The organism is Thermoactinomyces sp. CICC 10521 (genome assembly GCF_016055135.1).
GTDB classification, from domain to species: Bacteria; Bacillota; Bacilli; order Thermoactinomycetales; family Thermoactinomycetaceae; genus Thermoactinomyces_A; species Thermoactinomyces_A daqus.
This window is the reverse complement of sequence record NZ_JAECVZ010000001.1, coordinates 286,260-371,228: the sequence shown is the minus strand read 5'-3', so window position 1 is coordinate 371,228 and position 84,969 is coordinate 286,260. Positions and strand designations below refer to the sequence as shown.

The following is an 84,969-nucleotide window of genomic DNA, read 5'->3' as shown; positions in this document are numbered from 1 at the left end:
AAAGGCTTTGCGATTTGGTTAATAGGTCACATCAGGTTTACTTTATCTGTATATATCCTAGAAATATACAAAACCCCATTCCTTTTCCGAAGAAAAGGGTGGGGTTTGTCATCAATCTCCAAGACCCTTTGGGGTCTTTTTTCATTTATGGACGAGTCGCAGACCCGTGGTCGGTTGCAACGATTCCGGCTGCATGATTTGAACCGTGTGGACCATGCGCGTCAGTAAAATAATGGATTCGTATTGAACAAAAATTGAACAATCCCTTTTCCTGCAACCAACCGGAAAAGGGATTCGTCCCTTAGTATGAAAGCGATTTTGAGGTGTTTGAATATATTTTTAACATTGGCAATATTACCTTTTTATTTCTATCTTTTTCTTGTAAACTAGTGAATGTATTAACGCACTACATAAAGAAAGGAGCTGATCTGTTTGGAACCCAAAAGGGGAATGGCTTGCTCACTGGCTGCAACGGTGTTTATTGCTGGGGGAGCATTTTCCGGAACGGTTCATGCGCAAAGTTTGCATGCGAATCACATTCCGGCAAAACCTCCGGTAAATCAGGTCAAACCGGCAGCGATTGAAAAAGTGAACCGGATTGAAACAGCAAAGGAGCCGGTATCTCCCGAAGCTCCGGCATCCGTTTCAGGAAGCAATGAAGAAGTTGCCTCCGGGTTTGGTGTGATCAAGGATAAGCTGTTGTCTGACTTTACCGGTCAAACAGAACAAATGACTGCCAATGGACAAGCTGTTCCCTTCTTGGCCAAACAAAAAGTTTCCGCGAACAATGATCGGGCCGAAACGCTCGCAAATCAAGCAAAAGACAGCACAGGCAGCAAGACGAAGCTTGAAAAGCAAACAAAAAAAGCGCCAACGCCATCACAGCGCAAGCGCAAACGGTTGTGAAACAAGCGAATGATCGTGCCCTTAACGGGAAAACCAATGCACAGTCCCTCATTTCACAGACGTCACAGGATATAAATGATAAAGTTTCCTCGCAACCTTATGATAGCAAAGTGAAAACGTCTGTGCCAGTAAAAAAGGCACCGGGATCCCCGGTGGTTGACAAAGTGGCAGATCATGTTTTGCCGTATCATACGGAAGTTGAGTAAGACTTGGCTGAAACGACGTAACAAATTTAAACGATCTCTCTTTTGCCTTCTTTCCTCCCCGAACCATATTGGCTGGTGGGTAATCCCGCCGGCTTTTTTTGATCAAACCGTCAAACCCGGGAAACGATCAAGGTCAGTTTCCCGCTGATGTTAAAGGGACCGTATCCGGCCGGAAGGATGAAATGGTCTCCTTTGGTCAGCGGAACGATTTCATTTTCCCGGCTCAATTCCCCTGAACCGCTGATGACACTGGTCAAAAGAAAAGTTGAAGTGACAGGGTGGGGAAAGACCCCGTCCAACTCCCATTTTTGCACGGTGAAATACGGGGACTGAACCAGGGTGGTGATGGTTCCGCCTTTCTGTACGTTTACATGCGGTTCCACTTTCGCCTCTTCATGGGGGACATTGATCACCTCAATCGCCTGTTTGAGGTGCAATTCCCGTTTGTTTCCGTTTGCATCGGTCCGGTCATAGTCATAAAGGCGGTACGTGGTGTCCGAGTTTTGCTGCGTTTCCAGGATCAGGGTGCCGGCGCCCAGGGCATGCACGGTGCCGCTGGGAACATAGAAAAAATCCCCCGGTTTTACCTTGACCCGTTTCAGGAGTGTTTTCCAGTCGCCCTGTTTGATGCGGGAGATCAGTTCTTCTTTGCTATGAGCCGTATGTCCGTAGATAATTTCCGCTCCCTCGTCGCAATCGATCACATACCAGCATTCTGTTTTGCCCCGTTCGCCATTTTCATGGAGATTGGCATAGGCATCGTCCGGATGAACCTGAACGGACAGATCGCTGGAAGCGTGAAGGATTTTGGTCAGCAGCGGGAAGGTGTCCGCTTTGTCGCTGATGCCGAAAAATTCGGGTTTCTCTGACCAGAGCTCGCCGAGCGTCATTCCGGCATAAGGGCCGTTTTTCACGATGCTCTGGCCGTGGGGATGAGCGGAGATCGCCCAGCATTCGCCGGTTTGCCCGGAGGGAATATCATAGCCGAATTCCTCTTTCAGCCTTGTTCCTCCCCAGATCCGCTCTTTAAATACCGGCTTTAAAAAAATGGGATAGCGATGCAATGGACTCGCTCCTTTCGTTGGAAAATACCGAGGTCTTGGAGGATGAGAACGGGGATGACCGGGAGCGTTGGATCACGGGCTCCCGGTTTGGTCAGAACGATGTGTCACTATTCCTCAGTCAAGAGGGCATACACGCCTTCTTTGCTGGTTGCGGAGAGAAGTTTCGCCCGGAAGGAGTCATCGATCAATTTGACCGCAAGCATTTGCAGGATTTTCAGATGCTCATTTCCCGCCTGCGATTCCGGCACGGCGATCATGAAGATCAACTGTGCCCGTTCGCCGCTCTGTTCATCCCAGGTCACATCCGAAACCGTCCGGGCAAAGGCGACTCTGGGAGTGCTGACTGCGTCCGATTTTCCGTGCGGGATGGCGACACCGAAGCCAATGCCGGTATGTCCTTGATTTTCCCTGGCGAAGATCGCTTCTTTAAACGCCTCGATATCGTGCAAGGCGCCGGTTTGCTTCAATTGTGCCGCCAGCGTTTCGATCACACTGTCTTTCGTGTCCGCGGTTACGTCGAGCAAAATGAGATCATGGTTGATCAGTTGGGACAAGTTCACTGTAATTCACTCCTATTGTTGATCTGAGACTGGTTTTTTCAGGGCGTTTACCATAAAGGCGGTGACCAGAACGCCTGCGATAATGCCGATGATAAACATCGGGATGTTGTGAATGGCGCTGAACAGCATCACGATTGGCCCGCCGTGCGGAACACTGTCACCCACATGCCCGAGCATGGAGATGACGGAGCCGACCATTCCTCCTGCCATGATGCTCGGAATGACGCGCAGCGGGTCCCGTGAAGCGAACGGAATCGCCCCTTCGGTAATTCCGACCAGCCCCATGGCCAGGGCAGCCTTCCCCGCTTCCTGCTCTTCGGGGTAGTATTTTCGTTTATTCAGCAAGGTGGCCAGTCCCATTCCCAATGGGGGAATACAGATGGCGGTGGCAATCGGGCCCATGATGTAGGGGTTGCCCTGCCCGATCATCGCCGCCCCAAACAGGAAGGCCACTTTGTTGATCGGTCCGCCCATGTCAAAGGTGATCATCGCTCCCAGGATTAACGCCAACACGATTTTGGAAGCTCCCTGCATCGTGTTGAGGAAGTGTGTCAGTGCTTCCATCAGCGCAGAAATCGGGGCGCCGATAATATAAATGAAGATCAGCGAAACCGCTAAAGACGTGAGCAGGGGGATCACCAGGATGGGCATGATCGGCTGAATCATTTTTGGCACTTTCAGCGCTTTGAGCCCTTTGGCGATATAACCGGCGATAAATCCGGCCACAATCCCGCCGATAAACCCGGCTCCGGCCGCACTGCCGTAAAAACTGCCGTTTGCCGCGATGTAGCCGCCGATCATCCCCGGGGCCAGTCCGGGGCGGTCCGCGATGCTCATGGCGATAAATCCGGCCAGAATCGGCACCATGAACTGGAAGCCGACTGTGCCGATATCATTGATGGTTTTCCAGAGCGAGTGCTCCGGAATCACAAAGCCTTTGTCAGTCGGCACCCCGCCCAGCCCGATGGAAATGGCGATCAGCAGGCCGCCGATCACCACAAAGGGGATCATGAAGGAAACGCCGTTCATCAGGTCGCGGTAGAGATAGCGCTTTACTTTTGACTCCTGCTTCAGCTCTTTGCCTTCAGCCGGAATTGCCGCATCAGCTTTTTCCGTTTTGTCTTTATAAACGGGCACTTCTCCATCTTGAAAACGTTTGATCAGACTTTCCGTCTTGTGGATGGCATCGGCGACGGAACACTCCAGTACCCGCTTGCCACGGAAGCGCTCTTTTTCGACGTCTTTGTCTGCGGCGATGATGACCCCATCCGCTTCCATGATTTCTTCCGGGGTAATTTCGTTCTCCACTCCGATTGAACCCCTTGTCTCCACTTTGATCGTTATGCCCAGATCCGCAGCGGTTTTTTTCAGCTTCTCCGCAGCGATATAGGTATGGGCGATCCCTGTCGGACAAGCGGTGACAGCTAAAAGTTTCATCGTTCAACCTCCTGATGTTTACAGATGCTCTAAAAATTGCCCGACTGAATCTGCCTTGCGCAAACGGTTTAAAAGAGGCGGGTTTTCGACCAGCTCGGCCAGCTCGGCAAACATGCGCTCCGCCTTTTCTTTCTCCGCCCATTTCAATGCCGGCATAAAGATGAGAAAAACATGATTGCCATTCCAATCGATGGGCTCCTTTAACCGGGCGACGGCCACTGCCGGTTTTTGGATATAGTCGCACAAACCATGGGGGATCGACACACCCCCGCCGATACAGGTGCTGGAGAGTTGTTCCCGTGCCAGGGCGCTTTCTGCATAACCCTGATGCACATACCCTTGTTTTTGCAGTTCGTCGGCCAACAGTTCAATCACCTGATTTGGCGTGTTTGCTTCCAGATCGAGCCGGATCAGTTCAGGCTTGAGGAGCTTGCGCAAAACCGGATAGCGGCGCTGATCGTTTTCCTGATCGGACAGTTTTTTCAGCTCTGTTTCCAGGATTGCGCGGTCGTATTCGGTAAATAAGGGTGTCACGCAAACCGTCGGCAGGAGCGCATTTGTCAGCGGCACGGTGCTGATCAGCAGATCGGGGCCGTGTTCTGCGATCGCTTTTGGCAATCCCTTGATGGAAACGGTATCAAGAAGATGCAAATCCGGAAAGATGCGCCTGATTTTTGCCGCCAGAAGCTGAGAGGTGCCGATGCCGGTTGTGCAGATAAGAAGCGCTTTCATTATTTTCGTTCGCTTTTGTTTCCCTTTAAAGCGTTCGAGCGCTGCCTGAAAATGCAGAGTGAGATATCCGATTTCATCTTCGGGGATGGATTTCCCGAATTCAGCGGCCAGTGGGTTGGCGGCAAAGACAAGCGTTTCAAACATATAACGGTACGTGCGTTTGATTTCATCCAGAATCGGATTGGTCAGGCTCAGGCGATGCCGAATCCGGTGAAAGGCGGCATGCATATGGATGGCCAAACCAATCCACAGATCCTGATCGGCTGAGAGGGGCAGTTGGACGAGCTCCTCTACTTTGCGGATCAGTTTCCCGGCCATTTCCATCGTTTCCGGGCCCAGCTTGGCCAAGGTGTTTTCGAAAGAGTCGCCTTTTTCCAATGAAGTGTAGTGGAGTTTGGCTCCGAGCAGATGTAACGCCATGTAGCCGATCTCCGCTTCTGGGATGCGAACGGCCAACTTCTGTTCAATGGCCTTCGCCAGTCGGACCGCGAGCGGATATTCATTGCGCTGTTTCAAATCGGTCAATTCTTCCGCCGATAATTGGACGATTTTGCCGAGTTTGATCCGTTTGACGGCGATGGCCAGATGGGCGGCCAAACGGGCGACAGCTTCATCTGTAAAGGAGAAATCTGCGGAACGCTCCAGGGTGCGGATCATCTCTGTGATCAGGGCTTCATCGTAGCCCCTGCCCTGCCCGTGCGGAAGTCCCCGCAGTTCCTCCGCATCCAATTTGGCCATTGCTGTACGGCGACTCCGCTCATCCCCTTCCACTTTTAACCCGCAGTTGGGTTTGCGGATCAATTGCAGCCGGAAAGATGACAAGTATTTTTCCACCTCGGCAAGGTCATGGCTGATCGTCGCTTTGCTCACATAAAACAGGTCGGCCAGTTGTGCGGCGGTGACATAACCGTCACTCTCCAGCAACGTTTGAAGGATCAGGATTTTGCGATTTTGCGGGTTGAAAGAAGAGGATTGGAAAGATCCTTCCGCATTCTCGGATAGCGCTTTCAAAATTGCCTGCCGCTGGTGTGAAGGGGCTTCCAGCAAAATCCCCATTCCGGGCTGCCGGATGAGGCGGACATCTGAGAAGGATTGCAGCCATTCATCCAGCCATTTGAGATCAGTGCGAACTGTTTTTTCCGAGACGCCCAGTTCACCGGCAAATTGTTCGGTTGTAGCAAATGTTTCAGTTGCGAGCAAAGATAAGAGTAATCTTTTTTTTCGTTCTTCCATTCATTTCACCACCGGTAGGGAAGGACGGTCACGACGTTCTGTAATTCTGATTATAAATGGTTGTTTCTGTTTAAAGAGCAAATTTATTTCCGGAAGCTTGCGGAAACGTGTAAACAATGGCTGCACTGAAAGAATACGAAGAGACTGCCAAGTCCATGTTGAAGCAGAATTGAGTTTCCAAAAGAAGTGAAAAGCGGAACCGGGGGTCTTTTTCCTCTGCCGGGGCTGGGAGCGGGAATCGCGCATGGATTTGATGCCGGTTGTATGGGGCGTCAACGCAAGTGAGTGGGTCTGGCAAAGGAGTACGGAAACAATGGGACCTGATCTTGGGGTTTGCCGTGGATGGCATGTTGACCAGTTTGTTACAAAAGCCGGAACCTGCGCCATACCAGGGTGCAATCCGGTTGACGGAAGCAAACGACCTTTTGTATGATAGGTTAGAACATGACAAGCGGATAAATCGTACCCACTCAAGCTAAAGGGGAGTAGCTGTTACAGCAAAGTCGTCATTACGGGCGGAAGGCCCCGGCTTTGTTGGCAACGCGACGTTGTTGGCAAGACCTTTACTTTTTCAGTAAAAGTAAAGGTCTTTTCTATTTTTTGGGACTGAAAACGAAGGGGAGGATTCCGATGGAATGGTTATCAATGGAATTTTTGACTGCGTTGTTGTCGATTGTGGTGATTGACCTCGTTCTGGCGGGGGATAACGCGATTGTGATTGGCCTGGCGGCGCGCAATCTTCCGCGGGAACAGCAAAAGCGCGTGATTTTTCTCGGGACGGCCGGAGCTGTGGTCGTGCGCATTTTGTTCACATTGGCGGTTGTATGGTTGTTGAAGGTTCCCGGGCTGCTGCTCGCGTGCGGTTTGATCCTGTTGTGGATTTCCCTCAAACTGCTGTATGAGGAAAAAGATCATGGCGAAGTCAAAGCAGCCAAGAACATGTGGGCGGCCGTGGGGACGATTGTTGTCGCTGATACCGTGATGGGCTTGGATAATGTATTGGGCGTGGCCGGTGCGGCCCATGACAGTTTTCTGCTGGTCATTTTGGGATTACTGATCAGCGTGCCGATTGTTGTCTGGGGAAGCACTCTGTTTTTAAAAGTGATCGAGCGCTTCCCGTGGATCATTTATCTGGGGTCGGCCGTTCTCGCTTACACGGCTGCCCGCATGATTACTGATGAGAAGTTTATCGCTCCCCTGTTTGAAGACAATCCTCTTGTAAAAATTCTGCTGGAAGGGTTGATTGTCGTCGTGATCCTGATAGTCGGAAAAATACTGAAAGGGGAGCGCAAGAAGGCTGCTGGATGCATCATAGCCGATCATGCGGTTTCATCCAGCCCAAAGCAACGGCGGTAAATCCATTTGTATGCATCCAAATCCAAGTCGCGCGGATTGCCGAAGGTTTGTGGATCTTCAAATGCAGCTTTTGCGTAGCGATCGATTTGTTCCGGATCTGCCCCTTGTTGGCGAAGGGTGGGGATATTCAGGTCTCTTACCAGTTTTTCCACTTCGATCACGGCCGCTTTAGCTGCGTCTTCCGTACTCATTCCTTCAACAGGAACGCCGAGTGCCCGGGCGATTCGGGCGTATTTTTCCGGTGCTCCCATCCAGTTGTACTCCATCACGGCGGGCAAGATCGCCGAAACGCATTCTCCGTGCATGACCGGGATGATCCCGCCCAGCGTTTGCGCCATCGCATGGGCAGCACCGGCTGAATCGCTTCCATAGGAAAGACCGGCCAGCATTGCTGCCTGAGCCATGTGATAGCGCGCTTCAAGATCCTGTCCGTTTGCATAAGCGCGGCGAATGTATTTGCCGACATATTCGATCGCCAGCAAGGCGACTGCATCCGTCAATGGTTGGGACTGATTCATCGTATAACATTCAATGGCATGAGATAACGCATCAATCCCGGTGGCTGCGGTAATTCGTTTGGGCATGGACAGATGAAGTTCGGGATCGATCACAGCGAGATGGGCAGGGAGCAAAGGTCCGCCAACATTGAATTTAATCTCACGAACGGGATCTTTGATTACCGCCCATTGGGTCACTTCGCTGCCGGTTCCCGCAGTTGTCGGGATTGTTACCAATGGAGGGATTCGCTTTGTCAGCGATTTTCCTTTTTCCGATGCCTCAAAGTGGATGACCGGTTCACCGTGAACCGCTTCAACTCCGATCGCTTTGGCGGTATCCATCGAACTCCCGCCGCCGACGGCAATCAATCCGTCACATTTTTGCTCAGCAAATGTTTTCGACCCCATGGCGACCAACTCGGTATCCGGTTCCCCGGCGATTTCGTGGAAGACATAAACATCGATTCCGTTCTGTTTTAAATGGGTCTCAATCGGCTTGATGATCCCGGATTGATAGAGGGCGCGATCGGTGACAATCATGGCCTTTTTAATGTTCAGCTGTTTAACTTCTTCCCCGATGTTTTTTGACACACCGATGCCAGAAATCACTTTTGTCGGCATCACAAACGCTTTTTGTTCGAGCATTTGTTCAATTCTCATCATAAAGATCCCCTCCTGAAGAATGTTTGATTAACCAAACCAACGCAGCGGTTGAGGTTGCAAGTTCTTATAGACGTGTTTTTGCTCTGTATATTCTTCCAATCCGGTTTTTCCAAGTTCTCTCCCGATGCCGGACTGTTTGTAGCCGCCCCAGGGAGCCTGAGGGAAATAGGGATGATAATCGTTGATCCAGACCGTCCCCATTCTCAAGGCGCGGCTCACGCGCTCAGCCCGGTTCATGTCTTGTGTCCAAACGGCACCCGCCAGACCGTAAATGGTGTCATTCGCCAGGGAAATCGCCTCTTCTTCGGTTTGAAAGGTTTCAACCGTCAAAATGGGCCCGAACGTTTCTTCTTTCACGATCCGCATATCGCTTGTACAATGGTCAAAAATCGTCGGTTCAATAAAAAATCCACGGGCGAATTCGGGGCCGTCGGGACGTTTCCCGCCTGTAAGCAGCTTGGCGCCTTCCCGGATTCCGATGGCGATGTACTTTTCCACTTTGTCCCGATGTTCAGCTGAGATGAGCGGACCCATTTGCGTATCCGGGTTCAGCCCGCTTCCCAGCCGAATGCGTTTGGCTCGTTCCACCACTGCTTTAACGAACCGGTCATGCCATTTTTCTTCAATCAAAAGCCTGGCGCCCGCAGAGCAAACTTGTCCTGCATGAAAAAAAACGGCATTTAACGCGTAATCGACCGCTGTCTCAAAATCACTGTCGGCAAAGATGATATTGGGATTTTTTCCTCCCAGTTCAAGTGCGATTTTTTTCATGTTCCGCGATGCAGCCTTCATGATTTTCCGGCCTGTTTCGATTCCTCCGGTAAAGGAAATTAGATCAACATCTGCTGATTCGGACAGTTCAGCCCCCACGGTTTCACCGGGACCGGTCACAATATTGACCACCCCTTTGGGAATTCCGGCTTTTTCGAGCAACCCGGCCAGTTTCAGCGTGGTTAAAGGGGTGATCTCGCTCGGCTTCAACACCATTGTGCAGCCTGCCGCAAGTGCCGGAGCCAGTTTCCATGATGCCTGCAAGAGCGGATAATTCCAGGGGGTAATCATCCCGCATACCCCGACTGGCTCCCGGACAACCTTGCTTTCGCTGTTTTTCAGGGGGGAATGAAGCATTTCGCCGCCGTCCTTGTCGGCAAGACCGGCATAGTAGTCGAACACGGAGGCGATATCATCCATATCCGCTTCGCTTTCCGCAAGTGTCTTGCCGGTATTTAATGTTTCCAGACGGGCGAATTCATGTTTCTCCTCTCTGATCAGACTGGCAATCCGGCGCAGTTTTTCACCGCGTTCCGGGGCGGGCAGCCGGGGCCATTCTCCTTCGTCAAACGCTTTGCGCGCAGCTTTGATTGCATTTTGCGCATCCGTCCGGTTTCCTTCCGCCACAACGGAAATCACTTCCTGATTGCAGGGGTTGATGATGGACCGGGTTTGGCCGTCTTCTGCATAAACCCACTCGCCGTTAATCCACATCGGTTTCGTTTGCAAAGCATTTCCCTCCTCTCTTAATACAGTCCGTACAGTTTTTTCTGTACAAACTGTACACTTTTACGATATCATGACTGGTGACCGGCTGCAACCCAGCCCGCTCTCCGTAGAGAAAACATCCATCTTTTGATCGGCAAAACTTTGGGATTAAAGTATGAAAACTCGAAAGGGAAGCCGGGTGCCCCTGACCGGCCATGCCCTTTCACATATTTGACAAACATTTTTCTTGTGGTTAAGATTTGTGAAGTACTTTGCAAGGAAAACCAGGTCGTTCATCAGATGTGTTGATTAACCAAATCGTGAATGCAAACGCGGCTGATTCTGAATAAAACGCAAGAAGTTTGATAGAGAAGGAGTGACATATGTGGCGCCGCATTATGAAAAATTGGAAGAAGCCCGCCGCGACTATATCGAATCGCTGGCGGAAACGATGGAAATGTATGGATTGAGCCCCTCGATGGGACGTCTTTTTGGCATCATGTTTTTTCACGAAGAACCGATGACTTTGGATGAGATGCGTCAACTGACAGGGATGAGCAAGACGAGCATGAGCACGGGTGTCCGGGCATTATCCCGGTTAAAACTGGTTCAGAAAAAATGGCAAAAAGGGGTCCGCAAGGATTTGTATCAGGCAGAACAGGACCAGTTTCACTCATTTATTGAATTTTTTGTTTATTTATGGGAGAAGGAGATCGAAATCAATGAAAAAGCGCTGAACTCAACGGAGCAAAAGCTGCGTGATCTGTTGACCGATCCGAAATTGTCTCCGGATGAGGCAGCCCTGGTGGAAAGGGACTTGCAAAAATTGGCCAAATCCAAACAGTATTATGCCTGGCTCCGTGCGTTGGTTCAGGCGTTTAAAAATGGAGACATCTTCGATCTTGTTCCAATCCCGGATGATTCGGCAAAGTGATTATCGGCACAGTCTCAGGATGAAAGAGAAGAAAAACAGGAGGGGAAGGTCTTTACACCCCGGACTGCATCACTTTCATATAAAAAAGCGGTTCCCGTAATTTGAACCGCTTTTCGGATTTGTCACGGCCGTCCACGTCTGGGATGGCCGTTTGTTTTTGGCATTTCGCTAATGTAAATAGTCTTCCAGTTTCACAAAGCGGAAGCCTTTTTTCTTGAGGAGCGGAATGCTTTTGATCACGCCTTCTGCCGTGTCGTGGCTTGGTTGGTTCATGTGCATGATCACGATCGAACCGGGTTTTGCGGTGAGCAGGGCTTGTTCGACCTGACGGGTGTTGTAGGTTGCTCCGGCGTCACCCAGAATATCGTAGTTAACAGGCTTTTCACCCAATCCGTATACCAGTTTGACGGCTACATCGTCATAAAAAGCGGTTCCGGTACGGAAAAATTTCGGCTTGCGCCCGGTAAGTCTGGTGATCAGCTGGTCATTTCCCAAAACTTCGTTGATCACCGCCGCGGCATTTTTGGTTCCCCCGATTCCGTAAGCGCTTCGGCCAGTGACGGATAACGGGCGATGCTCCGTCCCGTGGTTTTCAATTTCAAAGAGAGGGTTATGCGCCAGTTTCATAAAGGTTTGGGGATTTGCCTCAATCCAGCGGCTGTTGATGAACAATGTCGCCGGAATCCGTTCCTTGTTTAGATAATCGATCAGCTCCCGGTCATATCCGTTCCCGTGTTTGCCGCCGCATGCATCAAAGGTGAGGGCGATGACTTTCTCCTTTGTCGGGAGACGGTCGATAATCCCGGGAAAGTGTTCTCCCCACCGATGGGGCGACTCACTCCCGTATCGCTCTAGGAGCGTTTGTTCCAATTGTTTCATCTGTGCGGCAGGTGAGGGTTTTGTGGCGGAAGCCTTTGTTTCATGGGAATGGGTGGGGTCCGTCTTGGCGGCCTCGATGTGGGTCACCGGACCGGAGCAAGCGGTCAGAAGGGTGAGACAAAGTGCGCTTCCCAGACAAATGATGTTTCTCCACATAAGTTGCGTCTCCTCTGGATTCTCTCTAGTCTTCGTTAAACCAGCCTTTTTTCTTAAACCAGATGTACATCAACAAGGCGATCAGCGCCATCAATCCGAGTACGGCGAAATAGCCGTAGTGCCAGTGCAATTCGGGCATATAGTCAAAGTTCATGCCGTAGATGCCGGCGATAAAGGTGAGCGGCATGAAGATGACCGTAATCACGGTCAAAACCATCATGATCGAATTGGTGCGGTATGCATTGAGCGAGAGATAGTTGTCGCGGATGTCCGCCGTCAGTTCTCGGCTCGATTCAATCATGGCGGCCAATTTTTCCAAATGGGCGTAAACGTTTCGGTAATAGGGCCTGTCCTTTGCCGTCAGCGAAACCCGTTCTGAATTGAGAATCCGGTAGAGCAAGTCGCGCATCGGCCAGACTATATGGCGCAGGGACAGCAACTGTCCGCGAATGGTAAATACTTCGTTCATCAGGAAATGGATTTTGGCCGAATGCCGTCTCGTCTTTGCTTCCAATTCATCAATGCGCTCTTCCAACTTTTGCGCAACCGGGAAATACTGGTCGACAACCTTGTCCATCACCTTATATAAGAAGAACGAGATTCCCTTTTTCCTCGTTTCATCGTCGGAGAGCAGGCGCTCCCACAGTTCGTTCAATTCCTCGTGCTCCTGATAGTGAAATGAGACAAGAAAGTTTTCGCCGGTAAACAGAGCAATCTCTTCTGCTGTCCATGTATGGGGGTTTAATTTGTGTATGGTATAAAACATGTAGTTTTCATAGTATTCCAGCTTCGGCCGGGAGAGGCCGTGCAAACACTCTTTCACCGACAGCGGATGGAACGGGAATCGGCTCAGTTGGTGCGCTTCCTCCATCGTCGGGGTGTTAAAATCGACCCAATACCACTGAAAGGAAAGGGATTGGATTTCTTCCGGCGGTATATTTTCCAGCAGTTTCCCGTCCGTGGTATAGACGAGCGTGCGTATCACTTGAATCCCCCCTGGATCCGTGTAATCGAACCTGTTTTCCGTGGAAGTTTGCTGAATGTCGGGCGCAGGAGCACCAATCCCTTTACGGCGTGTCTAACTTCCACTCACGGATGATGGCGACAAATTCTGATCGTTTTTATTATAACCCGCCACCGGGAAAACCCCCTGTTGCAACATTATGAAGGGATATCTAAAATTATCTATTTTTGACATAATTGAAACATACAGAAACATCTATTTATGATATTATCGTACATAGATTATATTTTTATTAATAAAGGAGCTAAATGATGAGCAATTTATGGTTACGTGTTTCTAGTATCCTGGTTGCCGGTGCACTCATGGTTAGTGGTTGTTCTGCTTCGGATTCCCCTGATAAACCAAAAGAGCTGACTCCGACTGAAGTCATCGAAAAATCAGTGGAAGCCATGAGTGAAAAAGGCTATACTTACGAAATGAAATTGAAACAAAATACGCAGACCAAAGTGTTTGGGCAACAACAAACGGTCAATATGAATATGGATACCAATGTCGATGTGACCACGCACCCGGTGGCCATGCACACCAAAGGAACGGTGAATGCGAACGGAAGCCCGATTCCGGTTGAAATCTATGTCGCTGATAATGCGATGTATAACCATACATCCCAGGGGTGGACGACGGTTGCCGTTGACACCTCTTCGCTCGATTCTTCCGATGACCCGGCTTCGGGGTTGAAGCAACTGGATAAATGGATTGAACAGTTGGGAGGCAATGTATTGCCCAAGGGCGTATCCGTGAAAAAAGTGGGCGGTTCCTATCTGATGGAGGTTGATTATGCCGCTCTGAAAAGCGATCCCTCTTTTGACAAGATGTTGAAGGATCAGATTGCCGCGGGGATTCAAAGCGGAGGAGGCTTCATCACGATCGACCCGAACCAGATTAAAATTGAAAACTACAAGCAACAAATCTGGATTGATGCAAAAACATTCAAGCAGACGAAACAAGTGGTGGACACAAAAATATCCGCTTCTGATCTGGCGGTCGACCAGCACCTGGAAATGATCCTCAAAGGGGAATTTAACGGGAAAATTACCGTACCGGCCGAAGTGAAGAACAGTGCGAAATCAATGTAAGGAAAAGAAAGACTCCTTTGGTATAAAGAGGAGTCTTTTTTTGTTGCGGGAACTTCCTCTCCGCATTCGATGGCCGGTCAGTGGAATCCCCGCGCTTTTTTAGGAATGGGAAATATTCAAGATTTTACACTGCCAAAAACATGAATGTTATCTTTTGCAATTGGGGGTGGATTTTTTGCGCAAGGAATGTATAATAATTCATGAAGATGAATTTTTATTAAGAGGGGATTCGAATGGGAAAACAAAAAGTCGTATTGGCCTATTCGGGCGGTTTAGATACATCGGTTGCGATAAAGTGGCTCTCGGAAAATTACGGATTTGATGTAATTGCGGTCGCGCTGGATGTAGGAGAGGGGAAGGATCTTGATTTTGTCAAACAAAAAGCGCTGAAAGTCGGTGCGGTCAAATCAATCGTTGTCGACGCCAAGGATTTATTCGCCCGGAATTTTCTGATTCCGGCTCTGCAGGCCAATGCCATGTATGAAGGAAAATATCCTTTGGTTTCGGCATTGTCCCGTCCTTTGATCTCCCAGGTGCTGGTGCAGGTGGCCAAGGAGGAAGGGGCGGTTGCCGTGGCGCACGGTTGCACGGGGAAAGGAAATGACCAGGTGCGTTTTGACGTCTCCGTCTCCGCGCTCGCTCCCGAACTGGAAGTGATTGCTCCGGTGCGCGAGTGGGGGATGTCGCGGGAACAGGAAATCGCTTATGCGGAAAAACACGGGATTCCCATCCCGATCGATCTCGATAACCCGTTCAGTATCGACCAAAATCTGTGGGGCAGAAGCTGTGAGTGCGGAGAATTGGAAAACCCGTGGACTGCTCCTCCGGAAGCGGCTTACGAGTGGACCCATCCGCTCGGCAAAACGCCGGATGAGCCGGATGTGATCGAGCTCTCGTTTGAACAAGGGGTTCCGGTGAAACTGGATGGGAAGAGCATGCCTTTCCACGAACTGCTTGCCGTGTTGAACAAGCTGGCCGGAAATCATGGAATCGGGCGGATTGACCATGTGGAAAACCGTTTGGTGGGAATCAAGTCGCGGGAGGTTTACGAAACGCCGGGTGCGACGGTCTTGATCAATGCTCACCGCGAATTGGAACATCTGACGCAAACACGGGACGTGGCGCGGTTTAAGCCAGCCGTTGAGCAAAAATGGGCGGAGTTGGTCTATGACGGCCTCTGGTTCTCCCCTCTGAAAAAAGCGCTGGACGCCTTCATCAAGGAAACGCAGGCGCCTGTTACAGGAACTGTCCGGGTGGTGCTGTTTAAAGGGCAGGCGACTGTGACGGGCAGAACGTCGCCGTATTCCCTCTATAATGAAAAGCTGGCTACTTATACGGATGAGGACTCGTTTGATCACAAAGCAGCCGTTGGTTTTATTAAATTGTGGGGACTGCCTACGCATATTTATGCAAGCGTGCATAAAGAGGAGGGGGAGAATGAAACTCTGGGGCGGACGCTTTACCAAGCCAACCCATCGGTGGGTGGAGGAGTTTAATGCTTCGATCTCGTTTGATCAGGAACTGGCCGAGGAAGATATCCAGGGGAGCATCGCTCATGTGACCATGCTCGGCGCGTGCGGGATTTTGTCCCCGGAAGAGGCGGGGCAAATCATCAAAGGGCTGGAATCGATTTTGGCCAGAGTGCGTTCGGGAGAAGTTGCTTTTTCCGTCGAGCATGAAGATATCCATATGAATATCGAAAAAATCCTGACAGACGAGATCGGTCCTGTCGGGGGCAAGCTGCATACCGGACGGAGCCGCAATGACCAGGTGGCGCTCGATCTGCATCTGTATGTGCGCAAACAGACGATCGAACTGGTGCGCCTGCTGGTGCAGCTGGAGCAGGTGCTGCTGGAGAAGGCGGAACAGCACATCGATACGATTCTCCCCGGGTACACCCACCTGCAGCGGGCTCAACCTGTCAGGCTGGCGCATCATTTGCTCGCCTATGTCAGCATGTTTGAGCGTGACATCGACCGGCTGAAAGACAGCTTCAAACGGGTGAATCTCTGTCCGCTCGGCGCAGGGGCCATCGCCGGCACCACCTTTCCGATCGACCGGAAGATGGTGGCCAATCAGCTCGGATTTGACGGCATTTATGACAACAGTATGGATGCAGTGAGCGATCGCGATTTCCTGGTCGAGTTTCATTCCATTTGTTCCTTGATTATGGTTCATCTGTCCCGGTTGTCCGAAGAGTTGATCTTGTGGGCGAGCGAAGAGTTTAACTATATTGCCTTGGACGATGCCTTTTGTACGGGCAGCAGCATGATGCCGCAAAAGAAAAACCCGGATATTCCCGAACTGGTGCGGGGGAAAACCGGACGTGTCTTTGGTCACTTGATGGCGATGCTGACGACATTGAAGGCCCTACCGCTCACTTACAACAAGGATTTGCAGGAAGACAAAGAGGGGCTGTTTGATACGGTACGGACGCTGACCGGCTCGCTCAGCCTGATGGTGCCCATGATCCAGTCGATGAAGGTAAACCAAAAAAAGATGCGGGAAAATGCCGAATTTGGTTTTGCCAACGCGACCGATCTGGCCGATTACTTGGTGAACAAAGGCATGCCGTTTCGTCAGGCCCATGAAGTGGTGGGAAAACTGGTTCTTTACTGCATTCGGGAAGACAAATATCTGACCGATCTTTCATTGTCGGAGTTTCGTTCCTTTGCCGGGCAGATCAATGAGGATATTTATGATAAAATCGCGTTGGAACAAGTGGTGGAAGCGCGGAAAAGTGAAGGCGGGACGGCAAAAGAACAAGTGATGGCCACGTTGAACAGCAAGAGAAGCGAAATTGCGAAAATAATGGATTGGCTATCCAGTGTTTTCCAATAGTTGCCATTGGGTGACCGCTTTCTTTATGAAACCCTGACTCCTGACAGTTGGGGTTTTTTGTATATTTGAATAAAATTTGATTTTGAAAAATGTATACCTGGGAAAATGAAAGAATGGTGTTATAATAGGGAAGTAGTTTCGGGAGAGGCCGAAAAAAGCGGGATTTTCAGGTTTTTTTAACTTTTGGTGTCCAGATGAAGGATCTGGCCTTTTTTGGTACTATTAAGTAATGTAGGAGAAAAATAGATTAAGAGTGAACGATCATTTATCATGTTTCCTGGGGTGAGTTTCGTGATTGAAATGCATGATGTCTGGAAAGTTTATCCGAATGGAGTGGAAGCTCTCCGTGGCGTTGATGTGCGTATCGACCAAGGGGAGTTCGTCTATATCGTCGGCCCTAGCGGAGCCGGGAAAAGTTCGTTTATCAAACTGATGTACCGTGAAGAAAAACCGACGCATGGCATCGTGCTGATCAACGGCGTGAATGTCAAACGCGTCCGCGACTGGAAAATCCCGCATGTTCGCCGCAAGATCGGCGTCGTTTTTCAGGACTTCAAGTTGCTTCCCAATATGACGGCTTACGAGAATGTCGCGTTTGCCATGGAAGCGGTGGAAACGCCAAAGCGTAAAATCAAGCCCCGTGTGCAGGAAGTGCTGGAACTGGTCGGTTTGAGCGACCGGATGCACGCGTTGCCTTCTCAGTTGTCAGGCGGTGAGCAGCAACGGGTTGCGATTGCGCGGGCGATTGTCAATAATCCCAGCTTTATTATTGCCGACGAGCCGACAGGAAACCTGGACCCGGAAAACTCCTGGGATATCATGTATCTGCTCGAGGAGATCAACAAGTTTGGCACGACCATTGTGATGGCCACCCACAACAAGGAAATTGTGAACACCATGCGCCAGCGGGTCATTGCCATCGAGCAGGGCGTGATCGTGCGCGACGAGTTGGGAGGTGAGTATGGGTATGAAGATTGAGACCATGATGCGACATTTTCGGGAAGCGTACCGCGGGGTGCGGCGAAATTCCTGGATGAGTTTTGCCGCAGTCAGCGCAGTGGCGGTAACGCTGTTCATCTTCGGGCTCTTTTTGATCACTGCCTTTAATGTCCGCTACATGGCAGGAGAACTGGAGAAGCAGGTTGCGATTCGCGCGGCACTCAGCCCGTCGATGACCGGAGCCCAGGAGCGGCAGCTCACAGAGCAGATTCAGCAGCTTCCGGGCGTTAAGAATGCGACGCTGATCCCCAAGAACGTCGGCCTGAGGCAGATGCGCGATGAATGGGGACCGGGAGGAGAACAGCTGTTCAAGGATTTGGACGGAGAAGGGCAAAACCCGCTCCCGGATATCATTACGGTTGAACCGACAGATCCGAAGAATGTCGAAAGCCTGAAGAAACAGATTGAGAATTTCGGCAGTGATAAAATTGAGCGCGTGGCAGCCGGTGAGGGCGTGACGGACAAGTTGCTCAATTTCTCCAGTATGCTGCGCAACATCGTCCTTATTTTCGGATTGGGATTGGCCGTGCTTGCGGCGTTCCTCATTTCCAATACGATTAAGCTGACGATTATCGCCCGCCAGCGGGAAATCGAGATCCAGCGCCTGGTGGGAGCGAGCAACTGGTTTATCCGATGGCCGTTTTTCATTGAGGGGGCCTTCATCGGATTGGTCGGGGCTATTTTCCCGGTTGTGATCGTACTTACCATTTATCAGGTTTTCTATAATGTCCTCGGAGCCGGTGAAGCAGCAGCGATTCTGAAACTGATGCCGGTCGTCTCCCTGGGGATTTATGTCACGATCAGTATTTTTGCACTGGGGGTTGCCATCGGAACGATCGGAAGTATCATTTCCGTTCGACGATTCCTGAAAGTGTAAAAATGATTGATTTGAGGAGGAGCAAGGTGAAGCAAAAACTTGTGGCTGGGATGTTTACTTTTGTGCTGGTTTTTTCTTTAATCCCCCATCCGAACACCTTTGCGAGCGCAAACTCCTCTGAGATCCAACAGAAAAAGGAAGTCATCAAAGAGCGAGATAAACAGATTTTACAGCTGGAAAAAAAGAAGAAACTGGCGCAGCAGGATCAGGCAGCGATTTTAAACCAAATTGAAACAACCAGAAAGCAACTGAACCAACTCGATTTGGAGGTCGCGCAGCTCGAACAGAGTGTGAATGAGGGTCAGGCGCAGGTGGCCAGGTTGAAGGAGCAAGTGGACAAGCGACGGCGGCTATATGTTGAACGGGTGCGCAATTACTACCTGCAAGGGCGCATGTTCTATTTTTCCTTGCTTTTAAATTCTTCGTCATTTGGTCAGTTTTTGGAGCGATATGATATGCTGTCGATGATGAACAGAGCTGACCAGGAGGCGATTGCCGGGCTTACGCGAAAAAAAGCCGAACTGGAAAAGGCGGAACAGAAGCAAAAGGCAATGCTTGCGCAAATGAAGGATAAACAAGAGCGGGCAGAGAATCTTTATGCCAAATTGCAGGCTGACTACCGGGAGCATAAAGAGTTGATTGCCAAGCTGAGCCAAAGTGTGGAGAATTTAGAGGACGTCAATGCAAAAGAGCAGGCAGAATTGAACCGGCTCGTGGCCAAGGCGGAGCAGGATGCGGCACGCAAGGAGCAGCAGGGAGCGCGTTCTGCCCATCTCTCCGCCGGTGATGGAAAACTGTTGTGGCCGGTTGCCGGCGGTTTGGTCACATCTCCGTACGGGATGCGCTATCACCCGATAAAACATACATACCGCATGCATGAAGGGATGGATATCGGTGCCGATTTGGGTGTGCCGATTCGTGCGGCGGAAGCAGGGGAAGTGATTGAAGCCCGGCCTTCCAACGGATATGGTTACATCATCGTCATCTATCACGGAGACGGTTTGGCCACTCTTTATGCCCACATGTACGAGCAAACGGTCAAGGTTAAAAAGGGAGATGTCGTCAAACGAGGCCAGGTGATCGCCGAAGTGGGAACCAATGGCGATTCCACCGCGCCACATCTCCACTTTGAGGTTCATGTGGATGGAAAAACCGTCAACCCTGCGCCGTATCTGAAATAGGTTCCAATGGGGGAAGGGCGAGGGACGATCCCGTTGCAGTTTTTCGCGGTGGGGTCGGCTCTTCATTTTTTTGGTTTAGTTGATGAGATGAAAGAAATCGTTGCTCCCTGATGCGGGATTTGTAGCTTTTCAGCGGTTTTTCGCGTTTGGTCTTTTGGGAAGGGACGACGGGGAACGCAGAAACCCTTTGCAGGAACAGCTCGATATGGGAGGCGCTTCAAACGATGAAGAGGAGATGGTTGGCATTTACGCTGGCGGCAGCGTTGGCGGTCACCGGCGTTCCGGTCTCTGAAACACACGCGGAAGTATCATCGGCAACGAGACAAAAAATTGACGAAATCCGAAAACAGAAGCAGTCCGTTTTGGAAGAGAAGAATCAAATTAATGAAAATATATCGAAGCAACAACAAATAATGGAAAACGCAAAGAAGAAAATCGAGGAAATCCAAAAAGAAGCGGACCCGATTGAGGAAAGATATCAGGAGAAATTAAAGGAAAAAGAGGAAGTTGACCAAAAATTTAAGGCTCGTATCCGCGTTTTGTATATGCAAGGGGAGACCAATTACCTGGCCCAGCTTCTCTCGGCCAATTCGTTTAACCAATTCTTAAAACGGTTTGAGGTAGTCCGGTTGATCGCCGAGCGTGATTATGAACTGGTGGCGGAGCGGCAGAAAGTGCTGAACGATGTGCTGCGCGAGAAAGCCAAATTGGATGAAAAGATCAAGGAGCAAAACAAATACATTGAACAGGCAAATAAAGCTTATCAATCGTTGATAGCGCAACTGAACAAGACGAACTCACAATTGTCCAAGGTTGAAGCGATGGAAGATGATTATGAAGATGAAATCATCAAAATCAACTTGGCGGATTGGAAGGCAGGAAAACTGCATTTCCCGTGGACAGGTCCGCTGAGAAAACCGGTCAACGGGCCGGTCACATCCACTTTCGGCTGGCGTGTTCACCCGATTTTCCATACGAAAAAGCTTCATGAAGGAATGGATTTTGGCGGGAGCCTGGGGACACCGATCTATGCCGCGGCCGATGGCGTGGTTGTATCAAGCCGCCCCTCTTACGGGTATGGATGGCTGATCACGATTTATCACGGGGATTATCACGGCAAGCCCTTCTTTACCCGTTACGCGCACAGCTACCCGTATCAGGTGAAAGTGAAAGTGGGTGAAGAGGTAAAAGCCGGACAACAGATCACCTCCATGGGCAGCAACGGGAACTCCACCGGACCCCATTTGCACTTTGAAGTGCGGATCGGTTACGGGGACAGACCACAACCGTATAATCCAATGGATTATATGAAGTAACACGGATGGAGCGGTCGGTCGGACTGCTCCATTCTGCCAAGGGGCAGTATTTTTGATGACTATTTTCACATGTCAAATCATAAGTTGGAAATGTACAAGGCTCCGGGCAAACTATCTGTCTCAAGAGCGGCCAAAAGGTGGTGTTTACTATATTCAGAGGTAGAACGGTTGCGATCATCGTCGTTGTCGCCATGATTTTCAGCAGTTTGGGAACCGTGCTCGTGGTAGGGGACGGCGGGCTGCTCGATCAATGGAAAGCAGGGGCTTTGTTCTCAAGCGACCTGGCTCGGCAGGAAGCGGCTTTTGATGCCCATTCCGACAAATTGAAACAAGCCTTTGCCTTCATCAAGGCCAACTATGTTCACAATGTCAGCGACCAGAAGCTAATCGACGGCGCGATCTCCGGAATGGTCAATTCGCTGGGAGATCCGTTTTCCACTTATATGAGCCCGGATCAGGCCTCTCAATTTCAGGAAGATCTGAAGTCCAAATTTACCGGGATCGGTGCAGAAGTCACGATGAAAAACGGGCGCCTGACCATTGTATCACCGATTAAGGGCTCACCTGCGGAAAAAGCGGGATTGCGCCCGGAAGATCAAGTGATCAAGGTGAACGGGCAAAGCCTGGAAGGAATGGACATCAACGAGGCGGTTGGCAAAATTCGCGGCCCCAAAGGAACCAAAGCGGTATTGGACATCATGCGGCCCGGTGTGCATGATCTTATTCACATCACGGTGGTACGCGATGAAATCGCCATGGAGACCGTAGAAGGCAAGATATTGCAAGACCGGATCGGGCGCATTACCATCAACCAGTTTTCCGAGGACACCGCAAAAGAGTTTCACAAAACCCTGGCCGGCCTGGAAAAACAGGGGATGAAAGGTTTGATCATCGATGTTCGCGGGAATCCTGGCGGAATTTTGCCGGTCGTGCTCGATATTCTGGATGAACTGGTTCCTCATCATTCGGTGGTGCTGATGACCGAAGACCGAAACGGGAACAAGACGAAATTCACTTCCAAGCTGGATCAGCCCAAACCGTACCCGATCGCTGTGCTCATCGACGGAGGGAGCGCCAGCGCTTCGGAGATTCTGGCTGCCGGATTGAAAGAATCGGCCGGTGCCACCCTGATCGGCGAGCGGTCCTATGGCAAAGGAACCGTGCAAACGACGCAGGATTTCAAGGACGGCAGCAACATTAAGATGACGATTGCCAAATGGTTGACACCAAAAGGGAACTGGATCGATCAACATGGCGGCAGTAAGGGGATCCAGCCGGACGTGCCGGTTTCGCTGCCGGATTATGCGCAGGCGATTCCGCCACAGCCGTCAAAGCCGTTAAAACGGGATGACAACTCCGGTGATGTGAAAAACATGCAGATGATCCTCGATGCACTGGGTTACAATCCGGGACGGCAGGATGGCTATTTTGACGGCCGTACCGAACAGGCGGTCAGGGAGTTCCAGGAGACGAAAAATCTTCCGGTCACCGGACAGTTTGACCGGAAAACCGCCGATCAGCTCCGTTCAGCGTTTATCGACTTCCTGCAGGACCCCAAAAATGACGTTCCGTTGCAAGTGGCGATTGAATGGATGAAGAAAAAAATGAAATAAAGGGATTTTCCCTCTGAATGTAGAAATAACCCCAATAATTTCCGTTGGGGTTATTTTTTATTTGAAGGCAGGCGTATTGAATTGCATGGTTGGAAAGCAGTAATCCCTCTGTTTAAGTCCAGTATTTGTGGCTGAGAAACATGCCTGATTTGGAGGAATGAAAGTTGGGTTTGTTGTGGAAGGCCCCACTTCCGTTCTTATGGGAGTGGTTTTCTGTGTTTTGGCATCCCGCCTATCTGTCGTCCGTCTGTTATTCGCTTGCTTATGCAGCCTGGCTGAAACATTATGAACAAAAGTGGTTTGGTTGTACTCTGAAGTCCCCAACATCCCTTTTTTTCCGGACTTTGTTCCTGGGGGCCGGTGCCGGTCTGTTCGTTTCGTTTTGTCTGCTTGTGTCTGACTGGGGAATTGGAGAGGAAGAATGGCTTTTCGTTCTCGGGTGTATGGCTTTGCTGGCGATTGCCGGATTTCGTTTCGTTTGCCTGGCTTATTCCGTCGGGCTGCTCTCCCTGGCCAGCCTTTTTTTGCGAATATTCCCTCTTCCGCCTGTCGGGGCTCCGTGGAATCAACTGATCGGCCATTTGCAGCATTTTTCCATCGGCTACTGGCTTTGGCTGGTCGGGATTCTCCATCTGTTGGAATGGTTCCTGATCCGGCTGGACGGGGCTTATGGTGCTTATCCGATCATTGCCGAACGAGCCGGCGGGCAAGAGGTGAACGGGCTGATGCTGCAACAGGGATGGCCGGTTCCCCTGCTTCTTTTTCATCAAGCCCATCCGTTTGCCCTGCCTGTTTTTCTGTCTTTCAGCAGCGTCACTCTCTCCAAACCGCTGAAACAGCAAAAACGGCTGGTTTCCACCTTGACTCTTCTTTATGGCCTCGGACTGTGCGCCATTTTGGGCCTGATGCGCGTTTGGGATGGAGCGGTCTGGATTGCCGCTGCCTTTGCGCTCATGGCCCATGAAATGATTTATCAATGGGGGAGGATGGCTGAAAAGCGAAGGGAACCGATATACGTTTCCGATCAGAAGGGGATGAAGGTGCTGGCAGTGGTTCCCGGGTCGCCGGCAGCTGAGATGGGATTGAAAAGAGGGGATATCATCCAGCGGTTTAATGGCAGCCGCATCCGGACAATGGAGGATTTGATCCGCTGTTCGGAAAATGCCACTTTTTGCAAACTGGAAGTGCTCGATGAGCGGAACGACCACCATATTATGCAGAAAGTTTTGTATGAAGACGATCCCCGGCACTTGGGCGTGGTCGGAGCCATTCCCGACCCGGAGGCGGAACCGATCGAAGAGTATAAAACGCTTTCCTCTCCCTGAAACTTCCCGAATTACATGCAAATCAGCACGCCTGTTTGAAAGTTTATCTTGAACCTCTGCTGCACGGGGTTCTTTTTTTTCGCAGAAGGGAATCCTTGAGGCAGGAACCTGAGGCGTATAACGGAGGAACAGCACAAGTCACAGAACTTACGTTCTCTTTATGTCAACCGATATGATATAATACGAAGAGTGGAAAAGAGGTGAATCGGATGGAAAGGAAATTTGAGATCGTTTCTGAGTTTCAGCCTCAAGGAGATCAGCCGCAGGCCATTGATCAATTGGTAAAAGGCATCCGGGAGGGAAAGAGGTTTCAAACCCTGCTGGGTGCGACGGGTACAGGAAAAACGTTTACGATTGCGCAGACCATTGCGCGTGTAAATAAACCGACTTTGGTGATTGCTCACAACAAGACGCTGGCGGCCCAGCTGTGCGGGGAGCTGAAGGAGTTTTTCCCGCATAACGCCGTTGAGTATTTTGTCAGCTATTATGATTATTATCAACCGGAAGCGTACGTTCCGGCGACGGACACGTATATCGAAAAAGATGCCTCGATTAACGATGAGATTGACAAGCTGCGCCACTCCGCTACCAGCGCGCTGTTTGAGCGTCGCGATGTGATTATCGTTTCGAGTGTTTCCTGCATTTATGGTTTGGGTTCACCGGAGGAATACCGCGACCTTGTTCTCTCTTTGCGCGTCGGTATGGAACGGGATCGGAACGAGATTTTGCGCAAACTGGTCGATATCCAGTATCAGCGCAATGATTTGAACTTCACCCGCGGGACCTTTCGTGTGCGCGGGGATGTGGTGGAGATCTTCCCTGTTTCCCGGAGTGAGCAGGCGGTCAGGGTCGAATTTTTTGGTGATGAGATTGAACGGATTCGTGAAATCGATGTCCTGACCGGGGAAATTCTCGGGGAACGCGAGCATGTGGCCATCTTTCCGGCCTCTCACTATGTGACAAGTTCCGGTGTGATGGACCGGGCGCTCAGGGATATCGAGGCGGAACTGGAAGAACGGTTGAAAGAGCTGAGGGATCAGGGCAAGCTGCTGGAGGCGCAGCGCCTTGAACAACGGACACGTTACGATATGGAAATGATGCGGGAAGTCGGTTTCTGTTCCGGCATCGAAAACTATTCACGTCACCTGGTCGGGAAGAAGCCGGGCGAACCGCCGTATACCTTGCTTGACTTTTTCCCCGATGATTATTTGATGATCGTCGATGAGTCCCATGTGACAATTCCCCAGATTCGCGCAATGTACAACGGGGATCAGGCGCGGAAAGATGTCCTGGTGGAGCACGGATTCCGCCTCCCGTCCGCCAAGGATAACCGCCCGCTCAAATTTGAGGAATACGAGGACAAGATCAACCAGATCATTTTTGTTTCGGCCACGCCCGGACCTTATGAGCTGGAGAAAGCGCCGGAAGTGGTTGAACAGATTATCCGCCCCACCGGTCTGGTTGATCCGCAAATTCACATTCATCCCATCCAGGGACAGATCGACCACTTGATCGGGGAAATTCAAAAGAGGATCCAACGGAACGAGCGGGTTCTGGTTACCACCCTGACCAAAAAAATGGCGGAGGATTTGACGGATTACCTGAAGGAAATGGGGATTCGGGTGCGCTATTTGCATTCGGATATCAAAACGATTGAACGGATGCAGATTTTGCGTGACTTGCGCCTGGGTGAATTTGATGTATTGATCGGCATTAACTTGCTTCGGGAAGGATTGGACTTGCCGGAAGTTTCCCTGGTCGCCATTCTCGATGCCGATAAGGAAGGATTCCTCCGTTCGGAACGCTCCCTGATCCAGACGATCGGGCGGGCGGCACGGAACGCCAACGGAGAAGTGATCATGTACGCCGATACGATTACCGACTCGATGAAAAAAGCCATCGATGAGACGGAACGCCGGCGCAAAATCCAGATGGAATACAACCGGAAACACGGCATCGTGCCGCAGACGATCCGCAAGAAAGTGCATGAGATCATCGAAGCGACCAAAGTGGCGGAACAGCCGGCGGAATACGAAGCAAACAAAAAGGCGAAGGCATTGACGAAAAAAGAACGGATCAAGCTGATTGAATCTCTGGAGAAAGAGATGAAAAGTGCGGCCAAGGAACTCAATTTCGAGCGTGCAGCTGAATTGCGTGATCTGATCCTGGAACTGAAAGCGGAGGGTTAAAGGCAGATGGCACATGAGAATATCGTAATCCGCGGTGCGCGGGTGCACAATTTAAAGAATATCGACGTGACGATTCCGCGGGATCAGTTTGTCGTTGTGACCGGACTCAGCGGTTCCGGCAAATCATCCCTCGCTTTTGACACCATCTATGCGGAAGGGCAGCGACGTTATGTCGAGTCGCTGTCCGCCTATGCCCGCCAGTTTCTCGGCCAGATGGATAAACCGGATGTGGATGCGATCGAAGGCCTGTCGCCGGCGATTTCGATCGATCAGAAGACGACCAGCCGCAACCCGCGTTCTACCGTGGGAACAGTGACGGAAATCTACGATTACCTGCGGTTGCTGTTTGCGCGGGTGGGACACGCTTATTGTCCCGAACACGGAATTGAGATCACGTCACAAACGGTCCAGCAAATGGTTGACCGCGTGATGGAGCTTCCGGAGCGGACGCGCATCCAGATTTTGTCTCCTTTGGTGAAAGGACGAAAAGGAGAACATGTCAAGCTGTTGAAAGAGATTGCCGCTCAGGGCTATGTGCGCGTGCGGATCGACGGCGAGATGATGGAATTGTCCGATGAGATCAAGCTGGAGAAAAATAAAAAGCACACGATCGAAGTGGTCGTCGATCGGATTGTGGTGAAACCGGGAGTGGAAACGCGGCTGACCGATTCGGTGGAAATCGCCCTTTCACTGAGCGGCGGCGAGGTGCTTGTTGATGTGATCGGTGGTGAGGAATTGATGTTTAGTTCCAACCTGGCTTGTCCGGAGTGCGGATTCAGTTTGGATGAACTGTCGCCGCGCATGTTTTCCTTTAACAGTCCGTTTGGTGCCTGTCCCACCTGTGACGGTTTGGGCAGTCATATGGAAATCGACCCTGATCTGGTCGTTCCCGATCCGTCCCTTTCCCTGGCAGAAGGGGCGATTGAACCGTGGGCCTCATCCAGCAGCAACTACTATCCGCAGCTTTTGAAAGCAGTGTGTGACCATTTTCAAATCGATATCAACAAACCCTTCAAAGAGCTCAGCCCGAAGGAGAAGGACCTGATCCTTCACGGTTCCAAGGAGCGGTTTCCGTTTCGCTATACCAATGACATGGGCTTCACCAGGGAAGCGCACACCTTGTTTGAAGGAGTTGTTAATAATTTAAATCGCCGCTATCGCGAAACCGGATCGGAACTGATCCGCGAACAGATCGAAACCTATATGACGACCAAGGCATGCAAGACATGCAAAGGAGCTCGATTGAAGCGGGAAGTGCTTCATGTGCTCGTCGGCGGCAAAAATATCGATTATGTGACCAGACTGTCAATCAAAGAAGCACTCGCCTTTTTTGAGAATCTTGAGCTGAGCGAGAAAGAGATGCAAATCGCCCGGCTGGTGTTGAAAGAGATTCGGGAGCGCCTCGGATTTCTGGTGAATGTCGGCCTGGATTATCTCACCCTGAACCGGGCCGCCGGCACCCTGTCAGGAGGGGAAGCGCAGCGGATTCGCCTCGCCACGCAGATCGGTTCCAGCCTGATGGGAGTGCTCTACATCCTGGATGAGCCGAGTATCGGATTGCACCAGCGGGACAATAGCCGGCTCATCGCCACCTTGGAAAAGATGCGGGATTTGGGAAACACCTTGATCGTGGTGGAGCACGATGAAGATACGATGCTCGCCTGCGACTATATCATCGATATCGGACCGGGTGCCGGAGCGCATGGCGGACAGGTGGTTGCCGCCGGAACGCCGCAGGAGATTATGAACCATGAGCGTTCGTTAACGGGACAATATTTGAGCGGACGCAAATTTATTCCCGTTCCTGAAGAGCGCCGCAAGCCGAACGGCAAATGGGTGAAAGTCGTGGGGGCGCAGGAAAACAACCTGAAGAACATCAGTGTGAAATTCCCGCTCGGGGTGTTTACCTGCGTGACCGGCGTCTCCGGTTCCGGGAAAAGCACCCTGGTCAACGAAATCCTGTTAAAGGCGCTGGCTCGTCAGCTAAACAAAGCCAAAACCATTCCCGGGAAGCATAAGAAAATTGAAGGGGCTGATCATCTGGACAAGGTGATCAGCATCGACCAATCGCCGATCGGGCGTACGCCGCGAAGCAATCCGGCCACCTATACCGGGGTGTTTGACGATATTCGCGAAGTTTTTGCTTCCACGCAGGAGGCAAAAGTACGCGGCTATCAAAAGGGCCGGTTCAGTTTCAATGTGAAGGGCGGCCGCTGTGAAGCATGCCGTGGCGACGGCATTATCAAAATCGAGATGCACTTCCTTCCCGATGTTTATGTACCTTGCGAGCAGTGCAAAGGGAAACGGTATAATCGCGATACCCTTGAAATTAAATACAAAGGGAAAAACGTGGCCGATGTCCTTGAGATGACGGTGGAGGAGGCGCTTGACTTTTTTCAGAACATCCCGCGCATCAAACGCAAATTGCAAACCCTCTATGATGTGGGACTCGGCTATATGAAGCTGGGGCAGCCGGCCACCACGCTGTCGGGCGGGGAAGCGCAGCGGGTCAAGCTCGCTTCGGAATTGCACAAGCGGAGTACAGGACGCACCCTGTATGTGCTGGATGAGCCGACGACCGGCCTCCATATTGATGATATCGCCCGTCTTCTTCGGGTGCTGGACAGATTGGTCGAAAACGGGGATACCGTTCTTGTGATTGAACACAATCTCGATGTGATCAAGACCGCCGATTATATTGTTGACATGGGTCCCGAAGGCGGAAGCGGAGGAGGGACTGTGGTTGCTGCCGGAACACCCGAACAGGTGGCCGAGACGAGCGGTTCGTATACCGGGCAGTTCCTCGCCCCGATTTTGCAGCGGGATCGCGAGCGCATGAAGCAGAAGATGAAGCAAATCGAAGCGGAGATGGCGGAGACAACAAGGTAGCAGAAGAAACAATAAATGCGTGGCCGATTGCACAAACTAACTGAAGCAAGACGATCTTTCACCATCCGATTCAAGGGGAGTGAGGAATTTGGCAAACAGGAACAAGCTGCTTGTACCAGGTGCCCGAGCTTCACTGAACCAGATGAAAGAGGAGATCGCTCGAGAACAACAGGTAGAGTTGGGAGCGGATACCTCGGCCCGGGCCAATGGCTCGGTCGGTGGTGAAATGACCAAACGTCTTGTGGCAATGGCGCAACAACAGATGATGAAGCGTCAGCAATAAAAAAAGGGGGATGATGCCCCCCCTTTTTTTATACCTTTGCGAATGACTGACGGGATTTTATCAGAATGGTATCATCCCTTTGAAAACTGCGGATATGGGGTTGTTGCAAAAAAACAGTCCGTCCCGTTTTGCCGGAGTTGAGGAACTAAAGTTAAATCAGGGAGCAGCAGAGTATGGAAGGGCCTGCGGGCAGAGTCTGCCAAAAAACCGGTCGTCTGAGTGACCGTTCGCAGGAGCCCTGTCTTCAGGCATGGCGGGGCAAGCTCCGGGTCACTAACACCAACCCAAATCACAATTTTCAACATATGATCGGGTGAATTTGGGTGAAGGTTTTGCTTGTTTCCTGTCGGCGCTGAGGAGTTTTTGCGGAATCCTTCCGACCGGCTCCTCTCCGAAATAAAGCAGGATTTCTCCATTTTCCTCACGGAATGAAAGGTTCTCTCTGATTTGTTTAAAGCTGTCCTGTTGCAAAACAGTCACCACCTTCAGGATTACTTATTCATCTTTCTCTCTAAACGAGATTCACCTTGGATTTGATAAAATTCAATTCTGCGGTTTCCAATTGGCCGGACAGAGGCCGCCGGACTGCAGGGCTTGCAGTACACGCAGCGTTTCATCGACGTCACGGCCGATATTTTCATCGGTAACCACCTGATAACGAATGATTCCTTGCGGATCAATGATAAACAAACCTCGTTCCGCCACCCCTGTTTGTTCATTCAGCACACCATAGGCCCGGGCCACTTCTTTTGTTCGGTCTGAAGCCAAAGGATAGCGGATCGCTCCCAAACCGTTATCGGCCGGCAGTGTTTGAATCCAGGCGCGGTGCGTGTAGATACTGTCCGTACTTACTCCGATCACTTCACAATCCAAATCTTTAAATTCCTCATAACGTTCGGACAGGGCACGAAGTTCCGTTGGGCAGACGAAAGAAAAGTCATAGGGATAAAAGAACAGAAGCAGCCATTTGCCTTGGTAATCTCGTAACTTGATCCGTTCATTCAGTGATGACAGATCCTTGGTCGATAAAAGATCAAAGTCAGGTGCCGGCAAGCCGACAGTTCGTTTGTTCATGAAAGATTCCTCCTGTAAACAATAATTTGAAACAGGAGGATGGCCATCCTCATGTCTGTATTTTTACGATATCATCCCTTCAGATTGAAGTCAATATTAAATTATAATTATTATTAACAAGTAATAGTTTTCGCTTGAGGAAGGTGCAGACTGGCTGGTGATTCAAGACTGCGTGCAGGAGAGAGGCAAAACGATTTTCCTGATCGCTCATGGAGGATCTCGCCTGACTGTGTGAAGATCGACCATGGCAAACGATTCGACCCGGCCCGGCGGAAAACAGCGGTTCTTTGTTTGACGAAAGAGACCAAACGGTGAAGCTGACGAATGGTTGTGCACCTGGAACGGAAGGGCTGATTGAACACAGATATGAGTGAAGCACCGTTGTTGGTAATCCGCTGAAATGGTGAAGAAAACCCTGCCTCCGTCCGGATGGCAGGGTGCGAATCTTGCTTGATTTTGTTATTCGATCCATTCGACGACCTGATCCAAGCTTTTTCTTGTTTTGGGGCGATGAGGATCTTCTGCCCGATAACCGAAGGCGACCATGACAGAGACAGCGAAATTTCCGTCTTCCAGCAAGCCTTCTTCGGCGAGCAGCCGGTTTACGGCATCGGGGTCAAAACCTTCAATCGGGCAAGAATCAATGCCGATTTGCGCCGCAGCCGTCATCATGTTTGCCAAAGCGATATAGGTCTGTTTTGATGACCAGTCAAACAAGGACCGGTCATTGTCCAGGATGTGAAAGGATTTCTGGAACGATTTGTACCGCTCGCTCAGCGCTTCCAACTGTTCGGCCGGCATCTTTTTAACATTGATCATATGGTTTTTGACATAATCGGAATCAAATCGGGCGTCGGTGCGGGCGAGAATCACGACAAAATGGCTGGCAGTGGGAAGTTGACCTTGAGCTCCCCATGAAAGTTCTCTCAATTTTTCTCTCAGTTCACGGTTTTGCACAACCAGGAATTTCCACGGCTCCAGTCCAACCGAGCTGGGGGATAATCTCCCTGTCTCCAAAATAAAGTTAAAATCTTCATCCGTGATCTTCTTGGTTGGATCAAATTTTTTTGTGGCATGACGAAAGCGGAATGCTTCAAGAACTTGCTCCTTAATGGATTGTTTGTTCATTTTGTATGTTCATTCCTTTCGTGTGTCGGGTGTTTTTGGATTAATATAAACCTGCATTATCTCTTACATTGGGGCGGTCTTCCGATTTTTATGCGCGCTCTAAATGTTATAGAAATGATTACAGTTTATTTTCACGTAAACGATGGAGGAAGTTACGACGATCCAATCTGTAATTATTTTAATGACAGTAAGGGAAAAAGAAACCGGGATTATGGACACTGTTTTATTTTTTCCAAAACGGAACGTATCGTAATTCGGGCCAAATAGGTTTCAAAATACGCTTCAGCGTCGGCGAAAATCTGATCCATAACCCGTTGGGCATTGGATGAAACCGGACAAGTTTGTTCGGGGTCTCCGGTGCACCAGGACGGCTTAAATGATCCGCAGGAAACTGCGCGATAGACCTGGGCCAGAGTTATCTCGTCCGGGTCGCAATCCAGAATATACCCCCCGCCGATCCCTTCTTTTGTTTTCACAAATCCGTGTTTTCGCAGGCATCCCATCACCTTGCGAATTCGTGCCGGATGGGTGGAAACATTGGCTGCAATCGATTCACTGCTTGCCATGTGACCAGGCAGATGGGTTAAGTATACCAAGCTGTGCACTGCTATTGTAAATTCACTGTTCACTAACCGTCTTCCTCCAAGCATACTGTAATCATAATTAATACAGTTAGTATAAAAACTTACGGAGACTCGACCTCAATGTAAACTTAATCATAAAATAACGAAGATTGGCCGTCAATCATCGGGAGCAAACGGGGAAGTCACAGTGATGCGATTGACGCAGATCCGGCAATAAAAAGGCTTCCCCGATGTATTTCGGGAAAGCCTGTGTCCGCATTATTTTTTCTCGACAGCATGTCCGCCGAATTCGTATCGCAATGCAGCAACCACTTTTCCGTGGAAGGTATCCTCTTCCAGGGAACGATAGCGCATAAACAGTGACATGGCGATCACCGGAGCAGCCGCTTTGAGTTCCAAAGCCGTTTCAACCGTCCATTGTCCTTCGCCGGATGCGTGCATGACGCCGCGGATTCCTTCAAGGCGCGGATCTTTGGAGAAGGCGTTTTGCGTCAAGTCCATCAGCCAGCCGCGGATAACCGAGCCATGGGCCCAAACGCGGGCTACATCCTCGTAGTCATAATTGAATTGGCTTTTGTCGAGAACCTCAAACCCTTCACCGATCGCTTGCATCATGCCGTATTCAATTCCATTGTGCACCATTTTCAGGAAGTGTCCGCTGCCGCTTTCGCCCGTATACAGATAGCCGTCTTTTACAGCGAGATCGCGGAAGAGCGGTTCGATATGGGCAAATGCTTCTTTGTCGCCGCCGATCATGAAGCAGCCGCCTTCACGTGCCCCTTCCATCCCGCCGGAAGTGCCGACATCCATAAAATGAATTCCTTTTTCCGCACATTGTTTGCTCCGGCGCAGAGAATCCTTATAATGGGAATTTCCGCCATCGATTACGATATCCCCTTGTTGCAGTTGCGGAAGAATATCTTGTAACAGCGTATCGACGATTTCACCGGCAGGAACCATCAGCCATACCACCCGCGGAGACGGGAGGTCTGCAATCAGGGCTTGTACCGAATCAGCCGCAATCGCTCCTTTTTCGGCCAGTTTTTGTCTTGGCTCCGGATTGACGTCGTATACTACCACTTCATGTTGATGATCAAGCAGGTTCAGAACCAGATTCATCCCCATTTTGCCGAGGCCAATCATTCCTAGTTTCATGTTGTCCACTCCTTTGCGCCATACGAAAAACGTACATTTCAACTCCCAAAAGTATACTATAAATAAAAAAAAACTGCATGTAAAAATCGGGGAAAACCGCATGGAAATAAGGGTTTTGAAAACGTTGCCATCCAGGTTGCAAGCTCATTTTAGAGGTTGCGCATTAAAGGAAAAATCATGTATGAGAAACGCGTTTTTCTTGTAAAAAACGGGAAAGAAATAACGGAGGAAGGGGATTGACCAACCAAATAATGGATGGAACCGAGAGAAATGGGGACTTTGCTGCAGAATGAAGTGGAAATTAAAGGAAAAATCTTTGAAAGTCATATGCCTGAAAGCAAGGAGGCAATTTAGATGGGCATTATTGTGAGGCTCGTGATTAATTCGCTGGCCGTTTTGCTGGCATCCAAAATCGTCACGGGAATTTATGTGCAAAGCTGGGGAACGGCACTGTTGGCCGCACTGGTACTCGGGCTGATAAACCTGATTATCCGGCCGCTGATTATGTTGCTCACCCTCCCGATCAATATCGTCACACTCGGGCTGTTTTCACTCGTGGTCAATGCCATTTTGTTCTGGTTGACCGGTGCGCTGATCAGGGGATTTGATGTCAACGGGTTTGTGCCTGCCTTCCTCGGCGCATTGATTGTAGCCGTGGCATCGTGGATTGCTGACCGAATTATGGATTAAATCGATGAGTGGGGGTCGGTGTCAACGTGCCGTCTCCATTTTTTGTGAAAGTGAGAAAGTGCATCGCAGGTCAGGGTTATGGTATCCCCTCCTGACTTCCCCGATTCCGGGGCCCCGGCGGAAGGGGACACCACTTCCTGCCTGAATGGCTGGTGGTGGCAACGCTGGTTGATGACAGGATTTAATTGCCCAATGTTTGGGTGTCTTTTTGGTTTTCGTTTTCGATCTTGATCAAATCGGCGCGGATGATATACCGGTCCGGTGCGCTGCCGACGTAGTTAAAAGGATAACAGGTGGTCAGGGACAGAACCGGACGGGGGATCGGAACGATGACAGTGAGGTCATCCGCCTTGGTGATCCACGTTTTGCGAATTTGGTATGTAAAGACCTTATGGTGATATTTTACATAGAGGCGGTCGCCCGTTTGCAATTTTCCCACTCCGCGAAAAACGGTATCGCGGTGGCCGGACAGGACGACATGGCCGGTTTCCCCTGGATTTACCGTGCCATATCCTTCATACAGCCCGACGCCTTTTTTCAGGGAGTCCGCGTCCGTTCCCTGCACGATGGGGAGGATGGCTCCGAGACGGGGGATCACCAACTGTCCGACGACGGTTCCCTTTTTGGCGTGCTCACCGGTGACCGGTTCCCCTTTGTCGAGTGAGGGCATCCTGGTTCTGTCGTCCCATTCTTTTGAGATGGCCATCGCCATTTTCGGATCAACGACGGCGACCCGGATTTCTCCCCACCACTGATATGCGTTGTAACCGAGCAGGAGAACTCCTGCTACGATCAGCAACCATGCGATTTTTCGCGCCATTCATTATCACTCCTGCTCAGGTTTGCACCGCTGTTGTTCGGCGCATCTTCCGGAACTGTTCCTAATCTATTTTACATTGGAGTTTCGAAATCCTTGTATAGAAAAGTATCATCCATTTTATTCGATGACAAATTCTTTTTTGTGTCATGATTTTGAGTGAGTATTAGTGGCTGGTGCTTTGTTTGCAGGGGTGGAATCTTGTATACTGACGATGAAATGAGAAGATCTTTTTGGTTGTGAAATCTTTTTTAACAAGGAGCGAAGTGCCAAATGGTCTGGTTATCCCCGCAGGAACAGAAATGGCTGAGGGAGCTGGAGCGGGCGATCGGTGCCGGGGCACGGGTGAAGAAGCCGATGGAGGGAACTTCACCGGTTTTTTATTTGCCGTCCGGAACGGCCTTTACCTTTGAAATTCCCTTAACCCCGCGTGAGTGCGCATTGGTGGAACTGTGGCTGCGGGACCGGCGGGGACAGGGGGAGGGGATTAGCCTTTCCGACTGGTTCCAATCGTTGGTGAAGGATGAAGGGGAGGTTCCGGTTCCGCCCGAAATCGCCAAGCTTTCATGGAACGATCGTGTGCCTTTTTACGTCCAGCTAACTTCACCGGCCGGAGGAACGGCTGATGAGCTCGCCCAATTGTTTCAAGCTTATTTCGGGGAAGAGATGGCATGGGTGATCTCCATCCATGAGCGCGAATGGCTGGTGCTGGCCTCTTTGTCATCATTCAGCGAAGGGACGGATTTCAAACGGTCGCTGGAAAAAGCGGCAGAGGAATTGTGCGAGGTGTTTGCCGGTGAAGCCGGAACCTGGATTCGGGTGCTGGTGCATCCGCCGATTCATCATGCGAAAGAAGCGGCCCGCATGTGGAGTGAACTTCGGAGAGCGGCCGGGCTGTTCCGCATTTTTTATCCGGAGCGCCAGGTGATGGCGACCTGGAAGCTGGAACTGGAAAAGCTGATTACGCAATTGGACGATGAGGCCGTCGCCTCGTTTAAGAAAAATTTCCCTTCCGTTTCTCTGCTGAAAGAACCCGAGTTGGCGAAAACGCTGAAAGCGCTGTTTGCATTTAATCTCAACATCAGTGAAACGGCAAGGCATCTTTATATTCATCGCAATACGCTTTTGTACCGTTTGGACCGCATTAAACAGGAAACAGGCTATGATGTGCGTTCGTTTGACGATGCCGTGCTGGTGAAAATCATGTTGCTCTTGTTGCAAAAAGATGCGGAATGATGGGTTGTGCAAACTGCCAAAAAAGGTTTGTGCGATTTGTACATAGAATATTTTTAATCTTTAATCTAAAATAGATTTTAATTAAACAGAAAGCGCTATCAAGGAGGAAACCGAATGGCCCAAGTCCGGCTCAATCATGTCTTTAAGAGATATAACAACGGTTTTACTGCGGTTAAAGACTTTCATCTGGACATTAAAGACAAAGAGTTTCTCGTCCTGGTCGGTCCCTCAGGATGCGGAAAATCAACGACCTTACGGATGATCGCGGGTTTGGAGGATATTTCCGAAGGGGAACTGTATATCGGTGACCGCCTGGTCAATGACGTTCCGCCCAAAGATCGCGACATTGCCATGGTTTTTCAAAGCTATGCACTTTATCCTCATATGACAGTATATGAAAACATGGCGTTTGGCTTGAAGTTGCGCAAATTCAAAAAAGAGGAAATCAAAGAAAGGGTGCATGAAGCGGCCAGGATTTTGGATATTGAACACCTGCTGGACCGGAAGCCGAAGCAATTGTCCGGTGGCCAGCGGCAGCGGGTGGCCCTGGGCCGGGCCATCGTTCGCGAACCGCAGGTGTTCCTGATGGACGAGCCTCTCTCCAATCTGGATGCCAAATTGCGCGTGCAGATGCGGACAGAGATCAGCAAGCTGCATCAGCGCCTGGAAACGACGATTATTTACGTCACCCATGACCAGACGGAAGCGATGACCATGGGGGACCGCATTGTCGTTATGCGTGACGGTGTCATTCAGCAGGTGGATACCCCGACCGAAATTTACAACAAGCCGGCCAATATGTTTGTGGCAGGATTTATCGGCTCTCCGTCCATGAACTTCGTTGAAGGATCCCTCATTGAGGAAAGTGGCGATGTTTATTTCACCACTACCGGCGCCAAAGTAAAAATTCCGGCAGGGAAGGCTTCCGGGCTGCGTGAACAAGGATATGTCGGCAAGGAAGTGGTGTTTGGCATCCGTCCGGAAGCGGTGCATGATGAACCGGTCTTTCTCGAGGCTTCCCCGGACAGCGCCTTTGAAGGCAAAGTGGAAGTGGCCGAAAATATGGGAGCGGAAATGTATTTATACATGAGCGGTTTTGGGGAAAAATGGCTGACCGCCAGAGTGAATGCACGAACCCAATATGCACCCGGGGCGCGAATCAAGCTGGCGTTCGACATGAATAAAGCGCATATTTTTGACAAGGAAACGGAAAAAACAGTATTGTAAACTTAGGCATAGGCATGAGCGACTGGATGCTGACCCAGTCGCTTCTTCTTTACAGATGGTGGCAAGAAGCGAAGTAGGAGAGACCATTGATGAAAAAAGTGACATTGGAACATCTGGTGCAGGATTTTGATCTGGAAGTCATTTGCGGATGGGACCAGCTGAACAGGGAAGTGGAGGTCTCTGATCTGTATCGCCCGGGATTGGAACTTGCAGGCTTTTTTACGTTTCATCCGACGGAACGGCTCCAGCTCCTCGGAAAAACCGAACTTTCCTTTATCGACAGACTGAGCGGCGAGGAGAGAAAAAAACGGTTTGATCGTTTGTGCGATCCGCGAATTCCGTGCTTTATCGTCACGCGCAATTTTGAGGTTCCCACTGAATTGATCAAGGCGGCCGAGACAAGAAAGATTCCGATTTTGCGCACACCGGTGGCAACGACGAGATTCGCCAGCAAGTTAACCAATTACCTGGAAAAACATCTGGCCCCGATGACCACCCTTCACGGAGTATTGGTGGATGTATACGGCATTGGGGTTCTGATCACAGGCTCAAGCGGGATCGGCAAAAGTGAGACCGCGTTGGAACTGGTCAAGCGCGGGCATCGCCTGGTGGCCGACGATGCGGTGGAGATTCAGCAGACCGAAGAAGGGGAGCTGATCGGACATGCTCCCAAATTGATCCGCTATCTGCTGGAAATTCGCGGGCTGGGAATTATCAATGTGATGACCTTGTTCGGAGCGGGGGCGGTTCGGGACAAAAAGAAAATTTCGCTGGCCATCCATTTGGAAGCATGGCAGGAAAAACAGCAATATGACCGTCTCGGCCTGGATGAGGAAAAAATCCGCATCATTGATACCGAGTTGCCGCAGTTGATCATTCCGGTGCGCCCCGGGCGAAATCTGGCCGTCATCATTGAAGTGGCGGCGATGAATTTTCGTCTTAAGCGCATGGGTTATCATGCTGCCCAGCAATTTGTGCAGCAACTGGGCGAAGCGATCGACGAGACGGATGACTGGGATTAAACGCAAAAAAGGTGCTGAATCATGGTTCGGCACCTCTTGTTTATGGTCACTTTAAAAATCTTTTTCGCTCAATATGGCACGCCTTTGGTTTGGGCCACTGGGGAAAAAAGACAAATTGAACAGGATCATTATGGAGGCAGCCCGGCGTGCTGCAAAAACCCCGGTTGTCGATGATCACGATGCTTTCTTGTGCTCCGCATTCCATACAGTCATAACGTTCTTCATCGCCTTCCAGGGACGGATCCGACGGATTGATTGCAAGCAATATAAATCCCTCCAAAATATTGTGTATATTATTTTAATGAATCTGACTTTTTCTGTCCATAATAAAAACGGGGAGATAAGTGAATAAATTTTAAATTTCAGGGTTTAAGCGAACATTTTTGGGATCATTTCTTATGTTATACCAGTCAGGGGCATTGGAAAAGGCCGGGGGGATATATTTTTTTGAACAGTATGTAAATTTGATAAAGAGAACGGACGAAAATATTTTTCATATGCAGTCCCGGTTTTTGATGTTATCTGGAAAAAATAGGTTAAAATAAATAGAAATGTTGAATGAATCAGGTCTGTTGATTAATCAATATTTGATGCAAATCAACATGCCTGCCGATAAGCGGACTTTCAAATCTTCCTCGGGATGAAGGTACAGTCAAAACAAAAAGGGGACAATACCCCGATTTCTCCAATGGACTTTCACAGAAAAGGAGCGGAAAAACGATGACTTTGGCTGTGATCGATCCGGTCGCTTTTTCCCTGGGACCGATCCGCATTTACTGGTATGGAATTATCCTGGGCAGTTCTGCCCTTCTGGGATTATGGCTTGCGATCCGGGAAGGAAAGCGTCACCAGCTGCCAGCTGAAATTTTTCTGGATTTGGTGGTTTGGGTGCTGCCGGCGGCCGTTGTGGGAGCGCGCCTTTATTACGTCGGGTTTCAATGGGAGTATTATCTCCATCACCCGATGGACATTTTTGCCGTGTGGAATGGAGGGCTTGCAATTCACGGCGGGTTGCTCGGAGCTTTTCTGGCGGGGGCATTCTTTATGAGAAAATACCACCTTTCCTTTTTGAACATGGCGGATATTATTGCCCCCAGCATTCTGCTCGGCCAGGCGCTGGGAAGGTGGGGGAATTTTATCAACCAGGAAGCGCACGGGGGGATGGTCAGCAGGGCGATGCTGGAAGCTCTTCAGTTGCCCGAATGGATCATCAGCCAGATGAATATCCAGGGCGTTTATTACCAGCCCACTTTTTTGTATGAATCGATATGGGACGGGATCGGCTTTCTCCTCCTCCTGTTGCTTCGCAAAATCAACTTGCGCCGCGGAGAAATCTTTTTTACATATATGGTATGGTATTCATTGGGCCGCTTTTTTATCGAAGGATTGCGGACTGACAGTCTTTCCTTCACCGGTCCAATGTGGTTAAGCGACATGCTGAATGCATTGTGGCAGCCGTTGGGAGCGTGGCTTCAGGCGGGGAGTCTGGAGCATGGTAACATCCGGGTGGCGCAATTGGTCAGTCTGCTCGGGATGCTGATCGGACTGGGCATGATTTTATGGCGCCGTCTGAGCAGGCGGGCTTGGGTTCCTTACCGGTCGGCCGTAGAGACAAATGAAGCATAAGGAGAGGAGAACGAGTGAAAAAACCGATTCTGCTTTTTGATCTGGATGGGACTTTGATTAATACAAATGAGCTGATTTTGGCTTCCTTTATGCATACATTGGAACTTCATTGTCCGGGGAAATACACCGAGCAGGATGTTCTGGAGATTATGGGTGAGCCTCTTTACGACCAGATGCGCCGCTTTGATCCCGATCAGGCTGAGGAGATGGTGAAGACCTATCATGCCTTTAATGAGAGAAAACACGACGAATTGGTGTTGGAATTTCCCCATGTCCGGGAGACGCTCAGCGAGCTGGACCGGGCCGGAGTGCTGATGGGGGTTGTTTCCAACAAACGCCGCCTTGTCGTGGAAATGGGTTTAAAACTCTTTGATCTGGGACGGTTTATGAAAACAGTCGTTTGCATAGGCGATACGGAAAAAGCGAAGCCGGAGCCGGATATGATTTTTCTGGCCATGGAGCATTTGGGCGGAACACCCGGACAGGTGATCATGGTCGGGGACAGCCGTTATGATATCCTGGCGGCGAAACGGGCAGGTGTCGCTTCGGCAGCCGTAGCCTGGAGCTTGCATGCGGAGGAATTGAAAAAGTATGATCCCGATTATTATTTGGAGGATATGAGGGACTTGCTGCAAATTGTCGGAGTCCGCTCATAGGGTGACCGCCGCATGAGAAAAACGGAACGCTATCCCGTCAAGGGGGCCAATTCGCTATGGCAGGTTTACCGGACGGTTTCGTTTTGGAAAGTGTTCAAAAATACGCTCGTAATCGTCATTGCCAGGTACATTCCCTTTATGTGGTTGAAAAATTGGCTGTATCGCACCTTTTTGCGGATGGAAGTGGGGGAGAAAACGGCAGTGGCGTTTATGGTGATGATGGATATTCTCTACCCGGAGAAAATCCGGATCGGCCGCAACAGCATCATCGGTTACAATTCCACAATTTTGACACATGAATACCTGATCGACGAGTATCGTCTGGGCGAAGTAACGATCGGGAATCATGTGATGATCGGAGCGAACACCACCATTTTGCCCGGAGTGACAATCGGGGATCATGCCGTGATCGGAGCCGGTTCTGTCGTAACCCGGGATGTGCCTCCCCGGGCCTTTGCCGCCGGAAATCCGATTCGCCTGATCCGTGTGGACGGCGAAGACGGAGGAACATGAAAGTTCACAAAACGGAAATTGACCCACCCTCCGCCTGTTCGGTAAGATGATAGTGATTATTTATTAAGTTTTATTTGTAATTTGTAAGGTTATTCAGAAATAATCTATAGACAGCACATGAAACTTTGTTGGGAAGGGGAGAAAAACTTGCTCGGTGACCATGCAGACACCGGCAAGTTTTTTTACGCAAAAAAAGGAGGGCCAAGAGTGAGCTGGCTGACCCGGTTTTCTTTGAAAAATGTGTCGGCGATCGTTCTTTTGGTGATCCTGGTAATCGGCGGCGGGCTGTACGAAGCGTCACAGCTTAAGATGGAAGCAATGCCGGACATCGATTTTCCGGTCATTGTCGCGATTACTCCTTATCCGGGAGCGTCGCCGGAGGACATTGATCAGAAAGTGACGGGGCCGATTGAAAAAGAAGTGATGGGAGTAAAGGGGGTACAGAAAGTCACCTCCGTTTCTGCGGACAGCACGTCCGTGGTTATAGCGCAATTTGATTTTTCTGCTGATTTGGATAAGGCGCAGCAGGAGATGCAAGATGCCATCCATCGTCTCAAACTGCCGGATGGCGTGATGAACACCACTTTTAACCGATTCGGTTTAAATACGTACCCGCTGATCACCCTGGCTGTGACCAGCGACAAGAAAAATGCGGCTGATCTCGAACGCTGGGTAACCGACAAAGCGAAGCCGGAGCTGGAGACGGTTGACGGTGTCGGTGAAGTGCAAGTCAAGGGAGAAGGGGCCAAAGCGGTCTATATTCGCCTCAAACCGGATCAATTGAAAAAATATAACTTGTCGTTGCAGCAGGTCGAGCAGGCCCTGCAAAGTGCCGACATGTCCCTGCCTGTCGGTGACCTGGAATCGGGCTCTGTCGATATGCCGATTCGGATCAACCAAAAAATCACGAATATCGACCAGTTAAAGAACTACGAACTCACGGTTCCGGCAAACCCCGGAGAAGGAATGCAGGATGCCTTCAATCAGATCGGCCAGGGAATGGGACAGTTGGGACAGGCGGTCGGCGGACTGGGTCAGGCGGTATCAGGGCTCGGTCAGGCAGTCAACGGCCTGGGACAAGGAATGGGCCAGATGAGTCAGGGAATGGCCATGCTGCAAATGGCACAGGCCAAACAGGCACAGGTGCTCGGCGATCAGTTGGAACTGAACAAAACGCTTCAGCAACTGCAACAAAATCCCGATGATGCCGGACTGAAAGCGAAAGCGGCTGAATTGCAGCGCGATATCGCCATCAATATGGCCGTGCTGAAACAGCTCAGTGAGAAAATGAAAGCGTCCGGTGCCGGGACCAAGTCGAAATTGTCCGTGCCGAAGCTGAATATGGCGGGAAAACCTTCGCTTCCTTCCGCCAAAACGAAAAAACCCGAACTGAAAAACCCGGAGATCAAGACGGTAAAATTGGGCGATATCGCCACCATTACTGAATCAGCAGATAACAATACCATGATCACCCGTACCGATGGGAAGCCGTCGGTCAATATCGACATCATCAAAAATCCGGATGCCAATGTAGTCGATGTGGCCACTCAGGTCAACAAGAAAATTGCCGGATTGAAAAAAGCAAATCCCGATCTCCATCTGATCAAGCTGTTTGATCAATCGGAGGGCGTGAAAGCATCGATTCGTTCAATGATTCGCGAAGGGCTGCTTGGTGCGCTGTTCGCCTCGGTGGTCATCCTGCTTTTCCTTCGCAAATTCAGGATTACCCTGATTTCGATCATTTCGATTCCCATTTCGATCTTTGCCACGATCGTGTTATTAAAAGAGGCGGATATCTCCCTCAACATTATGACTTTGGGGGGAATTGCCGTAGCAGTCGGACGGGTGGTGGATGACAGCATCGTCGTCATTGAGAACATTTACCGCCATCTGATGCGCAAACCAGAACGCACGTCGGAGATTATCTACCTGGCGACCAAAGAAGTGGGGGCAGCGATCACCTCCTCAACGCTGACAACGGTGTCCGTCTTTATTCCGCTCGGGTTTATCGACGGGATTGTCGGCAAGGTCTTTTATCCGTTTGCCGTGACAGTTGCGATTGCCTTGCTTTGCTCCTTGTTGGTCGCTGTTACCATTGTTCCGGTTCTGTCCAAAATCATGTTGCTGCGCGGGACAAAAATGAGCGAGAAGCGCAGTCACAGCCGCTTTGCTTCCGGCTATAAAAAGGCACTGGCGTGGTCGCTTCGCCATAAGGCGATCGTGCTGGGCGGAGCCGTCGCGCTCCTTGTCCTGAGCCTTGGACTGGTTCCGCTCGTGGGCACCAGTTTTCTGCCTTCGGAAAAAGAGAAGGCGATGCAGGTCAATTTGAAAATGCCTTCCGGAACCGATCTCGAAAAGACAAATGAGGTTACCGGTAAGATTGAGAAGACCCTGAAGAAACACCCGGAAGTTGAGATCATCTCCTCTTCGGTGGGGAACCTGCGCGGACAGTTGATGTCCGATGGCAGCATCGGCAGTCCGAACCGCGCCTCCATTTTCGTCAAACTGGCTGATCACACCAACATGGATCCCTTTTTGAACCAAGTGCGGACGGAATTAAAACCGCTGGGGCAACAAGGGGAAATCGAAGTGAATGAAGTGAGGAGCGTCGGACCGCCTTCCAGTTCAATTTCCGTAAGCATTCAGGGAAGCAACATGGACCAGGTCAAAAATGTGACCGAAGCGCTCACCTCCCGGTTAAAACACGTCCACGGTTTGACCAATGTGAGCAACAATCTGAGTGCCAGCCGGCAAATTGTCGATGTCCATGTGGATGAAGCCAAAGCCGCCCGCAAAGGACTGGTGGCGCAACAAGTGGCTTATACCATACGAGGCCTTCTCGATGCCGATAAAGTGTTTGAGATAAACAATGGCCCGACTGCAGAGGACGTTCGCCTCGGTCTGGAGGAGAACGATCTCAATTCTCTCAACCGGCTGAAAGAGATCCAGATCTTGTCGCAGACGGGCGATTTGATCAAACTGGGGGAAATCGCCGATGTCAAAGTCGTGAGCGGACCGGTTTCGATTCAAAAGCAAAACGGTCAGCGCTATGCCACCGTTTCCGGCGATGTGACGATCAAGGATACGGGGGCTGTCTCCCGGGAAGTGCAATCGGCGATCAATCAGGTGAAGATCCCCAAAGGTATTTCCGTCAGAATCGGCGGTGACACGGAAGAGATGAATAAAAGCTTTGCCCAATTGGGCGTGGCGATGGTGGTGGCCATTGCCGCCGTTTACATCGTAATGATGATCTCATTTGGCGAGGCGACCGCACCCTTTACCATTCTCTTCTCCCTGCCGTTCGCTGTGATCGGCGGGCTGGCGGGATTATGGATCTCCGGGCAGCCGATCAGCGTTTCCGCGATGATTGGTGCTTTGATGCTGATCGGAATCGTGGTTACCAACGCCATCGTCCTGATCGACCGCGTCAAACAGGTGCAGGCGCGCGGACTCCGGATCGAAGAAGCCTTGCTCGAAGCGGCCGGCACTCGTTTGCGGCCGATCCTGATGACTGCCTTTGCCACGATCTTCGCGCTTCTCCCCCTCGGACTGGGGTATGGAGAAGGAACCCTGATGTCCCAGGGGCTGGCAGTTGTCGTCATCGGCGGGCTTACTTCCTCCACCTTTTTAACCTTGTTTATTGTTCCGATCGTCTATCTTTTATTGACACGCATCCGGGAAAGATTGATAAAAGTGCAGGCATAAGCTTAAGCCCCGAGGGAAACCCCGGGGCTTCTTTTGTTTCAGAACCAGTCCACTTCGATCAGCTGACGAAAGCGGAGCCGTTGCTTTATCTGGCCGTTAGCCATGATAAACCAACCTTCATAAGGTTGGACGTGAATCACTTGACCGTAAAATTGCAGCGGGGAGTGTTTGCCCGCATACGTGACCAGAACCGGTTTTTCCAGTTCATGTGCTTCTTCCAGTAAAAAAGCCATATATTCCAATTGGTCAGGTTCAATTTGCGGCGGTTCATATTTCCAGGTTCGCTTCGGTTCGGATTGATGCATAAGCGCAAGATACAAACGGCTCTCATACCATTGATGAAAGTTGATCACATTCATCCCGCTCCCCCCTTTGCTAATCATCATACACGAACATATGTTCTGATATCAAGAAGGAAATAAAAAAAGTTGGCAAGCACGGGGGGAACCAGGCAAATTTGCGGGGGATCGGCGCACCGGCCTCAGACCGGCAACACATGCTCACAAAAAAACGCCGGGACAACGCCATCATCCGGCGTTACCGGCTTTGAACACTTATTTTCGCATTAATTTTTTACCAGCTTCACCGCATCGGCAATCACATAGCCTGTTCCCGATGTCCAGCGGGAAACCCCGACGATGTATTGATCGCCTGCGGGGAGATTGAAGGTGCCGAGATAATTCCATTTTCCTCCGCCCGCTTGCTGGTTGGCATAAACCGTTTGATTTCCGCTGGATGTCCTGATGATATAGGGCGTGTTGCTGTTATAGCCGGGATCAGCGGGCCACCAGGCGTAAACGCTGTAGGAACCGGAAGAAGGTACGTTAAATTTGAACCAGACAGGTTCGCTGACCGCCTGGGGAGTGGTATAGTAATAGTCGGCTCCGTATTTTTGGGAGTTCCAGGAGCTGAGCGCCCAGTTGCCGCTGACGGAAACGCGGGATGTATTGGAATTGTCGACAACGATCTCCGTGGATGAGGATGATTGGTTGACCAGTGACATATAATAGTTCCAGTCCCATCCGGAGCCGGGGTCGGTGTGCGTGGAACCTGGAACCTGATTGTGTCCGATGATGTGGGAACGGTCTTTGGGAATTCCGTACTTGTCGCAGAGCCAGCGCGTCAAACTGGCGGAGGCGCGGTACATCGCATCAGTAAACCAGGATGGATCGCTGACATATCCTTCATGTTCGATGCCGATGCTGTGGACGTTGTAATCCCAGTTACCGGCATGCCAGGCGATGTCCTTGTTTTGGACCATCTGCGTGATTTCCCCGTCGCTGGAGCGGATGACATAGTGTGAGCTCACCTGCGCCTGCAGATTTTGGAACCAGTTGATGGTGCCGCTGTAGGAACCCTCTGTTGTATGAATAATGATATAATTGATGCTGTTTCCGTCTGCCACGCGATTGGCTGCCGTGTAATTGCTGCTGGAGGCGGCAACCCAATTGGCATAGGGATAGTCCGGAGTGGCTGCCGCCTGCACCGCTTTCACGTCGGCATAGATACCTTTGTCGGGGATCACCCGCGTCGGACGGATAAACATATCTTTGCCGTCGACCAGACGATAGGCGCCGTGGTTGATCAGGCTGTAAACTTCATCTGCATACCACTTGGCCGTCAGTTTGGAGGATAGCCCGCTGTAAGCGGCGACAGCAGTATACCATTTGGCCAAATCCTGCGGCAGCTTGCCCTGATTCAGCTCTTTGGCCCGCTGGGCGAGAACGGCTGCACCGCCGCGGATATTTTGTTTGACATCATTTTTGAGCTGATTTTCCGGAATGCCCAGCAACTGACTGGCTTCCGGCAGTGAATGGTTCGTTGGATTATCGGCCAGGTGCATCAACCCGTAACCGTTCAGTTCACTCGGTTTTCCGTGATGATCTTGCCAGTGCGTTTCGGCGTAGCTGACGGCGAGCAGAATGGTCAAGGGAACATGAAATTCCTTCGCTGCCTGCCTAAACTGTTCATAAAGAGGCCCGGGATGGTAAACGGGTTTGGAGGAACCGCTTTCTGAAGAAGGCACAGCGGATGCCCGGGTGCTGCCGGAAAACAACATGGCCGGACTAAAAGCGAGGACAAGCAGGAAGATGAGCAAACAAGATCCCCACCGATTCCGAAACACAAGCACTCCTCCCAATAATATTTAATTGAAAAATCAAAATATTTAGCCTTAATATATTATAACGCCTCTATTTTTATATAGCAATATATTTATACATTATTAGGATGAATTTATTAGATTATTAAATTTGTATTCTTTTCTGTACATTGCTGAATTGCTGGTTTTATTTTATTCATGATGCCGGTTTTATGTCAGGGGAGAGCGGAAAAACGACGAGAAGACGATGGAAAAGAGGAATTCGTTTACCTGAGGGGGAATTGGGAAAGAAATGCAGTAGAAGACGTTAAAACGAGAGGAAGGAGAATGGTCCTGATGGACAACATTCAGGAGAATTTTCTTACGCAGCTGGTGGAAAGGAACATACCGGTTACACTGTTTTTGGTGAATGGATTTCAATACAGGGGAGTGATTCGGGATTTTGACAAATTCACCATTTCAATCGAAGCAGAGGGCAACCAATTTCTCATTTTCAAGAAGATGGTCAGTACGATCCAGACCCAGTCGCCTGTCATTGCAATGTAATATCTTCAATCTCTCGGATTATTCAAAATGCGAAGACCAGAAAGTAGGGGTAGTAGCAGGTCATACGATGCTCTCGCCGGCGAGAACGGGTTGTTGGACGGGGGGTGCAGCAAAGTTAAAAAAGTTACACCGATGGAAACAAGCCTTTAAGCATATTTGCTTAAGGGCTTTTTGTATAAAATTTTAATAAATTATTCTGCCATCGAATGAAAAAATTTATATAATTTGAAGGTAAATTCTATTAAATAGATTCTTTCTCTTTGCGAAAGAGGGAAATTTACGGAAAAGCAAGCGGGGATTTTTTGCTTTCCGTAAAGGGCTATGAGGAAGAGCGTGTTCAAATGGGTTGTGGTCATGCTCCTCATTTTTGCAGGGGCAGGACTGCTGGGACATGTCCCGGTTTATGCCGAGAGCGGGAGCTTCCAAGTTCCGGAAGTAAATGATCATTTTGACAAAGTGAAATCGGGCCCTGCACCGGCACCGTCCAAAGCAGTCACCGAGGCAAAAAACGAGAATCACAGCTTTTGGAAAGAGATGAAGGATGGAGTTTCCAGTCTCTGGTCTAGAACGAAACAGAAAATTTCGGCTGCCTGGCAGAAAACGAAAGAAGCTTTTGCCGAAGCCTGGGACTGGATTGCCAAGGTATGTGACCGGTTTGCGCGCGTCGTGGTCGACGGGCTGTCCGCCGCCTGGGACTGGGTTTGGAAATACAAAGGGTACATATTGTTTACCGTCGTCATCATCGTCGGTGTGGTTTTGTGCTTTATTGCGCCACCGCTCGGTGCATCGGTTCTGGGGGGCGCGATAACTTCATTTGGGATCAGTGTTTTGCTCAATGGCGGGAAAATCGACCAGTCCACCTTTTTGGAAGGCGGCATCGGCGGAGTGCTCGGGCTGTGCGGCATGGGCTTCTCCGCAGCGTTGGAGCGAGGTTTGGGCTGGCTTGGGGTGAAAATGCTTCCCTATTTGAGCCGGTTTAAAACCGCGGGTGCATTGATGGAAAAAGGAAGCCGGTGGATCAGCCGCTTCCCGAAAGCCATGCAGAAGCTCTTCTCCCGGAAAATCGTGATCGGCGCCGGAGAAGGAGCAGGCACCACGATCGTTGATGACTGGCTGCACGGGCGAAAGTTCAGCTTCAAACGCGTGCTGGCCGGAGCTTTGACCGGGGGATTGTTGGTCGGTGGCTATCACTTGATGGAACCGGTGATCCAACCGGCCGTTCAGATGGTCAAAGCGTCCGTCCAGAAACAGACAGGGCCGGTCTTGGCGAAACTGGAAAAGTATCTGGCCAGGTCCGCTGATCCTTGCTTCGGCTACCAGCCCATGCCCAAGTATTTTGCCGCTGCGGAAGGGCCGCTCCATTGTTTCCGTCCCGGCAGCGGCCCGAAAGATGTGATCTCCTACAGTGACCAACTCGACCCGCACGGCTGGGCCAGCCCCACACAAAAAATCACTCCGGAACTGCTGGCCAAGCAGACTCAGGGCTTATCCACCGAAGCGGAAAAATCACGGAAAAAGCTAATAGAAGAGATTATTGAATTGGTTGGGACTGAAAATAAGGATAAAGCGACTAAACAGTTAACTGCGAAAGGGTATAGTAAAAATAAAGCAAATAGTATTGTTAAGTTTCGAGATTCTCTTTTAGACGGAGGCAAAAATTTCGCCACGGCCAAAGTGGAAATCGCGGGAATTTCGGAACATGAGCTGAAGGCTTATTCCGGGAAAAACATTCCTATTTTTGAAGAGGGATGGGTAAAGGAAGTCCCGAGAGATAAGTTTAAGTTTGACTATGTGAAAGCAAAAGAGGGGCAAGAAGAGGTATACCCAATGGATTATCAACCTGATGAAAATGAGAATATCGGACATGGGCGCCAGTATGACTCCGAACCAAAAATACTGGAATATATATCCAGTAAACTAGGGAACAGTCCGGGGAAAGAGGGAGACCGGCTCATCCTGTTTACCGAACGGAGGACGTGTCCCGGTTGTCAAGGGAAAAATCGAAAATTAATTAAGGCAGATAATCAGGTCGGAGAGTATGATGGATCCATTGACCAATTCAGTAAGCTTCACCCTAAGATCGAAGTGATTGTTTATGATGGAGAAGGAAGAAGGTTGATCCTGAAAGGCGGAAAAGTTGTGACCCCGAAGAAACAGGAGGGATAAGATGTTTCGACCGGAAGACTATGAACAATACCAGTGGTACATGTATTGCCTGGATGCAGATGAGGAATTAATCAAAGGATTTGCAGAGGCGATGGAGATCCGGATTTCCGGGGAAGAGTTAAAGGATTACGGTGATGCTTGGTATAACCGAAGAGAAAAGGATCTGTTCTATCTGTTTCGAAATGAGGAAAAAGACCGGAATGCCGTGATCGCGGTGTATTTTTATGCCGGAGTCGGAGATGAAAATGATTATTGCCATGTAGTGGTGCGTTGCCGGAAAGAAGATGCGCCCAAGGTGCAGCAAGCATTCCGTAGATTTGTGGAAACAGCGGAAGATCTTTATGAAGACTATAACATGGATTTTGTAAACTATGTGAATGATCCTTATAAAAATTGGTTAAGGCCCTATGCAGAAAAATATAATCTGGACATCGATGTACCGGAAAAACCACCGGAAAAGAAGTATTGCCCGGAGGAGTATCAGCAGTACCAGTTTGAATTGCGTACCGTTGATTTACAACCGGAATTGATCAAAGAAATCGCAGAAGCGATGAGAATTCGCTATGGAGAGGGGGACATAAAGCTACATCAGGATAGCTTGGATCGATTACAATATAATCAAACAAGCTTTTATCTTCTTCGAAATAGATACGTCAATCCCCATGCAGTCATTCATGTTGAATTTTATCGGAAGGAAGGCCGGCCAAAGGAGTTTTATGCCAAGCTGACGATCCGCTGTCAAAATGAAGATGCAGAGAAGATCCGGCAGATCATCCAGGAGTACTTTTGGAAGCAGGGGATTGTGAAAAAATATCGCCGGGAACCGGATTTTACGAACTATATTGATCATCCAAAGCAAAATTGGCTAAAAAAGGCCATAGAGAAATATCAGCTTGATGTCAAAGGTATAGAGTTAAAGGCATAGTTGGAGAAGCTGCAGCCCGGACTTTTCCGGGCTTTTTACAAGGAAGGGGCTCAGATGTTTCGAGTGAAGGTCTGAAGACCCGGACAGCTGTCTTGCCTTATTCATTCCGTTTCAAAAGTTGTTCAGGAAACTTTTGGTTTTGACGGAATTTTATCGCCTTCGGTATAAAACAGGCTCTCCCGAACGAAAAAGAGGGAGAGCCTGAAATTTGCCGGCGGTGAACGGACGAGTTACTGATGATCCAGACCGACCAGATCGCTGATGCTGGACACTTGATCCCGATTCATCAGTTCGAGCAGTTCCTGATTAATCCATTTGGCGATGGAGGGCCCACGGTAGATCATGCCGGTATAAACCTGGATGAGATTGGCCCCGGCGCGGATTTTGTCATAGGCGTCCTGACCGGTGAAGATTCCGCCGACTCCGATGATCGGCACCCGGCCCCGGGTGATTCCGTAAATCCGGCGAATCATAGCCGTGGAGCGGTTGACGAGCGGACGGCCGCTGAGCCCGCCTGTTTCTTTCTGCAAAGGAGAGGACAAACCTTCGCGGGAAATGGTGGTATTGGTGGCAATGATACCGTCAATTCCTTTTTCAAGGGCGATGGTGACAATCTCTTCCACTTCTTCGTTCTCTAAATCCGGGGCAATTTTTAAGAGGATTGGCCGTTTTTGTTCATATTTTTTCGCCAGTTCATCGCGCTTTTCCAGGATGGCGGCCAACAGGCTGTTTAACGAGGCGGCATGTTGGAGATCGCGCAATCCCTTGGTGTTGGGAGAACTGATATTGATCACGAAATAATCGCCGCAGGAATAAAGTTCATTTAATCCTTTCCGGTAATCCTCGGCAGCCTCGTCATTGGGTGTGTCCTTGTTTTTGCCCAAATTGATGCCGATCGGAATGGAGGGGCGGGGCAGGCGGGTAAATGATGCCTTGGCTGCTTCCGCCCCATCGTTGTTAAAGCCCATACGGTTGATCACCGCTTGGTCGGGAAGAAGCCGAAAGAGGCGTGGTTTGGGGTTTCCGCTTTGCGGCCGTGGAGTGAGTGTTCCCACTTCCACATAACCAAAGCCAAGAGCGGCCAAACCCGGGTATACGTTGGCGTGTTTGTCAAACCCGGCTGCCAGTCCGACGGGGTTTGGAAATGAAAGTCCCCAGTAAGTGGTGTGAAGGCGCGGGTTGTTCACGGTCATTTGCATTTGAAACGAGTTTTTTATCCATGGATTTGCCTGCATCCATTTGAGCGAGCGGATCGTCCATTCGTGAGCCTGTTCCGGGTCCATCTGAAACAGTAAACGGCGTAAGGAGCGATAGATCATGGACTGAACTTCCTTTCCAAAACCCTGATTTTCCGAAACGTAGCATACCACAATCGGGGACAAAAACAAAGCCGGCCGGTACGGACCGGCCAGCTTTTCAAGTGCAGACATGGGATGGATATTTGCAAGGGATGAAAAGCATGCAAAGGTTTATGTTTGATAGCGTGTAAATAAACTCGCTGTATAAGATTCCTCTTTACCGACGTAAGTGGTTAAGAAGGAAGAGGCGCTTCCCACCCAGACTTCGGCGATCGCTTTCCCCTGTTCGCTCTCCAGAACTTGTTGCAATGCATCCGAGCTGGCGAAGTAGATTTCGCACATCAGGAAATAGTCATTGTATTCGTTAATATCACTTGGAGATGACGGGGAGGGGACGAGGTGTGTGATATCGACTTTGATAATCCCGGGAATCTTCAGCGCTTGGGGAATAATGTTATTGGTGAGATGGTTTATAAATTCTTCTTCTTTCTCTGTCTTTTTGTATAGCCCGATCACCTTGTACATGCAAAAACTCCTCTCCAGAAAACATTCATGTCTCGTCAAATGCAACCCAATATGGATTGAGGAATGCAACAAAAAACGAATAAAAAGAAGAATAAAAGATAATTGCTTAATGGAGACTAATAATTTAATTTTAATATTTTTGGGTTACATTGTGTAGAAAAAAATGAATCTTTTCAAGATCATTTTATTTATTTTTCTGCAAGCAACCTTTCTTTTTATAGACGAAGAATGGATGTAAGTAGTTGCGAAATAATTATTTTAAATATAAATGTTTGCAAAACTATATAGAAGGGTAACAGGGGTTTTATAGAGTGAAACAATTTAAGTATGGAAGTTATTTCAAAATAGAATCAAGAAGTTTATTTTGAAATAACTTCCATCGGCAAAAGGAGGTTTTTGTAATTCGTTTCCTTTGGATATCCGGTATTTCTTTTTTGCTGATGGCGTTTTTGGGTTTGACCGCTTGTGCCGGTCCCGGGCCAAAAGGGCAGATTACCCTGGAAAAAGGCACATTCTCATTTGCCATGAGCGGATTGTACAAGCCGTTTAACTATCGTGATTTTAAAAATGGGGGCCGGGTGACCGGTTTTGATGTGGAAATCGGAAAGGCGCTGGCCAAAGAGATGGGATTGAAGCCGAAGCCCGTGACCACTCCCTGGGAGACGATCATTGCCGGCTTGCAGGCGCAAAAGTATGATGCGATCATCGGGAGCATGGCGATTACGGATGAGCGGAAGAAGGCCGTTGACTTTACCGACCCGTATTACCGTTCAGGGGCGCAGATTTTCGTGAAAAAGGGGAACCGCAGCATTACATCGGCCGCAGACCTGAAAGGGAAAAAAATCGGTGTGGTCAAGGCGAGTACGTTTAAAGATGTTGCTGCAAAATATTCCCCGGATATTGTGGAGTATACCAGCGATATTACCGCCTTGCAGGATTTGCCGACCGATCGGATTGATGCCGTGATTACGGATCAGGCAGTCGGCCTGTATGCCATGAACAAGATGCGATTTCCGATTCAGGATGTCGGTAAGCCGCTGACCACGGATAACATGGCGATTGCGGTTCGCAAAGGTAATGACCGGTTAAGGGAGAAGATGAACCGGGCTCTGCAAAAGATCATTGCCGACGGAACTTATGAACGGATCAGCCAAAAATATTTTAATCGGAATATTTTGACAAACGAACAAGAGGAGGGAGCCCGCTGATGATAACGTTACTGGAGATTTTCCAAACCACTTTTGACGAGTTTATGCAGGCGGCTTGGCAGACCGTGCAGCTCACTTTTTGGTCACTGCTACTGGCGACGGCGATCGGTTTGTTTTTCGCTTTTTGCCGCCTGTCGGGGAATCCTGTTCTCAAGGGAATGGCTCTTCTTTACATCGCGATTATTCGCGGGACACCGCTGATTGTACAAATTGTCACCCTTTATTTTGGCCTGGCGGAATTCGTGGTACTGGATTCCTTTACGGCGGGGGTGATCGCTTTGGCTGTCCATGCCGGAGCCTATATCGCCGAGATTTTCCGCGGGGCGATTCAATCGATTGAAAATGGCCAGATGGAAGCGGCGCGCTCCCTGGGGATGTCTTATTGGCTGGCGATGCGCCGGATCATCCTGCCGCAGGCGTTTCGCCGTTCGATTCCTGCTTTGGGCAATCAGTTTATTATTGGGCTGAAAGATTCTTCACTGGTTGCTTACATCGGCGGAACAGAACTGTGGGCGAGCGGATTGGGGGCAGCTGCGGACAACTTCAGACAGTTTCCAACCTATTTGGTTAACGGGCTTTATTATCTTGCGCTCATTCTCATCTTCACCTTTATGCTGAGATGGCTGGAAAAACGGCTTAATGTCGAACAAAGGAGTGTCGGGGCTTGATTCAACTGAAGGCGGTCAGCAAGTGGTACGGGCAGCTGCAAGTATTGAAAGAGATTGATCTTCAGGTAAACGAAGGGGAAGTGGTGGTGCTGATCGGGGCCAGCGGTTCAGGAAAAAGCACCCTGCTTCGCTGCATGAACTTTCTGGAACAGTCCGATTCCGGGGAAATTTACCTCTTCGGGGAAAAGGTCGACCCAAAAGAAAGCGATTTAAATTGGATTCGTCAGGAGGTGGGGATGGTCTTCCAACACTTTCACTTGTTCCCCCATAAAAATGTGTTGGAAAACATCATGGAAGCTCCGGTTTATGTGAAGAAAAAGAAGAAAAAAGAAGCGAAAGAAATGGCGTGGAAATTGCTGTGCAAGGTGGGGTTGGAGGACAAGGCAAATGTGTATCCCGGCTCCCTGTCCGGCGGTCAGAAGCAGAGGGTGGCCATCGCCCGGGCTTTGGCCATGGAACCGAAAGCCATGTTGTTTGATGAACCTACTTCGGCTCTTGATCCGGAGTTGGTCGGGGAAGTGCTGTCGGTGATGAAGAAACTGGCCAAAGAGGGGATGACGATGGTGATCGTGACACATGAAATGGGATTTGCCCGTGAGGTGGCCGATCAGGTCGTCTTCCTGGATGAAGGCCGGATTGTGGAGACAGGAACGCCGGAGAAAATATTTGAGCATCCGAGCGAAGAGCGAACAAGTCAGTTTTTGAGTCAAGTGCTGGGATAAAAAACAAAGGCCATAAGCACTCATCCGGCGAGGGTGAGTGCTTTTTTATGTAAATGGTCGGATTCAGCGGGCCAAAAAACCGATTAAAAAGCAGACCAGTCCCAGAATGATAGGCTCCAGTGAGGTTGCTTTTCCTTTTAATATGAGAATGAAGCCGAGCAATTCGAGGACGACCCCAGCTGTGAAAAACAAGAAAGCCAACATCGCCATAATGTGCGTCCTCTCCTTTCCACAAGCGTTGAATCGGAAACATCAGGTTCAGTCACAAAAAGTCAATCATCCGGGCAGTGGATAAACTTCAGCGGAAGGGGGCTTCTCTGCAACGACTTTTTCAGGAGCGGAAAGTGAAGAAAACCACCAAACCCCGCATCCTCCTGCTCCGGGAGACTTTGGCCATAAGCTTAAAATAAATATATTTATATATTCGTAACAAAGCGTCATTTTTTGTCCACTTTTTTAAAATTATGGCCGGGCGGTGCGGAGATGTGAATGAAAAACGGGCTTAGGGTAGATTAAGATAGGAAAGCAGGGGTGCGGAAGAGCAAAAATGGATTCCGATAAAAGGAGAACAGCATGCCTGATGTGCGATAAGAGGAGAGAGTCAGATGAAGATTTTTTTTGCAACACAAAATACGGGGAAATTGGCAGAAGCGAGGGAAATTTTATCTCCATTCGGCTTTGAAGTGGAAAGCATCGACCTTCCGCTGGACGAACCGGATGCAGGAACGGTGACAGAAGTGGCCCGCATCAAATTGGAGCAAGCGGCCGTTAGCGGATCCGGTCCCATTATGGTGGATGATGCGGGACTGTATTTGGCCGCTTATCCCGGATTCCCCGGGGTCCTGACCAAACGCGTGTTTGAGAGAATCGGCTATCGCGGGATCGCGAAGCTGCTGGCAGGGGAAGACCGGAGGGCCTGGTTTGAAGGTGCAGTCGGGGTAAGCTGGCGAGGGAAACAGAAGGTATTCACCGGGAAGACGAGGGGCGTCATTTTGGAGGAGTGGCCGGAGAGGATCAAACCGGAGCCGGGGTTCCCGTTTGATCCCATTTTTCTTCCCGATGGTGCGACAAAGGTATTAAAAGATATGACATCAGCGGAACGAATGCATTATTCGTATCGGCGGAAGGCGTTGGAAAAGATGGTGAACTGGCTGAAAGAGACCGAACAGGTGGACTGATTTTCCAACTAAAAGCCAGACAAAACCGGCAATAAATTTTTTACGGGAAAAGCCTCCTAGCCAAAGTGCCGCAAGCGTGTTATACTATGAAACAATTAATCCTTTAGCGTATTAGTAAACTAAAGCAAAACGGATGAAGGGGAGCCAGAATGACCAAGCCGCTTATTTTTGAAAAACCGACTGGTTTTCGTGATTTTCCGCCGCCACTGGCTGCAAGGAAACGCATGATGGAAGAATTGATCCAAACCGAGTTTGCCAAATGGGGCTATGCGGAAGTGGGGACGCCGACCCTGGAATTTTATGAGACGGTTGGCCAAGCGAGCGCCATCGATGAATCACGCATGTTCAAATGCATGGATCGGGAAGGGAACACCCTTGTGTTGCGGCCGGACCAAACCGCCCCGATCGCCAGGGTGGTTACTTCCCTGTTGAAACACGAACCGCTTCCGCTGCGTTTGTGTTACCATGCCAATGTTTTTCGTGCGCAGGAAAATGAAGCTGGCCGCAATTCCGAATTTTTTCAGTCCGGGGTTGAGTTGGTCGGGGAAGCGGGGGCGGAGGCAGATGCCGAAGTGATTGCGCTCTCTGTCAAGGTCTTGACCGCTTGCCGGGTCGATTCCTTTCAAATCGCGCTGGGTCATGTCGGGCTGTTGGAAGGGTTCCTGCGCGAGCGCATTGAGGATGATGAAGCGCTCACCCGGCTGAAAGAGCAGCTGGGAGCGCGAAATTTGGTCGAATTTCGCAAGCAGCTTGGGGAAATCGGGCTGAAGGAGTCTCAACGGATTGAGATTGAAACGTTGGTTCAGGCAGGAACGACGCTGGATCAGATCAAACGTTTAACGAGCGGAAGCCGGAGTCTTGCCGTTCAGGAAGCGGGACAGCATCTGGAAGAGTTGTTTGAATATCTGGATGCTTATGGATGCGCCGGAGCGGTGACCCTTGATCTCGGGCTGGTGGGCAGCCTTGATTACTACACCGGTGTTTACTTTGAAGGATATGCTGCCGGCCAGGGATTCCCGTTGCTCAGCGGGGGACGGTATGACGGGTTGTATCGTCATTTCCGCCGTTTTTTGCCGGCGACCGGTTTTGCGGTACAACTTGACCATTTGCTTGCCGCATGCCCGCTCCGTCCCGAACCTCGGGAAACGATCGGCTTGTTTTATCAGGCAGACCGGAAAAAAGAAGCTCTGTCCCGGGCCCGTCAGTTGCGGGAGGAAGGATATGCGGTGGCGACCCATCTGCTTGCGGAAGAGGACGGGCTGCCCGAGATTGCAAAGCGCTATGACCGGGTTGTGACCTTGCCGGAAGGAAAGGGGGAAGGCGGATGCTGACCATTGCCATGGCCAAAGGGCGCATTTTAAAGGAAGCCCTCGAATTGTTCAGCAGGGCGGGGATTCCCGTCTCTGATTCTCTGAACGAGGATTCGCGAAAGCTGGTGATTACCATGCCGGAAGCGGGCTTCTCCCTCTTTCTGGCCAAGCCGATGGATGTGCCGACTTATGTGGAGTATGGTGTGGCCGATTTGGGCATTGTGGGGAAAGATGTACTGTTGGAGCAGGAACGCGACGTGTATGAACTGCTCGATTTGCGCATCAGTCCCTGCCGGATGGCCGTGGCGGGGAAGCCGGACTGGAGACCGGGACTTTACCCGCGGGTTGCCACGAAATACCCCCGCATCGCCGAGAAATATTTTAAAGAAAAGGGGCAGCAAGTCGAGGTAATCCTGCTAAACGGTTCGGTTGAACTGGCACCCATCATCGGTTTGGCCGACCGGATCGTCGACATTGTGTCCACCGGCCAAACTTTGCGGGAAAACGGGCTGGTTGAGCTTGAACCGATTTGCACGGTCACGTCCAGGATGATTGCTAACCGGGCCAGTTACCGATTGAAAAGTGAACCCATTTCGGCTTTGATGAACGCTTTAAGCAAGGTGATTGGGGAGTGTGTCAGGCGATGATCTCGATCATAAAGAGAGAGCAACTGGATACCAGGCGGAAGAATGACCAGGATACCGAGCGGGAGAGGCGCATTGTCCAAAGCATTATCAAACAGGTCAGACAAGAAGGGGATGCCGCGCTGCTTCGGCTGACGAAAGAATTGGACAAAGCCGATCTTGTGACGCTCAAGGTGAGCGAAGAAGAGATCGACGAGGCGATGGGGAAAGTGGAACCCGCTTTTCTCGAAGCGCTTCATGAAGCTGCCCGGCGCATTTCAGCCTACCATGAAAAACAAAAGCAGAATTCCTGGTTCTCACCCGAACTGGACGGGACGATTTTAGGCCAGCTGATCCGGCCGCTTGAACGGGTCGGTGTCTATGTGCCGGGGGGGAAGGCCGCTTACCCTTCCTCCGTGCTGATGAATGTTTTGCCCGCAAAAGTGGCGGGGGTGCCGGAACGGGTGATGGTGACGCCTCCTCTGCCCGATGGCACGGTTTATGCTCCGACCCTGGCAGCCGCGCGGATCGCCGGGGTGACGTCGATATACAAAGTTGGCGGAGCGCAGGCGGTGGCTGCGTTGGCCTACGGAACGGAAAGCATTCCGCCGGTTGACAAAATTGTCGGCCCTGGCAACGTGTATGTTGCCTTGGCGAAACAGGCTGTTTACGGGCAGGTTGATATTGACAGCATCGCCGGGCCGAGTGAAATAGTCGTAATTGCGGATGAATCGGCCAATCCCGTGTATGTCGCTGCCGATCTCCTTTCGCAGGCGGAGCATGATCCGATGGCTTCCGCTGTTTTGATCACGCCTTCTCCCGATTTGGCGGAAAAAGTGGCAAAGGAAGTGGAGCTGCAATGTAACCGGCTGGAACGGCGCGAGATTGCGGCGGAATCGATCCGGCGGCACGGAGCGATTTGCGTGGTTGACGACCTTGCAGAGGCCTTTGCCGCAGCCAATCAATTGGCCCCTGAGCATCTCGAGCTTGCCATCGAAGAACCGTGGCAGTGGCTGGGGAAAGTAAAACATGCCGGAGCCGTCTTTTTGGGGAACTTCAGTCCGGAGCCGATCGGCGACTATTTCGCCGGGCCCAACCATGTCCTGCCCACGAATGGAACTGCCCGCTTCTTTTCCCCGCTCGGTGTGGATCAATTTGTGAAAAAGACGAGCCTGATCTCCTACAGCAGGGAGGCGCTGTGCCGGGACGGGGAAAAAGTGATGACGCTGGCCCGGGCAGAAGGTTTGACGGCCCATGCTGCCTCCATCCGGGTGCGTCTGGATCATGCGAAGGAAGGGGAGCAAAAAGGTGGAAGCAAAAGAGCGAATCGGTAGCATTGAACGAAAAACCGGTGAAACGGAGATTTCCCTGACGTTGAACGTGGATGGATCGGGACGGACGGAACTGCGGACAGGCGTTCCGTTTTTGGAGCATATGCTTGATTTGTTTGCCAAGCATGGCCAGTTTGATTTGAGCGTCAAAGCGAAAGGCGATCATGAAATCGATGACCACCATACGGTTGAGGATATTGCCATCTGCCTGGGTCAGGCGCTTCGCCGCGCTTTGGGGGATAAACGGGGCATCCGGCGCTATGGAAACTTTTTTGTCCCGATGGATGAGTCGCTGGCGCAAGTGGCACTTGATCTCTCCAATCGTCCCCATCTGGAATTCCGGGTGGATCTTCCCGGTGGCAAGGTGGGGCAGTTTGACACGGAACTGGTTCATGAATTTTTCTGGAAGCTGGCCCTGGAGGCGCGGATGACGTTGCACGTGATTCTTCATTACGGCCGCAATACCCACCATATGATTGAAGCTTGTTTCAAGGCGTTGGGCAGAGCGCTGGATGAAGCCACATCGCTTGATCCGCGCGTGCAGGGGATTCCCTCGTCAAAGGGGGTGCTGTGATGCTGGCTGTCATCGACTATGGAATGGGAAATTTGCACAGCGTTTCCATGGCGCTGAAGCGGATGAATGTCCCGTTTCGGGTTACCTCTGACCATGAGGAAATCAAGCAGTCGGGCGGGATCATTTTGCCGGGTGTCGGGGCGTTTGGGGATGCCATGCGCGAATTGGAGGAACGCGGGCTGGTTTCCGTCATCAAACAGGAAGCAAACCAGGGGAAACCGCTGCTCGGGATTTGCCTCGGGATGCAACTGTTATTTTCCAGCAGTGATGAACATGGGTATTATCAGGGGCTGAACCTGTTGCCCGGCCATGTCGTCCGGTTTTCCGGAGATTATCTGATTCCCCATATGGGATGGAACTGGCTGTCGATCAAGCATCCCCACCCTCTCTTTTACGGTTTGGAAGAGGATTATGTCTACTTTGTCCATTCTTACCATGTGCAGGCGAGGAATGCGGAGGACGTGATTGCCACCACGGATTATTATCAGCCGGTAACGGCGGTCGTGGCGCGGAACAATATTTACGGCATGCAGTTTCATCCTGAGAAGAGCGGAGAGCTGGGCAGGAAATTGCTGGAGCGATTTGTGCTCTTAACAGAGACGAAGGTGGGAGTGTAACATGAACTTTCAATTATACCCTGCCATTGATATTCGCGGTGGCAGATGCGTGCGGCTGACACAAGGAGATTACGACAGGGAAACGGTGTACGGGGAAGATCCGCTGCAGGTGGCGCAAACCTGGATCAGGCAGGGAGCGGAGTGGCTGCATGTGGTCGATCTGGATGCGGCCCGTTCCGGAGAATCGGCCAACTACCGATTGATTGAAGAATTAACCCGGTTGGTTGAAGTTCCCGTTCAAGTGGGAGGCGGAGTGCGCGATCACAAGCGCCTGGAACGCTTGCTCGAAGCGGGGGTGAGCCGTGTGGTCATCGGCTCGGCTGCTCTGGATGACCCGGCTTTTGTGAAAGAGGCGCTGAAATCACATGGCCGCCGGATTGCGATCGGCATTGATGCCCGCAATGGCAAAGTGGCCACCCACGGCTGGTTGGATACTTCGGAAGTGTCCGCTGAGGAGCTGGCTGCGGAGATGGTGCAGTTGGGGGCGGAAACGTTTGTTTTTACCGATATTTCCCGTGATGGCACGCTGTCAGGTGCCAATGTGCAAGCGGTCCGCGATTTGGCCCGCGCGTGTAAAAAACAGGTGATCGCTTCGGGTGGAGTCAAATCAATTGACGATTTGAAGGAATTGGCAAAGGCAGAAAGGGAAGGAGTTCAAGGGGCGATCATCGGAAAAGCGCTGTACACCGGCGCGATCAGGCTCGGGGAGGCGATGCGTGAAGTGGCCGGGGTGAGGAATCAATGATTACCAAACGAATTATCCCTTGTCTGGACGTAAAAGACGGGCGCGTGGTGAAAGGTGTTTCCTTCGTCAACCTGCGCGATGCCGGCGATCCGGTGGAGCTTGCGGCCGAATATGATCGCCAGCGGGCCGATGAGCTGGTTTTTCTCGATATTTCAGCTTCCCATGAAGGGCGTAAGACGATGCGCGATGTTGTGAGAAGGGCGGCAGGGGAGCTGAGCATTCCTTTCACCGTCGGCGGCGGGATCGGGAGTGTGGAGGACATGTTTGAGATTCTGCGCGCAGGTGCGGATAAGGTTTCCATCAATACCTCGGCAATCTTAAATCCCGAACTGATTGAAGAAGGAGCAAGGAGATTTGGCAGCCAGTGTATCGTGGTGGCGATCGATGCCAAATACGATCCGGATGCCGGGGATTGGTTTGTCTATACGCACGGAGGGCGAAACCACACCGGCAAACGGGCTTTGGACTGGGCAAAAGAGGCGGTGGATCGGGGAGCGGGCGAGTTTTTGCTCACCAGCATGGATCAGGACGGTCAGAAAAACGGCTTTGATCTGCCGCTGACCCGGGAAATTTCCCGGGAAATAAACATTCCCGTCATCGCTTCGGGCGGTGCCGGAAATGAGCAGCATTTTGCCGAAGTATTTGAGCAAACTGCTGCCTCAGCCGCATTGGCTGCCTCTATTTTTCATTTTGGAGAAGTTTCGATTGCCAGCGTGAAAGAGCACCTGCGAGCTAAAGGAGTGGAAGTGCGTTGAATGTCACCTTTGACCCCGCAAAAGTAAAATTTGATGAAAACGGCCTTGTTCCGGCGATTATCCAGGATGCAGTCAGCAAAGAAGTGCTCACCCTAGCCTATATGAATCAAGAAGCGCTTTCTCTCACGATCAGCAAAGAAGAAACATGGTTATACAGCCGTTCCCGCAGAAAACTTTGGCATAAAGGGGAAACGTCCGGGAATGTGCAGAAGGTTACGGCTATCCATTATGATTGCGACGGCGATGCGATTCTGGTGCAAGTTATTCCCATGGGGCCCGCTTGCCATCGGGGAACCTACAGCTGTTTTGACAAGGCAGTTACGGCTGCACCTGACCGCTTCTCCGTGATCAACTGGTTGGAATCGGTCGTGGCCCGCCGCGAGGCTGAGCGCCCGGAAGGTTCCTACACCACTTACCTGTTTACAAAAGGGCTGGATAAAATATTGAAAAAGGTGGGAGAAGAGTCGGCCGAAGTGATCATCGCCGCCAAAAACCGCTCGGCGGATGAGTTGCGCCATGAAACGGCGGACTTGCTTTATCATCTGCTCGTCCTGCTCCGGGAGCAAAAACTGCCGTTGGACGAGGTTTTGCGTGAACTGGAAGAACGCAATGTGAAAAACGGCAAATCACACGGGGAGAACTGAATCAGATGCCACTTTGTTCAAGAGATCGTCAGGATTGGCGATCTTTTTTTCATTTTGCTTTTTCCCATTCCCCATTTACTTAGGTTATAATATGGATAAAATAGTATCTCAAAGTTTTTAAGCGAAAGAGAAGTTCATCATTAAAACGGACCGCACCACAGCTCGGAAACGTGTTGCTGGGTGAGGGGGATTCAAGATGAAAAAGACTCAGGTTGGCATAAATAATAAAAATGAAAAAATTGTTCGTTTGCGGATGGATGCGGGATTTTTCTTTGAACGCGCCGTTCGCTCGCTTGACCGCCACCGATATGATAAAGCGGTGAAATATTTTCGTCTGGCAATGGAACTCGAGCCTGACAATCCTGTCAACTACTGCAATCTGGCGGGGATCTTGTCGGAATTGGGGCGCTTCGAGGAGTCAAACGAAGTACTGGGGAAAGTGTTGGATGAAGTTGATCCGGGATTGTACGAATGTCTCTTTTACATGGCGAATAATGCGGCCAATATGGGAGACTTGGAGCTGGCCGAAGATTACCTGCTCGAATATTTGACCATGGATCCAAGCGGAGAGTATGCGGAAGAAGCGGAAGACATGCTGTACATGTTGGCCGAAGAGATGGGACGTCCGCCGAAAGAAGTGGTTCCGGCCGGGCTCCCTCCGTACATGATGAAGCATGAAGAAGCAAGGGCCTACTTGGAGGAAGGGCGCTTTCTGCAAGCGATCAGGCTCTTGCGGGAAATCATCGAGGAGCATCCGGAATTTCTGGCGGCCCGCAACAATCTGGCTTTGGCCTACTACTATACAGGGGAATTGCAGGAAGCGATGAACCTGATTGAACAGGTACTTAAAATCGATCCCAACAATTTGCATGCCCTGTGCAATCTGGCTGTTCTCAGCCATCATACCGGCGAGACGGAAAAAAACGAGGGCATTATTGAGATGCTCAAAAAACTGGTTCCGTTTCATCAGGAACATACTTACAAATTGGCGACCACACTCGGGATTTTGGGCGAACATCACGTCGCTTACGAGCTGTTCGTGCGCCTAATCAAGCTGGATGGAGTGCATGAACCGAGCCTTTATCACTATGCGGCCGTGGCGGCATGGAACTCCGGCCGTTATGAGCGCGCCCGGTATTTCTGGAAAAAAGCGGCGGCCATTCATTCTGAGTCCGAGGTTCCTGTTTTCTACCTGGAGCATATGGATGAGTGGCTGCAAATGGAAGAGATTCCAAAGGTGTACTATCACTATCAGCTGCCGTTTGAAGAGCAGTTCCTGCGCTTTGAATCCGGCAATGACAGCAGCGAGTTATTGCAGCAGATCAAAACAAATCCGCTAATCCGCTCCTCTTTTTTCTGGGCGCTCGGCCGAGGAGACCGTGAGACCAAATTGCATGTATTGCGTCTGCTCGGCTGGATTGCGGATGACGAGGTCAGAAGTTTGTTGAAATCGTTTATTGAACAGGATGAAGACCAAGATCTGCGGGAAGTGGCTTTATTTCTCCTGCGCCAGATCGAGGCAGCCGCTTCGGGGCGCAAGAATGAAAAGGAGCCGGCCGAGCGGGGGAAATGGCAGGAAGTGCTCCATTGCTGTCTGGAGAACATACCCGGGCGCTCCCGCCAGTTGCAAGAGGCGATTGAACGCTTGTGGGCAGCATGGATGACCCACTCTCCCGAGCAGGTGACTACTGTGCGCAAAGTGGAGGGGTGGGCGGCTGCTCTTGAATACCTGGCGGCCAAATACCATGGCTTTGCCCTGACGCAAAAAGAAGTGGCGGAAAAATATCAGGTTTCGCTGTCGACGGTTTCCCGCCATGCGAAAATCTTGGAACCGATGGCGAAAAAGTGTTTTTCCTAAAAGGAGGCAAACGTCCTGATGAAAAAACTGGATAAAGATCGTTTTGATTCGTTTATCAATACAGGAAATAAGGTTGTCGAGTTCAGCGCCGACTGGTGTGTCGATTGCAAACGGGTGGCTCCCGACATGCCCGGCATCGCTGCCAAGTTTGCCAGCCAATTTGAATTTGGCGAGCTGGATGTCGATGAATCGCGCACGATCGCCGAAGAATATAATGTAAAAGGAATTCCCGCTTTTATCGTATTTAAAGACGGGAAAGAAGTGGGACGCCTGCCGAGTCGTTACGCGAAGACAAAAGAGCAGATTGAAGCTTTCTTGGAGGAATACAGCGAAACGAAAGAATAAGCCCTGATCGGGTGAAGGGGCGGGCTGCTGGCTAATCGAAGCCGGCAGTCCTTTCTTTTTTGTGGAAGAGCCATCAAATGTCAGAGCTTGGGGGCATGCCTTCCCCCCTCCGGGATGTACCGAAAGGACAGGAATCTGTTCTTAGGCATTGTATGCGTCTGATGCGCATGATATGCTTAGTTTCAGAAATGAAAACGGAGACATCAAAGGTTGAGGTGCAGCTATGAGAAAATATTATATCGGGATTGATGTAGGCGGTACCAGCATGAAAATGGGCCTGATGTCGGAATCCGGAGAAGTTTTGGCAGAGGCGGAACATCTGACGCAGAAAGAGGATGGCCCGGACGGCGTGATTGCGCGCATGGTGGAGGACGCGAAGCAACTGGCGGATGGTGCAGGGATCTCTTGGAATCAAATCGGCGGTGTCGGTGTCGGGCTGCCCGGATTTTTGGATATTCCAAACGGGGTTGTGAAATATTTAACAAATCTCGGTTGGCGAAATGTGCCGATTAAGGAGAAACTGGAACAGGCCTGGCAAGTTCCGGTCTCCATCGACAATGATGCCAATGTTGCGGCATTGGGAGAAGCATGGCAGGGCGCCGGTAAAGGCGTGGACGATCTCGTCTGCATTACCCTGGGAACCGGAGTCGGCGGAGGGGTGATTGCGGAAGGGCATCTGCTTCATGGCATGAACGGTTTTGCCGGTGAAGTGGGCCACATTCAGGTGGATCGTGAGGGGGTTCGGTGCAACTGCGGGCAAATCGGTTGCCTGGAAACGGTTGCTTCCGCCACTGCGCTGGTACGCATGGCCCGGGAAGCGATCGATCAGGGAAGGGAAACGGTTTTAACGGCAGAGTCCCTTTCCGCGCGTGAAATCTTCTCCGCCTGTGCGAAAGGCGATCCCGTGGCTTCCGAAATCGTGGCGAAGGCGATCGATGCGCTGGCCCGCACTTTGGCCGTTTTATCCCTGGTGCTTAATCCGTCCCGCTTTATCATCGGCGGAGGAGTTGCAAAAGCGGGCGATGTGCTCTTAAACCCGCTCAGGGAAGCATATGAAAAAGAGGCGCAGGACAACGTGAAACAGGGGGTCGAGATTGTTCTGGCGAAGCTGGGGAACCGGGCCGGATTCATCGGAGCGGCCGGACTTTTAGCACGCGGGCGCAAATAAGGTATAATATAAAAAATGGATTCGAGGTGATGGCATGGAAAAAGCAAAAGAACTCACATTAGTCGTCATCACTGGAATGTCCGGAGCTGGAAAAACAGTTGCGATGCAAAGCCTTGAAGACCATGGATTTTTTTGTGTCGATAACCTTCCGCCCATCCTGCTTCCCAAGTTTGCCGAACTGCTTGAGGAGTCCAATGGCAAATATCGCAAAGTCGCCCTGGTCATCGACTTGAGGGGCCAGGAATTTTTTGCTTCTCTTTTTGAATCGCTTGATCAATTGGAGAAACGGCATGACATTCACTATCAGATTCTGTATCTGGATGCTGATGACCAGACCCTGGTGCGCCGGTATAAGGAAACCAGACGCAGGCATCCGCTTTCTCCTGATGGGACTCCCCTTGACGGGATCATGCAAGAGCGCAAATTGCTTGAGGAGATTAAAGGACGGGCTAACCATATCATTGATACGGGCATGATGAAACCTGCCCAGCTGAAAGAGAAAATAGCCACGTTGTTTGCCCGGCGGGATGATGCCGGGATGGCGGTTACGTTTCAATCGTTTGGCTTTAAACACGGGATTCCGATCGATGCTGATTTGGTCTTCGATGTTCGTTTTCTGCCCAACCCGCACTATGTTGACTCGCTTCGTCCGCAAACAGGCAAAGATCAGGATGTCGCTGAATATGTGATGAAATGGGCGGAAACGAAACAGTTCCTCGATAAATTGGTTGACATGTTGCGGTTCTTGATTCCGCAGTATGTCCGTGAGGGAAAAGCGCAACTTGTGATCGGGATCGGCTGCACGGGCGGCAAGCACCGATCGGTGGCGATTGCTGAGTACCTTTATGGCGAATTCAAGGATTATGAACGTTGTCGTGTGGCACATCGAGACATCAGGAAAGGCGGATAACATTGGCAACGAAAAAAAGATTGAAAGAAAACCGGGACAGGAAACCGCGGATTGTCTGCATTGGTGGCGGGACAGGATTGTCCGTCATCCTGCGCGGATTGAAAAAATTGCCGATCGAGATTACGGCGATTGTGACCGTTGCTGATGACGGCGGCAGTTCAGGCCGGTTGCGCAATGATTTGCAAATGCCGCCGCCCGGGGATATTCGCAATGTGCTGATTGCTCTGGCGGATACCGAACCGCTGTTGGAGCGGGTACTCCAGTATCGTTTTACCAGCGGGGAAGGCTTGGCCGGGCATACGCTCGGGAATTTGATGATCGCAGCGATGAAAGAGATTACGGGCGATTTCACCCACGCCGTTCAAGAGATGAGCCGCGTTTTGGCTGTCCGCGGACGGGTGCTTCCGGCCAGCGAGCAAGATGTTGTCCTGATGGCTGAAATGACCGACGGCTCCATCATTAAAGGCGAATCGCAAATCCCGCAAACCGGGAAAAGAATTAAACGCGTTTTTCTCAATCCCCCGGAACCGAGGCCGCTGGAAGAGGCGATTCGGGCGATCCAGGAAGCAGACGCGATCGTAATCGGTCCGGGCAGCCTTTATACCAGCATTTTGCCCAATTTGCTGGTCAAGGGGATGAGCGAGACGATTTACGCTGCCAACGCCTGCCGGATTTTCGTTTGCAATGTGATGACCCAGCCCGGAGAGACCGATCATTTTACGGCGAGTGATCATATCAAAGCGATTTATGATCATGTGGAAAAGCCGTTGTTTGATGTCGCCATCATCAATAACGAGGTTCCGCCCCCTGCCATTCAGGAAAAATACGCGGAAAAAGGGCAAAAGATGGTTCTTCCTGATATTGACCGGATTCAGGAGATGGGTTGCCGCGTGATCGCGGATAACCTGTTGCTATATCGTTCTGTTGTGCGTCACGATGCTGAGCGGATCAGCAGCCATATCGAAAGGCTGATTGACGAGCGCATGCAGAAACGGCATAGCGGGTAAAGAAGGGGATGCCAAATGTCGTTTACCTCAAACATAAAAAAAGAGTTGACCCAACTTGACGCAAAACCTTGCTGCAAACGGGCCATTCTGTCCGCGTTGGTGCGAATGAACGGAGCGGTGCAGCTGCAGAAAAAGGCATTTATGCTGGATATTACGACTGAGAATCCCTCAACGGCCCGATATATTTTTTCGTTGATAAAAACCCTTTATCAGATCCAGCCGGAGGTGCTGGTGCGCCGAAAAGTGCGCTTGAAAAAGAACAATGTTTACATGATCCGCTTATCCCGGCAGGCAGGAGAAGTATTATACAACCTGGGCATTTTTAAACGGGGGACATGGGAGCAGACAGAGGGGATTTCGCCCGCGATCCTGCAAAAGCCTTGTTGCAAACGGGCATACTTGCGCGGGGCTTTTTTGGCCGCAGGATCGGTGAATAATCCGGACAGTGCTTCCTATCATCTGGAAATTGTCTCGACTTATGATGATCATAGCGAAGCATTGTGCAAACTGATGAATGAATTTCATTTGCATGCGAAAATCATTGAGCGTAAAAAAGGGTTTGTGGTGTACATTAAAGAAGGAGATAAAATCGGGGAATTTTTGAATATTATCGGGGCTCATCCTTCCCTGCTGAAATTTGAAGATGCGCGTATTATGAAAGATATGCGTAACTCCGTCAATCGTCTGGTCAATTGTGAAACGGCGAACCTGAATAAAACGATCCAGGCAGCCATGCGCCAAATCGAAAATATTCATCTGATCGATCGGGAGATCGGCTTGGATCAGCTGCCCGCCCGCTTGAGAGAGGTGGCGGAAACCAGGCTGAAATACCCGGAAATGAATTTGGCGGAGTTGGGGCAGGTACTGCCGAGCGGAAAAGTGAGCAAATCTGCCATTAATCACCGCTTGCGCAAATTGGACGAGATGGCCCGGAAATTGCGGCAATCGTCAAATGGTTAGGTTAGGAGGATTTCTATGGTAGAAAAAAAAGTCATCGTTGAATTGGAAACAGGATTACACGCGCGCCCGGCAGCGTTGTTTGTGCAGGAAGCAAACAAATTTACTTCCGAAATTTTTGTTGTAAAAGGAACGAAAAAAGTGAATGCCAAAAGCATTATGGGCATTATGAGTCTGGCCGTGTCCCGGGGTGCGGAGATTACCATTGTGGCAGATGGCTCGGATGAAGAAGCAGCTGTGAATAAATTGGCGGAGATCGTAAGCAAACCGGAATAATGTAGTGCATCAGGCGGCGGCATCCCCATGCAAAAAAAGATGGGGTTGGTCCGCCGCTGTCTTCTTCAGGGCGGAAAATCGTATCAAACGTGTCACAATTTAGGCGGAACTTGATCCCGATTATTTTATAAGATAAAAGAAAAGGTATGGAACAGGGAAACTGATGAGCATTCCGTTTGGAGGAAAAAATGGATACGTTCCTTTACCCTTTGATTACGATTTTGTATCTCGTGTTGTTTGTGTGGAGTTTTCGTTTTTTTCGTGAATCCTCGTTTTGGGGAACATCCTGGATTTTATTCCTGATTTTGACGTTCATTTACGATCATGCGGTACTGTCGGTGGGCAACCTTTTCGGTGAAGGGGATTTGCTGGAGATGCTCAGCTTGTTTCGCTATTTGTTCGATGTCTTGTTAACGCCCACTCTTGTTTTTGTCTCCCTGGATATTTTGCGCCGGATTCAGGTCGAATGGTCGGAATATTTAATTGTTCAGGTCTTTACACATTTGTATACGTTTTTGTTGACAGTGCTCGGGATTTTTACCAATATATTATGGATTAACTTGGAGCCGGTCAGAATCCATGGGGTGATCCAGTATTTTCCCTCGAAAAATTATTTTCCGTACTCCACCATCCTGGCGCTTCTGCCGCTGGTGGTTGCAGCTTTTTTCTTGTGGCGGCAGTTGCGCTGGCCCGTTTTGCTCGCAGGGATTGTTATCGCAGTTGTGGGTGTCGGTTTTGCCTGTGCGGTGGATAACCCGGCGATTGGCTCGGTTTTTGAACTCGTCTTAATGTGGAGTTTGGTGATGACAGAGTTGCTGTTGAAGTCGGATGATTACGGACCGGGCAAGTCGGTTCTGAGATAAGCGGGCTGAAGCGAAAAACGCTTCGGCTTTTTCATTTTCATGTATAATTTGCCGGGCCGGATTAACAATAATGGCACGGAGGTGTGCCTGAGATGAAACGCATTTTTCTGTTCGGGTTGTCGCTGTTTCTGGCCTGCTTTTTCACCGCTTGCCAACGATTTGAAAAAACAGAAGACCAAACGGGATTGGACAAAGATTCCCATTCTTACACCCATATGGGCTACCCGGAAAGCAAAATGAAACAAGTGGCGCTCAGTGTTCCGGGTGTGCGGGATGTAAGGATGGAGTATAACGGCGAGAAAATCATGATGTACATTGTTCCTGAAGGGGATTTTCCGCGCTCGCGCTATCATGATCTCGTCGATCTCATTCAAAAACGCTTACGTTCGGCAGCCCCGATCAATCCGGTGCATATCAAAATCATCAAACCGGATGAATGGCTGCATCAGGAATAGGAGAAGCACCGATCGGAAAGGGCGGATACCGCAGTGACCGGACCGCGGGAAAACCGAGCAACCGGAAATTCCATGGTTCATGGCTCCAAATCCCATTGTCCGATCCGTTGCCAGGTCAATGGGTGGGGAGCTTTCATCTCTAGATTTTGAAAAATTCCTTCTTTTTATAACAGGGTGATATTCCTTTTTAACAATCATTGGCATTTGGCCGTTGGTCAAGCAGGGGACACCGCGACCTGCCCCTGCAATGGACATCCGCGGAATATACCGGTTTACATAGTAAAAACGGGTTCCGGCGATCAGACCTGGAACCCGTGTCTCCTGGAGAGAGTTATTTCTTTTTCGTGCTGGTCAGCACTTTGTCAATCAAGCCGTAGTTCAGGGCCTCTTGCGCGCTCATGAAGTAGTCACGGTCTGTATCTTGTTCGATTTTTTCCAGCGGTTGGCCGGTAAATTCAGACAGCAGTTTGTTGAGATGCTCACGCGTGCGCAAAATGCGTTTGGCCCGGATTTCAATGTCGGACGCCTGACCTTGGGCACCGCCGAGCGGCTGGTGAATCATCACTTCGCTGTTGGGAAGAGCAAAGCGTTTGCCCTTGGCTCCGGCAGCGAGCAGAAATGCTCCCATCGAAGCGGCCATCCCGATACAAATCGTGGAAACATCCGGTTTGACGAACTGCATGGTATCGAAAATCGCCATCCCCGCCGTGATCGAGCCGCCCGGGGAATTAATATAGAGATGAATGTCTTTTTCCGGGTCTTCTGCAGCCAAAAACAAAAGCTGTGCCACAATGGTATTGGCCACTTCATCTGTGACCGGGCTGCCCAGCAAGATAATCCGGTCTTTCAGCAGGCGGGAATAGATGTCGTATGAACGTTCTCCTCGGTTTGTCTGTTCAACGACCATCGGAATCAAGTTCATGGTTGCGGGTGCCTGAAAAAGTTTTCAACGGCACCCTCCCCCTCCTTTCTCTCTATCCGAGTAGCTGACTTCAACAACAGTTCCTGTTATTATCATACCCTAAAGGTCAAAAAAGGTCAAATCAATCCTGTTTGAAAAAGACTGCCTCTGTATCTTTACCTTTAGCGGGAAAGGATAAACCTTTTGCAGAGTTGCTTAAACCGGGTGGGAAGATTTGCTAAAATGGATGTGTAAATCGGTTGACGTAACGATTGTCAACGCCCTAAAGATGGGGAGCGGCGCAGGAAGGGCGGCGTTCCTGCCCTGTTTCGCGGAAAGCATTTCGGCGTTGATGGTCCGGCATGACAACATTTTCCTTAAATCGCATTCATCCGGAAAAAGGCAGCCCGATTGAAAAAGAGGCGGGCTTGCGCAATGAGGTTGCAGGAGGTTGAAATGGAGCAAAAAATCATTTGCCGGGGCTTTCTTTATCATCAGGGAAAAACGCTCCTCATTCAGCGGTCTTTGACGGAATTGACCATGCCCGGTTTCTATGAATTGCCCGGAGGAAAGGTGGATTTCGGCGAAGATCCGGAGGAGGCGTTGAAACGGGAGTTTCGCGAAGAAGTGAATATGGATGTGGAGATTGTCCGGCCCTATCAGATCTTTTCTTACGTTTCCGAATACACGAATCAGCACCTGGTTGAGATCGTCTTTCTGGTCCGGCTCCTGAGTGACCCGGCTCTGATCCGGCTGAGTGAAGATCATTCCGATTATCAGTGGGTTTCCGTAAAGGATGATGTGCCGCATGGACCTCTTAATGAGTTTACAAAGCGTGCCATCTCAGCGGGGTTTCAGACAGTTTCTTCTTAGACCGGAGCACGGACGACAAAAAACCACCATTTCCAAAGCAAAGGAAGTGGTGGTTTTCAGTATTTTGGCGCGCCTACCAGGATTCGAACCTGGGCACCTGGTTCCGGAGACCAGCGCTCTATCCCCTGAGCTATAGGCGCATAATGAAATATTAAGCTGACGAAAGTCATTATAACACAGTGAATGAACCGGGGCAAGGATTTTTTTAATTGAATTTCAGGTCTTTGTACTGGCAAAAAAGAGTAAAAAGTACCAGGCTTTCTTATGTTAAAATATAATTGATTAAGTGAAGAAAAAGGAAGTTTACATGTTGATAAAAAGAGAGAGGCATGTATTCCAATGCTGCGGTTTGGTGCGGCTGACCCGATTATAATATTATTGGAAACCGTTTTTCGTCATCCATAATCCGGGAGCGATCAACAGAAGGGGCGGAGGTGAAAAGAATGGCTATACAGATGGGTTATGGTCTTTATCAGGAGCAAAGGATGAAGATGGTGATGACGCCGGAATTGCGTCAGGCCATTCAAATATTGCAATTCTCCGCAAGCGATTTATGGCAGTACATCATTGAACAGATGACGGAAAACCCGGTGCTGGAGTTGCCGGATCTGGAAGCGGAACGCCTGAATTTGGATAAATGGCTGAATTACCTTCAGGAGATGCCGGTTTCCCGCCGCAGGGGAGGCTATCGGCAAGAGCAAAAGGAATCCGTCTTTGAACCTTATGCAGCAGGGAGCGGAACGCTTGCTGAAGAGCTGGAGGCACAGCTGTTCGAGTTTGATCTGACGCCGGCAAAACGGAAAATTTGTCATTATCTTATTTATAATTTGGATGAAAGAGGTTATCTTGACGTGGATGCCGTCCATGTCTGTAAGCGCTTTCATATAAGTGAAAAGCGGTTTGAAGAGTGTCTGGAGGTCATCCAGGCGATGGAACCGGCCGGTGTCGGGGCGCGTTCGCTGTCAGAGTGTCTGGAAATTCAATTGAAAAGGATGGATCATCCCAATCCACTGGCGATTGAGATTGCCCGTCACCATCTCGAAGATGTTGCGGATGGCAAATGGCGCAAGATGGAACAGGCTCTCGGAGCAGGGATGGAAGAACTGCAAGCGGCTGTTGATGAGATTAAAAAGTGCAATCCCCGCCCGGGAAGGGGATATGATACCGGCGCACCCACCCAATACGTATATCCGGATGTTTATGTAGAGAAAGTGAATGATGAATACGTTGTCGTGATGAATGAGAGCGATACGCCTCAGCTGACGGTAAACCATTACTACCAGCAGCTGATCCGCAGCAGAGGACAGATGGGCGAAGAAGTGGAGCAGTATCTGAAAAATTGGCTGCAGTCCGCTCTGTGGCTCATCAAGGGCATCGAGCAGCGCCGGGATACCGTCTTTCGGGTTGCCGAAGCGATTGTGACCAGGCAAAAGGAGTTTTTTGAAAAAGGCGTGGATTATTTAAAACCGCTCACACTGAAAACCATTGCTGAAGAAGTCGGTCTGCACGAATCGACGGTGAGCCGGGCAACCCAGCACAAATATATGCAAACGCCAAAAGGACTGTTTCCGTTTCGCTATTTTTTCCCTTCCGGTCTGGCAACGAAATCGGGAGAGAACCTGTCACAGGAGACAGTGAAGAAAAAAATAAAACAGTTCATTTCGGGGGAAGATAAAAAAGATCCTTTATCAGACCAAAAAATTGCTGATCTGCTCTGCGGAGAAGGAATTCGGATTTCACGGCGAACGGTCGCCAAATACCGGGATGAAATGGGGATTGTCTCCTCGGCCCGGCGTAAGCGTTTTCTTTGAATTTTCAATAAAAATGGAAAGACGGCTTGTCAAGAAAAACACCTTTGCGATAAAATGAAGTTGATCCCGAAACGGGGATTTTTTTTGAACGGGTCGGGACGATTTTGTCCTACGCGGGACGTATGAAGTCCCTTTGGTGGGGGATGAAATGGATAAAATCTTAAACCTTCAGAAGCAATTGTTGCCGGATCTGCTTCAGGTCATGCATAAACGGTATGAAATTCTCAGGCATGTTCAGTTGATGCAACCGGTCGGCCGGCGGAGTTTGACGGCTGCCTTGAAGATGACGGAAAGAGTGCTGCGCGGAGAAGCTGATTTTTTGCGGGCACAAGGGCTGCTCTCTGTCGATTCGACCGGAATGAAACTGACGGAAAAGGGAAGTGAGCTGCTCGCCGACATGGAACCGCTCATGAAGGAACTGTTTGGCCTGAACCAATTGGAGGCGGAGTTAAAGGCATTTCTGGGTGTGAAGGAAGTCATCATCGTTCCCGGCGATGCGGATGACTCCGATTGGACCAAGAAGGAGATCGGGAGAGCGGGTGCCCGTTACCTGAAGGAGCAGGCGGAACCAGAACAGATTGTCGCTGTCTCCGGGGGAAGCACCATGCTGGCGGTGGCTGAAATGATGTTGCCGACTCCCGCCTTCAAAATGACCACTTTTGTTCCTGCCCGCGGCGGTGTTGGGGAAGCGGTGGAACTGGAAGCGAACTACATCGCATCCCTGATGGCAAAACGGACGGGTGGCAAATACCGCATGATGCATGTGCCCGATCAGGTAAGCGACGAGGTATACCAAACCTTGATCCGCGAACCGCACATTCAGGAGGTACTGAGCTCTCTGAAAAAGGCTCGTATCGTCATTTACGGGATCGGCGATGCCAAAACCATGGCGCTCCGGCGCAAATCGGATCCCGGAATCCTGAAAAAACTGGAGGAGACGAAAGCGGTAGGCGAGTCATTTGGTTATTACTTCAACCGCGACGGAGAGATCGTTCATCGCATCAAAACGCTGGGCCTGAAGCTGGAGGAACTCGATCAGGTGGAAAAAGCTGTGGCCGTGGCCGGAGGTTCCAGCAAAGCGGAAGCGATTGTCGCGATCTGCTCCCACATTTCCCAGGACACCTTGATCACAGATGAAGGAGCAGCACGGGCAATTCTGCAAAATGCGATTGCCATGTGAGAATGAATCCCACCCTTAACTGTGGATACTACGGATAAGACATTAAGGAGGAAGAGATAATGGCAAAAGTAAAAGTGGGTATCAACGGATTTGGCCGTATCGGTCGAAATGTGTTCCGTGCTATGCTGAACCATCCCGAATTGGAAGTTGTAGCCGTAAACGATTTGACCGACTCCAAAACGTTGGCTCATCTTTTGAAATATGATTCCGTGCACGGAAAATTGGACGCAGAAGTAAAGGTTACGGAAAATGGCTTCAGCGTGAATGGCCGGGAAGTAAAAGTAACGGCTGAACGCGACCCGGCACAAATCAAATGGGCCGAAGAAGGCGCAGAGATCGTTGTTGAATCGACCGGCCGTTTTACGAACCGTGAAGATGCAGCCAAACACCTGGTTGGAGGAGCAAAAAAAGTGATCATCTCCGCTCCGGCCAAAGGTGAGGACATTACCATCGTGATGGGTGTAAACGAGGAAAAATATGATCCTGCCAGCCATCAAGTGATTTCCAACGCTTCCTGCACCACCAACTGCCTTGCGCCGTTTGCCAAAGTATTGCACGAAAAATTCGGGATTGTGCGCGGTTTGATGACCACCGTTCACGCCTATACCAATGACCAGCAAATTCTTGACCTGCCGCACAAAGATTTGCGCCGAGCCCGGGCTGCTGGTGAATCGATCATTCCGACAACGACCGGTGCCGCCAAAGCGGTTTCCCTCGTATTGCCGGAACTGAAAGGGAAATTAAACGGAATGGCCATGCGCGTTCCGACCAAAAACGTATCCGTTGTGGACTTGGTGGCTGAACTGAGCAAAGAAGTCACCGTTGAAGAAGTAAACGGTGCACTCCGTGAAGCTGCTGAAGGAGAACTCAAAGGTATTCTGGCTTACTCTGAAGAGCCGCTCGTATCCATCGACTATAACGGAAATTCCCACTCCTCGACCATCGATGCCTTGTCCACGATGGTGATGGAAGGCAATATGGTAAAAGTCGTTTCCTGGTATGATAACGAATGGGGCTATTCCAACCGTGTTGTTGATCTAGCCGCTTATATAGCCGGTAAAGGACTTTGATCCATAAATTAAATAATCGGATGAAGTTATACTAATTGCAAATATGTTATACTAATGAACGGTTTGGAAGATCGGGAAGAGGAGAGCTGCTCTCCTCTTTCTCAGCATAAGGAGGGAAGCCCCATGAATAAAAAATCTGTGCGCGATGTTGACGTTCGCGGCAAGCGCGTCTTTTGCCGCGTCGATTTCAACGTGCCCATGGAAGAAGGGAAAATCACCGACGATACCCGGATTCGCGCGGCACTGCCCACGATCCAATACTTAATTGAACACGGGGCCAAAGTGATTTTGGCCAGCCATTTGGGCCGGCCTAAAGGAAAAGTGGTTGAGGAACTGCGTTTGAACGCGGTCGCCGAAGCCTTGTCCAAATATCTGGGTCAGTCTGTACTTAAAGTGGATGAAGCCGTTGGGCCTGCCGTTGAAGCCCGGGTAAACGAGATGAAAGACGGAGATGTGCTTCTGCTGGAAAATGTCCGCTTTTATCCTGGAGAAGAGAAAAATGATCCTGAGTTGGCAAAAGGATTTGCCCGTTTGGCCGATCTCTATGTGAATGACGCATTTGGCGCCGCTCACCGGGCACATGCTTCCACTGCGGGAATTGCCGCTTATCTCCCTGCGGTCGCCGGTTTCCTGCTGCAAAAAGAGATTGAAACATTAAGCCGTGCCTTGACCAATCCGGAGCGTCCCTTTACGGCGATCGTCGGCGGGGCAAAAGTGAAGGACAAAATCGGCGTGATCGAAAATCTGCTCGATAAAGTGGATAACCTGATCATCGGCGGCGGTTTATCTTATACTTTTGCCTACGCCAAGGGGTATGAGATCGGAAAATCGCTCTTTGAAGAAAATAAAGTGGAACTGGCCAAAGAGATGATAAAAAAAGCGGAGCGCAACGGCGTTCGTTTTTACATGCCCGTTGATGTGGTTGTTGTCGACGAATTCGGCCCCAATCCGAAGACCGTTAAAATTGTGGATATCGACCAGATTCCGGCCGACATGGAAGCTGTCGATATCGGTCCGAAAACCCGGGAACTGTTTGCCGATGTGGTGAAGGCTTCAAAACTGGTGATCTGGAACGGGCCGATGGGTGTATTTGAATTTGACCAGTTTGCCGCGGGAACCAATGCAGTGGCCAAAGCGCTGGCCGAATCAAACGCTCATACGATCATCGGCGGCGGGGATTCTGCGGCGGCCATCGAAAAAGCAGGCCTGGCCGATCAAGTTGATCATATCTCCACCGGCGGCGGTGCTTCGCTGGAGTTCCTGGAAGGAAAAGAACTGCCGGGGGTTGCGGCACTTCAAGATAAAGAATAGGGGGAAGCCTGAGATGCGTAAACCCGTGATCGCAGGAAACTGGAAAATGCACAAAACAGCGGAGGAAGCAGTCTCTTTTGCGGCTGAACTGAAACAGGCCGATCTTCCGGGAGAGGTAGAGGCTGTCATCTGTGCTCCGTTCCTGGCCTTGCCCGCTCTGGTTGAAGAACTCACCGGGACCGGGATCGGCGTCGGAGCACAAAATGTTCATTTTGAGCAGCAAGGCGCTTTTACGGGCGAAGTGAGCGTCCCGATGTTGAAAGCGGCGGGGGTCACTTATGTGATCATCGGCCATTCTGAGCGTCGGGCCTATTTCGCGGAAACGGATGAGAGCGTGAATAAAAAGGTAAAAGCGGCGTTAAACGGCGGTCTCATCCCGATCGTCTGTGTCGGCGAAACGCTGGAAGAGCGTGAAAACGACCAGACGAAGGAAGTGGTTCGCAAGCAGGTGAAAGCGGCGTCCGCCGGGCTGTCTTCCGATGAGATGAAAAAGACGATTATCGCTTATGAACCCGTTTGGGCCATCGGCACCGGAAAAGCGTCCACCGCGGAAGATGCCGAGGAAGTATGCAGCTTTATCCGCAAAACGGTTGCCGACCAGTTTGACCAACAAGTGGCCAATGAAGTCCGCATCCAGTATGGCGGAAGCGTAAAACCGGAAAATATCGATTCCTTTATCAAGCAGCCCAACATTGACGGCGCGTTGGTGGGAGGAGCCAGCCTGAACGCCGGTTCGTTCATTCAATTGGTACAAGCAGCGAAGTAGTGGCAGGTGAAAATGATGAAACGTCCAAAACCCGTGCTTTTGTGTATCCTTGATGGTTTCGGCCTGCGTGAAAATAAAGAGGGGAATGCGGTGGCTCAGGCCCGTAAACCGAATTTCGACCGCTATTGGAATGAGTTTCCGCATGCCACGCTGGAGGCGAGTGGAAACGCGGTCGGTTTGCCGGAAGGGCAAATGGGCAACTCCGAAGTGGGACACCTCAATATTGGCGCCGGACGAATCGTTTACCAGGATCTGACGCGCGTGAGCAAATCGATCGAAGACCGGAGTTTCTTTAAAAATGAAACATTCCTGGCAGCGATCAAACACGTAAAGGAAAATCAAAGTGCGTTGCACCTCTGCGGACTTGTTTCCGACGGCGGTGTGCACAGTCACATTGACCATTTGTTTGCCCTGTTGGAGCTGGCGGCGAAGGAAAATGTGAAAAATGTCTACGTTCACGCTTTTCTCGATGGCCGCGACGTTGCTCCCGACAGCGCGGTGAAGTACATTGAACAATTGCAAGAAAAAATGAAAGAAACCGGTGTGGGCCAAATTGCCTCCGTGCATGGCCGCTATTATGCCATGGATCGGGATAAACGCTGGGATCGCACAGGCAAATCATACCGCGCGATGGTTTACGGCGAAGGCCCTGATTTCCGCGATCCGGTAGAAGCGATCAAAAAATCTTACGAAGAAGAGGTTTTTGACGAGTTTGTGGTGCCGGCCGTGATGGTTGACGACAAGGGGGAAGCGGTTGGCCGCGTTCAAGACCATGACTCGATCATCTTCTTTAACTTCCGTCCTGACCGCGCGATCCAGCTTTCACTTGCCTTTGCCAACGATGATTTTGAGGAATTTGACCGCGGTCCGTCCAGACCGGAAGACCTCTATTTTGTCTGCTTGACGGAATACAGCGTGGCGGTTCAGGGGCATGTTGCCTATAAGTCCACCGACCTGAAAAACACTTTTGGGGAAGTGGTGGCAAACAGCAATCTGAAACAGCTGCGCATCGCCGAAACGGAAAAATATCCGCATGTGACCTTTTTCTTCAGCGGCGGGCGTGAAGAGCCGTTTCCGGGTGAAGACCGGATTTTGATCAATTCTCCCAAAGTGGCCACCTATGATCTGAAACCGGAAATGAGCGCCTATGAAGTTACCGATGCGTTGTTGAAGGAAATTGCGGCAGAGAAACACGATGCCATTATCCTGAACTTCGCCAACCCGGATATGGTTGGCCATTCCGGAAAACTGGAACCGACTGTGCGTGCGGTTGAGGCAGTGGATGAGTGCCTTGGCAAAGTGGTCGATCTCGTGCTGGAAAAAGGCGGTGTTGCCGTCATTATCGCCGACCACGGCAATGCCGATATGGTGATTGATGAAAACGGCCGCCCGCATACGGCTCACACGACTTTCCCCGTTCCGTTCATTGTGACGAAAAAAGGGGTTAAACTCCGGGAAAAAGGCATCCTGGCCGATGTTTCCCCGACCATGCTCGATCTCCTTGGAATTGAACAACCGAACGAAATGACAGGGAAAAGCATGATTATCTCCAAATAACAGAAAAAGAGAGGGAATGAACCATGACCACGATTATTGAAGTATATGGCCGTGAAGTATTGGATTCCCGCGGGAATCCGACCGTTGAAGTTGAAGTTATTCTCGAATCCGGTGCAGTGGGACGCGCGATCGTTCCTTCCGGTGCTTCCACCGGTGCGCACGAAGCGATTGAGCTGCGCGATGGGGACAAAAGCCGCTATCTCGGCAAAGGCGTGTTAAATGCGGTGCGCAATGTGAATGAAGTAATCGCTCCGCAGTTGATCGGCATGGATGCACTCGATCAGGTCGCGATCGACAAAGCGTTGATCGAGCTGGATGGTACGCCGAACAAAGCTAACCTCGGTGCCAATGCAATTTTGGGCGTTTCGATGGCTGTTGCCCGCGCTGCGGCTGAAGCTCTGGACTTGCCGTTGTACACCTACCTTGGCGGATTTAATTCCAAAGTGCTCCCGGTTCCGATGATGAACATTTTGAACGGTGGGGCGCATGCCGACAATAACGTCGATATCCAGGAATTCATGATCATGCCGGTCGGCGCGGAAAACATCCGTGATGCGGTCCGCATGGGTTCGGAGATCTTTCACAACCTCAAAGCTGTACTCAAAGAAAAGGGTTATGCGACGGGTGTTGGTGACGAAGGCGGATTTGCTCCCAATTTGAATTCCAATGAAGAAGCCCTCGCCACCATCGTAACCGCGATTGAACGCGCCGGTTACCAACCGGGAAAAGACGTTATGCTCGCGCTTGATGTTGCTTCCACGGAGATCTTTAAAGACGGCAAATACCACTTTGCGGGTGAAGGCATTACCCGTACTTCTGAAGAAATGATCGCCTTCTATGAAGAATTGATCCAAAAATACCCGATCATCTCCATTGAAGACGGTTTGGCTGAAGATGACTGGGAAGGTTGGAAACAACTGACCGAGCGCCTCGGAAACAAAGTGCAGCTCGTCGGTGACGACCTCTTTGTCACCAACACTGAACGCCTTGCTTCCGGAATTGAAAAAGGAGTCGGCAACTCGATTCTCATCAAGGTAAACCAAATCGGAACCCTGACCGAAACGTTTGATGCGATCGAAATGGCCAAACGTGCCGGCTACACTGCCGTCATCTCCCACCGCTCCGGTGAATCGGAGGATACCACCATTGCCGACATCGCAGTTGCGACAGGTGCCGGTCAAATCAAAACCGGGGCTCCTTCCCGGACGGACCGCGTAGCCAAATACAACCAGCTGATGCGCATCGAGGATCAGCTCGGGTTTACGGCTCAATATCCGGGACGCAGCGCTTTCTATAATCTGCGCGGCTAATTTATGAAAAAAGGGGATCTTTCCGCAAACACGGGCGGGGATCCCTTTTTCTTTGTTGAAAACCTCAGTTCAATATGATACAGTCTATTCAGTGAATAGCTGGGCAAGGAGGTTTAATCGTGGAAATTGCATCTAAAATAATCCTTGCAATTTTTTGCGTCGCACTGATCATTGTGATTTTGCTGCAATCGAGCAAAAGTGCGGGTTTGTCCGGAGCCATTGCCGGGGGTGCCGAACACTTGATGGGCAAAGCGAAAGCGCGTGGTTTTGATGCGTTGCTGATCAGACTGACCACTGTCTTCGCGATCGTGTTCATGGTGATGGCCCTTGTTGTCGGTTACTTTGTAAAATAGGCGAAAAATGCAGCCGATCGCTCTGTCGGCTGTTCACTTTTTGCCGGGAATTTTTTTGGAAAAACCTCTTGAAATGAATATAAAACCATGATAATATACTACTTGTCTGGTGATGATAGCGGAGGGGATCCACCCGTTCCCATCCCGAACACGGAAGTTAAGCCCTCCAGCGCCGATGGTACTTGGGGTTCACCCCTGGGAGAGTAGGTCGTTGCCAGGCAAAGATACAAGCCACCTCGTTGGAGGTGGTTTTTTTGTATTCTGTAAAAGCCAGTGGGTCAAGAAACGATCGAGAAAACCAACCTCTGACTTCAGTTATGCCGTATTCGATATGCTATGCCGTATTCGATATGCCCTGCATAGCCATCGACATTTTTGGTTTTAAAACCGTCCCTCTCGCCCAATTTGAGCATATATTCCAGCGCTTCGGCAATTTTCCGGCCAAACGGGGCTCCCAATCCGCTGTCGGCGTCATCCAAAACGCTTTCAATCGCCAGGAACTTTTTCAGTTCTTCCAGCTAGATGGGAGTGGGCGTCAGATGAGGGGATGAGCTGGTCTTGCACTCTTTTTTTGAACTCTCTGGGATCGTGGTGAAATTGGAACAGATGATACATGGGAAACGGTTCAAAGCAATCCGGATGTTATGATCGACTGCAAGGATTCTGCTGTTCTTCTCAAATATCGATGAAGAGCGCTGTTTTCCTCTGTGAGGGAGATCAGATGGAAGAGATGTTAATGGTATGCAAAAGAGCAGGAGAAGGATGGATTGTGTATTGATTCCTCCAAATGTGCCCCTTCAGTTAGTTGCACCGTTGCACGTTCACCAAATGGATCCGCGAAGATCAAAGAATCTGCACCAGGATATCCAGTGGTGCTCTCGGCGGAACAATTTGGAAGGCTCTCAAGTCAAGCACATGGTAAGGAAACATAAGCCGGAAAAATCCATCACGGATGCCGATGGGCTGAGTTTGACGCCATGTTTGAACATAAGGCAAAATTGGTTTGGAAGAAGTTTTGGCAAGGGTTAGCAAAACTTTTCCTTTCACCGTTCTTGCTACGGGAAAAGAAGCAAAGACAAACCTCCCGCGTTTTGGCAATGACAACAAGGGCATGAAAGCTGTCAAAAGCGGGGCGGGGAATGATCCGTCGCAGACAGGGATTTGGAAATACGGGAAGATTGCAGGGACAACGCAACCCGTACCTGCAATACACTTTTACAGAAAGAAAGAATGACGCTCCAAAAAACGTAAAAATACAAACATGGGCAACAAAATTTCAGAATAAATTTAAATCAAAATTCCTGTTGACATTATAATTGAACCTGTGTAATATAATATTTGTCGATGCGATACGAAGTAAAAAATGCCTCGATTGAGACAAATGATTTGCTAAGTAACATGGAGAGATGTCCGAGTTGGCCGAAGGAGCACGATTGGAAATCGTGTAGGCGGGCAAAACCCGTCTCGAGGGTTCGAATCCCTCTCTCTCCGCCACTTAACAAATGATGATCGAGGAAAGAGGACTGAATAAGGCTCGGTAGCTCAGTCGGTAGAGCAGAGGACTGAAAATCCTCGTGTCGGCGGTTCGATTCCGTCCCGAGCCACCACTTTCGCTGGTGTAGCTCAATTGGTAGAGCAACTGACTTGTAATCAGTAGGTTGGGGGTTCAAGTCCTCTCACCAGCACCATTGAAGGGGCGTAGTTTAATGGCAGAACAGAGGTCTCCAAAACCTCCAGTGTGGGTTCGATTCCTACCGCCCCTGCCAGTATGATCGTATTGCTGATGAATCGATTCATATGGCGGCATAGCCAAGTGGTAAGGCAGAGGTCTGCAAAACCTTTACCCCCGGTTCGAATCCGGGTGCCGCCTCCATAAAAAATTGATAATCGTGCGGACGTGGCGGAATTGGCAGACGCGCAAGATTCAGGTTCTTGTGGCCGCAAGGCTGTGGGGGTTCGAGTCCCTTCGTCCGCACCAATATGTGCCCTTAGCTCAGCTGGACAGAGCGTCTGACTACGGATCAGAAGGTCGGGAGTTCGAATCTTCCAGGGCACGCCAAAAAAAGGATCGGTCGTTTTGATCGATCCTTTTTATTTTTATTTGGTCGCATAATCTGATTTTGGCTGGGCCCATTTAACGTTTTTCTCCAGTTCCTGGATCAGACCGGGTTGATCAAAATCGAAATAATCGATCGGCTTGGGCTGTTTCTCTGCTGCCTTCTTATCACTTTCATAGACGGGTTCCTCTTTTTCTTTTGTGGAATCTTTTGTGGAATCATTGAGAGCCACGACAGGAGAAAGCTGGGAAGTCGAATGGGTGGATGGGCTTTTCTCCTTCAAATGGGGCACATGCGTGCTGATCCGTTCCTGGTTCGTTGCCAAATCGGTTTCATTTGCGGGGAGTGATGTGCTTTTTTCCGTTTGTAGATTGCCTCGGGAAGCGATTTGACGGGGTGACGGGCTTTCAGTCTTGTGATCCGTGGCTGTTTGGATCACTTCTGTTTTGGGTTCAGGATTCTGGATGACTGGTGCAGCATCGGTTTGATTTCTGACCGCAGCGGTGGAAGTGAGACAGTAGGCGCCGAATGACATGATCGAGCATGCAACGCCGGCACTGATAAACCCAATCGCTTTTCGTCTGATCTGTAAGCTGAAGTCTTCGGGAGACAAATCGTCCGGCTTGCGAACCGGAGTATTCTGTTTACCTTTCATTGAGGAAACCTCCCTGCCTCGCGGTTTCGACGGATTTAAAAATAGAGGGAATAAAGAAAAGATTATGTCGATGGTAATAGAATAAATTCGCAACCTTGCGCGGAAATTCCTTCCATGATTCCGGTGTATCCAAAGAAACTTTTTCCACAGAGCGAGGATGAAATTTAAAAGGAGCTCTTTCGAGTTTTTTACTGAAAGAGCC

Annotated in this window: 77 protein-coding genes, 8 tRNA genes, 1 rRNA gene and 1 pseudogene; 66 read left to right on the top strand and 21 right to left on the bottom strand. The window is 50.4% G+C overall.

All coding sequences use genetic code 11. The features are described from left to right. Both I8U17_RS18240 and I8U17_RS01950 read left to right on the top strand, forming a co-directional pair. On the top strand, positions 1-228 hold a 228-nt coding region (locus I8U17_RS18240; RefSeq protein ID WP_232330825.1), incomplete at its 5' end, for a hypothetical protein. 204 nt (positions 229-432) lie between these two features. Beyond that, on the top strand, positions 433-906 hold the full coding sequence (locus tag I8U17_RS01950; RefSeq protein ID WP_198058947.1) for a hypothetical protein: 474 nt from the start codon (positions 433-435) through the stop codon (positions 904-906). Positions 907-1,222: 316 nt separating this feature from the next. On the opposite strand, the gene manA is transcribed toward I8U17_RS01950, so the two are convergent. The 3 genes and pseudogenes from manA to I8U17_RS01930 form a co-directional block, all read right to left on the bottom strand. Further along, positions 1,223-2,176 (bottom strand): mannose-6-phosphate isomerase, class I, encoded by a 954-nt coding sequence (gene manA / locus I8U17_RS01945; RefSeq protein WP_033099791.1) that lies wholly within the window; start codon positions 2,174-2,176, stop codon positions 1,223-1,225. 107 nt (positions 2,177-2,283) lie between these two features. After that, positions 2,284-4,173 (bottom strand): annotated as a pseudogene (locus I8U17_RS01935) (fructose-specific PTS transporter subunit EIIC). An 18-nt stretch (positions 4,174-4,191) separates the two neighbouring features. Then, a complete protein-coding gene (locus tag I8U17_RS01930) occupies positions 4,192-6,138 on the bottom strand; it encodes a BglG family transcription antiterminator (protein ID WP_198058946.1) in 1,947 nt (648 codons plus the stop codon). 630 nt (positions 6,139-6,768) lie between these two features. Here I8U17_RS01930 and I8U17_RS01925 point away from each other — a divergent pair. Continuing rightward, complete coding sequence (locus tag I8U17_RS01925) at positions 6,769-7,494, top strand: TerC family protein (protein ID WP_198058945.1); 726 nt, start codon at positions 6,769-6,771, stop codon at positions 7,492-7,494. Here I8U17_RS01925 and I8U17_RS01920 read toward each other — a convergent pair. Both I8U17_RS01920 and betB read right to left on the bottom strand, forming a co-directional pair. Then, entirely contained in the window at positions 7,458-8,651 is a 1,194-nt protein-coding gene (locus tag I8U17_RS01920; RefSeq protein ID WP_198058960.1) for a choline dehydrogenase, read from the bottom strand. The two genes, I8U17_RS01925 and I8U17_RS01920, sit on opposite strands and share 37 nt — an antisense overlap. 30 nt (positions 8,652-8,681) lie before the next feature. After that, on the bottom strand, positions 8,682-10,139 hold the full coding sequence (betB, locus tag I8U17_RS01915) for a betaine-aldehyde dehydrogenase (protein ID WP_198058959.1): 1,458 nt from the start codon (positions 10,137-10,139) through the stop codon (positions 8,682-8,684). A gap of 379 nt (positions 10,140-10,518) precedes the next feature. Here betB and cudC point away from each other — a divergent pair, with 379 nt between their 5' ends. Continuing rightward, positions 10,519-11,067 carry a choline uptake/conversion transcriptional regulator CudC gene (gene cudC, locus I8U17_RS01910; RefSeq protein WP_052153974.1) on the top strand — a complete coding sequence of 183 codons (549 nt, stop codon included), beginning with the start codon at positions 10,519-10,521 and terminating at the stop codon, positions 11,065-11,067. A 168-nt stretch (positions 11,068-11,235) separates the two neighbouring features. On the opposite strand, the gene I8U17_RS01905 is transcribed toward cudC, so the two are convergent. Further along, a complete protein-coding gene (locus I8U17_RS01905; protein ID WP_052153975.1) occupies positions 11,236-12,102 on the bottom strand; it encodes a polysaccharide deacetylase family protein in 867 nt (288 codons plus the stop codon). A 25-nt stretch (positions 12,103-12,127) separates the two neighbouring features. Continuing rightward, positions 12,128-13,087, bottom strand: coding sequence for a magnesium/cobalt transporter CorA (corA, locus tag I8U17_RS01900; RefSeq protein WP_052153976.1), 960 nt, complete (start codon positions 13,085-13,087; stop codon positions 12,128-12,130). A 290-nt stretch (positions 13,088-13,377) separates the two neighbouring features. Between corA and I8U17_RS01895 the strand changes: the two genes are divergently transcribed. From I8U17_RS01895 to I8U17_RS01840, 12 genes are all read left to right on the top strand, one after another. Next, positions 13,378-14,202 (top strand): DUF6612 family protein, encoded by an 825-nt coding sequence (locus I8U17_RS01895; RefSeq protein WP_198058944.1) that lies wholly within the window; start codon positions 13,378-13,380, stop codon positions 14,200-14,202. A gap of 233 nt (positions 14,203-14,435) precedes the next feature. Next, positions 14,436-15,698 carry an argininosuccinate synthase gene (locus tag I8U17_RS01890; protein ID WP_198058943.1) on the top strand — a complete coding sequence of 421 codons (1,263 nt, stop codon included), beginning with the start codon at positions 14,436-14,438 and terminating at the stop codon, positions 15,696-15,698. Then, positions 15,640-17,043, top strand: a complete 1,404-nt coding sequence (gene argH, locus I8U17_RS01885; protein ID WP_033099799.1) for an argininosuccinate lyase — start codon at positions 15,640-15,642, stop codon at positions 17,041-17,043. Before I8U17_RS01890 ends, argH begins: the two co-directional genes overlap by 59 nt. 291 nt (positions 17,044-17,334) lie before the next feature. Beyond that, complete coding sequence (ftsE, locus tag I8U17_RS01880) at positions 17,335-18,021, top strand: cell division ATP-binding protein FtsE (protein ID WP_033099872.1); 687 nt, start codon at positions 17,335-17,337, stop codon at positions 18,019-18,021. Further along, complete coding sequence (gene ftsX, locus I8U17_RS01875; RefSeq protein ID WP_198058942.1) at positions 18,011-18,919, top strand: permease-like cell division protein FtsX; 909 nt, start codon at positions 18,011-18,013, stop codon at positions 18,917-18,919. The genes ftsE and ftsX overlap by 11 nt, the downstream gene beginning before the upstream one ends. Before the next feature lie 26 nt (positions 18,920-18,945). Next, positions 18,946-20,100 (top strand): murein hydrolase activator EnvC family protein, encoded by a 1,155-nt coding sequence (locus I8U17_RS18690; protein WP_198058941.1) that lies wholly within the window; start codon positions 18,946-18,948, stop codon positions 20,098-20,100. A 224-nt stretch (positions 20,101-20,324) separates the two neighbouring features. Next, the gene (locus tag I8U17_RS01865) at positions 20,325-21,416 is read left to right on the top strand and encodes a murein hydrolase activator EnvC family protein (protein ID WP_198058940.1); all 1,092 of its coding nucleotides are present in this window, start codon (positions 20,325-20,327) and stop codon (positions 21,414-21,416) included. 137 nt (positions 21,417-21,553) lie between these two features. After that, the gene (locus tag I8U17_RS01860) at positions 21,554-23,029 is read left to right on the top strand and encodes a S41 family peptidase (protein WP_370589198.1); all 1,476 of its coding nucleotides are present in this window, start codon (positions 21,554-21,556) and stop codon (positions 23,027-23,029) included. Between the two features lie 215 nt (positions 23,030-23,244). Further along, complete coding sequence (locus I8U17_RS18685; RefSeq protein WP_198058939.1) at positions 23,245-24,354, top strand: PDZ domain-containing protein; 1,110 nt, start codon at positions 23,245-23,247, stop codon at positions 24,352-24,354. Between the two features lie 209 nt (positions 24,355-24,563). Beyond that, entirely contained in the window at positions 24,564-26,543 is a 1,980-nt protein-coding gene (gene uvrB, locus I8U17_RS01850) for an excinuclease ABC subunit UvrB (protein ID WP_198055938.1), read from the top strand. 6 nt (positions 26,544-26,549) lie between these two features. Further along, positions 26,550-29,432 carry an excinuclease ABC subunit UvrA gene (uvrA, locus tag I8U17_RS01845; RefSeq protein ID WP_033099804.1) on the top strand — a complete coding sequence of 961 codons (2,883 nt, stop codon included), beginning with the start codon at positions 26,550-26,552 and terminating at the stop codon, positions 29,430-29,432. An 88-nt stretch (positions 29,433-29,520) separates the two neighbouring features. Then, positions 29,521-29,715, top strand: a complete 195-nt coding sequence (locus I8U17_RS01840; protein WP_033099805.1) for an alpha/beta-type small acid-soluble spore protein — start codon at positions 29,521-29,523, stop codon at positions 29,713-29,715. 543 nt (positions 29,716-30,258) lie between these two features. Here the strand turns inward: I8U17_RS01840 and I8U17_RS01835 are convergent. From I8U17_RS01835 to gnd, 4 genes are all read right to left on the bottom strand, one after another. Further along, positions 30,259-30,789 (bottom strand): peroxiredoxin, encoded by a 531-nt coding sequence (locus tag I8U17_RS01835; RefSeq protein WP_198055940.1) that lies wholly within the window; start codon positions 30,787-30,789, stop codon positions 30,259-30,261. Positions 30,790-31,248: 459 nt separating this feature from the next. After that, on the bottom strand, positions 31,249-31,917 hold the full coding sequence (locus I8U17_RS01830; protein WP_033099808.1) for an NAD(P)H-dependent oxidoreductase: 669 nt from the start codon (positions 31,915-31,917) through the stop codon (positions 31,249-31,251). Positions 31,918-32,126: 209 nt separating this feature from the next. After that, the gene (locus tag I8U17_RS01825; protein ID WP_198055941.1) at positions 32,127-32,546 is read right to left on the bottom strand and encodes an Rrf2 family transcriptional regulator; all 420 of its coding nucleotides are present in this window, start codon (positions 32,544-32,546) and stop codon (positions 32,127-32,129) included. A 213-nt stretch (positions 32,547-32,759) separates the two neighbouring features. Next, positions 32,760-33,656 carry a phosphogluconate dehydrogenase (NAD(+)-dependent, decarboxylating) gene (gene gnd, locus I8U17_RS01820; protein ID WP_198058938.1) on the bottom strand — a complete coding sequence of 299 codons (897 nt, stop codon included), beginning with the start codon at positions 33,654-33,656 and terminating at the stop codon, positions 32,760-32,762. A gap of 354 nt (positions 33,657-34,010) precedes the next feature. Between gnd and I8U17_RS01815 the strand changes: the two genes are divergently transcribed. After that, positions 34,011-34,346 (top strand): phage holin family protein, encoded by a 336-nt coding sequence (locus I8U17_RS01815; RefSeq protein ID WP_033099811.1) that lies wholly within the window; start codon positions 34,011-34,013, stop codon positions 34,344-34,346. 181 nt (positions 34,347-34,527) lie between these two features. Here I8U17_RS01815 and I8U17_RS01810 read toward each other — a convergent pair whose 3' ends face one another. After that, complete coding sequence (locus tag I8U17_RS01810; protein ID WP_198055943.1) at positions 34,528-35,166, bottom strand: class D sortase; 639 nt, start codon at positions 35,164-35,166, stop codon at positions 34,528-34,530. 270 nt (positions 35,167-35,436) lie between these two features. On the opposite strand from I8U17_RS01810, the gene I8U17_RS01805 reads away from it, so the two are divergent. The 3 genes from I8U17_RS01805 to hprK all read left to right on the top strand — a co-directional run bounded on the left by I8U17_RS01805 (position 35,437) and on the right by hprK (position 38,648). After that, a complete protein-coding gene (locus I8U17_RS01805; RefSeq protein ID WP_198058937.1) occupies positions 35,437-36,399 on the top strand; it encodes a PucR family transcriptional regulator in 963 nt (320 codons plus the stop codon). A 114-nt stretch (positions 36,400-36,513) separates the two neighbouring features. Beyond that, positions 36,514-37,626 (top strand): ABC transporter ATP-binding protein, encoded by a 1,113-nt coding sequence (locus I8U17_RS01800; RefSeq protein WP_033099813.1) that lies wholly within the window; start codon positions 36,514-36,516, stop codon positions 37,624-37,626. 89 nt (positions 37,627-37,715) lie between these two features. Next, a complete protein-coding gene (hprK, locus tag I8U17_RS01795) occupies positions 37,716-38,648 on the top strand; it encodes an HPr(Ser) kinase/phosphatase (protein WP_152568475.1) in 933 nt (310 codons plus the stop codon). Between the two features lie 46 nt (positions 38,649-38,694). Here the strand turns inward: hprK and I8U17_RS01790 are convergent, their stop codons facing one another. Then, a complete protein-coding gene (locus I8U17_RS01790) occupies positions 38,695-38,913 on the bottom strand; it encodes a hypothetical protein (RefSeq protein ID WP_198055946.1) in 219 nt (72 codons plus the stop codon). A gap of 455 nt (positions 38,914-39,368) precedes the next feature. On the opposite strand from I8U17_RS01790, the gene lgt reads away from it, so the two are divergent. The 4 genes from lgt to I8U17_RS01770 all read left to right on the top strand — a co-directional run bounded on the left by lgt (position 39,369) and on the right by I8U17_RS01770 (position 45,148). Beyond that, the gene (gene lgt, locus I8U17_RS01785; protein WP_033099816.1) at positions 39,369-40,274 is read left to right on the top strand and encodes a prolipoprotein diacylglyceryl transferase; all 906 of its coding nucleotides are present in this window, start codon (positions 39,369-39,371) and stop codon (positions 40,272-40,274) included. A gap of 14 nt (positions 40,275-40,288) precedes the next feature. Then, positions 40,289-40,930, top strand: coding sequence for a pyrophosphatase PpaX (gene ppaX, locus I8U17_RS01780; protein WP_033099817.1), 642 nt, complete (start codon positions 40,289-40,291; stop codon positions 40,928-40,930). Between the two features lie 12 nt (positions 40,931-40,942). Next, entirely contained in the window at positions 40,943-41,443 is a 501-nt protein-coding gene (locus I8U17_RS01775) for an acyltransferase (protein ID WP_033099818.1), read from the top strand. A 207-nt stretch (positions 41,444-41,650) separates the two neighbouring features. Continuing rightward, positions 41,651-45,148 carry an efflux RND transporter permease subunit gene (locus I8U17_RS01770; protein ID WP_198055948.1) on the top strand — a complete coding sequence of 1,166 codons (3,498 nt, stop codon included), beginning with the start codon at positions 41,651-41,653 and terminating at the stop codon, positions 45,146-45,148. Between the two features lie 38 nt (positions 45,149-45,186). Here I8U17_RS01770 and I8U17_RS01765 read toward each other — a convergent pair whose 3' ends face one another. Beyond that, positions 45,187-45,507, bottom strand: a complete 321-nt coding sequence (locus I8U17_RS01765; protein WP_198058936.1) for a YolD-like family protein — start codon at positions 45,505-45,507, stop codon at positions 45,187-45,189. A gap of 206 nt (positions 45,508-45,713) precedes the next feature. Beyond that, positions 45,714-47,273, bottom strand: a complete 1,560-nt coding sequence (locus I8U17_RS01760) for a golvesin C-terminal-like domain-containing protein (protein WP_198058935.1) — start codon at positions 47,271-47,273, stop codon at positions 45,714-45,716. 312 nt (positions 47,274-47,585) lie between these two features. Between I8U17_RS01760 and hfq the strand changes: the two genes are divergently transcribed. From hfq to I8U17_RS01745, 3 genes are all read left to right on the top strand, one after another. After that, on the top strand, positions 47,586-47,795 hold the full coding sequence (gene hfq / locus I8U17_RS01755) for an RNA chaperone Hfq (RefSeq protein ID WP_198058934.1): 210 nt from the start codon (positions 47,586-47,588) through the stop codon (positions 47,793-47,795). Between the two features lie 333 nt (positions 47,796-48,128). Beyond that, a complete protein-coding gene (locus tag I8U17_RS18680; protein ID WP_198058933.1) occupies positions 48,129-49,961 on the top strand; it encodes a deaminase domain-containing protein in 1,833 nt (610 codons plus the stop codon). A 1-nt stretch (position 49,962) separates the two neighbouring features. Then, positions 49,963-50,886 (top strand): hypothetical protein, encoded by a 924-nt coding sequence (locus tag I8U17_RS01745; RefSeq protein WP_198058932.1) that lies wholly within the window; start codon positions 49,963-49,965, stop codon positions 50,884-50,886. A 230-nt stretch (positions 50,887-51,116) separates the two neighbouring features. On the opposite strand, the gene I8U17_RS01740 is transcribed toward I8U17_RS01745, so the two are convergent. After that, complete coding sequence (locus I8U17_RS01740) at positions 51,117-52,202, bottom strand: quinone-dependent dihydroorotate dehydrogenase (protein ID WP_198058958.1); 1,086 nt, start codon at positions 52,200-52,202, stop codon at positions 51,117-51,119. Positions 52,203-52,355: 153 nt separating this feature from the next. Then, positions 52,356-52,709, bottom strand: a complete 354-nt coding sequence (locus tag I8U17_RS01735) for an EthD family reductase (protein WP_160173799.1) — start codon at positions 52,707-52,709, stop codon at positions 52,356-52,358. Positions 52,710-53,149: 440 nt separating this feature from the next. Here I8U17_RS01735 and I8U17_RS01730 point away from each other — a divergent pair, with 440 nt between their 5' ends. The 3 genes from I8U17_RS01730 to I8U17_RS01720 are packed head-to-tail and all read left to right on the top strand — an operon-like array spanning position 53,150 to position 55,307. Then, entirely contained in the window at positions 53,150-53,917 is a 768-nt protein-coding gene (locus I8U17_RS01730) for an ABC transporter substrate-binding protein (RefSeq protein ID WP_198055953.1), read from the top strand. Further along, positions 53,917-54,585, top strand: a complete 669-nt coding sequence (locus tag I8U17_RS01725; RefSeq protein WP_198058931.1) for an amino acid ABC transporter permease — start codon at positions 53,917-53,919, stop codon at positions 54,583-54,585. The genes I8U17_RS01730 and I8U17_RS01725 overlap by 1 nt, the downstream gene beginning before the upstream one ends. After that, positions 54,582-55,307, top strand: coding sequence for an amino acid ABC transporter ATP-binding protein (locus tag I8U17_RS01720; protein ID WP_198058930.1), 726 nt, complete (start codon positions 54,582-54,584; stop codon positions 55,305-55,307). Before I8U17_RS01725 ends, I8U17_RS01720 begins: the two co-directional genes overlap by 4 nt. Positions 55,308-55,370: 63 nt before the next feature. Here the strand turns inward: I8U17_RS01720 and I8U17_RS01715 are convergent, their stop codons facing one another. Continuing rightward, the gene (locus tag I8U17_RS01715) at positions 55,371-55,517 is read right to left on the bottom strand and encodes a hypothetical protein (RefSeq protein ID WP_160173800.1); all 147 of its coding nucleotides are present in this window, start codon (positions 55,515-55,517) and stop codon (positions 55,371-55,373) included. Positions 55,518-55,912: 395 nt separating this feature from the next. Between I8U17_RS01715 and I8U17_RS01710 the strand changes: the two genes are divergently transcribed. The 18 genes from I8U17_RS01710 to I8U17_RS01625 all read left to right on the top strand — a co-directional run bounded on the left by I8U17_RS01710 (position 55,913) and on the right by I8U17_RS01625 (position 70,923). Beyond that, positions 55,913-56,485 (top strand): non-canonical purine NTP pyrophosphatase, encoded by a 573-nt coding sequence (locus tag I8U17_RS01710; protein ID WP_033099829.1) that lies wholly within the window; start codon positions 55,913-55,915, stop codon positions 56,483-56,485. Positions 56,486-56,634: 149 nt separating this feature from the next. Further along, complete coding sequence (gene hisZ, locus I8U17_RS01705) at positions 56,635-57,816, top strand: ATP phosphoribosyltransferase regulatory subunit (protein WP_198058929.1); 1,182 nt, start codon at positions 56,635-56,637, stop codon at positions 57,814-57,816. Further along, a complete protein-coding gene (gene hisG, locus I8U17_RS01700) occupies positions 57,810-58,442 on the top strand; it encodes an ATP phosphoribosyltransferase (RefSeq protein ID WP_033099831.1) in 633 nt (210 codons plus the stop codon). The genes hisZ and hisG overlap by 7 nt, the downstream gene beginning before the upstream one ends. Then, positions 58,442-59,752, top strand: coding sequence for a histidinol dehydrogenase (gene hisD / locus I8U17_RS01695; RefSeq protein ID WP_370589199.1), 1,311 nt, complete (start codon positions 58,442-58,444; stop codon positions 59,750-59,752). The genes hisG and hisD overlap by 1 nt, the downstream gene beginning before the upstream one ends. Continuing rightward, entirely contained in the window at positions 59,727-60,323 is a 597-nt protein-coding gene (hisB, locus tag I8U17_RS01690; protein ID WP_033099832.1) for an imidazoleglycerol-phosphate dehydratase HisB, read from the top strand. The genes hisD and hisB overlap by 26 nt, the downstream gene beginning before the upstream one ends. Further along, entirely contained in the window at positions 60,323-60,940 is a 618-nt protein-coding gene (hisH, locus tag I8U17_RS01685; RefSeq protein ID WP_033099833.1) for an imidazole glycerol phosphate synthase subunit HisH, read from the top strand. The genes hisB and hisH overlap by 1 nt, the downstream gene beginning before the upstream one ends. 1 nt (position 60,941) lies before the next feature. Beyond that, positions 60,942-61,685 carry a 1-(5-phosphoribosyl)-5-[(5-phosphoribosylamino)methylideneamino]imidazole-4-carboxamide isomerase gene (gene hisA, locus I8U17_RS01680; protein ID WP_033099834.1) on the top strand — a complete coding sequence of 248 codons (744 nt, stop codon included), beginning with the start codon at positions 60,942-60,944 and terminating at the stop codon, positions 61,683-61,685. Then, entirely contained in the window at positions 61,682-62,440 is a 759-nt protein-coding gene (hisF, locus tag I8U17_RS01675) for an imidazole glycerol phosphate synthase subunit HisF (protein ID WP_198058927.1), read from the top strand. Before hisA ends, hisF begins: the two co-directional genes overlap by 4 nt. Continuing rightward, positions 62,437-63,084, top strand: a complete 648-nt coding sequence (gene hisIE, locus I8U17_RS01670) for a bifunctional phosphoribosyl-AMP cyclohydrolase/phosphoribosyl-ATP diphosphatase HisIE (RefSeq protein WP_198055956.1) — start codon at positions 62,437-62,439, stop codon at positions 63,082-63,084. The genes hisF and hisIE overlap by 4 nt, the downstream gene beginning before the upstream one ends. 196 nt (positions 63,085-63,280) lie before the next feature. After that, positions 63,281-64,942 carry a tetratricopeptide repeat protein gene (locus tag I8U17_RS01665; RefSeq protein ID WP_232330822.1) on the top strand — a complete coding sequence of 554 codons (1,662 nt, stop codon included), beginning with the start codon at positions 63,281-63,283 and terminating at the stop codon, positions 64,940-64,942. Between the two features lie 18 nt (positions 64,943-64,960). Beyond that, complete coding sequence (locus tag I8U17_RS01660; RefSeq protein ID WP_198058926.1) at positions 64,961-65,287, top strand: thioredoxin family protein; 327 nt, start codon at positions 64,961-64,963, stop codon at positions 65,285-65,287. Between the two features lie 223 nt (positions 65,288-65,510). Then, positions 65,511-66,455 carry an ROK family glucokinase gene (locus I8U17_RS01655; RefSeq protein WP_033099838.1) on the top strand — a complete coding sequence of 315 codons (945 nt, stop codon included), beginning with the start codon at positions 65,511-65,513 and terminating at the stop codon, positions 66,453-66,455. Between the two features lie 34 nt (positions 66,456-66,489). Continuing rightward, positions 66,490-67,365, top strand: coding sequence for an RNase adapter RapZ (rapZ, locus tag I8U17_RS01650; protein WP_033099839.1), 876 nt, complete (start codon positions 66,490-66,492; stop codon positions 67,363-67,365). A 20-nt stretch (positions 67,366-67,385) separates the two neighbouring features. Next, a complete protein-coding gene (locus I8U17_RS01645) occupies positions 67,386-68,372 on the top strand; it encodes a gluconeogenesis factor YvcK family protein (protein ID WP_198058956.1) in 987 nt (328 codons plus the stop codon). Positions 68,373-68,387: 15 nt separating this feature from the next. After that, positions 68,388-69,332, top strand: a complete 945-nt coding sequence (gene whiA / locus I8U17_RS01640) for a DNA-binding protein WhiA (RefSeq protein WP_033099840.1) — start codon at positions 68,388-68,390, stop codon at positions 69,330-69,332. Positions 69,333-69,347: 15 nt separating this feature from the next. Next, on the top strand, positions 69,348-69,605 hold the full coding sequence (locus tag I8U17_RS01635; RefSeq protein WP_033099841.1) for an HPr family phosphocarrier protein: 258 nt from the start codon (positions 69,348-69,350) through the stop codon (positions 69,603-69,605). 188 nt (positions 69,606-69,793) lie between these two features. Continuing rightward, on the top strand, positions 69,794-70,468 hold the full coding sequence (locus I8U17_RS01630) for a hypothetical protein (protein WP_198058925.1): 675 nt from the start codon (positions 69,794-69,796) through the stop codon (positions 70,466-70,468). 92 nt (positions 70,469-70,560) lie between these two features. Beyond that, positions 70,561-70,923, top strand: a complete 363-nt coding sequence (locus tag I8U17_RS01625; RefSeq protein WP_033099843.1) for a cation diffusion facilitator family transporter — start codon at positions 70,561-70,563, stop codon at positions 70,921-70,923. Positions 70,924-71,254: 331 nt separating this feature from the next. On the opposite strand, the gene clpP is transcribed toward I8U17_RS01625, so the two are convergent. After that, entirely contained in the window at positions 71,255-71,845 is a 591-nt protein-coding gene (clpP, locus tag I8U17_RS01620; RefSeq protein WP_033099844.1) for an ATP-dependent Clp endopeptidase proteolytic subunit ClpP, read from the bottom strand. Positions 71,846-72,280: 435 nt separating this feature from the next. Here clpP and I8U17_RS01615 point away from each other — a divergent pair, with 435 nt between their 5' ends. Further along, positions 72,281-72,697: an NUDIX hydrolase gene (locus I8U17_RS01615; RefSeq protein WP_033099845.1), complete on the top strand. Its 417-nt coding sequence runs from the start codon at positions 72,281-72,283 to the stop codon at positions 72,695-72,697. Positions 72,698-72,762: 65 nt separating this feature from the next. On the opposite strand, the gene I8U17_RS01610 is transcribed toward I8U17_RS01615, so the two are convergent. Further along, positions 72,763-72,837 (bottom strand) — tRNA-Arg (locus tag I8U17_RS01610). Positions 72,838-73,140: 303 nt separating this feature from the next. Between I8U17_RS01610 and rpoN the strand changes: the two genes are divergently transcribed. From rpoN to I8U17_RS01525, 17 genes are all read left to right on the top strand, one after another. Beyond that, positions 73,141-74,508, top strand: a complete 1,368-nt coding sequence (gene rpoN / locus I8U17_RS01605) for an RNA polymerase factor sigma-54 (RefSeq protein WP_052153984.1) — start codon at positions 73,141-73,143, stop codon at positions 74,506-74,508. A 148-nt stretch (positions 74,509-74,656) separates the two neighbouring features. Further along, positions 74,657-75,688, top strand: coding sequence for a sugar-binding transcriptional regulator (locus I8U17_RS01600; RefSeq protein WP_033099882.1), 1,032 nt, complete (start codon positions 74,657-74,659; stop codon positions 75,686-75,688). A 59-nt stretch (positions 75,689-75,747) separates the two neighbouring features. Next, complete coding sequence (gene gap, locus I8U17_RS01595; protein WP_033099846.1) at positions 75,748-76,758, top strand: type I glyceraldehyde-3-phosphate dehydrogenase; 1,011 nt, start codon at positions 75,748-75,750, stop codon at positions 76,756-76,758. Between the two features lie 123 nt (positions 76,759-76,881). Continuing rightward, the gene (locus I8U17_RS01590; protein ID WP_033099847.1) at positions 76,882-78,069 is read left to right on the top strand and encodes a phosphoglycerate kinase; all 1,188 of its coding nucleotides are present in this window, start codon (positions 76,882-76,884) and stop codon (positions 78,067-78,069) included. A gap of 13 nt (positions 78,070-78,082) precedes the next feature. Further along, positions 78,083-78,835 (top strand): triose-phosphate isomerase, encoded by a 753-nt coding sequence (tpiA, locus tag I8U17_RS01585; protein ID WP_198055957.1) that lies wholly within the window; start codon positions 78,083-78,085, stop codon positions 78,833-78,835. 15 nt (positions 78,836-78,850) lie between these two features. Next, positions 78,851-80,392: a 2,3-bisphosphoglycerate-independent phosphoglycerate mutase gene (gpmI, locus tag I8U17_RS01580; protein WP_033099849.1), complete on the top strand. Its 1,542-nt coding sequence runs from the start codon at positions 78,851-78,853 to the stop codon at positions 80,390-80,392. Positions 80,393-80,415: 23 nt separating this feature from the next. Further along, positions 80,416-81,702: a phosphopyruvate hydratase gene (eno, locus tag I8U17_RS01575; RefSeq protein WP_198055959.1), complete on the top strand. Its 1,287-nt coding sequence runs from the start codon at positions 80,416-80,418 to the stop codon at positions 81,700-81,702. A 119-nt stretch (positions 81,703-81,821) separates the two neighbouring features. After that, a complete protein-coding gene (gene secG, locus I8U17_RS01570) occupies positions 81,822-82,055 on the top strand; it encodes a preprotein translocase subunit SecG (RefSeq protein WP_033099851.1) in 234 nt (77 codons plus the stop codon). A 105-nt stretch (positions 82,056-82,160) separates the two neighbouring features. Further along, positions 82,161-82,275 (top strand): 5S ribosomal RNA (gene rrf / locus I8U17_RS01565). A gap of 34 nt (positions 82,276-82,309) precedes the next feature. Further along, positions 82,310-82,606 (top strand): hypothetical protein, encoded by a 297-nt coding sequence (locus I8U17_RS01560; RefSeq protein WP_198058924.1) that lies wholly within the window; start codon positions 82,310-82,312, stop codon positions 82,604-82,606. An 849-nt stretch (positions 82,607-83,455) separates the two neighbouring features. Beyond that, positions 83,456-83,549, top strand: a tRNA-Ser gene (locus I8U17_RS01555). Between the two features lie 37 nt (positions 83,550-83,586). Then, positions 83,587-83,662, top strand: a tRNA-Phe gene (locus tag I8U17_RS01550). Positions 83,663-83,667: 5 nt separating this feature from the next. Beyond that, positions 83,668-83,743 (top strand) — tRNA-Thr (locus I8U17_RS01545). A gap of 4 nt (positions 83,744-83,747) precedes the next feature. Beyond that, positions 83,748-83,821: transfer RNA gene (locus I8U17_RS01540), tRNA-Trp, on the top strand. A gap of 33 nt (positions 83,822-83,854) precedes the next feature. Further along, positions 83,855-83,928 (top strand) — tRNA-Cys (locus I8U17_RS01535). Positions 83,929-83,946: 18 nt separating this feature from the next. After that, positions 83,947-84,033, top strand: a tRNA-Leu gene (locus tag I8U17_RS01530). 4 nt (positions 84,034-84,037) lie between these two features. Beyond that, positions 84,038-84,114: transfer RNA gene (locus tag I8U17_RS01525), tRNA-Arg, on the top strand. Between the two features lie 38 nt (positions 84,115-84,152). On the opposite strand, the gene I8U17_RS01520 is transcribed toward I8U17_RS01525, so the two are convergent. Further along, the gene (locus I8U17_RS01520; protein ID WP_198055150.1) at positions 84,153-84,767 is read right to left on the bottom strand and encodes a hypothetical protein; all 615 of its coding nucleotides are present in this window, start codon (positions 84,765-84,767) and stop codon (positions 84,153-84,155) included. Positions 84,768-84,969 lie beyond the last annotated feature (202 nt).

Coding starts and splice junctions, on each gene's coding strand:
- I8U17_RS01600 (WP_033099882.1), top strand. CDS start 74,657: ATGGATAAAATCTTAAACCTTCAGAAGCAATTGTTGCCGGATCTGCTT.
- rapZ (WP_033099839.1), top strand. CDS start 66,490: ATGGAAAAAGCAAAAGAACTCACATTAGTCGTCATCACTGGAATGTCC.
- gap (WP_033099846.1), top strand. CDS start 75,748: ATGGCAAAAGTAAAAGTGGGTATCAACGGATTTGGCCGTATCGGTCGA.
- I8U17_RS01815 (WP_033099811.1), top strand. CDS start 34,011: ATGGGCATTATTGTGAGGCTCGTGATTAATTCGCTGGCCGTTTTGCTG.
- I8U17_RS01835 (WP_198055940.1), bottom strand. CDS start 30,789: ATGAACAAACGAACTGTCGGCTTGCCGGCACCTGACTTTGATCTTTTA.
- I8U17_RS01520 (WP_198055150.1), bottom strand. CDS start 84,767: ATGAAAGGTAAACAGAATACTCCGGTTCGCAAGCCGGACGATTTGTCT.
- I8U17_RS01930 (WP_198058946.1), bottom strand. CDS start 6,138: ATGGAAGAACGAAAAAAAAGATTACTCTTATCTTTGCTCGCAACTGAA.
- lgt (WP_033099816.1), top strand. CDS start 39,369: ATGACTTTGGCTGTGATCGATCCGGTCGCTTTTTCCCTGGGACCGATC.
- hisH (WP_033099833.1), top strand. CDS start 60,323: ATGCTGGCTGTCATCGACTATGGAATGGGAAATTTGCACAGCGTTTCC.
- I8U17_RS01635 (WP_033099841.1), top strand. CDS start 69,348: ATGGTAGAAAAAAAAGTCATCGTTGAATTGGAAACAGGATTACACGCG.
- I8U17_RS01800 (WP_033099813.1), top strand. CDS start 36,514: ATGGCCCAAGTCCGGCTCAATCATGTCTTTAAGAGATATAACAACGGT.
- I8U17_RS01655 (WP_033099838.1), top strand. CDS start 65,511: ATGAGAAAATATTATATCGGGATTGATGTAGGCGGTACCAGCATGAAA.
- betB (WP_198058959.1), bottom strand. CDS start 10,139: ATGTGGATTAACGGCGAGTGGGTTTATGCAGAAGACGGCCAAACCCGG.
- hisA (WP_033099834.1), top strand. CDS start 60,942: ATGAACTTTCAATTATACCCTGCCATTGATATTCGCGGTGGCAGATGC.
- tpiA (WP_198055957.1), top strand. CDS start 78,083: ATGCGTAAACCCGTGATCGCAGGAAACTGGAAAATGCACAAAACAGCG.
- gpmI (WP_033099849.1), top strand. CDS start 78,851: ATGAAACGTCCAAAACCCGTGCTTTTGTGTATCCTTGATGGTTTCGGC.
- uvrA (WP_033099804.1), top strand. CDS start 26,550: ATGGCACATGAGAATATCGTAATCCGCGGTGCGCGGGTGCACAATTTA.
- gnd (WP_198058938.1), bottom strand. CDS start 33,656: ATGAAACTAGGAATGATTGGCCTCGGCAAAATGGGGATGAATCTGGTT.
- I8U17_RS01730 (WP_198055953.1), top strand. CDS start 53,150: ATGGCGTTTTTGGGTTTGACCGCTTGTGCCGGTCCCGGGCCAAAAGGG.
- argH (WP_033099799.1), top strand. CDS start 15,640: ATGAAACTCTGGGGCGGACGCTTTACCAAGCCAACCCATCGGTGGGTG.
- hisZ (WP_198058929.1), top strand. CDS start 56,635: ATGACCAAGCCGCTTATTTTTGAAAAACCGACTGGTTTTCGTGATTTT.
- I8U17_RS01905 (WP_052153975.1), bottom strand. CDS start 12,102: ATGTGGAGAAACATCATTTGTCTGGGAAGCGCACTTTGTCTCACCCTT.
- whiA (WP_033099840.1), top strand. CDS start 68,388: ATGTCGTTTACCTCAAACATAAAAAAAGAGTTGACCCAACTTGACGCA.
- I8U17_RS01590 (WP_033099847.1), top strand. CDS start 76,882: ATGAATAAAAAATCTGTGCGCGATGTTGACGTTCGCGGCAAGCGCGTC.
- I8U17_RS01615 (WP_033099845.1), top strand. CDS start 72,281: ATGGAGCAAAAAATCATTTGCCGGGGCTTTCTTTATCATCAGGGAAAA.
- I8U17_RS01830 (WP_033099808.1), bottom strand. CDS start 31,917: ATGAACAAACAATCCATTAAGGAGCAAGTTCTTGAAGCATTCCGCTTT.
- I8U17_RS01805 (WP_198058937.1), top strand. CDS start 35,437: ATGGTCTGGTTATCCCCGCAGGAACAGAAATGGCTGAGGGAGCTGGAG.
- I8U17_RS01775 (WP_033099818.1), top strand. CDS start 40,943: ATGAGAAAAACGGAACGCTATCCCGTCAAGGGGGCCAATTCGCTATGG.
- I8U17_RS01625 (WP_033099843.1), top strand. CDS start 70,561: ATGAAACGCATTTTTCTGTTCGGGTTGTCGCTGTTTCTGGCCTGCTTT.
- I8U17_RS01660 (WP_198058926.1), top strand. CDS start 64,961: ATGAAAAAACTGGATAAAGATCGTTTTGATTCGTTTATCAATACAGGA.
- hfq (WP_198058934.1), top strand. CDS start 47,586: ATGGACAACATTCAGGAGAATTTTCTTACGCAGCTGGTGGAAAGGAAC.
- I8U17_RS01895 (WP_198058944.1), top strand. CDS start 13,378: ATGAGCAATTTATGGTTACGTGTTTCTAGTATCCTGGTTGCCGGTGCA.
- hisF (WP_198058927.1), top strand. CDS start 61,682: ATGATTACCAAACGAATTATCCCTTGTCTGGACGTAAAAGACGGGCGC.
- I8U17_RS01765 (WP_198058936.1), bottom strand. CDS start 45,507: ATGAATGTGATCAACTTTCATCAATGGTATGAGAGCCGTTTGTATCTT.
- I8U17_RS01725 (WP_198058931.1), top strand. CDS start 53,917: ATGATAACGTTACTGGAGATTTTCCAAACCACTTTTGACGAGTTTATG.
- hprK (WP_152568475.1), top strand. CDS start 37,716: ATGAAAAAAGTGACATTGGAACATCTGGTGCAGGATTTTGATCTGGAA.
- clpP (WP_033099844.1), bottom strand. CDS start 71,845: ATGAACTTGATTCCGATGGTCGTTGAACAGACAAACCGAGGAGAACGT.
- I8U17_RS01745 (WP_198058932.1), top strand. CDS start 49,963: ATGTTTCGACCGGAAGACTATGAACAATACCAGTGGTACATGTATTGC.
- I8U17_RS01710 (WP_033099829.1), top strand. CDS start 55,913: ATGAAGATTTTTTTTGCAACACAAAATACGGGGAAATTGGCAGAAGCG.
- I8U17_RS01630 (WP_198058925.1), top strand. CDS start 69,794: ATGGATACGTTCCTTTACCCTTTGATTACGATTTTGTATCTCGTGTTG.
- I8U17_RS01810 (WP_198055943.1), bottom strand. CDS start 35,166: ATGGCGCGAAAAATCGCATGGTTGCTGATCGTAGCAGGAGTTCTCCTG.
- eno (WP_198055959.1), top strand. CDS start 80,416: ATGACCACGATTATTGAAGTATATGGCCGTGAAGTATTGGATTCCCGC.
- I8U17_RS01865 (WP_198058940.1), top strand. CDS start 20,325: ATGAAGAGGAGATGGTTGGCATTTACGCTGGCGGCAGCGTTGGCGGTC.
- ftsX (WP_198058942.1), top strand. CDS start 18,011: ATGAAGATTGAGACCATGATGCGACATTTTCGGGAAGCGTACCGCGGG.
- I8U17_RS01925 (WP_198058945.1), top strand. CDS start 6,769: ATGGAATGGTTATCAATGGAATTTTTGACTGCGTTGTTGTCGATTGTG.
- I8U17_RS01715 (WP_160173800.1), bottom strand. CDS start 55,517: ATGGCGATGTTGGCTTTCTTGTTTTTCACAGCTGGGGTCGTCCTCGAA.
- I8U17_RS01920 (WP_198058960.1), bottom strand. CDS start 8,651: ATGAGAATTGAACAAATGCTCGAACAAAAAGCGTTTGTGATGCCGACA.
- uvrB (WP_198055938.1), top strand. CDS start 24,564: ATGGAAAGGAAATTTGAGATCGTTTCTGAGTTTCAGCCTCAAGGAGAT.
- I8U17_RS01890 (WP_198058943.1), top strand. CDS start 14,436: ATGGGAAAACAAAAAGTCGTATTGGCCTATTCGGGCGGTTTAGATACA.
- hisG (WP_033099831.1), top strand. CDS start 57,810: ATGCTGACCATTGCCATGGCCAAAGGGCGCATTTTAAAGGAAGCCCTC.
- I8U17_RS01665 (WP_232330822.1), top strand. CDS start 63,281: ATGAAAAAGACTCAGGTTGGCATAAATAATAAAAATGAAAAAATTGTT.
- I8U17_RS01735 (WP_160173799.1), bottom strand. CDS start 52,709: ATGTACAAGGTGATCGGGCTATACAAAAAGACAGAGAAAGAAGAAGAA.
- rpoN (WP_052153984.1), top strand. CDS start 73,141: ATGGCTATACAGATGGGTTATGGTCTTTATCAGGAGCAAAGGATGAAG.